Annotated in this window: 115 protein-coding genes, 1 pseudogene and 1 riboswitch (2 of these 117 running past the window's edge); of the genes and pseudogenes, 37 read left to right on the forward strand and 79 right to left on the reverse strand. The window is 38.8% G+C overall.

Features of this window, described 5'->3' with window-relative positions; translation table 11 throughout:
• From MKY76_RS13620 to MKY76_RS13630, 3 genes are all read left to right on the forward strand, one after another.
• A protein-coding gene (locus MKY76_RS13620; RefSeq protein WP_036076476.1) for a hypothetical protein crosses the window boundary here: on the forward strand, positions 1-57 show its 3' portion. Its footprint begins 228 nt before the window's first position; only the last 57 of its 285 coding nucleotides appear in the window; its start codon lies beyond the left edge, outside the window; it ends in the stop codon at positions 55-57.
• An 87-nt stretch (positions 58-144) separates the two neighbouring features.
• Positions 145-621: a GNAT family N-acetyltransferase gene (locus MKY76_RS13625; protein ID WP_048392488.1), complete on the forward strand. Its 477-nt coding sequence runs from the start codon at positions 145-147 to the stop codon at positions 619-621.
• A gap of 206 nt (positions 622-827) precedes the next feature.
• Positions 828-1,568: a hypothetical protein gene (locus tag MKY76_RS13630; protein ID WP_342556732.1), complete on the forward strand. Its 741-nt coding sequence runs from the start codon at positions 828-830 to the stop codon at positions 1,566-1,568.
• A gap of 61 nt (positions 1,569-1,629) precedes the next feature.
• Here the strand turns inward: MKY76_RS13630 and MKY76_RS13635 are convergent, their stop codons facing one another.
• Genes MKY76_RS13635 through MKY76_RS13650 form a run of 4 tightly spaced genes read right to left on the reverse strand, consistent with a single transcriptional unit; the run spans position 1,630 to position 3,791 of the window.
• Entirely contained in the window at positions 1,630-1,974 is a 345-nt protein-coding gene (locus MKY76_RS13635) for a hypothetical protein (RefSeq protein ID WP_036218671.1), read from the reverse strand.
• Positions 1,967-2,302: a YolD-like family protein gene (locus MKY76_RS13640; protein ID WP_342556733.1), complete on the reverse strand. Its 336-nt coding sequence runs from the start codon at positions 2,300-2,302 to the stop codon at positions 1,967-1,969. The genes MKY76_RS13635 and MKY76_RS13640 overlap by 8 nt, the downstream gene beginning before the upstream one ends.
• A gap of 11 nt (positions 2,303-2,313) precedes the next feature.
• Positions 2,314-3,573 (reverse strand): UV damage repair protein UvrX, encoded by a 1,260-nt coding sequence (locus MKY76_RS13645; RefSeq protein WP_342556734.1) that lies wholly within the window; start codon positions 3,571-3,573, stop codon positions 2,314-2,316.
• Positions 3,570-3,791 (reverse strand): transcriptional regulator, encoded by a 222-nt coding sequence (locus MKY76_RS13650; RefSeq protein WP_048392481.1) that lies wholly within the window; start codon positions 3,789-3,791, stop codon positions 3,570-3,572. Before MKY76_RS13650 ends, MKY76_RS13645 begins: the two co-directional genes overlap by 4 nt.
• 240 nt (positions 3,792-4,031) lie before the next feature.
• Here MKY76_RS13650 and MKY76_RS13655 point away from each other — a divergent pair, with 240 nt between their 5' ends.
• Both MKY76_RS13655 and MKY76_RS13660 read left to right on the forward strand, forming a co-directional pair.
• Positions 4,032-4,688, forward strand: coding sequence for a cupin domain-containing protein (locus tag MKY76_RS13655; protein WP_342557909.1), 657 nt, complete (start codon positions 4,032-4,034; stop codon positions 4,686-4,688).
• 97 nt (positions 4,689-4,785) lie between these two features.
• Complete coding sequence (locus MKY76_RS13660) at positions 4,786-5,268, forward strand: DUF3231 family protein (protein ID WP_269898277.1); 483 nt, start codon at positions 4,786-4,788, stop codon at positions 5,266-5,268.
• 48 nt (positions 5,269-5,316) lie between these two features.
• On the opposite strand, the gene MKY76_RS13665 is transcribed toward MKY76_RS13660, so the two are convergent.
• From MKY76_RS13665 to MKY76_RS13685, 5 genes are all read right to left on the reverse strand, one after another.
• A complete protein-coding gene (locus MKY76_RS13665) occupies positions 5,317-7,923 on the reverse strand; it encodes a cation-translocating P-type ATPase (RefSeq protein ID WP_342556735.1) in 2,607 nt (868 codons plus the stop codon).
• 252 nt (positions 7,924-8,175) lie between these two features.
• Entirely contained in the window at positions 8,176-9,366 is a 1,191-nt protein-coding gene (locus tag MKY76_RS13670; protein WP_342556736.1) for an MFS transporter, read from the reverse strand.
• A 74-nt stretch (positions 9,367-9,440) separates the two neighbouring features.
• Positions 9,441-9,540: riboswitch (purine riboswitch) on the reverse strand.
• Positions 9,541-9,939: 399 nt separating this feature from the next.
• Positions 9,940-10,500, reverse strand: a complete 561-nt coding sequence (gene lepB, locus MKY76_RS13675) for a signal peptidase I (protein WP_048392477.1) — start codon at positions 10,498-10,500, stop codon at positions 9,940-9,942.
• 149 nt (positions 10,501-10,649) lie between these two features.
• Positions 10,650-10,760, reverse strand: coding sequence for a hypothetical protein (locus MKY76_RS13680; RefSeq protein ID WP_004230560.1), 111 nt, complete (start codon positions 10,758-10,760; stop codon positions 10,650-10,652).
• Positions 10,761-11,107: 347 nt separating this feature from the next.
• A complete protein-coding gene (locus tag MKY76_RS13685) occupies positions 11,108-12,046 on the reverse strand; it encodes an LCP family protein (protein WP_342556737.1) in 939 nt (312 codons plus the stop codon).
• 292 nt (positions 12,047-12,338) lie between these two features.
• Here MKY76_RS13685 and MKY76_RS13690 point away from each other — a divergent pair, with 292 nt between their 5' ends.
• Together MKY76_RS13690 and MKY76_RS13695 are read left to right on the forward strand one after the other, a co-directional pair.
• Complete coding sequence (locus tag MKY76_RS13690; protein ID WP_342556738.1) at positions 12,339-13,427, forward strand: Xaa-Pro peptidase family protein; 1,089 nt, start codon at positions 12,339-12,341, stop codon at positions 13,425-13,427.
• Between the two features lie 14 nt (positions 13,428-13,441).
• Positions 13,442-14,644, forward strand: a complete 1,203-nt coding sequence (locus tag MKY76_RS13695) for an aminotransferase class V-fold PLP-dependent enzyme (protein WP_258860591.1) — start codon at positions 13,442-13,444, stop codon at positions 14,642-14,644.
• 24 nt (positions 14,645-14,668) lie between these two features.
• Here MKY76_RS13695 and MKY76_RS13700 read toward each other — a convergent pair whose 3' ends face one another.
• The 5 genes from MKY76_RS13700 to MKY76_RS13720 all read right to left on the reverse strand — a co-directional run bounded on the left by MKY76_RS13700 (position 14,669) and on the right by MKY76_RS13720 (position 19,131).
• The gene (locus tag MKY76_RS13700) at positions 14,669-15,442 is read right to left on the reverse strand and encodes an IclR family transcriptional regulator (RefSeq protein WP_342556739.1); all 774 of its coding nucleotides are present in this window, start codon (positions 15,440-15,442) and stop codon (positions 14,669-14,671) included.
• An 806-nt stretch (positions 15,443-16,248) separates the two neighbouring features.
• Positions 16,249-16,644, reverse strand: coding sequence for a MarR family transcriptional regulator (locus MKY76_RS13705; protein WP_175400760.1), 396 nt, complete (start codon positions 16,642-16,644; stop codon positions 16,249-16,251).
• A gap of 58 nt (positions 16,645-16,702) precedes the next feature.
• Complete coding sequence (locus tag MKY76_RS13710) at positions 16,703-17,458, reverse strand: SDR family oxidoreductase (RefSeq protein WP_036077242.1); 756 nt, start codon at positions 17,456-17,458, stop codon at positions 16,703-16,705.
• 175 nt (positions 17,459-17,633) lie between these two features.
• Entirely contained in the window at positions 17,634-18,638 is a 1,005-nt protein-coding gene (locus MKY76_RS13715) for an anti sigma factor C-terminal domain-containing protein (protein ID WP_342556740.1), read from the reverse strand.
• Positions 18,628-19,131, reverse strand: a complete 504-nt coding sequence (locus tag MKY76_RS13720; RefSeq protein ID WP_342556741.1) for an RNA polymerase sigma factor — start codon at positions 19,129-19,131, stop codon at positions 18,628-18,630. Before MKY76_RS13720 ends, MKY76_RS13715 begins: the two co-directional genes overlap by 11 nt.
• A 195-nt stretch (positions 19,132-19,326) precedes the next feature.
• Here MKY76_RS13720 and MKY76_RS13725 point away from each other — a divergent pair, with 195 nt between their 5' ends.
• Positions 19,327-19,695, forward strand: coding sequence for a hypothetical protein (locus MKY76_RS13725; protein WP_016994585.1), 369 nt, complete (start codon positions 19,327-19,329; stop codon positions 19,693-19,695).
• Positions 19,696-19,741: 46 nt separating this feature from the next.
• On the opposite strand, the gene MKY76_RS13730 is transcribed toward MKY76_RS13725, so the two are convergent.
• Both MKY76_RS13730 and MKY76_RS13735 read right to left on the reverse strand, forming a co-directional pair.
• A complete protein-coding gene (locus MKY76_RS13730) occupies positions 19,742-21,478 on the reverse strand; it encodes an ABC transporter ATP-binding protein (protein WP_016994586.1) in 1,737 nt (578 codons plus the stop codon).
• Positions 21,475-23,217, reverse strand: coding sequence for an ABC transporter ATP-binding protein (locus MKY76_RS13735; protein ID WP_342556742.1), 1,743 nt, complete (start codon positions 23,215-23,217; stop codon positions 21,475-21,477). The genes MKY76_RS13730 and MKY76_RS13735 overlap by 4 nt, the downstream gene beginning before the upstream one ends.
• A 967-nt stretch (positions 23,218-24,184) precedes the next feature.
• Between MKY76_RS13735 and crcB (MKY76_RS13740) the strand changes: the two genes are divergently transcribed.
• Genes crcB (MKY76_RS13740) through MKY76_RS13750 form a run of 3 tightly spaced genes read left to right on the forward strand, consistent with a single transcriptional unit; the run spans position 24,185 to position 25,238 of the window.
• A complete protein-coding gene (gene crcB / locus MKY76_RS13740; protein WP_036077245.1) occupies positions 24,185-24,550 on the forward strand; it encodes a fluoride efflux transporter CrcB in 366 nt (121 codons plus the stop codon).
• Positions 24,547-24,876, forward strand: coding sequence for a fluoride efflux transporter CrcB (gene crcB / locus MKY76_RS13745; RefSeq protein WP_131521436.1), 330 nt, complete (start codon positions 24,547-24,549; stop codon positions 24,874-24,876). Before crcB (MKY76_RS13740) ends, crcB (MKY76_RS13745) begins: the two co-directional genes overlap by 4 nt.
• A gap of 14 nt (positions 24,877-24,890) precedes the next feature.
• The gene (locus MKY76_RS13750) at positions 24,891-25,238 is read left to right on the forward strand and encodes a hypothetical protein (protein ID WP_048392463.1); all 348 of its coding nucleotides are present in this window, start codon (positions 24,891-24,893) and stop codon (positions 25,236-25,238) included.
• A 30-nt stretch (positions 25,239-25,268) separates the two neighbouring features.
• Here MKY76_RS13750 and MKY76_RS13755 read toward each other — a convergent pair whose 3' ends face one another.
• The 3 genes from MKY76_RS13755 to MKY76_RS13765 form a co-directional block, all read right to left on the reverse strand.
• Positions 25,269-25,970, reverse strand: coding sequence for an NAD-dependent deacylase (locus MKY76_RS13755; protein ID WP_342556743.1), 702 nt, complete (start codon positions 25,968-25,970; stop codon positions 25,269-25,271).
• Positions 25,971-26,024: 54 nt separating this feature from the next.
• Positions 26,025-26,651, reverse strand: a complete 627-nt coding sequence (locus MKY76_RS13760; protein WP_244205588.1) for a TRIC cation channel family protein — start codon at positions 26,649-26,651, stop codon at positions 26,025-26,027.
• A gap of 229 nt (positions 26,652-26,880) precedes the next feature.
• Positions 26,881-27,807, reverse strand: coding sequence for a helix-turn-helix transcriptional regulator (locus MKY76_RS13765; protein ID WP_342556744.1), 927 nt, complete (start codon positions 27,805-27,807; stop codon positions 26,881-26,883).
• 163 nt (positions 27,808-27,970) lie between these two features.
• Between MKY76_RS13765 and modA the strand changes: the two genes are divergently transcribed.
• Positions 27,971-28,750 (forward strand): molybdate ABC transporter substrate-binding protein, encoded by a 780-nt coding sequence (gene modA, locus MKY76_RS13770; protein ID WP_342556745.1) that lies wholly within the window; start codon positions 27,971-27,973, stop codon positions 28,748-28,750.
• Between the two features lie 3 nt (positions 28,751-28,753).
• Positions 28,754-29,410 (forward strand): molybdate ABC transporter permease subunit, encoded by a 657-nt coding sequence (gene modB, locus MKY76_RS13775; protein WP_103118319.1) that lies wholly within the window; start codon positions 28,754-28,756, stop codon positions 29,408-29,410.
• Positions 29,411-29,447: 37 nt separating this feature from the next.
• Here the strand turns inward: modB and moaD are convergent, their stop codons facing one another.
• The 5 genes from moaD to MKY76_RS13800 are packed head-to-tail and all read right to left on the reverse strand — an operon-like array spanning position 29,448 to position 32,957.
• Positions 29,448-29,681: a molybdopterin converting factor subunit 1 gene (gene moaD / locus MKY76_RS13780; protein WP_004230585.1), complete on the reverse strand. Its 234-nt coding sequence runs from the start codon at positions 29,679-29,681 to the stop codon at positions 29,448-29,450.
• On the reverse strand, positions 29,678-30,154 hold the full coding sequence (locus tag MKY76_RS13785) for a molybdenum cofactor biosynthesis protein MoaE (RefSeq protein WP_048392456.1): 477 nt from the start codon (positions 30,152-30,154) through the stop codon (positions 29,678-29,680). Before MKY76_RS13785 ends, moaD begins: the two co-directional genes overlap by 4 nt.
• The gene (gene mobB, locus MKY76_RS13790) at positions 30,151-30,669 is read right to left on the reverse strand and encodes a molybdopterin-guanine dinucleotide biosynthesis protein B (RefSeq protein WP_342556746.1); all 519 of its coding nucleotides are present in this window, start codon (positions 30,667-30,669) and stop codon (positions 30,151-30,153) included. The genes MKY76_RS13785 and mobB overlap by 4 nt, the downstream gene beginning before the upstream one ends.
• On the reverse strand, positions 30,639-31,928 hold the full coding sequence (gene glp / locus MKY76_RS13795; RefSeq protein ID WP_342556747.1) for a gephyrin-like molybdotransferase Glp: 1,290 nt from the start codon (positions 31,926-31,928) through the stop codon (positions 30,639-30,641). The genes mobB and glp overlap by 31 nt, the downstream gene beginning before the upstream one ends.
• A gap of 12 nt (positions 31,929-31,940) precedes the next feature.
• Positions 31,941-32,957, reverse strand: a complete 1,017-nt coding sequence (locus MKY76_RS13800; protein ID WP_342556748.1) for a thiazole biosynthesis adenylyltransferase ThiF — start codon at positions 32,955-32,957, stop codon at positions 31,941-31,943.
• Positions 32,958-33,064: 107 nt separating this feature from the next.
• Between MKY76_RS13800 and MKY76_RS13805 the strand changes: the two genes are divergently transcribed.
• The 3 genes from MKY76_RS13805 to moaC are packed head-to-tail and all read left to right on the forward strand — an operon-like array spanning position 33,065 to position 34,621.
• Positions 33,065-33,559, forward strand: coding sequence for a molybdenum cofactor biosynthesis protein B (locus MKY76_RS13805; protein WP_342556749.1), 495 nt, complete (start codon positions 33,065-33,067; stop codon positions 33,557-33,559).
• Positions 33,556-34,146, forward strand: coding sequence for a molybdenum cofactor guanylyltransferase (locus MKY76_RS13810; protein WP_342556750.1), 591 nt, complete (start codon positions 33,556-33,558; stop codon positions 34,144-34,146). The genes MKY76_RS13805 and MKY76_RS13810 overlap by 4 nt, the downstream gene beginning before the upstream one ends.
• On the forward strand, positions 34,139-34,621 hold the full coding sequence (gene moaC, locus MKY76_RS13815) for a cyclic pyranopterin monophosphate synthase MoaC (RefSeq protein WP_048392450.1): 483 nt from the start codon (positions 34,139-34,141) through the stop codon (positions 34,619-34,621). Before MKY76_RS13810 ends, moaC begins: the two co-directional genes overlap by 8 nt.
• A gap of 50 nt (positions 34,622-34,671) precedes the next feature.
• On the opposite strand, the gene moaA is transcribed toward moaC, so the two are convergent.
• The 3 genes from moaA to MKY76_RS13830 are packed head-to-tail and all read right to left on the reverse strand — an operon-like array spanning position 34,672 to position 36,864.
• Positions 34,672-35,688 carry a GTP 3',8-cyclase MoaA gene (moaA, locus tag MKY76_RS13820; protein ID WP_054550427.1) on the reverse strand — a complete coding sequence of 339 codons (1,017 nt, stop codon included), beginning with the start codon at positions 35,686-35,688 and terminating at the stop codon, positions 34,672-34,674.
• Positions 35,689-36,492, reverse strand: coding sequence for a formate dehydrogenase accessory sulfurtransferase FdhD (fdhD, locus tag MKY76_RS13825; RefSeq protein ID WP_231595628.1), 804 nt, complete (start codon positions 36,490-36,492; stop codon positions 35,689-35,691). It abuts the gene before it with no gap.
• A 24-nt stretch (positions 36,493-36,516) separates the two neighbouring features.
• Complete coding sequence (locus tag MKY76_RS13830) at positions 36,517-36,864, reverse strand: DUF2294 domain-containing protein (RefSeq protein WP_004230595.1); 348 nt, start codon at positions 36,862-36,864, stop codon at positions 36,517-36,519.
• A gap of 574 nt (positions 36,865-37,438) precedes the next feature.
• On the opposite strand from MKY76_RS13830, the gene fdhF reads away from it, so the two are divergent.
• From fdhF to MKY76_RS13845, 3 genes are read left to right on the forward strand one after another with little or no spacing between them, the layout of a single operon-like run.
• A complete protein-coding gene (gene fdhF / locus MKY76_RS13835; RefSeq protein WP_342556751.1) occupies positions 37,439-40,375 on the forward strand; it encodes a formate dehydrogenase subunit alpha in 2,937 nt (978 codons plus the stop codon).
• Positions 40,376-40,379: 4 nt separating this feature from the next.
• Positions 40,380-40,859, forward strand: coding sequence for a DUF1641 domain-containing protein (locus MKY76_RS13840; RefSeq protein WP_048392447.1), 480 nt, complete (start codon positions 40,380-40,382; stop codon positions 40,857-40,859).
• A 12-nt stretch (positions 40,860-40,871) separates the two neighbouring features.
• Entirely contained in the window at positions 40,872-41,918 is a 1,047-nt protein-coding gene (locus tag MKY76_RS13845; protein ID WP_259951151.1) for an Mrp/NBP35 family ATP-binding protein, read from the forward strand.
• 46 nt (positions 41,919-41,964) lie between these two features.
• Here the strand turns inward: MKY76_RS13845 and MKY76_RS13850 are convergent, their stop codons facing one another.
• The 4 genes from MKY76_RS13850 to MKY76_RS13865 form a co-directional block, all read right to left on the reverse strand.
• A complete protein-coding gene (locus tag MKY76_RS13850) occupies positions 41,965-42,255 on the reverse strand; it encodes a hypothetical protein (protein WP_048392436.1) in 291 nt (96 codons plus the stop codon).
• Positions 42,256-42,348: 93 nt separating this feature from the next.
• On the reverse strand, positions 42,349-43,458 hold the full coding sequence (locus MKY76_RS13855) for a PA2928 family protein (RefSeq protein WP_342556752.1): 1,110 nt from the start codon (positions 43,456-43,458) through the stop codon (positions 42,349-42,351).
• Between the two features lie 24 nt (positions 43,459-43,482).
• Entirely contained in the window at positions 43,483-44,313 is an 831-nt protein-coding gene (locus tag MKY76_RS13860; RefSeq protein ID WP_342556753.1) for a CbrC family protein, read from the reverse strand.
• Between the two features lie 25 nt (positions 44,314-44,338).
• Positions 44,339-44,647 (reverse strand): antibiotic biosynthesis monooxygenase, encoded by a 309-nt coding sequence (locus tag MKY76_RS13865; protein ID WP_016991657.1) that lies wholly within the window; start codon positions 44,645-44,647, stop codon positions 44,339-44,341.
• Positions 44,648-44,735: 88 nt separating this feature from the next.
• Here MKY76_RS13865 and MKY76_RS13870 point away from each other — a divergent pair, with 88 nt between their 5' ends.
• Positions 44,736-45,422, forward strand: a complete 687-nt coding sequence (locus MKY76_RS13870; RefSeq protein ID WP_342556754.1) for a helix-turn-helix domain-containing protein — start codon at positions 44,736-44,738, stop codon at positions 45,420-45,422.
• 19 nt (positions 45,423-45,441) lie between these two features.
• Here the strand turns inward: MKY76_RS13870 and MKY76_RS13875 are convergent, their stop codons facing one another.
• From MKY76_RS13875 to MKY76_RS13920, 10 genes are all read right to left on the reverse strand, one after another.
• Positions 45,442-46,314 (reverse strand): DMT family transporter, encoded by an 873-nt coding sequence (locus MKY76_RS13875; RefSeq protein WP_048392431.1) that lies wholly within the window; start codon positions 46,312-46,314, stop codon positions 45,442-45,444.
• Between the two features lie 312 nt (positions 46,315-46,626).
• Positions 46,627-47,415 carry a lipid II flippase Amj family protein gene (locus MKY76_RS13880; RefSeq protein WP_342557910.1) on the reverse strand — a complete coding sequence of 263 codons (789 nt, stop codon included), beginning with the start codon at positions 47,413-47,415 and terminating at the stop codon, positions 46,627-46,629.
• Positions 47,416-47,991: 576 nt separating this feature from the next.
• Complete coding sequence (locus MKY76_RS13885) at positions 47,992-49,260, reverse strand: MFS transporter (RefSeq protein ID WP_342556755.1); 1,269 nt, start codon at positions 49,258-49,260, stop codon at positions 47,992-47,994.
• A gap of 153 nt (positions 49,261-49,413) precedes the next feature.
• The gene (locus tag MKY76_RS13890) at positions 49,414-50,601 is read right to left on the reverse strand and encodes an MFS transporter (RefSeq protein WP_342556756.1); all 1,188 of its coding nucleotides are present in this window, start codon (positions 50,599-50,601) and stop codon (positions 49,414-49,416) included.
• 220 nt (positions 50,602-50,821) lie between these two features.
• Entirely contained in the window at positions 50,822-51,691 is an 870-nt protein-coding gene (locus tag MKY76_RS13895; protein ID WP_048392426.1) for a metal ABC transporter permease, read from the reverse strand.
• On the reverse strand, positions 51,688-52,560 hold the full coding sequence (locus MKY76_RS13900) for a metal ABC transporter permease (protein WP_054550447.1): 873 nt from the start codon (positions 52,558-52,560) through the stop codon (positions 51,688-51,690). The genes MKY76_RS13895 and MKY76_RS13900 overlap by 4 nt, the downstream gene beginning before the upstream one ends.
• An 11-nt stretch (positions 52,561-52,571) precedes the next feature.
• A complete protein-coding gene (locus MKY76_RS13905; RefSeq protein ID WP_036077297.1) occupies positions 52,572-53,300 on the reverse strand; it encodes a metal ABC transporter ATP-binding protein in 729 nt (242 codons plus the stop codon).
• A gap of 9 nt (positions 53,301-53,309) precedes the next feature.
• Positions 53,310-54,224: a zinc ABC transporter substrate-binding protein gene (locus MKY76_RS13910; RefSeq protein ID WP_342556757.1), complete on the reverse strand. Its 915-nt coding sequence runs from the start codon at positions 54,222-54,224 to the stop codon at positions 53,310-53,312.
• 154 nt (positions 54,225-54,378) lie between these two features.
• Positions 54,379-54,540, reverse strand: coding sequence for a hypothetical protein (locus tag MKY76_RS13915; protein WP_167334366.1), 162 nt, complete (start codon positions 54,538-54,540; stop codon positions 54,379-54,381).
• A 200-nt stretch (positions 54,541-54,740) separates the two neighbouring features.
• Positions 54,741-55,349: a TetR/AcrR family transcriptional regulator gene (locus tag MKY76_RS13920; RefSeq protein WP_016991665.1), complete on the reverse strand. Its 609-nt coding sequence runs from the start codon at positions 55,347-55,349 to the stop codon at positions 54,741-54,743.
• A 160-nt stretch (positions 55,350-55,509) separates the two neighbouring features.
• Between MKY76_RS13920 and MKY76_RS13925 the strand changes: the two genes are divergently transcribed.
• Positions 55,510-56,247 (forward strand): SDR family NAD(P)-dependent oxidoreductase, encoded by a 738-nt coding sequence (locus MKY76_RS13925; protein ID WP_016991666.1) that lies wholly within the window; start codon positions 55,510-55,512, stop codon positions 56,245-56,247.
• A 126-nt stretch (positions 56,248-56,373) separates the two neighbouring features.
• On the forward strand, positions 56,374-57,402 hold the full coding sequence (locus MKY76_RS13930; RefSeq protein WP_036077306.1) for an S-layer homology domain-containing protein: 1,029 nt from the start codon (positions 56,374-56,376) through the stop codon (positions 57,400-57,402).
• A gap of 36 nt (positions 57,403-57,438) precedes the next feature.
• Here the strand turns inward: MKY76_RS13930 and MKY76_RS13935 are convergent, their stop codons facing one another.
• On the reverse strand, positions 57,439-58,326 hold the full coding sequence (locus MKY76_RS13935) for a LysR family transcriptional regulator (RefSeq protein ID WP_342556758.1): 888 nt from the start codon (positions 58,324-58,326) through the stop codon (positions 57,439-57,441).
• Between the two features lie 275 nt (positions 58,327-58,601).
• Positions 58,602-59,141 carry a flavodoxin family protein gene (locus tag MKY76_RS13940; RefSeq protein WP_342556759.1) on the reverse strand — a complete coding sequence of 180 codons (540 nt, stop codon included), beginning with the start codon at positions 59,139-59,141 and terminating at the stop codon, positions 58,602-58,604.
• Positions 59,142-59,702: 561 nt separating this feature from the next.
• On the opposite strand from MKY76_RS13940, the gene MKY76_RS13945 reads away from it, so the two are divergent.
• Together MKY76_RS13945 and MKY76_RS13950 are read left to right on the forward strand one after the other, a co-directional pair.
• On the forward strand, positions 59,703-60,713 hold the full coding sequence (locus MKY76_RS13945) for an AraC family transcriptional regulator ligand-binding domain-containing protein (RefSeq protein WP_342556760.1): 1,011 nt from the start codon (positions 59,703-59,705) through the stop codon (positions 60,711-60,713).
• Positions 60,714-60,820: 107 nt separating this feature from the next.
• Entirely contained in the window at positions 60,821-61,615 is a 795-nt protein-coding gene (locus tag MKY76_RS13950; RefSeq protein WP_342556761.1) for an SDR family oxidoreductase, read from the forward strand.
• A 173-nt stretch (positions 61,616-61,788) separates the two neighbouring features.
• On the opposite strand, the gene ade is transcribed toward MKY76_RS13950, so the two are convergent.
• Both ade and MKY76_RS13960 read right to left on the reverse strand, forming a co-directional pair.
• Positions 61,789-63,534, reverse strand: a complete 1,746-nt coding sequence (gene ade / locus MKY76_RS13955) for an adenine deaminase (RefSeq protein WP_342556762.1) — start codon at positions 63,532-63,534, stop codon at positions 61,789-61,791.
• A gap of 95 nt (positions 63,535-63,629) precedes the next feature.
• On the reverse strand, positions 63,630-64,052 hold the full coding sequence (locus MKY76_RS13960; RefSeq protein WP_048392416.1) for a pyridoxamine 5'-phosphate oxidase family protein: 423 nt from the start codon (positions 64,050-64,052) through the stop codon (positions 63,630-63,632).
• Between the two features lie 163 nt (positions 64,053-64,215).
• Between MKY76_RS13960 and MKY76_RS13965 the strand changes: the two genes are divergently transcribed.
• The 3 genes from MKY76_RS13965 to MKY76_RS13975 all read left to right on the forward strand — a co-directional run bounded on the left by MKY76_RS13965 (position 64,216) and on the right by MKY76_RS13975 (position 65,865).
• Positions 64,216-64,842: a YitT family protein gene (locus MKY76_RS13965; RefSeq protein WP_004230690.1), complete on the forward strand. Its 627-nt coding sequence runs from the start codon at positions 64,216-64,218 to the stop codon at positions 64,840-64,842.
• A 143-nt stretch (positions 64,843-64,985) separates the two neighbouring features.
• Positions 64,986-65,273, forward strand: a complete 288-nt coding sequence (locus MKY76_RS13970) for a helix-turn-helix transcriptional regulator (protein ID WP_054550495.1) — start codon at positions 64,986-64,988, stop codon at positions 65,271-65,273.
• Positions 65,260-65,865 carry a DUF2812 domain-containing protein gene (locus MKY76_RS13975; protein WP_281216279.1) on the forward strand — a complete coding sequence of 202 codons (606 nt, stop codon included), beginning with the start codon at positions 65,260-65,262 and terminating at the stop codon, positions 65,863-65,865. Before MKY76_RS13970 ends, MKY76_RS13975 begins: the two co-directional genes overlap by 14 nt.
• 48 nt (positions 65,866-65,913) lie before the next feature.
• On the opposite strand, the gene MKY76_RS13980 is transcribed toward MKY76_RS13975, so the two are convergent.
• The 8 genes from MKY76_RS13980 to MKY76_RS14015 all read right to left on the reverse strand — a co-directional run bounded on the left by MKY76_RS13980 (position 65,914) and on the right by MKY76_RS14015 (position 73,744).
• Entirely contained in the window at positions 65,914-66,549 is a 636-nt protein-coding gene (locus tag MKY76_RS13980) for a 50S ribosomal protein L25/general stress protein Ctc (protein ID WP_281216278.1), read from the reverse strand.
• A gap of 82 nt (positions 66,550-66,631) precedes the next feature.
• A complete protein-coding gene (locus MKY76_RS13985; protein WP_112118409.1) occupies positions 66,632-67,828 on the reverse strand; it encodes an MFS transporter in 1,197 nt (398 codons plus the stop codon).
• Positions 67,825-68,637 (reverse strand): dipeptide/oligopeptide/nickel ABC transporter ATP-binding protein, encoded by an 813-nt coding sequence (locus MKY76_RS13990; protein ID WP_281216276.1) that lies wholly within the window; start codon positions 68,635-68,637, stop codon positions 67,825-67,827. Before MKY76_RS13990 ends, MKY76_RS13985 begins: the two co-directional genes overlap by 4 nt.
• On the reverse strand, positions 68,631-69,503 hold the full coding sequence (locus MKY76_RS13995) for an ABC transporter ATP-binding protein (protein ID WP_342556763.1): 873 nt from the start codon (positions 69,501-69,503) through the stop codon (positions 68,631-68,633). Before MKY76_RS13995 ends, MKY76_RS13990 begins: the two co-directional genes overlap by 7 nt.
• A 17-nt stretch (positions 69,504-69,520) precedes the next feature.
• On the reverse strand, positions 69,521-70,324 hold the full coding sequence (locus tag MKY76_RS14000; protein WP_342556764.1) for an ABC transporter permease subunit: 804 nt from the start codon (positions 70,322-70,324) through the stop codon (positions 69,521-69,523).
• Positions 70,324-71,265 carry an ABC transporter permease gene (locus MKY76_RS14005; protein WP_048392409.1) on the reverse strand — a complete coding sequence of 314 codons (942 nt, stop codon included), beginning with the start codon at positions 71,263-71,265 and terminating at the stop codon, positions 70,324-70,326. The genes MKY76_RS14000 and MKY76_RS14005 overlap by 1 nt, the downstream gene beginning before the upstream one ends.
• Positions 71,266-71,270: 5 nt before the next feature.
• The gene (gene nikA / locus MKY76_RS14010; RefSeq protein WP_342556765.1) at positions 71,271-72,878 is read right to left on the reverse strand and encodes a nickel ABC transporter substrate-binding protein; all 1,608 of its coding nucleotides are present in this window, start codon (positions 72,876-72,878) and stop codon (positions 71,271-71,273) included.
• 161 nt (positions 72,879-73,039) lie between these two features.
• Positions 73,040-73,744 carry a YjjG family noncanonical pyrimidine nucleotidase gene (locus MKY76_RS14015; protein WP_103118355.1) on the reverse strand — a complete coding sequence of 235 codons (705 nt, stop codon included), beginning with the start codon at positions 73,742-73,744 and terminating at the stop codon, positions 73,040-73,042.
• Between the two features lie 1,007 nt (positions 73,745-74,751).
• On the opposite strand from MKY76_RS14015, the gene MKY76_RS14020 reads away from it, so the two are divergent.
• Both MKY76_RS14020 and MKY76_RS14025 read left to right on the forward strand, forming a co-directional pair.
• Positions 74,752-75,531: a hypothetical protein gene (locus tag MKY76_RS14020; RefSeq protein ID WP_328024966.1), complete on the forward strand. Its 780-nt coding sequence runs from the start codon at positions 74,752-74,754 to the stop codon at positions 75,529-75,531.
• Positions 75,532-75,545: 14 nt separating this feature from the next.
• On the forward strand, positions 75,546-75,800 hold the full coding sequence (locus MKY76_RS14025; RefSeq protein ID WP_066037785.1) for a hypothetical protein: 255 nt from the start codon (positions 75,546-75,548) through the stop codon (positions 75,798-75,800).
• Positions 75,801-76,081: 281 nt separating this feature from the next.
• Here MKY76_RS14025 and yfkAB read toward each other — a convergent pair whose 3' ends face one another.
• Positions 76,082-77,185: a radical SAM/CxCxxxxC motif protein YfkAB gene (gene yfkAB, locus MKY76_RS14030; protein ID WP_066037786.1), complete on the reverse strand. Its 1,104-nt coding sequence runs from the start codon at positions 77,183-77,185 to the stop codon at positions 76,082-76,084.
• 222 nt (positions 77,186-77,407) lie between these two features.
• Between yfkAB and MKY76_RS14035 the strand changes: the two are divergent.
• A pseudogene (locus MKY76_RS14035) lies at positions 77,408-77,611 on the forward strand (radical SAM/CxCxxxxC motif protein YfkAB); the annotation flags it as partial.
• 105 nt (positions 77,612-77,716) lie between these two features.
• Here MKY76_RS14035 and MKY76_RS14040 read toward each other — a convergent pair.
• From MKY76_RS14040 to MKY76_RS14065, 6 genes are all read right to left on the reverse strand, one after another.
• Positions 77,717-78,931, reverse strand: coding sequence for a hypothetical protein (locus tag MKY76_RS14040; protein ID WP_342556766.1), 1,215 nt, complete (start codon positions 78,929-78,931; stop codon positions 77,717-77,719).
• A 13-nt stretch (positions 78,932-78,944) separates the two neighbouring features.
• Positions 78,945-79,772, reverse strand: coding sequence for a hypothetical protein (locus MKY76_RS14045; protein WP_342556767.1), 828 nt, complete (start codon positions 79,770-79,772; stop codon positions 78,945-78,947).
• Positions 79,769-80,458 carry an ABC transporter ATP-binding protein gene (locus MKY76_RS14050; RefSeq protein WP_342556768.1) on the reverse strand — a complete coding sequence of 230 codons (690 nt, stop codon included), beginning with the start codon at positions 80,456-80,458 and terminating at the stop codon, positions 79,769-79,771. The genes MKY76_RS14045 and MKY76_RS14050 overlap by 4 nt, the downstream gene beginning before the upstream one ends.
• Positions 80,455-80,844: a GntR family transcriptional regulator gene (locus MKY76_RS14055; RefSeq protein ID WP_112118399.1), complete on the reverse strand. Its 390-nt coding sequence runs from the start codon at positions 80,842-80,844 to the stop codon at positions 80,455-80,457. Before MKY76_RS14055 ends, MKY76_RS14050 begins: the two co-directional genes overlap by 4 nt.
• A gap of 711 nt (positions 80,845-81,555) precedes the next feature.
• Positions 81,556-82,551: an LLM class flavin-dependent oxidoreductase gene (locus tag MKY76_RS14060; RefSeq protein ID WP_103118359.1), complete on the reverse strand. Its 996-nt coding sequence runs from the start codon at positions 82,549-82,551 to the stop codon at positions 81,556-81,558.
• Between the two features lie 74 nt (positions 82,552-82,625).
• Entirely contained in the window at positions 82,626-83,051 is a 426-nt protein-coding gene (locus tag MKY76_RS14065; protein WP_048392403.1) for a hypothetical protein, read from the reverse strand.
• A gap of 215 nt (positions 83,052-83,266) precedes the next feature.
• On the opposite strand from MKY76_RS14065, the gene MKY76_RS14070 reads away from it, so the two are divergent.
• The 5 genes from MKY76_RS14070 to MKY76_RS14090 all read left to right on the forward strand — a co-directional run bounded on the left by MKY76_RS14070 (position 83,267) and on the right by MKY76_RS14090 (position 88,344).
• The gene (locus MKY76_RS14070; protein ID WP_048392402.1) at positions 83,267-84,034 is read left to right on the forward strand and encodes a TSUP family transporter; all 768 of its coding nucleotides are present in this window, start codon (positions 83,267-83,269) and stop codon (positions 84,032-84,034) included.
• A 154-nt stretch (positions 84,035-84,188) separates the two neighbouring features.
• Positions 84,189-84,707: a sigma-70 family RNA polymerase sigma factor gene (locus MKY76_RS14075; protein ID WP_004230723.1), complete on the forward strand. Its 519-nt coding sequence runs from the start codon at positions 84,189-84,191 to the stop codon at positions 84,705-84,707.
• Positions 84,700-85,590 (forward strand): RsiV family protein, encoded by an 891-nt coding sequence (locus tag MKY76_RS14080; RefSeq protein ID WP_054550465.1) that lies wholly within the window; start codon positions 84,700-84,702, stop codon positions 85,588-85,590. Before MKY76_RS14075 ends, MKY76_RS14080 begins: the two co-directional genes overlap by 8 nt.
• A 148-nt stretch (positions 85,591-85,738) precedes the next feature.
• Positions 85,739-86,863, forward strand: coding sequence for an endospore germination permease (locus MKY76_RS14085; RefSeq protein WP_048392400.1), 1,125 nt, complete (start codon positions 85,739-85,741; stop codon positions 86,861-86,863).
• Positions 86,863-88,344, forward strand: a complete 1,482-nt coding sequence (locus MKY76_RS14090; RefSeq protein ID WP_048392399.1) for a spore germination protein — start codon at positions 86,863-86,865, stop codon at positions 88,342-88,344. The genes MKY76_RS14085 and MKY76_RS14090 overlap by 1 nt, the downstream gene beginning before the upstream one ends.
• Before the next feature lie 39 nt (positions 88,345-88,383).
• On the opposite strand, the gene MKY76_RS14095 is transcribed toward MKY76_RS14090, so the two are convergent.
• Positions 88,384-88,803 (reverse strand): SRPBCC domain-containing protein, encoded by a 420-nt coding sequence (locus tag MKY76_RS14095; RefSeq protein ID WP_066037792.1) that lies wholly within the window; start codon positions 88,801-88,803, stop codon positions 88,384-88,386.
• A 295-nt stretch (positions 88,804-89,098) separates the two neighbouring features.
• Entirely contained in the window at positions 89,099-90,859 is a 1,761-nt protein-coding gene (locus tag MKY76_RS14100) for an ABC transporter ATP-binding protein (RefSeq protein WP_054550469.1), read from the reverse strand.
• Between the two features lie 415 nt (positions 90,860-91,274).
• Between MKY76_RS14100 and MKY76_RS14105 the strand changes: the two genes are divergently transcribed.
• On the forward strand, positions 91,275-92,036 hold the full coding sequence (locus MKY76_RS14105) for a TerC family protein (RefSeq protein WP_016994674.1): 762 nt from the start codon (positions 91,275-91,277) through the stop codon (positions 92,034-92,036).
• A 199-nt stretch (positions 92,037-92,235) separates the two neighbouring features.
• Positions 92,236-92,745, forward strand: coding sequence for a ferritin (locus MKY76_RS14110; RefSeq protein ID WP_048392396.1), 510 nt, complete (start codon positions 92,236-92,238; stop codon positions 92,743-92,745).
• 120 nt (positions 92,746-92,865) lie between these two features.
• Here the strand turns inward: MKY76_RS14110 and MKY76_RS14115 are convergent, their stop codons facing one another.
• From MKY76_RS14115 to MKY76_RS14195, 17 genes are all read right to left on the reverse strand, one after another.
• Entirely contained in the window at positions 92,866-94,038 is a 1,173-nt protein-coding gene (locus MKY76_RS14115) for an iron-containing alcohol dehydrogenase (protein ID WP_048392395.1), read from the reverse strand.
• Between the two features lie 17 nt (positions 94,039-94,055).
• Positions 94,056-94,901, reverse strand: a complete 846-nt coding sequence (locus MKY76_RS14120) for an N-acyl homoserine lactonase family protein (protein ID WP_048392394.1) — start codon at positions 94,899-94,901, stop codon at positions 94,056-94,058.
• Between the two features lie 27 nt (positions 94,902-94,928).
• Positions 94,929-96,350: an aldehyde dehydrogenase family protein gene (locus MKY76_RS14125; protein ID WP_115673340.1), complete on the reverse strand. Its 1,422-nt coding sequence runs from the start codon at positions 96,348-96,350 to the stop codon at positions 94,929-94,931.
• A gap of 100 nt (positions 96,351-96,450) precedes the next feature.
• Positions 96,451-97,452, reverse strand: coding sequence for a LacI family DNA-binding transcriptional regulator (locus MKY76_RS14130; RefSeq protein ID WP_231595618.1), 1,002 nt, complete (start codon positions 97,450-97,452; stop codon positions 96,451-96,453).
• A gap of 72 nt (positions 97,453-97,524) precedes the next feature.
• Positions 97,525-98,745: an RtcB family protein gene (locus tag MKY76_RS14135; RefSeq protein WP_237898176.1), complete on the reverse strand. Its 1,221-nt coding sequence runs from the start codon at positions 98,743-98,745 to the stop codon at positions 97,525-97,527.
• Positions 98,746-98,849: 104 nt separating this feature from the next.
• Positions 98,850-100,700 carry a dynamin family protein gene (locus tag MKY76_RS14140; protein WP_103118362.1) on the reverse strand — a complete coding sequence of 617 codons (1,851 nt, stop codon included), beginning with the start codon at positions 100,698-100,700 and terminating at the stop codon, positions 98,850-98,852.
• A 256-nt stretch (positions 100,701-100,956) separates the two neighbouring features.
• Positions 100,957-101,841: a ribokinase gene (rbsK, locus tag MKY76_RS14145; RefSeq protein ID WP_342556769.1), complete on the reverse strand. Its 885-nt coding sequence runs from the start codon at positions 101,839-101,841 to the stop codon at positions 100,957-100,959.
• Between the two features lie 408 nt (positions 101,842-102,249).
• Positions 102,250-102,840, reverse strand: a complete 591-nt coding sequence (gene leuD / locus MKY76_RS14150; protein WP_048392388.1) for a 3-isopropylmalate dehydratase small subunit — start codon at positions 102,838-102,840, stop codon at positions 102,250-102,252.
• 33 nt (positions 102,841-102,873) lie between these two features.
• A complete protein-coding gene (leuC, locus tag MKY76_RS14155; RefSeq protein WP_048392387.1) occupies positions 102,874-104,283 on the reverse strand; it encodes a 3-isopropylmalate dehydratase large subunit in 1,410 nt (469 codons plus the stop codon).
• A gap of 17 nt (positions 104,284-104,300) precedes the next feature.
• A complete protein-coding gene (gene leuB / locus MKY76_RS14160; protein WP_004231422.1) occupies positions 104,301-105,401 on the reverse strand; it encodes a 3-isopropylmalate dehydrogenase in 1,101 nt (366 codons plus the stop codon).
• 184 nt (positions 105,402-105,585) lie between these two features.
• Positions 105,586-107,121: a 2-isopropylmalate synthase gene (locus MKY76_RS14165; protein ID WP_048392386.1), complete on the reverse strand. Its 1,536-nt coding sequence runs from the start codon at positions 107,119-107,121 to the stop codon at positions 105,586-105,588.
• Positions 107,108-108,142 carry a ketol-acid reductoisomerase gene (ilvC, locus tag MKY76_RS14170; RefSeq protein WP_016991908.1) on the reverse strand — a complete coding sequence of 345 codons (1,035 nt, stop codon included), beginning with the start codon at positions 108,140-108,142 and terminating at the stop codon, positions 107,108-107,110. Before ilvC ends, MKY76_RS14165 begins: the two co-directional genes overlap by 14 nt.
• 86 nt (positions 108,143-108,228) lie before the next feature.
• Entirely contained in the window at positions 108,229-108,744 is a 516-nt protein-coding gene (ilvN, locus tag MKY76_RS14175) for an acetolactate synthase small subunit (RefSeq protein ID WP_016991907.1), read from the reverse strand.
• Entirely contained in the window at positions 108,741-110,507 is a 1,767-nt protein-coding gene (gene ilvB, locus MKY76_RS14180; RefSeq protein WP_054550476.1) for a biosynthetic-type acetolactate synthase large subunit, read from the reverse strand. Before ilvB ends, ilvN begins: the two co-directional genes overlap by 4 nt.
• A gap of 485 nt (positions 110,508-110,992) precedes the next feature.
• Positions 110,993-112,663 carry a dihydroxy-acid dehydratase gene (gene ilvD, locus MKY76_RS14185; protein WP_342556770.1) on the reverse strand — a complete coding sequence of 557 codons (1,671 nt, stop codon included), beginning with the start codon at positions 112,661-112,663 and terminating at the stop codon, positions 110,993-110,995.
• 370 nt (positions 112,664-113,033) lie between these two features.
• On the reverse strand, positions 113,034-114,356 hold the full coding sequence (locus MKY76_RS14190) for a D-arabinono-1,4-lactone oxidase (RefSeq protein WP_054550477.1): 1,323 nt from the start codon (positions 114,354-114,356) through the stop codon (positions 113,034-113,036).
• Positions 114,344-115,343, reverse strand: partial view of an amino acid deaminase/aldolase gene (locus MKY76_RS14195; RefSeq protein ID WP_342556771.1) — the 3' portion only. Its footprint extends 176 nt past the window's final position; 1,000 of the gene's 1,176 nt are visible here — the last part of the coding sequence; the start codon falls outside the window, past its right edge; the stop codon is at positions 114,344-114,346. The genes MKY76_RS14190 and MKY76_RS14195 overlap by 13 nt, the downstream gene beginning before the upstream one ends.

The following is a 115,343-nucleotide window of genomic DNA, read 5'->3' on the forward strand; positions in this document are numbered from 1 at the left end:
CTTATTGTGATGATTAGTATTTCTTTTATTTTACTTTTTGGTACCCTTTTAAGTTAAAATGACCTACCCCCACATTATTTTAATACAAGCCTCCTTGACGAACATTTGTTCTCTGGTTAAACTATTAGAAAAGGGGGCTTTTTTATGCAAGAAACAACGAATATTGAGTTAGTACATTTCTCTGAAAGCTATGTAGAGCAGTTAAATCGTTTTGAATTACCTGAAGAACAACACCAATTTACGGCACTTCCTCAAGAGATTTCAATCGAGAAGGTCGGACAGTATCCAATTGTGATTTTAAGTGGTGGCGTACCTGTCGGCTTTTTTGTGCTTCATGCAACGGACAGAGTCCAACAATATTCTAGTAATCCTCAGGCAATGTTACTAACTGCCCTGTCCATCGATCATCAGCAGCAAGGTAGGGGCTATGCTAAAAAGGCTATGTCTGCACTTGCTGATTTTGTGAAGCAGGAGTTTAAAGAATGTAATGAAGTAGTGTTAGTCGTCAATCATAAAAATATAGCTGCACAGAATTTATATGTCAAAGTGGGCTTTATGGATCATGGAGAAAGAAGAATGGGACCTATTGGTGAGCAAATCGTTATGAATTTGCCATTGTAAAGAAATCGTCACTCATTTGCTTTTCAAAATGCGAGACGTACCTTACAAACAATGGAATTCTATTTTCCCCTACCATCTCTAAGAATTTCATTGTTACACCTCCACTCCCTGGCATATAAGCTTTTCCTTCACGAATTCAACTGCTATGAGGCATGTTTGTACAGTATAATAAAGTCAATTAGCTATAGAAAAGGTGGCTCTAGACATTGAAAAAAGAGATGTGGCTATGGTTATTAGGAATTTCTCTACTAGCTGGATGTAGTGTTACTGTTCCAAACGAGACAGTAAACACCCCTGCTGAACAGGTCTCATCACAGCTGGAGATACAGCATGAGGCTCCATTGATCGCCGTTTCCGATGATGAGAAGGTGAAATTATTTGCACGAAATGAAGCACAAAATGAAATTACAGAGGTAACTTTAGATATTGATGGTAAGCGGAAAAATTTTGACTGGACAATCCCTGATACAGGAACTAAACCTCAGTTATTCTATACAGATCTGACAAATGATCATAAGGAAGAGGCTGCTATTATTATCCAAACTGGACGAGGGGCAGGCCTTAATCACTATGAGATTCATGTGGTAAATGGAGAGGATTTATCGGAGATGAATGTCCAACATTATGAAGACATCGTTGCACATACTATTGAATCAACGATTACGAAAAAAGATGATGGCACATTAGCGATTACGATGAAAGCACAGGGAAAAGAATCTACATTTGATTATGACTTTGATCCAGCACCAGATATCAAGCAAGCGCAACTTGCTTTCGGTGGTGTGGTCATTTATACAGTAGAAAATCAAAAAATAATGTTAAACATCCCTGGATCGATTGGCATCTCACCAATTTATGTAGCCGATGTTCGTATTACCTATCAATTTAATCGTACTAACAATGAGTTTCTTGTTGAGCAAATTGATGTGAAACCTATCAAGAAATAAAGCCGCCAAAAGCTGACCACTCCTGTCATCAGCTTTTGGCTTTTTCGTCGTAGACGTAAGCCTAGGCATTGTGTAAATGTTTATTCATTAGCTCTTCGACTTGGGTTTTTAACGCTTGATTGGCATAGCGTAGTACCTCATCATTGCCTGCGGTAGCCACCTGCACATCACTAAAATAATCATCAATTCGATGCCAGCCAACTAATCGTATTTTTTGCTGGGCGAGCTGACGTTTTAATTGAAAATAATCTTTGTGTAGCTGCTTTAATAAAGCATCCATAGCAGGTAAAAATACACGCTTCATCTTAAAATGCTCCGCCACTGTTAGGTCGTGCTGCAAGGATTTCACAGCTAAATCAAGCAGCAAATATTGATGTAATAATCGTCGTTGCTCTCCATTAATCACATCCATCATCTTCTATACGAGCAGCATAAATGTATCTTAACGGGATGGGCTTCGTTGTGGTAATGGTTTCTAGTAGCAGCCGGTCCTCGTTCATCGCTTGAATGGTACCTCCCCATTGCACATAGTTACCATGTTCCCATATAGTTAACATAATATAGTTATGCTGTGTGAATGCTTGTATGATTATTTGCTGTAATTCTTCAAGCTCCCATTCAGCATGTTCCCGAGGCAACTCTGTCAACACCTCTTGTTTCCATGCCTTCAAAAGCATTAAATGCTCCGGTAGCATCATCGCTGTCCATTTCATCGTTCCTCTATCTCTTATCATTTTTCCACTCCTTATGCTAAATGCCCGCCCACTAAGCGATTCCGTGAAATAGCTGTACCAGCGCTGGTATAGGAGGCTGCGCGTAATAAGGCCACCACTCCATATTTTCTACGAATCGCATCCATGACATGACCAATAACCTGTCGCTGGTCCTTACGCTCATCAAATAAATCAAGCTGAATGCTACGCTCTGGCTCTAAGTTTGTCAGTCTAACAGATAATTGACGCGCTGGCTCACCCGCAAAATGCTCATCTAGTAAGTCCAGACAAGTCTGATACATAACAAGGGTCTCATTGGTTGGATTTTCGATGGTTCTTGAGCGATGGAACCCCTTCGTCATCGCATTGCGACTGTAAGAGAGCCCCAAGCTAATAGTCCGCCCGACATAGCCTGCTTCTCGTGTACGTCGCATCACATCCTCACACATTTCTAGGAGTACAACCGCAATATCCTTTCGTGTGTGATAATCCTTCATGAGCATTTGGCCCTTCCCAAAGCTTAATGCCGCATTGTTCACCAATGGCTCACCTAATGTGGAGAGATCAATGCCCCATGCATGGTAATAGTATTGATTACCCATAATACCAAAGCCCTTTTCTAATTCGGCTAAATCGGCATGGGCTAATCCACCGACTGTTTGAATGCCCATCGCATTTAAATTGGCTGCCATCTGTTTCCCAATCCCCCACATATCAGATAAAGGACGCACTGGCCAAAGCTTTGTTGGGACATCGGCATAGGTCCATTTGGCAAAGCCTGTTTTTTTTGCCTCTAAATCTAATGCTAATTTAGCCATCAACATGTTTGGTCCCATGCCAATGGCGGACGGAATGCGAAACTTTTCATAGATGTCTTCCTGAATCAATTTGGCTACCTGCTCAGGCGAACCCCAAAGTTGCTCCGTGCCTGTTAGATCTATAAAGCTTTCATCCACACTATAAACATGGATCGCCTCTGGAGGGACATATTGTGCAATCAGACGCGTAATGGCCATGGACATCTCTAGAAAAAAGGACATTTTTGGTTCAAACAACTTAATATCTGGATGTTTGGGAATTTCATAACGTCGATTCCCTGTTTTAATGTTAAATTTTTCTTTCATCACTGGTGATGCAGCCAGCACAATACTGCCAGGTTGTTCAAAATTACCGATGATAGCAATTGGATCTGTCAGCACATCTAGCCCTTCTAGCATGGCAATACAGCTTGCATAAAAACACTTCATATCAATACAAAAAATATCTTTCTGTGGGAAGTCGTTGTAATTCATATCACCTCAGACTCCCGTTGGAGAATGGGCAGAAGTGCTAGAACATTGTTAATATGAAACGTACGCTTCGCTAGCCTTGTAAAACAAAAGGCGGTAAAGGAATCACCTTTAATGTGGATGATTTTCACGCGCCTTTTCGTAATGGCACCTGATTTCGCTATATACATCATGTGAACGATTTGGTGACGATGCATGGCTTTTATCAACTGTTCTTTCATGTTGAATGCTCCTTTACTGACTCTGTTTGCGTTCATGTTGAACAGAGTTTTTGATAACTAAGAACAAACGTTTGTGTTTTTATTATACGCACGTATGTTCTGAAATAGAAGTGGTAATTTTAGCTAATTTTTTATCCAGACAGAGGCTGACTGTAGCTAGGCATTTGTGTAAGTCTAGGAGCACCTAAAACATAATCTATGATGATGAATAGCTCAATTTATATGAGAAAGGATGTAAGTATCAGCTCAAATATCGATTATAGCTCCCCTTCTGCAGCGTTCACTTTTGATGTCAATAAAAGTACGCTTTTTAAAAAAGACTCCCGAAATTACATTAATATTCTCGGTGTGGAACAATTAAATACATTAGAAAATACATCTTTGCTTGATATTTTTTTAAGTAAAGACAATGTCATCGAGCCACATTATCATCAAAATGCTGCAGAGCTTGTCTATTGTATTGCAGGAGCAGCAACGGTTTCTCTATTGAATCCCTTTACCAAGAAAATTCAAAACTATCCTATCAAGCCTGGGCAGGTTGCGAATGTACCACAGGGCTGGTGGCATTATGAAGTAGCCACAGAAGATGACACGCATCTACTTGCTATTTTTGATGCGCCAACGCCAGAGGTCATTTTAGGCTCTGATATCTTAAAATTCACACCAGCCAATATTATGGCCCATACGTATTGTTTAGATGAAGAACAATGGAAGAAAACGATTGCACCGATTGTTCCTACGACTTATATCGGACCACCAAAAGGCTGCAATCGTGTCCAATCAGCAACCGATCAAGCCCCTTATAAACCAACCATGCCACAGCAATATATGAAACCATGTCCATACCCTTATCCCTATCGTTACCCTCCTATGTACCCTTATGGCACCTACTATTAGCGACCTCTTATACATTTTTTATTGTAAAAGATGAATAGAATGTCATTTACTGCTACATCCTAATCTTAAATCAACCTAAGAGTTAGGAAGTGTCAGGATGACAATGATAAATGATAATCTAGCATCGCTACGATTTAAGGAGGTTTTCAAGCTTTGGTCACAGCTTGGGATCAATCAAGGCTATATTGCTTCCAGTCATGCTTTTTTTAAGCATACGCGTGATAAAAACTTAAAAATCCTTACATTGGAATTTATTCAATGTTTAAAAGAGGAAAATAAACAGCTAACACTGCTATTAAAGGAAAACGGTGTGCTGGCACCAACAGCATCGATAGAATACAGTAAAATGAAAATAACGGATATTCGTGGGAAATCTTTCATTAATGATGGCGAAATAAGTGCTATTTTATCGATGAATATTGCCTCTTCTTTGATTGCCGTAAGCCAAGCTTTAGAGCTGGCAGTAAAGAAAACACATCTAACCAAATATAGTGAACTCCATATGCGTTATGCGCTACTTGGAGCGAGATTGATTGACCTAAGTAAGAGTAAAGGCTGGTTATTAGCCTCTACACACTAAAAAGAAGCCTCCGTTTTAATAACTAACGGAAGCTTCTTTTTTTAATCTTTATCGATTTCTCACGAACAGTAGCTTATACCATTGATTGACTAGGAATGGTAACACCGATAGGCTATAAATAAAGCCTAGCTGAGCAGGTGTTAATGGAGCTACCTCAAAGACCGTTGTAAGCATCGGCATAAATAAGACCATGTGTAAACTTAGCACACCAATGATAAAGGCGAACCACGTATATTTATTCGAAAATACACCAATCGCAAAGATGGATTGTTTGGATCGAGAATTAAAGCCATGCACTAACCTTGACAGGCATAGTGTTGTAAAGGCCATCGTGCTTGCTGTTAACGTATCGCCTGTGGATAAACCGATTTGAAACGCAATAATGGTGGAGATGGCGATTAATATCCCTTCAAGCACAACTTGTGTGGTAAATTTTTTATTTAATAAAGGAGTATGAATGTTTCTAGGCTTGTCCTTCATTGTTTTCTTATTATTTGGCTCTAAACCGATGGCAATAGCAGGCAGACTATCTGTTAATAAGTTGATGAATAGAAGATGGACAGGTGCAAAAGGAACAGGTAAGCCCAGAACCGTTGCATATAACACGACAAAAATAGCGCCTGCATTTCCAGATAATAAGAACAGAATGGCATTTTTAATATTTGTATAGATGCTACGGCCATTGGCGATTGCTTTAACAATTGTTGAAAAATTGTCATCCGTTAAAATCATGGATGAGGCATCTTTTGCAACCTCTGTGCCTGTTACGCCCATAGCCACCCCAATATCTGCTTGCTTCAAAGCAGGTCCATCATTGACACCGTCTCCTGTCATGGCCACCACATGTCCTTTATCCTGCCATGCTTTAACAATTCGAATTTTTTGGGCTGGTGTAACACGGGCATAAACAGAATAATCCTGTACTTTCTCTTGCAGCTCTTGATCAGTTAAGCCTTCGAGTGCATGTCCCTCTATAGCTTCAGCTGGATTTTGCAAAATACCAATTTGTTCGGCAATCGCGGTTGCTGTAATTTTATGGTCTCCTGTAATCATGACGGGTTTAATACCTGCCTTTATACAGCTTTCCACAGCCTCTTTCGACTCTTTTCTCGGAGGGTCCATCATCGCTACTAAGCCGACAAAGATTAAATCTCGTTCCGCTCGTGGATCGACTTTTTGTAGAGGCAATACCTCCTTATAAGCAATGGCTAACACCCTTAAACCATTCATAGAAAAATCACGATTCACCGCCTCGATTTTCTGGCGATGCTGCGGGGTTATCTCAAAAATACCTGTTGATGTTTTGATTCGTGTCACTTTTGGTAAGAGTACATCCAGAGCCCCTTTGGTAATCATGATGGGCTGCTTGTCCATCTGATTGACAGTGCTCATGAGCTTCCTCGCCGAATCAAATGGAATTTCAGCCAGTCTTGGATATTGCTCACGTATCTTCAATTCATCTAAACCATATTGTTTCCCCAATTTCACAAGCGCAATTTCTGTAGGATCACCAATTTCTTTCTGCTCGCGCTCGACAGCATCACTACATAAAAGCGCTTTTACCATTAACTCTTTTTCCACTGGGTTCGTTGGATTAAGCCAATCATGGGGAATCTTCTTCTGATCTACAAAAACTTCCTGTACCACCATTTTATTTTCTGTTAAAGTACCTGTTTTATCAGAGCAAATGACCGATACACTCCCCAAGCTTTCCACAGCATAAAGCTTGCGAATAATCGCATTTTCCTTCGCCATCTTTTGGGTGCCAAAAGCTAATACGATCGTCACGATGGAACTCAAAGCCTCTGGGATAGCCGCAACGGCAAGAGATACGGCAAACATAAAGGACTCTACTAAGGCTCGTCCTCGGATAAGGTCAATCGTAAAGATTGCTAAACAAATCAGCGTAATCCCTAAGGCTAACTTTTCACCGAATTGATCGAGACTAATTTGTAATGGTGTTTTCTTTTCCTTGGCTGTATCGAGTAAATTCGCAATTTTTCCGATTTCCGTCTGCATCCCAATTGCCGTAACCATCACGATGCCACGTCCATTGGTCACAAAGCTTCCTGAGTACACCATATTTTTTTTATCCGCAATGGTGATATTGTTTTTTCGAATAGGGTCTGTGCTTTTTGCCACAGCTATCGATTCACCTGTAAGAGAGCTTTCGTTGATGTGTAAATTATGGCTTTCTAGTAGTCTTCCATCCGCATTAATATAATCTCCCGCCTCCAACATCAGAAGGTCCCCTACCACAATTTCTTCAGAAGGAATTTCTACTAGTCGATTATTGCGCATGACCTTGGCAATGGGAGAGGTCAATGCTTTCAGATTATCTAATGATTGCTCTGCCTTGACATGCTGCACTGTACCTAAAATGGCATTTAAAATAACCACAATCATGATTACAATGGTGCTTTCTACTTCTCCTAGTAGAAAGGAAACGAAGGCAGCAACAAGTAAAATGATGACCAATAAATCTTTGAATTGGCCCATAAAAACAGCCAACGTACTTGTTTTTTTCCCTTCCTCTAATACATTATAGCCATAGACCTGTTGCCTCTTTTGGACGTCATCATCAGTCAAACCTTGCGTGGTGACGTTCAATATCTTCATGACTTCAGCAGATGATTGTTGATGATATTCAGTCATTGGATTCTCCTTCCATTTACAAGATTTGAAAGTCTCCTACTATTCTTAAAAAATAATATTCGCTCTTAAAATCTCAAACTACTCAAATCTGTAAATTCATTAACTACAACAATCTATTCCATAGATAATTAGAGTATGCTAAGAAACCATAGAGAAATTAATTTTGGAAAGTGTACGAAAATAGATTCATGCAAACCAATTTAAAAAGGTATTGGGACGGCTTTCCCAATACCTTTCATGGCGATTGTTCGATTATGAATGATGGTGTGCTGATTGATAATCTACGTGCTGCTCCTGTCTAAGAGGTGCTCTTTTAATAGAAAAGATCGCGCAGCCTAAGGCACACAGAACTAGAATCGTACCGAAGCTAGCGAGGTGCATTACAGATCCTGTCCATGCAAACATTGCGCCACCAACTGCTGATCCGATAGAAATACCAATTTGTAGAGCAGCTGTATTTAGGCTTTGCTGAATATCCGATGATTGAGGATCCGCCTGAATTAAGTAATTTTGTAATGGCGGTGTCAGTGCCCAGCTCAATGCACCCCATAAAACCGTAAACACTAAAAACAGTGGAAGGGCAATAATTGTATAAGGAATACTGAATAAGACAATGGCAAAGGCTGAGACAATTAAAATAATGGCTTTACTTGTGCCAATTTTATCACTCACCCATCCACCTACAGCATTTCCACTAACAGAGGCAATACCAAAAATTAAGTAACAAATACTAATCCATGAAGCATTCATATCAAATGCCTCTACTAAAAATGGTGTTAAATAGGCGTAGAGCATGTAATGGCCCGCTAGCATAAATAGGGTAGTTAACTGTGCTGTCAGGATTTTCAAATTCGCCAGGGATTTAATTTGCGCCTTGAGTGGCACTACTTCTCCAATTGGCATTTTTTCAAGTAATAAAGCAATTAATATCATTGAAATCGTTGATAGGATACTAATACCTAAAAATACAGCTCGCCAGCCAAACGCTTCTGTAATAAAAATACCCATTGGCACACCGATCACCAGCGCAGAACTTACCCCCATAAAAACAAGCCCCAGTGCTTTAGCACGATGGCGAGGCTCTACGATTTTAGTTGTAATCGTTAATGATAAAACAATCACTAACGCTGTACTCATAGCTGTGAAAATACGTGCGATTAGCACAATGATAAACGTTGTACTAAAGAAGGTCATTAGATTTCCTAACGTAAAAATAAATAAAGAAATAAGGAATAAGCGCTTGCGTTCCACCTTGGCTGTCAAGGATAGTAGGACAGGCGCAGAAATCGCATAAACAAGTGCAAAAATAGTAATTAATTGTCCCGCTGTCGCTAAAGACACATCTAAATCCTCTGCAATATTTGGCAGGATTCCACCAACAATTAATTCAACTAACCCTACTGCAAAGGTAGTCACAGCAAGAATATAAACTCTCCAATTCATCGTAATCTCCCCTTCGATACACGTTCATTTTTGTAGGAGATTGTTTTAAAACAAACTAAAAAAATCCTGACTACAAAAATGAAGCAAAGTTTTGTAGTCAGGATTTTATGGTTCCTGGTAGAGACCCTCAATCCATATTATTGAGGTTATACAGATCAAATATTTACTTTAGCTATAGTAGCACATCAAAATTTCATTGACAATAGCTTTTTTCATAGAATTCATTGCCTCTAAAAATCTTTTGGGCAAGAGAAAATTTCGATTTTCTGCTTATATTTCGACGAATTTGACCATATATATAAACATACAATAACTATTTTACGAGGTGATTGTTTGCGTATAGTAGGATTTGTCTGCTATTTTTTAATACTATTTTATGGCGTAGAATTAGTAGAAGAAGCGTTCACAAATGAAGAACCAGCAATGCAATCTCCCATGAAAAGTAAGCCATCGCCCATCAAGGAAACCGTTGAAAATTCAAGGATTTGTGTCTATTATCCCACTTATAAAAGCTGTACCGATTTACCCCAACAATAAAAAAGAGGCTACTCAATGGAGTGACCTCTTTTTTCATCATTTTGAGCCAATATGAAAATGACTAAATGGATATAGTATTAATTTCGATTCACCATATACAGCATCCTCTGAAATTAAACCATAATGGCGACTGTCACTACTTTTTAGGCGATTGTCACCAAGCACAAAATACATGCCCTCTGGCACTTCTTTTTCATTCACTAATTGTTCCAATGTAAAGTTTTCCGTAATGCGTAATTGATTAGGATCATCCGTTTGACGGTTCACATAATCTTCTTTATATGCTTTGCCATTGACGTACAATACATCATCTTTCATTTCCACTTTATCCCCTGGAAGACCGATGACACGTTTAATATATAACTCATCTTCGACAGGAGATTGGAAAACAATTTGATCAAAACGCTCGATTTTACTTGTTTTGCTTACAATAATAATATCCTTATCGTGATAAGTTGGATACATAGATGCTCCCTGTACTTTAATCGGCGCAAATAAGAATTGCTTACAGCCAAAAACAACAACAGCTGTAATGACAATAATTTTGATGTAGGATAATATTTCTTTTTTAAGATTGGATGTTTTTTCCGCTTGCATGCTCATTCCCCGATACTGTTTTTTTAATAGTATAACATTTTCTCACTATTATTGACGAATGAATCACACAAATTGTTTCCTATTCATAGAAAAATAGACAAGGCTACAAAGTAACATTGTCTAGAAATTGATATTTTACTGTTTCAACGTTATGAATGGTTAGTTTGTGTAGCAGAGTGATGCTGCTCGTTTAATAAATCTACTGCTAATACGATACCCACTGGTAATGCAAATGCTAATAAAATTGTGCCTACAATCATCACAATCACTCCTTTAACCATTTCTAATGTCAGTATACACTTAATTTTCTGATATTTCAAGAAATATCGAAAAATGATGAATAACAGCAAAAAAATCATTCAACTAGGCATGCACCCTACCTGAATGATTTTTTATCCCTTACATAAATAATTTTAAACATAATACTTGTAGGCCTCTAATTGCTGATTGGACTGGATTTTTTCGCACTTTACGTTTAGGTACATAGCTTTGCATGCAATGATTCAGCGCTGTATACCTCAGCACCTGGGTCCTCCCATTCATTCATCTCCCTCCCCTCGTGGCCAAAAAGTTAACAACTAATATGCGACATTTGTAAGCAACTTGCTTACTTACTTTTTAAATGGTTTTGTAAATCTGTTTGTATTTTTTGAAGCTCTGCCTCATTCGGAATATAGTACCAAATGCGGTTAATCCTTTCACCTTCGCCCTCTTCAAACGATAACTGCTCAATATCCTTATCCATTTTTTTATAAATACCTTGTAGCTGAATAAGGTCCTTCACTGAAAAATTCATGCGAACATTGTCGCCTAGTACATTCAACATATCGGTTGCTTTTAATAATGTTGATGGTGTGGAGGCTTTTTTCATCACCGCTTCAATGATTTGACGTTGTCGAATTTGACGTCCAAAATCACCTCGTGGATCTTCATAACGAATACGAGAAAAAATAAGGGCCTCATTACCATCTAATGTGATTTCTCCCTTTGGATAATGGTAGTCGTCAAAGGTTAAATCCATATCATTATCGATTGTTACGCCACCCAGCGTATCAATAATTTGTAAAAAGCCCTCCATATTAATAAATACATAATAATCGATGGGTATATTTAAAAAATTTTCGACCGTATCCACAGCCATCGGGACGCCTCCAAAGGCATAGGCATGATTAATCTTATCTACTGTATCATGACCAACGATTTCTGTTCGAGTATCACGGGGTATACTAAGCATTTTCATCGTCTGCTTTTCAGGATTCACAGTGATTACAATCATGGTATCGGAACGACCACTATCATCTTTTCGTTCATCGACCCCAAGCATTAGAACCGAAAATGGATCTTTTTTAATCACTGTTTTTTCTTCTGGTTGTGCTGCATCTGTTGTTTGAATAAGTGGTGTATTTATTTTATTCATAGTTTTTTGGATGGTAAAGTAGGCAGTACCTATAAAAATCAAAAAAATTGCTAATAGGCTACCAACAATCCACAGCCATAATTTTTTCTTGCTCTTTTTCTCTTTTGAGCGTTTCATGTTTTTTTCCATACATAAGTCCTTTCTTGCTTAACAATTTTGCCCCTCTTTTTGACGTATTAAGTTGGAAAAAAGTTTATCTAGTCTACTTATATGCATAATGAACGAAAAAAAGACGTACACTAGTATTTACTAAATTTACAACATACTATTCCCTCATTTGTCAATTATCTTCCTTTTACATTCATTTCCCTCTATCAAAATGATGCTATCTTAATTTATTGAAAATTCATTATTGTTGATATATACTATTTTTCAGATACAACGTCTCTATAATAGAAACGTTTTTAGGAGGAATCACTCAATGTTTCAAAAAAGAAGAGAACAGCTTGTTTCCCGTATGCAGCAACAGTCAATTGATGTAGCAGTACTAGTGCCAGGGTCAAACATGTATTATTTTACAGGTCTCCAGTTAAAGCAAAGTGAACGCCTAACAGTAGCCGCTATTACTGCTCATCATCAATTATACTTTCTCGTTCCACAAGTAGAATTAACAAAAATAGACGTAAGTTATGGTGGGACAATCTTATCCTATTCGGATGAGGAAGGACCCACACAGGCCATCCAGCAACTAAAAAAAGAACTAGCAACAGCGCAGACACTTGGCGTTGAGTTTGACACCATGCGCGTGAAGGAGCAGAAAGCTATCGAAAGCCTTACATATGACAATTTATGTGATATCGGTGAAACCATTCGTGATATACGTATGGAAAAAGATGAACACGAAATAGCACTCATGCGTCAGGCTGTACAGATTGTCGAAGAAAGTCTTGCAGCCACATTACCGATTATTCAAGCTGGTATTTCAGAAATGGAAGTCGCAGCCCAATTAGAATATGAAATGAGACGACGTGGATCAGAGGGAACACCTTTTGGAACCATTGTTGCTTCTGGTTATCGAGGTGCACTTCCTCATGGTAGAGCGAGCACAAAGAAAATAGAGACAGGTGAATTAATCGTCATAGATTTTGGCGCGATTTATAAGGGGTATGTGGCGGATATGACTAGAACGGTTGCTTTAGGAGAAGTTTCACCAACGCTCAAAACAATTTATAGCGTTGTGAAGCAAGCAAATGAAACAGCCATAGAAGCCATAAAACCGGGCATGACAGCTCATGCCATTGATGATCTGGCAAGAGGCATTATTCGCGATGCTGGCTATGGCGATTATTTCACACACCGACTTGGCCACGGCATTGGTTTAAGCGCACATGAAGAGCCTTATATGATGCAGCGGAATCAACTAGTGTTAAAGCCAGGCATGGCCTTTACCGTGGAGCCAGGTATCTATGTGCAGGATGTTGGTGGTGTTCGTATCGAGGATAATTTAATTGTTACAGAAGATGGTTACGAAAATTTAATGACCTATTCGAAAGAATTAATCATTTTATAAGGTTGGTGTGTACAATGATCGATATGAGGAAAATACAACAGGATATGCCGCTACTTGAACACTATATATATCTAAACACAGCTGCTGCATCTGCCATGCCACAGCCAGTCGTGGATGCAATGACTAGCTATCTCCAAAAACAAGCAAGTATTGGTCCCTACCTGCCCTCTTTTCGTCAAGAAACGTATGCGCAAGTAGAGCGTATTCGAGAAAAAGCCGCATTGTTCATCGGCGCAATAAAAGAGGAAATTGCCTTTATGCCAAACGGTTCAGTGGCGATTAATTATGTCGCTGGAGGCTTGCAATGGAAACAGGGGGATGAGGTTATAGTGCTCGACACAGAAATGTTGAGTAACTATGTGCCTTGGCTTGCCCTTCAGCAGCAAGGGGTTCAGCTGAAAGTGTTAAAAACCAATGATGAATATATGGTAGATTTAAATGCACTTGAGCAACTCATCACACCACAAACAAAATTGATTGCCTTTGCCCATATGTCCAATGCTGCTGGGGCACTCCAGCCTGCCAAAGAAATATGTCAGCTAGCCCAGCAACACAATGTACTAACATTGATGAATGCCAATCAAACACTTGGTTTAACACCAATGAATGTTGCCGAGCTTGGCTGTGACTTTCTAGTTGCATGTGGACGAAAATGGCTACGCGGTCCTGAAGGATCAGGTATTTTATATGTACGAGAAGCACTCATTCCAACATTGACGCCTATTATGATTGGCTGGGGCAGCACCCAGTGGGATTATCAGAACAATGCCTATTCATTTTTAGAAACAGCTAAACGTTTTGAGCCAGGTTGTCCGATCATTCCAAGTATTTTCGGATTAGGGGCAGCTATTGATTATGCGAACAATATTGGTATCCACCACATATATGATCGTGTAAAGCAGCTAACAAACTATTTAATTGAACAGCTTGCCACCATTCCAGGCATTGTCTTATATGGTCCTCAAAATAGTGCTCATCGATTATCGATTACGCCGTTTAACATTGAAGGGCTGTCACCAGATGAGCTAACCAATGCTTTAGCAGACCAAGGGGTCATCATTGAAGCTGGCACATTTATGGCGAATACCATTATGGAACGCAATCAGATTACTAAAATGGCACGTTTTTCACCACACTATTTTAATACGTTTGAAGAAATCGACACAGCTGTATCCATCATGAGAGAAATCCAAGCAAAGGCTCAAGATAGACATTAACTATCTTGAGCCTCTTTTTCATGCTTATTCATGATATAATTTAAAGCTGTATTGATCGAAATACCGTTGAATATTCATCGCTCCATATTGAAGAACATTCACCATATCAGGTAACTTCTCCTCTATTGGCTTACGATAAATAGGACCAGCAATTGTTAAAGAGGCAATGACTTCTTTTTTACTGTTAAAAAGAGGTACACCGAGCCCAAATACGGAATGAGAGTACTCTCCCGTTGAAAAGCACCAGCCTTGCTGTTGTATTTTTTCTAAATCGGCTAACATTTCATCAGGGTCAGTAATGGTTTCAGGCGTTAACCTTTTCATCCCATGCTCCATGATTTCTTTTTTTCTCTCTTCAGGTAGATAAGCCATGATGACTTTACAAGATGCCCCGATATGTAGTGGTGTCCGCGTGCCAATCGACACCGAAAACTTAATGGTTTGAGAGCTCTCAGCTATTTCCACTGTGACACCATCTGTTCCATCTAGCCATGTTAAAAATACGGATTCCTTGATGGTATCTGCAAGATTGATCATAATTGGTAAAACAAAGTCAGAAAGATTTAATTTATCTTTAACCATCTGACCATATTCTAAAAAGCGAAGCCCTAATTCATATTTTTTTGTCTCAGGATTTTGAATAAGAAAGCCTTGTTTTTCAAAGGTTGCTAAAATCCGATAAATAATGGAGTGACTAATATCCATCTCTTTCGCTAGCTCACGAACACCCCATGTAGGATTTTCTTTATTAAAATATTTCAGTACCTCCAACGAGTTATCTAATGTTTTTAATGTCATTTCACACCTCAAATGTCTCTATAATAGAACCGTATTTTGATTATAAAATGAACACGGACAATTTTCAATAAATTCAACTATTTTACAATTAGATTTTAAATAAACTATTTAATTTAAGCAGTTCATATGAACATTCAGATTGTGCAGAGCATGGCTATCAAGCAAAAAAAGAAGGCTATCCGCTAGATTCCTCTTTCTATCCGTCACATTTTGAGTTTTATCCACCAGTTTGGACATTCTATCCACTTAGAGCCATTCTATCACGTAAAAAAGGAAGGCTATCCGCTAGATTCCTCTTTCTATCCGTCACATTTTGAGTTTTATCCGCCAGTTTGGACATCCTATCCATTTAGAGCCATTCTATCAAGCAAAAAAAGAAGGCTATCCGCTAGATTCCTCTTTCTATCCGTCACATTTTGAGTTTTATCCACCAGTTTGGACATTCTATCCACTTAGAGCCATTCTATCACGCAAAAAAAGAAGGCTATCCGCTAGATTCCTCATTCTATCGGTCACATTTTGAGTTTTATCCACTAGTTTGGACATTCTATCCATTTAAAGCCATTCTATCACGCAAAAAAGGAAGGCTATCCGTCAGAATCCTCTTTCTATCCGTCACATTTTGAGTTTTATCCACCGGTTTGGACATTCTATCCACTATGAGCCATTCTATCATGCAAAAAAAGAAGGCTATCCGCTAGATTCCTCTTTCTATCCGTCACATTTTGAGTTTTATCCACCAGTTATCCGCCTAAACAATGAAAAATCAACCCACCTCTTAAAAGGTAGGTTGATTTTTTACATGGCTATTTCTGCTGGATACCCTGTACTAATTTTTCTTGAATCCGCAAGTATTGGGCAATTTCCTCATCATCTAATACTTCAAAAAGCTGTACAAAGACCTCTTTCCCGATAGATTGAGCCTTTGCTAAAGCACTTTGACCCTCATCTGTAATTTGTAAGCGAATGGTGCGACGGTCGGATGGATCATATAGTCTTTCTGCTAATCCAAGCTTGACCAGCTTTTCAGCTATGCTCGTCATCGCACCTTTTGTATAGCCGATTGTTTCAGCTAATTCCGCCTGTTTTTGAGGGCCTTTGACATGTAGCTCATTTAAAACTAAAATTGGTGAAATTCCTAAAGGATATGGGAACGCTTTTGTAAAACGTATAATATTCGCATTGTTCACCTGTTCAATCATATGAATCAGTTTAAAAATATTTGTCTGTTTCAAAAAAATCCTCCTCAAACGCTGAGAATTAATGAAGCATTAGTGAGCCTCCATCCACCATAATCGTTTGACCTGTAATGTATTGAGAATCGTCAGAAGCTAAGAAAACAGCTACTCGACCGATATCTTGCTCAATATCACCAAAACGACCTAACGGAATTTTACTTCTCACCGCTTCATAATACTCTGGCTGTGCTTTTGCCCATGCTTGTACACCTGGTGAATCAGCAAGCGGACTAATGATATTGACATTAATACCAAAACGTCCCCATTCATTTGCGGCAACACGAGAAATACCACGAATGGCTTCCTTAGCAGCGGCATAAGCAGCCTGTGTTTCATGACCTTGAATGCCTGCTCCAGATGCAAAGTTAATAATATTACCCTTAGTTTCTTTTAAATGCGGTAGTGCTGCTTGCATTAAATAGAAGGTTGGATAAAAACCTGTCCCAAATGACAAGTCAAGATCTGCTTGTGTAGTTTCTTCTATTGTAACTTGTTTAGCAGCATGAGCGTTATTAACTAGCACATCTAGTTTACCGTATTTTTCTACGACTGTATCAATAATTTTTGGTAATTGGTCGCGTTCCATTAGATTAGCCTGTAAAAACATAGACTTTGGCGACATTTCTTGTAATTCTTTTGCCATTGCCTCGCCTGCTTCTGCATTTAAGTCAACAATTGTAACAATCGCCCCTTCCTTTACCATAGCTTTTGCCATTCCACTACCAATACCACCTGCACCGCCAGTAATGATGACCACTTTGTTTTGTAGTTTACCCACTGCAACAACATCTCCTTCTTGTTTCTCTGTTAATAGTTTAACATTAAACTATTTAATTTTAAACTAAATTGCTTCAGATAAAAAAGCCTATTCTGGAGAAGGGTTCATCCAAAATAAGCTTTTTCTAAAATTGATCTTTCCTACATGATTGTGCCGATTACTCTTTTCCAGCGCTCTATTTCTGATTTGATATTACACCAAATATAGACCCTTTAATGTAGGTTTGTCCTTGTAATGACTGCAATTGCTCTGGAGTACCAGTGACTACAGCCCCAGTTATTTTCACATCGCTTTTCTCCAGGCTTCCATTTTCCCCTACTAAAGATTGATAAACCTGGTTTGTTTCCCACTCAAAATTCTTGCTTTTACGAAGAAGCTCAATGTTTCGAATAAAGGTCTCAACCTCGTCGTTTGAAGAGCGTCGGGGTTTTGGTTTGGATGACTCTGATTGGAAGCCGTAAATGTAAGGACCATTGGCTGCAATCGTACTCTGTCCTCGCTTAAAAAAATCTAGTGTATCATCTGTATAGGCATCCACCCACCACCAATCTACTTGTACTTCAGAAGGTAGCTTGCTTTTAATTTCATCCAAACTATAAGCATCATCAAAGGAAATAGCTATTTCTACTAAAGTATTTTTCTCCAATTGGCGCAGTTCACTAATCTTATCTTGATAATGGTCGTAGGAAATCTTTGGATGATAAAAAAACATTTCTCGGTCACCTGTGTAGTCATTAAACCGTTCGAATTGATATGTTTCTGCCAGTGATTCTGAACCTTCTATTTGAATGGGGCTAGAAATGGCCGTTCGTGTAAGCGTTCCAAATAAATTATAATCGCTTTTGATAGGCTTCCAAATATAGGGCCGATGCTGCTCTCCAAGCACCTTATAGGTTGTTGTTGTTATTTTCCCTCCCAGCAAATGATCGTCATAAACCTGATTACTAATTTGGACATTGGACCCACTTATTTCGTTAAATAAATGAATATCATCCATTACTTTTTGCGCACTATTTAACGATAAAGCCCTCAGCCCATACCATAATGCTATTAGCACAACGGGGGTAACGATTAATGTAATCCCAATCATTTTGACTGTTGACCAAAACCTTGCCTTTCTCATTATTTTTTTCGTTTGTCTATCATCAAACAAAAATTCATTTTCTTCATTATTCATCATGAATATCCTCCTTAAATCGTTCAGTAAATTCTTCCCTAGCACGTCTGACATGCGTTTTTAGTGTGTTTTCATTCTTATTCATCAAGGCTGAAATTTCCTTATACGATAATCCCAGCTCATATTTCAGGATTAATAATTCCTGATGCAAAATGGATAGCGTTTCCAGTGTGTTCTGTATGTCCTTTAATTTTTCTTTCTTTAGCATCTGGATCTCAGGAATATGAATGAATGAAGTCAATTGAACTTCCTCTAATTCTGTTGTTGGATGACGTGTTTCTTTTCTCTTGAGATCATAAAATTGATTGGTTGCTACACGATATAACCAACTCATTACTTTGTCTGACTGAATTCCATTTTTATGTAATAAAAATTTATAACATGTATCTTGGACGATATCTTCTGCATCCTCATGGGTTAATCCACGTTTTCTCAAATAACGATATAGCAGCGTTCCTGCTTGCCGTAGAAACGCATTCATTGATTGTTGTACCATGTCTACCTCCCTTCTGCCTATACAACGCAGAACTCCATGAAAAGTTTACATATTACTAAAATTCACCATTAAATTTTTTAGTTTAGTGAAAACCAACTACATTTATTTTCAAATACATACAAGCATCTTTTTAATTTGACAAGAATATACTGTAGCAGCTAGCTAAAATCACTTTCAAGAAAGGAGTTGTGGATAATGGGTGCTAAATGGATAAAGGTTTCAGTCTTTTATTTATTGATTGTTTTTGCTTTTGGCCTGTTTATGCATTATACGGTTCAACTTCAATGGAAAGCGACACATGCTCATATTGGTGTGGTAGGTTGGCTGACTACTGGATTCATTGGTTTAATTTATTCGATTTATAAAAATGCTGCGGAGACAGGTCTCGCTAAAGCACAATTCTGGCTTTACAATCTTGGTTTACCCTTCCTTTTTGTTGGCATGATGATGGTGTATTGGGATGTACCACGCTGGTTATTTGAGCTTTTTGTGTCCGGTGGTGGTATTGCTGTAGCGCTGTCTGTTCTGTTATTCTTTGTCAATGTTTTCAAATATGTAAGATAAATAGAAAAGCCCCGCTTCAGTTGAAGTGGGGCTTTTCTAGCTATTACTATTGTTGTAAGGAGTTCGCCTGCATTTGATACATTTTGTCATAAATTCCGCCAAGCGCTAGCAGTTCATCATGCGTGCCGTTTTCTACAATTTTTCCTCGATCAAGTACAAGAATACGATCTGCATTTTTAATCGTTGAAAGTCGATGGGCAATAATAAACGTTGTCCGTCCTTTTTTCAGGACATCCATCGCATGCTGAATAATTTCTTCCGTTTCCGTATCAATATTCGATGTCGCTTCATCCAATATTAAAATGGCTGGATCAAACGCCAGGGCACGTGCAAACGAAATCAACTGACGTTGTCCTGAAGATAAGGTACTGCCCTTCTCAATAACTGGCTCCTCATAGCCATTTGGTAAATTAGCTAAAACACGTTCTCCCCCGACAGCATTTAAGGAAGCTACTATTTTCTCATGAGAGATGCGCGGGTTGTTTAAGCTAACATTGGATGCAATCGTACCCGTAAATAAGTAAGGGTCCTGTAGCACAATACCCATATGTTCACGCATCGTTTGACGTGGAACAGAGGTAATATCAATGCCATCAATGGTAATTTTGCCTTTTGACGGGTCGTAGAAGCGGAACAGCAAGTTCATAATGGAACTTTTCCCTGAACCTGTATGACCAACTAAAGCAATTGTTTCACCTTGATGTGCTTCAAATGACAGGTTTTTCAGCACATATTCATTATCTTTATAGGCAAAGGACACATCTTCGAAAACCACATTTCCTTTATATCGTGGGATACTCTTTTCAGAAACAGGTTCACCTTTCGTATCTAGCACCTCGAAGACACGCTTGCCTGCAATGAGTGAACGCTCAAGCTGTGAAAATTGATTTACAATATTCGTAATCGGATTAAATAGCTTTGTTAAGTAATCAACAAATGCATACAATGTCCCTGCTGTAATCACTTCAGTTGCTGTAAAGGAGCGTGTACCAAAGTAGAAGATAAAGACCGTAAACATGATAAGTCTTAGCGTATTCACAAGGTTAAAGGATGTAGCTGAATCAAGCACCAGCAGCTTACGCTCATACGCATAATGCTCATTATTCATGTCATCAAATTCCTTCGTCATTTGCTGCTCACGACGGAACGCCTGAATAATTGTCATGCCCTGAATGGATTCATTAATCATGGCATTAATATCTGCAATTTTTGTACGAATGACATCGTTGTATTTAGAGGCAAATTTTCGATATAAAATCATCCATACATAAACAATTGGAATCATGGTTAAAGCAAGCATTGCCATTTTCCAATTTAAAATAAAGAGCGCTATATACACCCCAAAAATAGAAATGAAGCTCGTCACAAAATTGGATAGAACCTGTACATATAAATTCCGAACTGCCTCTGTATCGTTTGTTACACGCGCAACAATTTTACCCGCTGGTAAATTGTCGAAGTATTGGATCGGTAAAGTTTGAATATGTTCAAAGACATCTTTACGTAATTTTTGGATGACACGGTTTGCCCCAATTTGCAAATAAATATACATAAAATATCGTAATATGGCTGTGGCAATGGCTAAAAGTAAATACACAATGAGCAACCATGTAATCGGTTTGATTTCTATATGACCGATTGTCATGTAATTATCAATAATATGTTTCGCAATAAACGGTCCAACAAGCTCCGTGAATACGGCAATTGTTAGGAAGAATAAGCCTAATAGTATCGGCTTTTTAAAATACATCGCATAGCGTGTTAAACGTTGACTCGTACTCATGAGGCACCTCCTTCTAGCTGCTGACGGTCAAATTGCTCTTTATACCATCCTTGTTGCGCAAGAAGTTCCTCATGTGTTCCCTGCTCTACAATTTGCCCATCATCCAGTACGATGATGACATCGGCATGCTGAATACCAGACAAGCGATGTGTCGTAATAATCGTCGTTTTACCTTGACGTTCACGCTGAATATTTTCAATAATTCTTGCCTCTGTCTTCGCGTCGACAGCGGAAAGCGAATCATCCAGCATTAAAATTTCAGGATCTTTAATTAAAGCACGAGCAATAGACACACGTTGTTTTTGACCGCCTGAAAGAGAGACACCCTTTTCTCCAACAAGTGTTTCAAGACCCATTGGTAGATTGTCTAAATCCTTTTCAAAATACGCGGCACGTATCGCCTGCTGCAACTCTGCTTGTGTTGCATCTTCTTTCCCAAATAATATATTTTCACGAATAGTGCGTGAGAATAGCACATGATCTTGTGGTACATAACCAATCCAGTCGAGGATCTGCTCCTTCGTTTGAGCCGTAATATCGATACCGTCAATGGAAAGCTGTCCCTGTCCGATTGGGTATTCTCGCAATAATTGGCGTAGGAAGGTTGTTTTACCTGCCCCCGTTTTACCAACAATGCCAAGGGTTTGACCTTTTTTCAAGGAAAGGGAAATCTGCTGTAGGTTTTTCACCTGACTCATCGGATATTGGAATGTTAAGGCATCAAAGCCAATCGCATTTGGTGTCGCAATCATTTGTGGATTCGGAATATTTCGAACATCCGCCTCGTAGTTCAAGGTTTCCTGCACACGATCTAGTGAGGCATTCCCCTGCTGCATAACATTGATGAGCTCACCAATCGCAAATATTGGCCAAACAGCCAAACCTAAATAAACATTAAACGTGACCAGTTGCCCAACCGTCATCGCCTCTGTTGCCACTAAATGAGCCCCGTAACCAAGTGCTACAACATAACTAATGCCTGTTCCAACTTTTGTAATTGGGCCAAATAAAGCATTGATTTTTGCTGTATGAATATTTTTCGCATACACGACTTCACTCATCTCTGCAAAATTAGCCTCATCCTTTTTTTCCTGCACATAGGCACGCACTACTCGCACTCCTGCTACAGATTCCAGCACACTATCGTTTAGCTCCCCAAAAGCATCTTGTGCCTTCATATATCGCTCATGAACAATTTTTCCTAAATATTGGATGAGGATCGCCATAATAGGGACTGGTAACATGGCGAAAAATGTGAGCTTCCACGAAATCATATAGCCCATCGCAAAAATGATAAAGCCCATATAAATCGTTGAATCAATCAACGTCATAATACCAAAACCAGCTGTCATGGATACGGCATTTAAGTCATTTGTTGCACGTGCCATCAGGTCACCGGTACGGTTTTTCTCATAAAATGTTGGGGTCATGCGTAAAAAATGCTGCATTAAATTACGACGTAAAATTTTCTCAAGGTTGATAGCTCCTTCAAATAGTCGGAATTGCCACACAAAATTTAATAAATAGCCCCCAATAATAATTCCAATAAAAATCAAGACATACTTTGTTAAAATAGCTGGTGTCATTTCTCCTGTAGTCAATAGATCTATAATAGAACCGAGTAAATAGGGAGGGACAACCTCTAATCCACTGGCAATCATTAGTAAAACAATGGCCACCGTATATTGCTTCCAGTATTTTTTAAAGAACCAGCCTAATTTACTTAACACATCAAACATACATCATAACCTTCTTTCCTCCGTGCTGTTGTGGATGACTACCCACTTTCTAGAAATTCCTTTTTGAAAATCATTCGTCTAACTGTTTTTGTCATATACATACACTCCTTTTTTGTTTGCACTACAACCTTTTTTGCACAAAAAAAGACACATACCCTAAAAGAGTAAGTGTCTCTTATAAAAGGCAGGATAATTCCATACCTAGTTCTGCAATAGTAAATAAAGCGTTAGGCACGGACAATGTATGTAACTGTGATTGAATTTGATACTGATAAAATTAACATTGTCATGCCCTCCTTTAGTTTATTTGTTATAGTGTTCTTGAAGATTATCACACTATAGAAATATTTGTCAACTATCACCCTGTTATTTTTTATCATTTTCAGGAAATAGTTAGCGCTTTAAAGCATTAAAATGCTCTAAGGAATCAAAGGGAGAACATGCTTAAAATTACTGTGTTGTCTATAACCTTACAATAAATCTACGGCACAGACATTAACCTAAAGACTGAAATACAAGACTAGTGATTTTGATACCAAATAGCAGACAATAGAATATTCTCTTTGCATCTGTTGCACTCCTTCAATATGCTTATCTCATCATCTTTATTTATTTATTTAGTTAATTATTATTTAGTTAATTATTATTTAGTTAATTATTATTTAGTAGTGTCGGGTTTTCCGTTTATGGTTTAGCCGTCAGCGGGTTTTCCGTTTATGGTTTAGCCGTCAGCGGGTTTTCCGTCAGCGGATTCACATAAGATGGATAAAGAAATGTCCATGTAATAAAATCTATTTCATTTTCCATATATAATATTTCGAAATATTATTTCGTGAGCATTTATACCTTTCTATACACTATATACATTTTAAAAGTCGATTTTGGGACATAACTTGAATTGAAATATTTCTAAAATTTTTGTCTCATGATACACTTTCTTTATAGTCATTTTCAGTAAGGGGTTTTTATGTTGAGGTCATTTCTAGCGGTGGGAATTGGTGGAATTCTTGGTGCCATCTGTCGATATAGCCTTAGTCTCGCCGTTCCAAATACAGAAGTATTTCCATTCACAACACTGTTTATAAATTTACTAGGCTGCTTTTGCCTAGCATGGCTTTTTACTTCTTTTATAAAACGCACACCTATTATACTAGGAATAGGTACAGGGTTTTGTGGAGCTTTTACTACCTTTTCGACATTTTCCTTAGAGACACTATTACTCCTAGAAAATAGCCAGTGGCTACAGGCTGTACTCTATGTTACAGTGAGTGTTTTAGGTGGATTAGCTTGCACATGGCTGGGAATACGACTTGCTAGGGGGCGTATTGCATGATTTTAGTTGGAATTGGTGGATTTTTTGGCGCTCTTTCTAGATTTTATTTAGGAAAATTACTTGTACATCCCTATCCATGGGCGACTTTTATGATTAATTGTACAGGCTCCTTTGCGCTTGGTTTCTTATTTGCCCTACATCTTAGTGATTGGTTATGGCAATTAATGGGCATAGGTTTTTTAGGAGCCTACACAACTTTTTCTACTTTTGGATTTGAATGTCTACAGCTTATAGAACAACAAAAATGGAGACAAGCCATTAGCTATATTGCCAGTACCTTGCTAATTGGCGTACTTTGTGCAGCTATTGGTTATCTAGTCGTATAAAAGAGGGTGAACTAGTGACACAGCCGTCAAAAGAGTTATTGGAGGAATTAGAAGTTGAAATAGAGCAAACGCTCTATGCATTGATTGACCTAGAATTAGAGGAAAATTACGCTACCATGAATACACAATTTGCGCAATTACTTGCCAAGGTTCAGACAGCCCAGTTAATTAATTACAAGCTGGATGTTCTCGTTGAACCTCAAGCTTTTGCAACTGAAACTTGTATTCTTTTACAGAGCCTCATAGAAGCAAAGGCGAGACCAAATAAAAGGCATAAACTGTTAACACATCGCATGATTTTGAAGATATGGTTACGAAAAAATCAACGATTCATGAGGGAATTTCTACCTCAAATGTTTTAGGCGCCACTTGAAATTGCAAGGGCGCCTTTTTTAAATTTGAAGTTTTTGCAACACTTCTTTTATTTTTCCCCTCACTGTCAGATCAAATGGGGGTGTCTGCTGTGACATATCCATATTAATATACACGGTTTTTCCTGTTGTCATCATAGGTAGTTGGTTGACGGGATATACCTCAAGACTCGTTCCAATGACAAGGACAAGTTCAGCTGTTTTAATTGCCTCCATTGAACAGTGCCAGCTTGCTTGTGGTAGGCTTTCTCCGAAGAGCACAACATTTGGACGAAGTTTCCCACCACAATGGGCGCAACTAGCCTTATTCAAGAAGCTTGCCATGACAGCCGCCTGCTGGCAACGATGACAACGAATAGACCGGATCGAACCATGTAACTCCTCGACGGATTGACTTCCTGCCAATTGGTGAAAACCATCCACATTTTGAGTAGCGATTAGAGACACTAAACCTCTTCGTTCCCAATCAGCTAATATATGATGTCCCTCATGGGGAGCCACCTTTTCTAGGTTTTCGATACGTGTTTTATAAAATTCATGAAATAATGAGTAATGATCTGTTAATGCTTCCGTTGTCGCGACAGTTCTTGGATCCATTTGTTTCCACCAACCAGATGCTGAACGGAAATCAGGAACTCCACTTTCCGTTGACATGCCCGCTCCTGTTAGAATCACTGTATTATTTGAGGATAGTAACCACTCACGTAAATGTTCTATTGCCATTTTCCCCCTCCTTTTTTCGAATTAAAACTACCTTCACCTATTTCGACAATCAACCTATTTTTCCTCTGCATTCTTATAGGAATGTTTAAAAGGAAGCTTCCATTTTAATTTATTATTCACAGATAACATGCGAATCACTACTATAAAAATAACAATGACTGACAATTCAAGCGGGCTGTCCCACCCTAACCATATACAAAGGGCACATACAAATGTTAGGACAGCATGGATTTCTTCTCTTAATGCAAGCGGTGTTCTACCAGCTAACAAATCTCGAACCATGCCTCCGCCAACACCAGTAAACATCGACGCTATAATAATGATACCTAGGTCGTGATGTAAGCTTTTTGCTAACAATCCGCCTTGTATTGCGAAAGAAGCTAGGCCAATTGAATCAAAGAAATAGCCCCAGCGGTTCCAATGATGAATCCAGTTCCTTTTGACAAATAAAATGGTCGTCAGCGTGACTAAAACGACTAATAAGGATTGCCGTTCCCATATATCTGACACAGGGATATCCAGTACAACATTGCGGATAATGGAACCACCATAAGACGTTGTCAGACCAAGCACAAATATGCCAATAAAAGAATAGTTGGCCTGTAACGCAACAAATGCTCCACTAATGGCGTAGGCAATAATGCCAATGATATGTAATACTGACCATGTCACATCATCCATCTCCTTTTTACTATACAAAAAAGCCCACCATAAAATAGTTGCGCATTGAGTACGCAAGCTATTTTATGGTGGGCTAATATCCTAGCAGTAGTACCTACTAATTTATCCATCTCACCATGTATCCTAAAAGAATATAGCTGCTGTGCCATACTAATTGACACAACGACCATAAAATTTCCTAGTTAGAATTGTAATTGATTTTTTTATTAAACTCAATATGAATTTTTGATTATAGCGTTTCATACATGACTTGACCCATTAAAGAGATGTCATAATCTCCTAATGCAGCTACTTCCGATTGGAAATCAGGTGTATTTAAAATCTCCTTCACCATATCGATGAGCGGTTGATTTTCTGGTGTTATTAATAACACAATATCGTAACGTTCAGTGACCATTGGTATAAAATCGACCTGAATAAGCTTGGCGATTTTTTCAATGCCAATCCCAACATCTGCACGTCCATTGGCAACTGCAGAGGCGACATCGAGGTGGCTCATTTCTTCATGGGTATAGCCTGCAATCGTGGATGGAGCGATACCGTGAATGCGCAATTGCTCATCTAACAGAGTACGAGCACCTGAGCCTTTCTCACGGTTGATGAATGTGAATGTCTTTGTTTGGAAATCTTCAAATGTGCGTATCTCCAGCGGATTCCCCTTTTGAACATAGAAACCTGCTTTACGTGATACAACATTGATGAGAACAAAGGCATGGCTGACAAAGATTTTTTTTACATAAGGAGTATTATAATCTCCTGTATCCCCATCAAACATATGTAAACTCGCAATATCACAGTCTCCGTGATACAACGCCATTACACCATTAAAACTACCTTCATGTGAGCGTAATACTTTCGTAGATCGTCGTTTCTCGATATATTTTGCTAAAATATCTAATACTAAATCTTGCCCACTCACTATAATTTTCGCATGATTTTTAGTAGGAGTGGCTATGGAAGCCTGTGCCACAGCTGGCATACTACCTGTTTTTCGTTTTTGTATATAGGTTTGCAAGTCAGCACGATCTACCCGCATTTGCCGTCCTACGCGGAAAACTGGCAAATCACCCTTTTTCGCTAAATCATAAATTGTTAATTTTGAAACCTTTAATAATTGTGCAACCTCTTCAATCGTATAGGATTGTTCTTGTGACATGTAAAAGTTCTCCTCCTATAAGCCTCTATTTTACATGGTAACGTATTTATAGCCTTATGAACATCTTGACATTTTCTACCCTTACTAACTTTCTTTTTTATTTATATCTGATTATAATTAGTTATGTCTTGTTATAACGAGTTATAAAAGGAGTATACTCATCGTGAAAAAATATTATCGTTTATTTGCGACAATGTTAGTACTAGTCGGACTATTAGCAGCCTGTGGTAACCAAGAGGCGGCAACAAACGAACCAGTTGAACTAACAATTTCTGCGGCAGCTAGTCTACAGGATGCCTTAGAAGAACTGAAAACAACTTATGAACAACAACACGATACAATCAAAATCCTCTATAACTTTGGAGGTTCAGGTGCTTTACAGCAACAAATTTTACAAGGGGCTCCTGCAGACCTTTTCTTTTCAGCAGCAAAGGATAAATTTGATGCGCTTGTAGCGAAAGAAATGATCGATCAAAAGCTAGGAACGGATCTTTTAGCCAATGATTTAGTATTAATCGTGCCTAAAAGCAATGAAAAGCAAATTCAATCCTTTGAAGATTTACAACAAGCAGGAAAAATTGCACTCGGTACGCCCGAAACGGTTCCTGCCGGGCAGTATGGTGTGGACACATTAAAAAATATGCAATTGTGGGATTCACTCGAATCAAAAGTAGTGTATACAAAAGATGTACGTCAAGTACTTACTTATACAGAAACAGAAAATGTGGATGCGGGTATGGTCTATAAAACAGATGCCCTTGTCTCTGATAAGGTCAATGTCGTGGCAACTGCCGATGATGCTATGCACGCACCGATTATTTATCCTGTAGGTGTTCTAAAAGCTAGTAAGCATGGGCAAGAGGCGGAGGATTTTTATCACTTCTTACAAAGTGATGAAGCTATGGATGTCTTTGAAAAGTATGGATTTAAAGGGGCTCAATAAAAGATGAGTACCGATTTTTGGTCTCCACTTAGGCTTTCGATCGAAATTGCTTTTGTTGCAGGGATCATCGCTATTATAGCAGGTATTTTAATGGGTAAATGGATGGCAACCCATGATTTCAAAGGCAAACTAGTGCTAGAAACGGTATTGCTATTACCATTAGTATTACCTCCTACAGTAGTCGGTTTCCTGCTTATCGTCATTTTCGGGAAAAATAGTATGTTAGGAGATATCATTATCTGGCTATTCGATCAACCTATCATGTTCACATGGTGGGCGGCCGTCATCGCTTCTACAATCGTTGCCTTTCCATTAATGTATCAATCAGCTAAAACTGGCTTTGCCTCTGTCGATCGAGATATTGAAAATGCAGCACGTGTGGATGGGGCGAATGAATGGCAGGTCTTTCTTTACGTGTCCATTCCCCTTGCATTAAAGGCACTTGTTTCTGGTGGGATTCTAAGCTTCACACGAGCTTTGGGTGAGTTTGGAGCGACACTTATGTTTGCGGGAAATATTCCAGGGAAAACACAAACAACACCGCTAGCAATATATATGGCCATCGATTCTGGAAACATGCCCCTTGCCTGGACATGGGTTCTGTGTATGATCGCCATTTCCTTCCTTTTACTTCTTAGTATCCATATCCTGAAAGTATAAAAGAGGTAGTTGGCTCAAGCCAACTACCTCTTTTAGCTCATCCCCCACTGATCGGTGGAATAAAGGCGATTGTGTCGCCAGATTTGACAATCGTCGTATCCGTTGCAAATTCTTCATTAACCGCTGTCATGATCTGTTGTAATGATAGCTGAGGGTAGCGCTTTTCCATCCACTCTTTTAATTGCGCAACTGTCACATCTGACAGCTCTACTGATAGCTTTGATTCACCTAGTGCTTCCTGTAGGTGGGCAAATAATAAAATGTTAATCACAGGTTTTCCTCCTCCTGAATGGCTGGTTTCCCTTGCGGATAGGGAACATTTTCTAATTGATCACCAATCCACTCTGTCCCGTCCTCCCAATGTTCTTTTTTCCATATGGGCACGATTTGTTTTATGCGATCAATTGCATATTCATTCGCCATGTAAGCTATTTTACGATGCGGTGATGACACAGCAATCACTACGGCAATATCGGAAATAGCTAAATGACCGACACGATGGGTGATGGCCACTTTTGCTTCTGGCCACTCTTCTTGTATTTCCTTTGCAATCTGTTCAAACATTTTAATCGCCATTGCTGGATAGGCTTGATATTCCAAATGCATCGTTTTTTTACCATTTGTCATTTCACGCACTGTACCGATGAATAATGTGATGGCTCCAGCATTTCGACTAAGGACTTTTTGTCTTACTTCCTCCACATCTATTGGTTGATCGATAACTTCAAATAACGCTGTCGTCATCGTTTTTCCCTCATTTCTGCCAATAAAAATTCCATATATTGTGTTTCGTCATGAATCGAAAAAGCAGGGATTGTTAGGAATGGATCGAGTGGATAGCTTGGCCAATAAATCACACAGAGGATATTGGTTACTTGCTGTAGCAGTATTTGGTCCTCAGGCGTGCGCAGCAACACAACCTTCGGATAATGTTCATTTTTATACCCTTCAATTAGCATGATATCCAGTGGAAGGGACTCATAAATCGCTAGTATATCAGCCAATTGCCAGCTATTTTGGTGGATACTCATACGTAAAGTACCCGCCCCCTCCACTGCTGTGACAACCGCGCCTGCTTGCTCATGCCGACTACTATCCTTGGAAGTTTCGATCGTCGGTACTCCACCATGTCCATGATGCTTAATGGTTCCTACCCTTAGCCCTTCCATTGTAGCCTGCCTGATCAATTGCTCCATCAATGTTGTTTTCCCACTATTTTGATAGCCAACTATCTGTAAGATTTTTCGATATTGTCCCAAGGCCACTCACTTCCTTGTAGATCTTCTAGCAAAAGGACATCCACTTGCATACCCTTTTCATAGCCTCTAGAGCCACCTGGTAAAACAATGAATGCATTGGCTGTCGCTAAAGATGAAACTGCACTCGATTTATCGAACCCAGATGGGACAGTTACGAGCTTCCCTTTTTCATATTCGATACGAGCTCGTACAAAGCGTGTAAAGGGATTGGGCTTTGTAAAATCAGCCCCTAAAATCGCTTGCTCTCTGCGTAAATGTGGTTGAGTATGCCCATATGCAGAACGTATAATCGGACGTACAAATAGCTCAAAGCCAACATAGCAGGCTGAAGGATTACCAGAAAGACCAAATAATAATTTGTCGTTGCGAGCAGCAACCGTTGTCACACTACCTGGACGCATCGCTATTTTATTAAACAATACCTTTGCATCAATCGCCTCGTAAATAGCTGGTAAATAATCATAATCACCTACAGAAACGCCACCCGTTGTAATTAAAATATCAACTTCCTGTAGGGCCTTTTCAACACGATCAATACATAACGCAAGATCGTCACTAAATTTGCCAAAATATTTTACTTCTGCGCCAGCACGCTCAATTTGCGCCATTATCATATAGGCATTACTATTGCGAATCTTACCTGGCTGTAAAGATTCACCTGGCTCTAGTAATTCGCTACCAGTGGCAATCACACCAATAACTGCTTTACGATAAACAGGTACTTGCTCATAGCCAAAAGTAGCAAGTAGTGCCAACACACCTGGATTAATCGTTTGCCCTTGCTCAATGAGGACAGTACCTTTTTGTATATCTTCTCCTCTATAGGAAATGTTGCTTCCTGCTTCAAAAGGTCGTTTAATGGACATATACTTTTGATGATTTTCTTCGAATGTATGGGTTAATTCTAGCATAACCACTGCATCACACCCTTGAGGTATTGGCGCCCCGGTCATAATGCGGACTGCTTGATGATCGCCAACTACGTCTTCATAGACATAGCCCGCGCCAATTTCTCCAACAACTTGAAAGCGGACTGGTTGCTGTGATGAGGCTTCCTTACTATCGACGGAACGAATGGCATAGCCATCATACGGCGAACGATCGAAAGCAGGTACATCATGATCGGCTCTAATAGCTTGTGCTAGAAAACGTCCATGTGCTTGCGTTAATGGCACATGCTCCTTTTTTGCTTGAAAGGCATAGTCCATAACACGATGAACGGCTTCTGCCACAGGAATTGGTTGTCTTTTTTCTACCATTTGGTACACTCCCTAACCTAATAAACGATAATAAATGCTTTTGGCTTTCTGTATATCTTGTATACCATGTATCACAACTCGCCCATCTTGGAAAATAACGATTCGGTAATCGTCCGCTTGGCAAGATAGCAAATAAGGATTCACCTGGACTTCACCGTGGGAACGGAGCTGATTTGCCAGCTGATCAAGCGAATAGTAAATGGGCTTTGGTGGTCGAATTTGTACCGCGTCTCGACCACAAAGGATCTGTAATTTCGTTTGATTTTCATAGGAGAGATAAGGATAGGTTGGCTGATCACCACAAGATGGACAATCAGACTGCCTTATTTTCTCCACATTGATTTCATAGTGTTGATTTTGCCAAACATCAAACGTTAAGTAGCTTTTTCGTAAGGCCTTGTCATCTCCAACAAGCAGTTTAAGGACCTCTGCCACTTGATAAGCTGCAACAATTTGAACTGCTGGACTAATAATGCCAACGGTATCACAAGTCATCCCTGTATGGGGCATCACTTTTAATAAGCAATGCAAACAGGGCGTTTTGCCTGGCACAACCGTGTAGGTCGCACCATAACTACCAACACAAGAGCCATATACCCAAGGAATACGATACTTTTGCGCAAGGTCATTCATGACAAAGCGAACATCAAAATTATCGGTCGCATCGACCATCACATCAACATCTTCAACTAATGGTAGCAAGGTCTCTGTGCAAGCATCCATAATGCCGACATGAATTTCTACCTCTGTGTTTATTTGTTGGAGACGCTTTTTAGCTGCGATAACTTTGGGCATTTTTTCTTGTGCATCTAGCTCTGTATATAATTGCTGTCTTTGTAAATTACTCCACTCTACATAATCACGATCAATGAGTGTCAGCCTGCCAATACCTGCCCGCACAAGCGCTTCTGCACTAGCACTCCCCAATGCCCCCGCACCTATGATAAGGACGTGTTTTTGCTGAAGGAATTGTTGCCCAGTTTGTCCGATAGGGTGAAATAATTGTTGTCTAGAATATCTATTTTGCATACGTATGTGGCCTTTCTTTCTATGAATTTTCGTTTGACCTTTTTATTTATAGCATTATAATAAAAGCAATGTTTTTTAGCAAAAACGCATTAGAAGGAGGTCTTACTGTGCATCCCACACATCAGCAACAACCAATTCAAGTTGCCATTTTAACGGTCAGTGATACACGCACAAAGGCAGACGATCATGCTGGTCAGCGTATTCAGTCCTTACTACAGGAAGCTACATTTGAAGTTATAGACTACCAACTAACAAAGGATGAACCGCTCGATATCGCTCATTATGTTAAAAATTGGTGCAGCGATCCAACAATTAATGCCATTATCGTTACTGGTGGAACAGGATTTACACCAAGAGACCAAACCTATGACACCATTCTGCCTCTGTTTGAAAAAGAAATGATGGGGTTTGGTGAATTATTTCGAATGCTCAGCTATGAAGAAATTGGCCCAAAGGCGATGTTTAGTCGTGCCACCGCTGGAAGTCTTCAGCAAACAGCCATTTATGTTTTACCAGGCTCTACAAATGCGGTGACTTTAGCTATGACGAAGCTCATAGTACCTACAGTCCAACATTTTGTCGGTGAGTTGAAGCGCGTATGAAAATTGCAGGTATAGTGTTAGCTGGCGGTCAATCCTCTCGCTATGGACAGCCAAAAATGTTTGAGATGTTTGCTGGACAGCCATTATATAAACATAGTCTCATAGCCCTGCAAAAAAATCAGCTGGATCCTCTTATTATCGCTACAAATGCGCACTTACAACATCAGTTTGGACAGGAAAATGTCCAGTGGGTTATTGAAAAGCAGCCACATCAAGGCCCTCTTTTTGCTTTGCATCATATCATGACAGCCTATCCTGATGTGGAATGGTTTTTTGTCTTAGCAAGCGATATGCCTTATATGAATGCAGAATTTATCCAAAAAATGTTAGGGCTGATTAATGACACTTATGATGCCATTGTTCCGACGCAAGCACTACGCGATCAGCCATTAGCTGCATTATATCGACGTACTGCTTTACCAAAGGCGACACAGCTAACAGCACAAAATAAACGGAGTATGAAAGTGCTTTTAGAGCAACTTCGTGTCTGTTATGTCCCTTTTGATGACGATAGCTCAACATTTATCAATATCAACGCACAAAAAGACTGGTCACAAACAAGTAAAAAGGAGTTTAATAATGAATAATTTTACACACTGGAACGAAGAAGGTCGTCCTAAAATGGTCGATATCTCCGCAAAAGAAATCACAACACGTACAGCCATTGCGCGCAGTACGATTCTTTTATCTGATGCGGTCTATGAAGCCATCCAACAAGGTGGCATTAAAAAAGGTGATCCGACGCAAGTTGCGCAAATTGCAGGGATTATGGGAGCTAAAAAAACAGCTGATATCATTCCCATGTGCCATCCCATCATGCTACAGGGTACGGATTTCCAGTTTGACTATGAAAAAGCAGAGAATGGCTATGAGCTCCATATTCAAGCCACTGTTAAATGCAGTGGAAAAACGGGTGTTGAAATGGAAGCTCTCACTGCTGTGTCTGTCGCAGCACTAACTTTTTATGATATGTGCAAAGCCGTTGATAAGACGATGGTCATCAAAGAAACTTACCTTGTTGAAAAAACAGGTGGGAAAAGTGGCACTTTTGTGCATAAATAAACAGAAAAAATTCGGCATTATTGTGCCGATTTTTTTCTGTTTTTTACACGCTACCCCCCAATATGAGACATTTCAATTTTTGACGTTTTCCTTTTTGCCATCGTTTGTTCATTGCGTTCATCTGAATAACGATCATTTCTTGTTTCCCAAACGTTCGTTATGCACTTGATGATGGCAGCATCATCTTGCCCTGAACGTAACAATTCCCTTAAATCCGTGCCTTCTGTTGCAAATAAACAAGTGTATAATGAACCTTCTGCGGAGAGACGAGCACGTGAGCAATTGGAGCAAAATGAATCCGTTACAGATGAAATTACACCAATCTCACCTTGAGCATCTTGATACTGATAACGCGTTGCCACCTCTCCTTTATAATTGGGCGCTACTGGTTGTAACGGCGTAAACCGATGGATTTGCTCAATAATCTCTTTTTTGGACACCACATCATCCAAACGCCAGCCGTTCGAATTCCCTACATCCATATATTCAATAAAGCGTAGAATATGCTGTTTTTCTTTAAAAAACTGCGCCATGGTAACAATATCTTGTTCGTTTTTCCCTTTTTGAACAACCATATTAATTTTTACTTGTAAGCCCGCTTCTGCAGCCTTTTCAATTCCCTCTAACACTGGCAATACCTTGCCTCTATGACCATTCATCTCGAAAAAACGCTCATCATCAAGCGAGTCTAAACTAACAGAAACTCGGGCTAAGCCTGCCTGTGCCAATGAGTGTGCGTATTTTTTTAATAACGAGCCATTGGTTGTTAAAGCAATATCTTCTACCCCTTTTATGCGGTGAATACGGGCAATTAATTCGGGCAAATCACGACGTAGTAAGGGTTCCCCACCTGTAATCCGTATTTTTTTCACGCCCAATGAAACAAAGATTTTTACTAATCGTTCAATTTCATCAAAACTTAATATTTTATCAGACGGTAAAAATGCGTAATCTGGACCAAATACTTCTGCTGGCATACAATAGCGACAGCGAAAATTACAACGATCTGTCACGGATATTCTTAAATCTCTTAACGGTCTGTGTAATTGGTCTTGTAGATTCGTCATCTAATCTCCTTCTTTCAATTCATTAGCTGGTAATAGGATGCGTTGTGGGTGTGTATAAATATTCAATGTCTGTTGCCGAATAAAGCCAACCGTCGTAATACCAAGCTGCTCTGCTAATTGCAATGCTAATTCTGTGGGTGCTGATTTAGACAGCACGATGGCACAGCCTATTTTGGAAACCTTTAGTAAAATCTCCGATGATATTCGTCCGCTAAAGACGATAATTTTATCTTCCATACGGATGTTGTTGCGTAGGCAATAGCCGTAAATTTTATCCAAAGCATTATGACGTCCAATATCCATGCGACTTAGGACGATGCCATTTACATCACATAGTGCAGCATTATGCACGCCACCCGTTTTCTTAAAAATATCGGCACTATCCTGCATCGCATGCATTAAACGGAAGCAATCTTCGGTCGTTATTTGCACATGGACTTGATCCATTTTTTTTGCTACTAATGCATCGTTCGTAAACACAAAGCCTTGTCGACTCATCCCACAGCAGGACGTAATATAGCGCTTGTTTTGCGTCTGTTGGTAATAAGGATTAATATGCTTTGTTTTAATATGCACAAAACCCTCTTTCTCTTGGTGCCAAATTTCCTCAATATCCTCAAAACTACGAATCACTCGTTCAGAAGCTAAGTAGCCAATAACCATATCTTCTACATACTCGGGTGTACAGACCATCGTGACAAATTCCTGCTGATTAATTTTTACGGTAACAGCGTATTCTGAAACAATTAAATCAACCATTTCTGTCACTCGTTGTCCTTCAACACGCACAATTTTTCTTGTCATTGCTCGATCCATAAGGCATCCCCTTTATTCACTGATATGCTTTTCAAAAACAAAGACGGAAATCGCAAAATCCTCTTCAATTTTAATATCTGAAAATAAGTGAAGTAATTTGCTGCCCATCAATTCTTCCATACCCTCTGGTGGCGATTGTCTATATAAATCTTGAATCATACTCGTCCTTGCAGCATGCACCATTTTCAGCCCTTCTGGTGTACTGGCAATAAATTTTTCTGTCGGAGTGATATTTCCGTATAAGGTAGATACAGCCATATTCTCGACAAAAACGGTATGAATACGTTCAGGACCTTTACCAAATACTTCCTTTCTTAACTTTCGAATCATGTCATTAAATTCGTGGATTTTTTTAGACATAGCAACGATTCTCCCATCATAATTAAACTTTTTTAGGCAAATGGTTATGTAGGCCACCCTTACAGTTTGTTAATGATATAGCAACTTTTAAAAAAATAAAAGAGAAAATACTTTTTGATAATAATTCTCATTTAATAAATTTTATGATAAATATTGTTCATTTTGAAGGAAAGGGCTATAATATTCATATCACAAATGGAATTAATTTATTTTGAACCCTATGTTACGATGTTGCATAGTGTTTTTAATAGTTGAATTCTATTGTAATTAAAAAATAAAAGTAGATTGAGTTTTTAGCAAGACCTGCTAAGAATTTTATCCACCATGAATTATTAGCATGTCTCGGACATGTAATTTCATGGTGGATTTTTTTATTTTTTCAAAACCGAGACTTGGATAACATGTTATGATCTAGCAATTTACCTATTTTGAGGTAGCTTCAAGAACCATTGGGAATTACAATGATAACAAGACAATCTTTTCAACAATCACCAACTCGATTTGTTATTCCCTTTTGTCTTAAGCTGTACCATGTTATCCGATTCGTCTCAAAGTGCAAAAGGAGGAAGTTACCTTGACTCAAATTAATATTAATGGCGTACCGTATGAAGTAAAAGAAGGAGCTACAATCCTTGATACCATTAATCAACATGACATTCCGCATCCACAGATTTGTCATGTGCCCGCTGTTGACCCCATTGAAACATGTGATACATGTATCGTAGAAGTGAATGGCCAATTAGTTCGTTCCTGCTCTACAAAGGCAGTAGACGGCATGAATGTATTCCTAACTTCTGACAAAGCAAAAGCGGCACAAACAGAAGCGATGGACCGTCTACTCGAAAATCATTTACTGTATTGTACAGTTTGTGATAACAACAATGGCAATTGTGCTTTACACAACACTGCCGAAATGATGGAAATCGAGCATCAAAAATATCCCTACCAGCCAAAAGTGGAACCTCATGAAGTAGACATGTCACATCCGTTTTATCGATACGATCCTAACCAATGTATCGCTTGTGGTCAGTGCGTAGAGGTTTGTCAGAATCTACAGGTAAATGAAACATTATCCCTTGATTGGGAAGCAGAAAGACCACGTGTCATTTGGGATACGGGCGTTGCTATCAATGATTCTTCCTGTGTAAGTTGTGGTCAATGCGTAACCGTATGTCCATGTAATGCCTTAATGGAAAAATCCATGCTTGGAGAGGCTGGATTTATGACTGGCCTCAAACAGGATATGTTAGATCCGATGATCAGTTTGATTAAGGAAGTTGAACCAGGCTATAGCGGTATTTTTGCCGTTTCTGAAGTGGAAGCAGCCATGCGTAGTAAGCGCACCAAAAAAACAAAAACAGTATGTACTTTCTGTGGTGTAGGCTGCTCGTTCGAAGTTTGGACAAAGGGTCGTAAAATTTTAAAAGTACAGCCTTCCGATGGTCCAGTAAATGCGATTTCTACATGTGTCAAAGGGAAATTCGGCTGGGATTTTATCAATTCTGAGGAACGTATTACAAAACCACTCATTCGTAAAAATAATGAGTTTGTGGAATCATCGTGGGATGAAGCACTTGATTTAATTGCAACAAAACTAGGTGGCATTCAACAACAATATGGTCCAGGTTCTGTTGGCTTTATCTCCTCTTCTAAAATTACAAATGAAGAGAATTACTTAATTCAAAAAATGGCCCGTCAATTATTTGGCACAAACGATGTCGATAATTGTTCTCGTTATTGCCAATCTCCTGCAACTGATGGTTTATTACGTACAGTTGGCATGGGAGGAGATGCTGGTACGATCAAAGATATTGCTAAGGCTGGACTTGTCATTATTGTTGGGGCTAATCCAGCTGAGGGACATCCTGTTTTAGCAACACGTGTGAAACGTGCACATAAATTACATGGTCAGAAATTAATTGTTGCTGATATTCGTAAGCATGAAATGGCAGAGCGTTCCGACATATTTATGCGTCCAAAGCAAGGTACTGATCAAGTTTGGTTAATGGCTGTTACCAAATATATCATTGATCAAGGTTGGCATGATGAAGCGTTTATTCAAGAAAACGTCCTTCATTATGATGATTTTAAACAAGTACTTGCAACCTATACACTTAATTATGCACAAGAAATGACTGGTATTAGTAAGGAAACATTGATCGAAGTAGCTGAAATGATTCGTGATGCAGATGGTACATGTGTTCTTTGGGGCATGGGTGTAACACAAAATACTGGTGGCTCCTATACATCCGCAGCGATTTCAAATTTACTTTTGGCAACTGGGAACTATCGTCGTCCAGGTGCTGGTGCCTACCCACTCCGCGGCCATAACAATGTGCAAGGTGCCTGCGATATGGGGACACTTCCAAATCTATTGCCAGGCTATCAAAGAGTCACAGATGACGAGGCACGTGCAAAATTCGAAAAAGCCTATGGTGTCCCTATTCAACCACAGCCTGGTCGAAATAATATGCAAATGTTAGATGCGATTATGGAAGGGAAAATGAAAGCGATGTATTTAGTGGGCGAAGATATGGCACTTGTTGACTGTAATGCCAACCATGTAGATGAGGTGCTTTCACAGCTTGACTTTTTCGTTGTCCAAGATTGTTTCCTATCACGCACAGCACAATATGCAGATGTGATTTTACCTGCTGCGCCTTCGCTTGAAAAAGAAGGTACATTTACGAATACGGAACGTCGTGTTCAACGCCTGTATCAAGTATTACCAACACTTGGTGAGTCGAAAGCAGATTGGGAAATATTGCAAGCGGTTGCTCGTCGTTTAGGGGCAGATTGGCATTATGATCACCCAAGCGACATTTTTGATGAAATGGCGAGCCTGTCTCCCCTCTTCTCACAAGCCAACTATGATGTTCTTGAAGGCTGGGGAAGCTTCTGTTGGGGTAGCCATGATGGTAAAGATACACCATTATTATATGAAGATGGCTTTAACTTCCCTGATAAGAAAGCTCGTTTTGCTTTAAATGATTGGGTGCAGCCTGTTGAGTTTGAAGCACAATACGATTGTCATATTAATAATGGCCGTATGCTTGAACACTTCCATGAAGGAAATCTAACAAATAAATCGAAAGGTATTCAATCGAAAGTACCTGAAATTTTCGTTGAAGTATCACCAGAATTGGCGAAAGAACGAGGCATTGCAGATGGAGCCCTACTTCGTTTAGTGTCTCCATATGGTGCCTTGAAGCTAAATGCTCTTGTTACAGATCGCGTACAAGGAAACGAATTATTCTTACCAATGAACTCTGTTAGCAAAGATTCAGCCATCAACTTCCTAACTGGCCCTGCAGCAGATGTGAATACGTCAACACCAGCTTATAAACAAACAAAAGTACGAGTAGAAGTGCTAAAAGCAAAAGGTAAATCACCACTTCCTCGCACAAACCCACGCTATAAAAAGCGTCATCCTCAAAATGGTGTTGAGGTACAACGAAAATGGAATCGTCCTGGCTACGTTCACTTAACAACCATAAACGAAAGAGAGTGAGAGCATGGCTGTACCCATTACAGGCATTAAAAAACAACAATTAACAGAAGAACAACTAAAAGAACAAAAATTAGATAATCTAAAAGAACTGCTTTCTGAAAATGAAGAAGCCGTCAATCAGGTGTTTAGTATTATGGCTGAATTAAATGATATCGGTGCACTAGAAGCAGCAATGAAGCTACTTGAAGCCAAAGAGGAAGTGGCACATATTGCACTTGGACAATTAACACGTAAGCCTGTAACTAATATCATTAACAATTTAATGGGTGTTGCGGGAGCATTGACGGAGCTCAATCCTGAAACAACGACTAAGCTGATTGAAGGCTTAAATACAGGCGTAGATGAAGCAAGCAAAGCACTTGAATCGAATGAAAAGGTCAGTGCCTTTAAGCTCATGAAAATGATAAACGATCCAGATGTCAATCGTGCGCTCAATTTTGGGGTTCATTTCTTAAAGGGACTCGGCAAAGGCTTAAAAGAATAAGGTGGTTCCTAAATGTTAACAAAAGAAAATGTTGTAAACGCATTGAAACAGGTAAATGATCCTGAGCTACATCAGAGTATTGTAGATTTGAATATGGTGCGAAACATTCAAATACATGACAACCATATAGCGCTGGATATTATTTTGACCATACCAGGATGTCCGTTAAAGGCGAAAATACAGCAAGATGTGGAGGAGGCCTTACAAGCGCTTGGTGCCTCCACTGTTACCATTAGCTTTGGTGCTATGACAGATCAGGAGCGTCGCACTTTAACAGCCTCTCTACAGGCAAAAAATGTAACTGAACAAGGAATGCCAAACATGCTACTGCCTAATTCTGGTGTTCAATTCATTGCCATTACAAGTGGTAAAGGCGGTGTTGGAAAGTCTACAGTGACCATTAATTTAGCGGTTGCACTTGCTCGTCTTGGCAAACGTGTAGGTATTTTAGATGCTGATATCTATGGTTTCAGTATCCCTGCCATGATGAAGATTGATCAAAAGCCTACCATGCTTGATCAAACGGCGATTCCAGTAGAACGTAACGGCGTAAAAATAATGTCGATGGGCTTTTTTACAAATGACAACCAGCCTGTTATGTGGCGTGGTCCTATGCTCAATAAGTGGATTCGCAATTTCCTTGTCAACACGCTATGGGGAGATTTAGATTACCTCCTCATCGATTTACCACCTGGTACAGGAGATGTTGCAATTGATATGGCTGCGATGATTCCACAAGCCCAAGAAATCATCGTGACAACACCGCATCTTGCCGCTTCTCATGTTGCATCTCGTGCAGGCTTGATGGCGCAACATACGAAACACAGGATTCTTGGTGTTGTTGAAAACATGGCCTATTTTGAAGGTGCTGACGGTCAAAAAAACTATCTATTTGGACAAGGCGGAGCCGAACAATTAGCAGATTTATTACAGACAGATGTAATCGCTCAAATTCCTTTTGCTCAACCTGAGGAAAATACAGGTTCCTCGGTCTATGATGAAGTGTCGATAATCGGTGAAGTGTTTACTCATTTAGCAGAAGATCTACTCTATAAATAATTTAAAACCCTTGATTTGTTTTTACGCAAATCAAGGGTTTTTTCTATTACTTATAACCAGCCTTTTGTAACACCTGCATGAAATAAAAACGATACGTATTTTTTACAAATGTCTCTAGAGGTAGTCCTACATTCACTTGATATTTTGTAAATATAAAATAAAATCGTTTATCCCACTTTAGGCGTAATAACTCGCCTGCTTCTTCGCCATACTTCATCGTAAATTCTTCCATCAAAGGTTCGATCATCTCATAACAATAATCTTTTAAATGGGCCAGTGCTTCAATATCCTTATCCCTTTGAAAGCGTATAATCCAATCTACTAATTGTTCATTCATATTTGCACGCCGTCCTTTTAATAAGAGTTTCTTCCTATTAAATTATACTCCTTTTTTGGCGAATCAAAAAAAGAACGATTTTTCCAATAGATTTCACTCATCAATAGGACGATTCCAACGTAGATGATAGTGAACAGACCTCTTATTCATTTTTTTGTCCAATACCAGTAATCTATCACCAGCTTGAATGACGTAGCTATTCTCTAATGTCCGAACAGTGGGCTGTTGTTGTTGGGAATTAATGATGCCAATATTGCGTTCCCACAATACCTGATGTTTGTTCATATCATAGAGCAATAACATGTGTTCAGCACTTTCTCGCTGTGTTTGCCTATATGAAACAAGAGCCGTTTTTTCTATGATATCTACATCCACCACTTTTGGTTGTAAATTTTCATAGGCTTGAATGGCTGGCTCGGTTAGGACAACTTGACTAAAATCGCGAATGGCCTGATAATCCTCTACAGGCTGTGGATGTGTAGCAAAATAGCCCGGCAACTCTGTCTCGATGAAAAAACGGGCAGATAGGTAATCTTGAGCCTTCGCATCCTCACTTAATGTTTTACCATCAAAGCGATAGAATTTGCCATCGACCCCTTCCAAATATAAATGGTTCTCTAGCACAGCCATTTGATGTGCATTATTGCTCAATATCGCTATTAATGACGGATGTTGCGTTCGAAAATCTTTTTCAGAAAGTAGTTCTTTGCCTGTTTCCATATCTACCAAGGATAATTGACCAAACTCATCATCACGATGATGGACAAGAACACCCCCCATAAATTCCCCAAGCAGTGTTTCTTTATAGGAAGCTGATTTTATCCATTGCTTTTCACCTGTTTGTAAATTCACAGCTACTAGGAGATGGTGTGCGATTAAATGCGTAATTCCATTCGATGTCCCATTATTTTCTGAGCCTTGCACCATTTGAACAGCAATGCTTTGTGAATCATCTGTATAGATAGGAGAATCTGATTTGATGGGAAAACCTCTCCCTGCTAAGCCAAAAACAATCATTAATAGATTACTGACCAATAAAAAAGCAATGAGCAAAATGCTAGAAGTAACGAGGCGTTTACGTTTCAAGACGATAAACATTAACAGTAAAAATCCTATGCCCAGCACGATGCAGAAAAAAATATCATGGATAAGCCAACCATTTAAACGCCATGAATCGATATATCGTTGTAGAAATTGTTCCACTTCTCTACCCCCCTCAAACAACGACTAACTAAAATCTGAATAAAGGACATAACGGTCACATTCCAAGCATTGAAATAAATAGCCTTGATGATGACCATTGTTCATTAAGGATGCAGAAAGTTCTTCTTTTGAAAAGCCGGTATAATTATCAAATTGATCCTCAATTCCTAGCTCTACTAAATCACGCCAACCAACATAGCCGATAAACGCACAATAGTCAGAGCAATGTGCCACCCAATTATTGCCCTGCCAGCTTACATAGCCAGGCGTCCGAAAGAGTACTTCCTCAGCAAACTTGGGGTTCGTAACCTGTTCATCATCCATTAAGTCTTGCTGGAAAGAACCATCATATTTTTGAGCTGCTTCCCCACTATGGATGCAGGAAGGACAAAGATAATCTACTTCCTCAATTGCATAAATACCACCAGTATAATAGACATCCACTTCTTGCTCGCAACAATCACATACAACGATTTCATCTGTTTCAAAAATTTCAGCCTCTAGAGGGTTTGGTAGATATTTAAACGTTGGAATTTTCGTTTTAAGCTGCTGATGGTCTCTAATTTTTCTTGGCAGCAGAGGATTCACCGAATTTGGTTTATCTATGTAGGTCTGGAGAACGCCATACTTTTTTCGATCCTTTTTATCGTCTTTATTCATAATGACAGTAAATAACTGATATGCCTCATGATACATCCTAAGTAAACAGTAGACCTCTACTAATATCCTTAATGTTTCTTCTGTTTGTTGAACCTGCTTTAATTGATCTTTAAAAATATGCATTTGATTAATGGTTATCGGATTGGAAGGATTAAATTTTTGTCTTAGTTCGTGCCATTCTTCCACAATCGTCATAAAAAATAAGCCTCCTTCTCACTTGCTATTTGGCAAATGAATAATCTTTTATCATTTGGCAGATTTCCACTTTATAGTTTGTGTACCATTTGTCTTTACCCAATTGTTGTGCTGTTAAATGCTTGGCATTGTCTTTCCATGCTTGGATAGCCTCTAGCGATTCCCAATAAGACACCGTTATGCCCTTTCCTTCCTCATTTCTAACACTTTCAACACGAATGAAACCAGGCTGTTGCTGTGCTAAGGCATCGATTAGGTCAGCCATCTTTCCATAGCCATCCCCATCTTGCTCAGTTCTTTGCGATGTAAAAATCACTGCATAATATGTTTCCATTTATTTCTCCTCCTCTATTACTTTTATTGTAAACCATAATGACTTTGACTAAAATCTAAATATAGGACACTGAAAGGATTGTGACAGAATGGGAATTAATCCAAACATGGCAGAAATAGCGGCACTTCTTGGTGAAACGTCAAGGGCAACCATACTTGCTAGTATGATGGACGGTCGTTTTCATACGGCTAGTGAACTAGCATATATGGCTGCCATCAAACCACAAACTGCTAGCTTTCATCTTGCTAAATTAGTAGAAGGAAAGCTGATAAAAGTTGAAAAACAGGGTCGTCATCGTTATTTTCAATTGGCTGGTGAGGACATTGCTCAACTTTTAGAGTCATTCCTAGCCATCTCTCCACCACCTGAAGTACGTTCATTAAAGCAATCGAGCCAAATCAAGTTATTACAGGATGCTAGAACTTGCTATGATCACCTTGCTGGTAAATTGGGTGTCCAATTAACGGAATCGATGCTGAAGGCAGGCTATCTTACATTGGAGGGTAAACAATTTGTCCTGACAGATGAGGGCATATTATTTTTTACGACATTCGGAATCGATTTAACTGCTTTAAAGAGAAAACGACGATCCTTTTCTCATGCCTGTTTAGATTGGAGTGAACGGCGTTATCATTTAGCTGGTGCACTAGGCTGTGAGCTATTAAATCAATTTTTCAACCTTGGTTGGCTTTTACGAGTTCCCTCTATTCGCGCCATTAAAGTGACGGAGAAAGGGAAAATAGGCTTTAAAGAGGTCTTTCATTTAGATTTGTAAATTAGGAAAGGGCACGGAGTTATCTCCTAGCCCTTTCTCCACTAAAAGTTCGGTTTACTAAATAAATGCCCATGATGATGAATAAGCCGCCAACCATTAGTGATGGTTTTAACGGTTCTTCCAATAACACCCAGCCTGTTAATACGCCAAAAAAAGGAGCTAAAAATAAATAGGCACTTGTTTTTCCTGGATCACTATTTTGCAGAAGATAATACCACCCTGCAAATTGTATGATCGAGGAAAAAATACTAAGCCACAACAGAATCAATAACGATTGTGGATTCACAATAAAAAATGGCTGTTCTAACAATGCGCTTCCTAGTAATAAGAGTAAGCCTCCAAATAGCATCTGATAAGCAGATAAAACCCACGTATCAAATAACACGCCCCATTTTTTCACTAACAAGGTGGCAGTAGCCCAAAAAACAGCTGATAGCAAGCCAAAAAGGATGCCTACTTTCAATTCAACTTGTGCCCCCATCGTAATCATCACCCCGATTAAGCCAAACAAAACCCCGATCCATTGATAGAAACGGTAGGACACTTTCATGAAAATGGTGGCAAAAATTACAACTAGTAATGGGTTTGTAAATGTTAAAATAGAAGACTCACTTGCCGTAATGGTGCGGAGACTTAAAAAAATACACCCCATCACACCTGCTGTTTGAAAGCTCCCGATCATGCATAATTTGAACCACTCCCTCCTTGTAATAGGATGAGGTCTCTTCAAGATGATAACAACGATAGCCATGATTATACCAGCCAATATAAAGCGAAGTGCAGCTAATAATAAAGGCGAGGCATACGGTAAGCCTAATTTAACAATGGCAAATGATGAACCCATTAAAAAGGTCGTTACTACTAATAAAGCAATAAATTGATAGTTTTTCATATTCTGGCTCCTCATATAATTCATGTTATATGCTAATTATAAACGGAGAGTATTTCAATGCTTATCGAAATATGGATTACAATGTATAGCAAAGCCAAGCAACCTTGTAGCAGCTTATTATTACCCTTTTTTTAGTGTCGGGATCGAACTAAAAAAAATCTTACCTCTTTAAAAATGGAGAGATAAGATTTTATTTTTCATAAACGCCCTTAAGGTTTCAACAATTTTTGGTGATTTTGTAATGGTGTAAATATTGTCCACTATCCAAAGCGATTACTGTTCCATGAACTGAATGCTTGAAGGCCGTTTTGATTAAGCAATCAGTTTGGCAAACCACGCAACATAATGAGCACCTGGAATCAATAATAATTGTGCCATAATCGTTCCTAAAAACCTGGAAAACATCATCATAACAGACATTCTTTTCAGGTCTAGATAGCTTCCTCTCTTATTGATTACATCATCTGCTAGAATGGATATTTTCGGGTCAATAAATAAGATTAATAGTATTGTTGCAATGCCATTAATTAATCCAGATGCCATAACAGCAGTAGTCTTTAATTCTGGTACTAATAATGTGGCATACAATGCAGATAAAACACCTATCGTATAGATAGCTGTAATAACAATATTGATGACAAATAATTTAATCGGTATTTCCTGTAGACGAATGCCTTTTAAATAACTAAAATTTGGTGTATGAATATGCTTAATCCCTCGTCTTACATAGTCAAATGTAAAGCCCTTTTTCAATAAAGCCGGGATTGAACCTCTTTCCTCAGCCAAATGAACGATAGCTCTTGAAAAAATGGCTACAAAGGTAGGGATAAGTAAGATTCCTACTATTGTTCCAAGCGAAGCCGCTCCAATAATTAGTCGAAATTGATGTTCTACAAATGTCATCGCATTATCCGTAGGTGCTGTATCAACAAGGCTCCCTGTGAATGGTTGTTGCATCATATTTGCTAACCTCGACACCATGACCATTACATTAAAAAGAGATAAAGCGGAAGCTAGTAATTTGACACGTGCTCCTGATAAACGTACTGCATATGCAAGCGTTTCAATCGCATGAATGATTAAAATAAATAAAGCAATCATGATTAATTTTTCTGTTATTAAATCCACATATGTACCTACTCTTCACTTTCTAACGATTTAATATTGTAACGCTTATTCAATAAAATTGTTCCAATTGAAAAAATGTGATGTCAACGGCAGAAAATACTATTTTAAAAGGTGAGGGGTTGATTTCCGTTACGCCAGCGTCCGATGAGTCGCTAAATCCCCTAGGAGTGACGCTGGCTCCTCTCCAACCATTCTACAAAAGTAGCTTTTCCTCTTTCATTCTGGCAGTAGTGATGAGTGACTACTCTAGCCATAAAGAGTAGTGAACACCTTTGTTTTATTTGATTTTCTAAAAAAGAAACATTTTAATGGATTGGAGTGGAAGCCTACTTGAATCTTCTGTGATAGCGATACAGGTAAACCTCTAAACGGAGCTGTGTTCGCCCAGAGGAAAGCTGTAACCTGCACGGAAATTTTTCAACACTATGAAAAAACTTACCCTAAGAAAGGGTAAGTTTTTTGTTACTACAATTGCTTTACCATTAATTTTAATAGGTCATCCTTCCTCGGATAATAATTAGCTTAGCTTCCAATTTCCCCTTCGCCTTTTTAAACAGCTCTTCTAGACCAAATGACAACAGGAATCAATACTAACGACAATAGCCCTCCTGCTAAGGACAACGCTGCATAGCTTGAATTCGCCACTACCATACCTGATAGCGCACCACCTGATGCACCTGCCAATGCCACAAAGACATCCATTTTGCCCTGTGTTTTTGCACGAGTAGAAGGCTCCGTCGCATCAACAATTTGAGCAGTTCCACTAATTAAGCCGAAGTTCCAACCTAATCCCAGTAAAGAAAGTGCCACAATGAGTAACACCATGGAATCACTTGGTGCAAATGCAGCCACTACGCCAGCAAGAAGCAATGTAATACCTGAAGCTATACTCATTGCGGTACGGCCGATTTTATCAACAAGAATACCTGTGACGAGTGATGGCAGATACATAGCACCTACATGAAACCCTATCACAATACCAACCTCGGCTAATCCATGGCCATGATGTTTCATATGTACAGGTGTCATTGTCATGATGGCCACCATGACAATTTGTGTCAGGACCATAACTGTTGCTCCTACCGCTAGACCTCTTTTATTGCTTGATATAGGCATGGATGGTACTTGATTTTCTTTGTTCATTTTTTGCTTATGTGCCTCTATGGCTTTCGCTATTTCTAGCGGGTCAGGACGCAACATAGTAAACAATACAAGCCCCGCCATAATAAAGGCCAAAGCAGATAATAGAAATGGACCCGCTAGAGCTGGAATACCGATAGACAGCGCCACTTTTCCCATCCATTCTACTAAATTTGGACCTAAAACTGCACCAAACGTGGTCATAAGCATGGTTGTACTAATCGCTGTAGCTCGTTGCTTATTGTTGGCTAAATCTGTCCCGGCGTAGCGTGCCTGTAAATTAGTTGCCGTACCAGCTCCATAGATTAATAGAGAGGCAAACAATAACACAATACTGTTCATTAAAGTAGCTAGAACTACACCTATTGCACCAAGTCCACCCACTATAAAACCTGTTGATAAGCCTATGCGGCGACCATAACGCTGTGATAGTTTTCCTACAATGAAAGCCGCACCCGCAGAGCCTAACGTAAATAATGCAGAGGGTACACCCGCATAGGCATCCGTTCCAAGCATTTGTTGTGCCAGTAGAGCGCCTACAGTAATACCCGCTGCAAGTCCAGCTCCCCCAAAAATTTGGGATAAGCTAACGACTATAAGTACACGCCTATATAGGTTTTTTAGTTTTTCTGGTGACTCAATATAGGACGCAAATGACTGTTGAGATTTTTCAACCATTTTTCAACCTTCCTTCTCTATGTATATCAAACAAGATTACTTGAATTAATGAAGAAGGAACCGTCTCCATCTAGACAGTTCCTTTCCTTTGTTACCACCTTTTTACACCTCTACCGTATGCCCCAATTGGTGTAATACATAAAGGACATGCTATTAATGTGCATGCATAACGACTTTCTTTTTCTTCGCGTAAAATAAGAAAGTAGTGGTTAAACTTAAGCTTATGATTCCGAATACAAGTCCCATACCACTTAAACCAATTAAATCTAGCATCATGCCTGTCGATAAAAGCACGATTTGAAAGACGACCGAATCAATCATGTTGCGGAATGAGAAAAAGCGTCCATGGAACTGTTTTGGTACTTGCTTTTGGAAGATTACCATTGTCGTTGGGAAAAAACAGCCAACTGAAAAGCCAAAAACGCCAAATGCCACTAAAGCGAAAAATGGAATATCTGCCAGTAATAATAGTAGCTCCATTGAGCCGATAATAAAGGCTAATGAAAAAAGCAGTGTACCCATTTGTACACGGTCAGCAATCATTTTTAAACCAGCTGCACCAAGCATAAATCCGATACCTTCCACCGTATACAATAATCCTGAAATTGTGGTAGATTGATGAATTTCAGATATTTTCATAATCACTAAATTAAAAGAGCCTAAAAATAATGTTGGAATTAGCATTAAGACAAGCGTCATCAAGACGACTGGATGCTCTTTCACCATCGGCAACACTTCTTTAAAATTCCCTTTTTCTTTGTTTGTCATCGTTTCAGTAGATGCTTCATCCAATTGCAATAAACTAGTAATGACAAACATGCCTAAATAGACAATAAATGAAATAATATATAACCATTTTAACTCAAAAAAACTGAGCATAAATCCAGCAGCGGCTGTACCGATGATCCTTGAAATGGTTCTCGCATTCATTTGCCAAGCATTTAATGTAATTAAATCCTGTTCCTTCGCAATCATGGGAATAATAGATTGCAAGGCAGGCATATAAAATGCTGCCGCTATTTGCAGCGTGATTAAAAATAGAATCATCCAAATGACCGAATTAGTATAAAGTGCGATAAACATAAATAAAACACTGATGATGCGTCCGATACTCGCCATCTGGACAACCGTTTTTTTCTTCGATTGGTCAATGATACGTCCTGCCATTGGACCAACAACTAAGCCTGCTAAAATACCACAAGAAATAATTAATGATTTGTGAAAGTCAGAAGGTACTACCTCTTGCATAAAGGCTAAATTGCCAATAATGCCAGCCCATAAGCCGAGACCTACGACAAATTCACCTAATAAAATAATCCATACGTTTCGATTTCTCCACATGCTGTTCTCCTTGTTGCTATCGTAAAATTTATCGTAACAAAATTTTAAATATTCGTACATAAAAATATAGAAAAATTTGCTAGATGCTACTATTCGTTCTCTTTCTAGTTTATCTTAACGAGTATACTATTTTTCCTAGAAGTAGTACTCATTCAAAAGTTTGAACTTGTCCTCAAAAGAAAAAACATCGTTTGATGGGCGTATCAAACGACGTTTTTCATTAAGAAGTTTCTAGTTTATGAACAAGTACTTTTTTTCTACGCTCAACGATTTTTTGACAGATGAACGTCACGATAAAAATGAAGCCGACTGTTGTTGCCATCATACCTGCTATAGAGGTATCCCAAAATTTCGCTAAATAATAGCCAATGACGGAAGCAGCAGCTCCAAAGAGCATACTATAGACGAACATTTGCTTAATCGTCTTGCTGATTAAATAGGAGGTAGCAGCTGGCCCAATCAACATGGCAACCACTAAAATGGCCCCTACACTATCAAAAGCTGCCACTGTTGTAAACGAAATCGATGTCATAAAGCCATAATGAAGAAAGACAACGGGAATGCCAATGGTTGCTGCATACACAGGGTCAAACGTTGCAAGCTTCATTTCTTTAAAGAATAGGAGTAGGAACGCAATATTAATGACGAGGACGAGTAAGAGCATCCATACTGCCTTAGGCATTGCCAGCCCAAGCAATGTCCATTTATCCCAAGGAACAAAAGCAATTTCTCCCATTAAAACATGCTCAACATCTAAGTGCACATTGCCTGCAAATAAGGTGATGAGGAGAACACCTGCTGCAAACAGAGATGTAAACACTACGCCTATCGCTGCGTCTTCTTGAATACCAGAAGAATGTAATAATTGCACAAGATAGGCTGTTAAAATCCCTGCAAACGCCGCGCCTACCAACATCCAAAAACCATTCAACGTTTGGGTAATAAGGTAAGCCATTACAATGCCAAAGAGCACTGTATGACTGATCGCATCTGCAATCATGGACATTCTACGCAAGATGAGGAAGACACCTGCAATTCCACAAGTTACCCCAACTAACAGTCCCGTGAATACAACCCAAAATTCGATCATCCTACATCACCCTGCTTTCGAAATTGCATTTTCCTACGATATTTACTAATTTGACCAGTTGGACTTATAAAATACGATAGAAAGAATATACCTGCTGCCACTAAGACAATTATCGGACCTGTCGATAACCCTGTTCGAATCGCACTAATAAAGGTTCCTGTTATGCCAGCGATACCTCCAATCGCAGCACTTAAAATGAGCATTGTGCTCAATTTTTTTGTCCATAACTTGGCACTGGCAGCAGGAATAATTAATAAAGCTGACATTAAAATAACGCCAACAGCTTGTATACCAGTAACAATTGTCATGACAATTAAAACCGTTAATGTTGCCTTTAAAGCCTCAATTGGTAAGCCAATCCCTTTTGCATAAACAGGATCAAAGATCAGTAGCTTCCATTCCTTATAAAGCAAGAGACTAACCACAATAATGATGGTTGCACTAATAAAGAGCCACATTAAATCTGCCTTGGTCATCGTCGCTGCTTTACCGAAAATAAAATTATTCAGACCACTCTGGTTCCCCAGTGGGCTACGGTTAACCACTGTTAAAAATACAACACCAACACCAAAAAATACGGTGAGGACTAATCCAATGGCAGCGTCAGCCTTCATTTTTGAAAATGACACAATCCATTGAATACAATACACAGATAATGCAGATGTAATGCCCGCTCCTAGCATTAAAATCGGCAATTCCTTTTGACCTGTTAGCAGGAACGCAAGGGCAATGCCTGGTAATGCTGCATGCGCAGCAGCATCCCCTACTAGACTCTGTTTTTGTAAGAAGGAGAACGTGCCTGTGATGCCTGCTGCAATGCCAAGTAACATCGTTCCGCTCAGTACCCACAATAAGTTACCGCTTAACATTATGTCCCTCCTTACACATGCTGCATCATGAAAAGTTTACCACCATATGTTTTTTGTAATTGCTCTGGTGTAAAAACATCTTCTGTTGCGCCTGATGCTAAAATCGTTTTGTTTAATAGAATCGTATAGTCAAAGTATTCTTTGACAGTTTGAAGATCGTGATGCACAACAAAAATACTTTTCCCCTGTGCCTTTAAATCCTTTAAGATATCAATAATCGTTTTTTCTGTCGCAGCATCTACTCCTGCAAATGGTTCATCTAAAAAATATATATCTGCATTTTGTGCAAGTGCTCTAGCCAGGAATACACGCTGTTGCTGGCCTCCTGAAAGTTGCCCGATGGAACGCTCTGCAAAATCCTGCATCCCAACACTTGCTAAAGCTTGTCGAGCAACAATTTTATCCTGCTTAGACGGTCTTTTAAATAAACCTGAATGGCCATAACGCCCCATGAGCACCACATCCAACGCATTTGTTGGGAAATCCCAATCCACCGCATTACGCTGTGGCACATAGCCTACGACCAAACTCTTTGGCTCAAACATCTTCCCTAAAATTTCTACCTTTCCTACTTTATTGGGAAGCTGATTTAAAATGGCCTTTAAGAATGTGGATTTCCCTGCACCATTTGGGCCAATAATGGCAGCTAGATGACCTGTAGGCACTGTTACACAGGCATTTTCCAATACTGTTTTTTTATCATACGCCACTGATAGATTTTCCACTGTTAATGCATACATTTTCTTCACCTACTTTAATGCATCGACGATCGTGTCGATGTTATGTTGATACATACCTATATACGTACCTTCTGTTGTTCCTTCAGCTCCCATAGCATCGGAGAATAATTCCCCACCGATGACAATGTCGTGGCCTTTTTCCTTAGCCCCTTCAATGACAGCTTTCATCGCCTTATCGGACACACTGGATTCTATAAAAAGAGCCTTAATCTTATTTTCTACTAAGAAATCAACCATCTCTTGAACATCTTTCACACCATACTCTGAATCCGTACTCAGTCCTTGTAAGCCACGTACTTCAAATCCCTGACTTCTGCCAAAGTAATTGAATGCATCATGAGCCGTTACTAATATTCTTTGTTGCTGTGGTATTTCATTCACACGCTTTTCTGCGTAGCTTTGTAAATCATCTAGCTTTTTCAAGTACGCTGCTTCATTTGTTTGAAAATCTGTTTTAAATTCAGGGTATTCTTCCTGAAGCTGCGTACTGATTGCCTTGACAACACCTTGCCAAAGCTCAATATCAAACCAAATATGTGGATCATGGAGCATGGCATCCGTATCACTGGCAAGCAGTTGCTTTTCATCTAATGTCTCGCCCACTGCCAGGACCGTTTTATCCTTCGCCATTTGTTCAAAAATATCGAGCATTTGTCCTTCTAAATGTAAGCCATTATAAAAAATGACTTCTGCTTTATCCAATTTCGATAAATCACTTTGAGTCGCCTTGTAGAGATGGGGATCTACACCTGGACCCATCAATGCCGATACCTGTAAATGATCGCCACTGATTACTTTAATCGCATCTGCAATTTGTCCTGTGGTTGCGACCACAATGCCTTCTTTTTCACCCTCTGTTTCTGCTGAACAGCCAAATAATAGAAATGAGAGTGATAATACCATCACGCCTAACCATTGTTTCATTTTCCTACCTCGACTTTCTCATTTTTAAACAATTGTTTGAAAAAAGTGCTAAACAACAACGTAACCAATCGGCGGACAAGCCGTATATTGTTTGTCATGCCCGCCCTCTAATGGTATTGAACGCTTATCTCACAGCTTTTTTTCATACAATGCCTTAATTTATATTCATTTTCCTGATAAGCTGGCGCCAGCTCATCCAGAAAAGTATTAACATCATCCCTGCGCCTACTGAATCGGTCAGTTTCCATACGATTGCTAAAATAATTAAAATGACCATTGGAAGAATCGTCAGCTTGAAATCACCTAAATCTTTCATTCACGCACTCTTCTTTCTCCACAGATATTTTGTTTCCCTTAGGAAAAATATATGCTTAATACAAAGAAAATTCAACTACTTTATGAAAATTTCTTTTAAAAAAATTTTTTTCTTATGTAAAAATTAGTTTGGCCCAAACAAAAAATCCCCAATGCTAACATTAGAGATTTTTTAATACATAGATTTATGTGAATAAACGTTCATTCTTCTTTTTCTAACGGTTTTCCTATAAATTCAAAGGCATAAATATGTGTTTTCGTTAATTCAATAATATCCTTGATTAAAGCTTCTTCTGATTTTTCATAGCCGCTTGCAATCCATTGCATCATCAATCCATAAAAGCCGTAGGAAGTATAATGCTTGAACATGTTCATATTGACAGGCTGCTGATTGATCGTCTCAAATTTAAATTGCTCTTGATAAATTTTTGTAATCGTTAAGGGCATACGAGTATGTAACCCAGGAATCGTATCTTCCACATTCAGCAGCTCGAAAAACAAACGATGCTTATAAATGTAATGAATAATATTAAAGGATGGTGCCTTCAATTTTGTCGTATATACCTTTTCCCCATATAGGTAGGGTTCACCTACTGCTACTTCCAGACCATTCAGCATCTGTTCTAGTAAATTCTCTGCCAGCTCAAATTTATCTCGAAAATGCACATAAAAGGTACTTCGGTTATAGCCGGCTCGTTCTACAATATCCTTCACTGTAATGGCTTGAAAACCATGTTGTTTCATTAAATCGACAAACGCCTCAAAAAAATGACGGCGGGTTCTTTCTTGTCTTTGTGTCCATTTTGGCAATTTTACTTCCCCCTTTTAGACATTTCAGGGACATATGTCTACTAGTTAGATATTTACTACGACATTAATGATTGTTTCCGTTTTCAGGCGTTTTACAATAAAAGTACACCGTGATTTACACAGTGTGCAAGAAAAATGATTGTTTAAGGGAGTGTCATGTATGGGGAAATTACAAGATAAAGTCGCAATTATTACAGGTGGTGCTTCTGGTATCGGTGCTGCAACCGCTCAATTATTTGTAGCAGAGGGAGCAAAAGTGGTGCTTGTGGACCTAAACGAGGAAAAAGGCCAAGCATTTGCAGCCGAACTACAGGCAACAGGCGCAGAAGCCATGTTCATCAAAGCAAACGTAACGGATGAACAGGAAGTAGCTGCTATTTATCAAACAACGATTGAGGCATTTGGCAAAGTCGATGTCCTTTTTAATAATGCAGGAATTGGTCGTGTTACGCCAACTGAGGAGCTTCCTTATGCGGAATGGCGTCAAACTGTAAATGTAGACTTAGATGGTGTATTTTTAATGGCGCAGGCTGCCATCAAAGAAATGCTAAAAGCGAATGGTGGTACAATCGTTAATACAGCTTCGATGTATGGTTGGGTTGGCTCGCCAGGATCAGCTGCTTATAATGCAGCAAAAGGGGGTGTGATTAATTTAACACGTTCATTAGCATTGGAATTTGCTACGCGAGGTATTCGTGTTAATGCCCTATGTCCAGGCTTTATTGATACACCGATTATTCCAGAAGAAAGTAAGGAACCATTACGTCAGATCACACCTATGCAACGACTAGGACAACCAGAGGAAATGGCAAAAGCTGTTTTATTTATGGCTTGTGACGATTCAACGTTTATGACAGGGAACACATTAACAGTAGATGGTGGCTACACAGCCCAATAATGACGTTTAAAATAATCGCTTCCCGACAAAGGGCAGCGATTATTTTTTTCACTAGAAAAATTTGCAGTTTTTATCCATTTCCTGCAAACTATTACTAAAGCGAGCAAGAAAGGATGAAGACGACGAATGAAAAAATTAATTGGTACATTATTATTTTCTATTCTGATTATCGCTAGTGCAGGCAATGTACAAGCTGCTGGCTTTCGGGATGTATCAGAGGATCATTATGCCTATGAGGCTATTTTATGGGCAGAAGAATATGATATTGTTAATGGCTTTACAGACGGTACATTTAAACCGAATGCTACTATTACTGAACAGCAATTAGCAAAACTATTAGCCAATTTTTATGAGCTCGAAACGCCCATCGACGAATTAAAAAAGCAAACGCCTTCGGCAAACTGGTCGGATGAATTCTATAACCAGCTCGCAAGCTACGGGGTGCCTTTAAATGGCTATTTCGACAACCGAATTCGAGCGGCTACTGTGAAGCGCGGTGTAGTGGCACAGGCTATTGCTCATTTAGCTAGCGGTAAGAAGGGATTAGATCAATCTATTCAGTTTTTACTTGATACCTATATTTCTTCTGGGCTAAATCCACAGTATGAAGATCGTAATTTACAAAAGTTTTATGGCGTGACAAACAACATGACCCGTGCGCAAGTTGTCACGATGCTTTATCGTATGGACGAGCGAAATTATTATGAAATTTCAGCGGATGCACAAGCCATACACGAGAATGCCAACAATGTTTCATTAATGACAAGAGCTAAAAATGCCCAAAGTCAGCTCGATAAATCTTTGCAACAAGCAACACCTGGTAAAAGTGCTTGGGAAGGTGTCTATACGTATTATTACAAATGGGGTAAAGGTGCAAACGATTTTAACCGCCGCGATGCCGTCATTTCGAACGCTACAAGTAACAGCTTCTCTATTGCTTTAACAGCAAATGATGGGACAGCTTCAGGTAATGTCAACGGAACAGCCACGATAACAAGCAGCTCAAAAGCCTTAATGAATAAGTCCTCAAACGGCAATCGCTGTGTCGTTGAATTTGAACGTTTATCCAATAATGCCCTAAAGGTGTCCGAGATTGATTGTCGTGCTGAACGTAATGAAGGCACCAATTTTTCGGGTACCCTCAAGCAGCAATAATTTTTAACAGAGTCTGATTCATTCAGGCTCCTTTTTTTAATTCCCCAGCGTTTGATACTTCTGCTTGGCAATAGCAATAAAATCGAGGAGGCATGGTTGCAAATGCTTATCTTTATGCCAAGCAATATCTGTATAAATAGGAGCTAGCTTTAATGTGGACGGTATCTCTGTTACATGTCCCAATGTCAGTTCTTTTTCTACGACCATTTTAGGTAAAAATGTCATACCTAGGCCTGCAATTATACATTGTTTGATCGCTTCAATACTGGCAAATTCAATCATTTGTAAAGGCCGAACCCCTTCTAGCTGAAGCAATGCTTCTAAATGATTACGATAAGAACACCCTGTTTCAGTTAACAGCATCGTTTCATGTGCTAGCTGTTGAGCGGATAGCGGCTCCCTTCTTTCGATAGGTGCACTGACAAAAATAAGCTGCTCTTCAATCAATCGCTGTCGCTGTAACATCGATGTTTCCTGGTAGGTATCTGTAATAAAGGCAACATCTAGATCCCCTGCCTGTAATAGCTTTTTAGCAATGTCCGTTGTATGCACTGGCTTAAAAATGATTTTCACATGGGGGTGAACCTGTTGAAATTGCTGTAAAATGCTGGGCAATCGATAGACACACTGACTTTCCTGTGCCCCTATCTTCAATAGGACTTGCTCCTGCTCGTTGGATATAGCTTTTTTCATTTCACGGTCTAGCTCAAGCATTTTTTTTGCATAATGCTGTAGACGCTTGCCCTCTTCCGTGAGAATAATGCGCTTGCCAAGCCGCTCAAAAAGTTGAACACCCAACTCTTGTTCTAAAGTTTTGATTTGAGCTGTAATACTCGATTGAGCGTAGTCAAGAAGTTGGGCTGTCTGTGTAAAGCTTAATGTTTCAGCTGCTGTAAAAAACGTTTGAAGCTGCTTAATATCCATCACTTGAACCCCTTTATCTATTTCTTCGATAGTTTATTTTTAAACATTCATCCTTTTCGATAATAAAATCCAATATACACTAGTTTGTAACTGAAAGAAAGGGCTGCCAAATGTAGTGACTGGCATTTAAACCTTTTATCATATAAAAAGAAACGAATTTGGAGACTTCTTTCATCCAAATACGTTTCTGTGTATACTGCTATAAAAATAGTAAATATAATCTAACAGCCAATAAGGTCGTCTGATAGTTGGCTCGTTCTTTTCTATACCAGCACCTATTGCAATTTTTTTCTAAGATGGTCAGCTGCAGACAACGCTTTGAGATCTTGAGCGATATCGCCTGGCTTGTTTCCTTCTCCTAGAATATACCCCTCAAAGGTTATCCCAACAAAATCAAAAATATGTTGAAATTGCTGAATCATTGGTAACCCCTTTATATAAGGCTCATCTCCACCAACTGCAATAACATATGCTTTTTTAGAAGACATTAATGCTTTAAAATCAGGATAATTCGGGTCTCTTAAGGTTTGTGACCATCGATCTATAAAGTTCTTCATCGCTCCTGTCATACTATACCAATAAATAGGCGTAGAAAAAATAAGAATATGATGCGGAAGAATACGGTCAATGACGGCATTATAATCATCGCTGACATCTGAGAATCCTTCCTCAGCATGACGCTTATCGATTATTGGCTGAATGACACAATCCTTTAGATAAATTTCTTCAATCATTAGGCCTTGAGTGGCTAATTTTGTTAAAGTCTCTACATTCCCATTCGGACGATTGCCACCGTAAATAACTGCTATTGACATTTAGATGATCCCCGCTTCCTTGAAGTTTTTACTATTGTTCCCGGATACCTATATCTTATTATGTATTTACAATTCGATAAAGATGATTATTTCGATAAAATCAATCGAAAAAAGTGATTTTAAAGGAGATTGCTGTTTTGCCTTCCTTTGGCAAAATGTATAAAGCCATTTTTTTGGCTGTATTGAGATAGGCTGGGCGTGGCTAAAAATGTGGCCTCTATCCCCTATTCTGTATTAATTATCTTGAGGAAAATCAAAATATCTCTTGTAAGAGAGAAAAAAGAATACTGCCAATGCGCGTGATAAAGATGTGCTAAAGTTAAGGGAAGCAATAGTTGCTTTATTGATCCAAGCATTAAAATTGTTTAATTATTTGACGTAAAATGATGCCTACTATTCTTGTTTTCTAAGAATTTGTCGTACATTGCAAGTTAGTAGTCACTGTTTGCTAGTTACAAGGCGTGATTGAAAAGATACTATATAAACTGTTCCGTTCAAACAAAGCAGGACAAAATTTACGATATGAACAATAAATATTCATGATGAAGGAGCCTCAAATTAATGATGTTACAGACCTCTAATCGCATTAAAATGCCATTGGGATTTTGGGAAGGGTTACGTCAAGTAGGGATAGCCCCGCAAGACGTGGTTCGAAAAGCACGACTACCTATTACAATCATTAATGAACCTGTCGTCTCTATAACTCAATATTTTTCGATTTGGCAGGCTTATTCCGATATCATTGACGACACTGCTAAAGGAATCATCAAACTAGCGACTAGCTTTGAACCAAATCATTACCCCCCTACTGTCCTAGTAGCCTACCATGCACGTGATTATCGTGATGCCTTAAAGAGAATGGCACGGTACAAACAACTGTGTCCGCCTGAAAGCTTGCGTATCACTGAGGAGGGTGAGGAATGTACAATCGAACTAGAATGGTCGTATACTGAGCAACCTGGTCCTCCTATGCTTATTGGTATCACACTTGCATTTCTTCTTGAGCTTGGACGTCGGGGGACAGGTCAACCGATCGCAGCAAAGTTTGTTGAATTTTCACATGCAATGGGCGATGTACAGACGCTTGAAGATTATTTCGGTTGCAGTATCCAAATTGGTGCAAAGTGTAACCGGTTGACGATACACCGCGAGGATCTGGATCGTCACTTTGCCTCATATAACTTGGAGTTGCTGGAAATGTTGACCCCTCTTCTGGATCAATCGTTGAATGTGCACCAACATAGCAGCTCCATCACTGAGATGGTTAAATGGATAATAAAACGTAGCTTAGCAGGAGGACGCCCTGACATACAGACAGTCGCGAGCGAGCTAGGAATGAGCGACCGTACCTTGCAGCGCAGGCTTACTAACGAATGCACGAGCTTTAAGTTTTTGTTAACACAAGTTCGACAGGATCAGGCCCGCGAGTATCTAGCAGACCCCTCGCTTGATATTAAAGATGTCGCCTTCTTGATTGGATACGAAGATCAAAACTCATTTTACCGTGCCTTCCACCTATGGGAAGGTGATACGCCTTCAAATTGGCGTTCTAAACATGTAGGAACAAATTAGATAAATATAAAATTTTGAAACACAAGACCAATAGTCAGACTTTCAAAAAAGTTGGCGTTTTTATTTTTACATCCAGAAAATCAAAATAGATAGAGGAGCAATGTAATATGGATATAGGATTGAACAATAAAACAGCTTTAGTGACCGGATCTACAAGAGGTATAGGTAAAGCAATCGCTATCGAACTAGCCAAAGAAGGTGTGAACGTACTAATAAATGGGCGAAATGATGAAGAGGTACAACGCACTGTAAATGAAATTAAATTAGCTTATCCATCTACTTTTCCACAAAATGCTACAGCCAATATTGCTGATATACATCAAAGAGAAGCTTTATTTGAAAAATATCCGTATATTGACATTTTAATTAACAATATGGGTATCTATGAAATTATGCCATATGAAGATGTTGATGATGATACTTGGGAAAAATACTTCCGTACTAATGTTCTTGCGGCAAATGGATTATCTAAATTTTACTTACCAAAAATGTTGGAAAATGATTTTGGTCGCATTATTTTTATTGCCAGTGAAGAAGCAATTATGCCCTCGGGACAAATGCCTCAATATTGCATGACAAAAACGATGCTATTATCCTTGTCAAAAAGCCTCTCTAAATTAACAATAGGAAAAGAGGTTACAATTAATACAATCTTGCCAGGACCAACACTCTCTGAGAATGTGTATCAAATAATTGATGGTATGTTTCCTAATCAAGACATGAGTTTTTCTGAGAAAGAGAAAGAATTTATGATGACAAACCTACCTCAATCAGAAATACAAAGATTTATCAAACCAATCGAAATAGGAAGAATAACTACATTTGTATGTAGTCCATTTGCATCTGCATTTAAAGGATCACCGATTCGTATGGATGGTGGTATGGTACCGACAATTTTCTAACATTATCCTCGTCCCATCATGATAAATCGCATGGCTGCATATTGCTCGATGAAGGAGCAGAAGTAGCCTCTTGGAAAATATATTTCCACGACATAAAAAGATTTACCTAATTACGGTATACAGAATGATAATAAACGACCTAATCGCTTACCGCAATTAGGTCGTTCTACCGTCTATGCTTCTACTGAGATATGCTGGAAGGTTGTCACATCAAATAATCCTGTATCTGTTAGCTTTAAAGCAGGAATAACTGGTAATGCCACAAAAGAAAACGTTAGTAGAAAATGGAAATCTAATGTTGGATTAAGCGTCTTTAATGCCCTGTGCAAGCCTGCTAGCTGCTCCTTTGCCTGTTGAGCTGGTACATCTGTCATCAAGCCACCAATGGTTAATGGCATCTCCGCTAGAATTTGGCCACCCGCAACTATCACAAAGCCCCCTTGGATTTCCTGAATGCGTGTAAGCGCCAGGACCATATCCTCATCATTTGTTCCTACAACAAGGGCATTATGGGAATCATGAGCTACTGTTGTAGCTACTGCTCCTTTTTGTAAGCCAAAGCCTTTAACAATTCCTAAACCTGTCGTGTGTAGCTGATGATGACGTTCGATGACGGCTAGTTTCAGTAGATCTTGTTCTACAGAAGGGACGAAAAAACCATCCTTTACAGGTACATCCATTATTACATGATTGGTAATTAGCTGATTCGGCACAATCTCCATTACATTCGCCTTTGTACCCTTTGTGAATGCTAGTTGTAGCCTATCCTTTGTAATGGTTGGTAAATGGACAGATTGATGGATATGAGCAGGCACAACTGGCTCTTGACGATTTGTCAGCATTTTACCATTTTCAGCCACTTTCTGCCCATTTTTCCATACGGCCTTTGCCTGCATTGTTGACAAATTCTCTACTAACACAAAATCTGCCTTATAGCCTGGTGCAAGTACACCTCGATCTAATAAACGATAGCATTCTGCGGTGTTAACGGTTGCTAACTGGATTGCTTGCAATGGTTGCATCCCTTCAGCTATTGCCATGGCGATATCATAATTGATGCTGCCTTCGTCGATTAACTCATCCACATATTTATCATCTGTACAAAAACCAAAGCGACGAGCATTATGTGACTGGACAGCTGGCAATAAGTCACGTAAGTTTTTCGCGGCTGAGCCCTCTCGGATTAGCACATACATCCCTTGCTCTACACGGTCAATCGCTTCCTCAGCCGTTACACATTCATGATCTGTGTGAATACCCGCAGCTCGATAGCCTGTAATTTGTTCGCTTTGTAAGCCTGCACAATGCCCATCAATGACTAAATTTGCTTCCTGCGATAATAAAATTTTCTGAAGCATGTCCTCTTGCCCATTTAATACCGCTGGGAAATCCATCACCTCAGCTAATCCACGAACCTGTTCATGTTGTAGAAATGGTGCCAAATCCTTAGCTGTTAGTGTAGCGCCTGCATTTTCAAACTGTGTACCTGGCACACTTGATGGCAGCATCACAAAAATATCCATATCTGCCTTTTGTGCATCATCGAGCATAAATTGAATGCCTTCTGCTCCTGCGACATTGGCGATCTCATGAGGATCTGTCATTACCGTTGTAATCCCATGAGGAAGTAAAACGCGACTAAATTCCCCTGGTGTCAACATAGAAGACTCAATATGTATATGACCATCAATTAAACCAGGAATGACATAGCCACCTGCCGCATCCTCTTCCTGTTTAGCGTGAAACTTATTAGTGCGATCTAGAGCCACAATCATACCATTCTTCACGACGATATCTGCTTTTTGCCATGTTAACGAAAAAACATCCGCAATTTGCGCATTTCTCAGTATAAAATCTGCCTCTAATTTTCCTTGAGATGATAATACATTTTGTGTTAGCTGCTGTAATTTTCTCGACATAATCTATACTCCTTTTTCTTTTAAGAACTATCATGCCAAAAAGATGCTAGCCATTGCAACTATTTATCGCTACATCAGTAAAAAACGACCATTGATCAATGGTCGTTCGAAAATTCTAGCTCTTTAGGTGGTTGCCCTTTTTTATTCATCAAGCGCATACGAATAGGCTCAATCTTTAATGTCACCATTTCATCCTGATTGCCAATAAAGATACTTGTAAAAAATTCGGCTAGTTTATTTTTTATCCCTTCTTCATGTACTTCCGTAAGCTTGCCTTCTATTTCCACATACGTATCACCAAAGCCACCATTTTCGTAGCCATATAAAATATGGGTATATGGGTTTTTGCGCAGCTCTTCCATTTTTTCTGAATGCTTATTCGTCACTGTATACAATACAAAATCTTCATGCTGGAATGTCATGTATCGTGAGTAAGGTTTGCCATTTTCTACAGTCGCCATTGTGCCAATCTTTTCTCGATTTAACACTTCTAGAATTTCATCACGTACAGAAGTCATAATATCCCATCCTTTCATCTATATATCTATTTTGCCCTCTCCGAAGAAAGCTAAACGGTCTTTTTTTGAAAAATGTGAAATGACAATCTTCGGGCATATTGAAAATCTATTGTTATAATAACTGGATGGACAACAGGAATTTTCGAATGAATGAGGGTTAAAAATGAAACAAGCTTTTTTTACGCGCTGTTTGTTTTTCATAACAGGCATTATCGTACTTTCTTTTGGTATCACATTAACAATTAAAGGCCAACTCTTTGGAGTGGGCTCATGGGATGTACTACATATTGGCTTAACAAAAACAGTAGGCCTATCAATCGGTTCATGGTCCATTATTTTGGGACTTGCTATTTTAGCGTTTGATATGCTGATTACGAAAAAGTTCCCTTTACCTGGAACGTTTATCGATATGTTTTTGGCAGGCATTTTTATTGATATTTTCAACTATTGGTTACCTGATATTGATGGTTTTTGGATGCAACTTATTTCTTACCTTACAGGGTTAGTGTTACTAGGCTGGGGCTGTGGAATGTATATGGTAGCAAATTTAGGTATTGGACCGCGTGATACTCTCATGCTGATGATGGTTCATAAGCTTGGCTGGAGTGTGACTCGCTCTCGTACAACAATGGAAGTAACAGTTGCAATCATTGGCTTCCTACTTGGCGGTCCTATAGGCATCGGTACGGTATTTATGGCATTTGGACTTGGACCAATCGTACAATTTGCCTTATCCTATAACGAAAAATTATTTATGCGATGGACAGGCGTGAAAAGCGCTGTTGTCTAAACTTTAAAGACAATGCATTTTTGCATTGTCTTTTTTAGAGTTGAAATATACAGTTCAACTATATATAATCAAACTATATAGTCCAACTGTATATTTGAGGTGAAGATGTGAAAAAACATAAATTATTACCTTTATCCGAAACCATGCATTATATTCTACTTGCCTTACGTGAACCGCTACATGGCTATGCCATGATGCAAAAAATCGAGGAAATGAGCGCAGGTAGTGTAAGGATTGCTGCCGGCACTATGTATGGAGCCATTGAAAATTTATTAAAATATCATTGGATCGCGCCTGTTGAGACCCAGGATACAAGACGCAAGGTTTATCAAACCACAGAAGAGGGTCTAGAAATATTAGCGGCAGAGCAACAAAGATTGCAGCGCATTTTATCTTTATACGAGGGAGCTGGCGAACATGATAAAGTTTAAAATCTTTTTTGATATCGAAAAGGAAGAGCGTTGGTTAAACGAAATGTTAGCCAAGGGTTGGCTATGCTCTCACATAAACTCAGCAGGTATTTATACATTTCAGCCTACTGAAAATCTTGAACAAGTTATTCGGATTGATTGTCAGCAGGAGCTTCGCAAAGAAAAGAAAGCTACCTATAAGCAATTACATGAGGATTTTGGCTGGCGTATAGTAAAAGAAAAATCATATGATGGCACTTTTTATTGGACAAAAAGTAAAGATGGTAATGATGAATTATTTTCAGATCATGATTCCCACATTGCGAAATATAAACGTTTAATGAAACATGCAAGCAATTGGGCAATACTCTCACTTATCTTCTTAATGATTTTTAATGGCAACGATGACGTCGCTCCCTTTTTCAGTATAAAAAGCGCATATTATACCCCAGGTTTATGGGATAAAGAAGGTTCTGCCTTCCTTTTTGCTTTTTTATTAGAAACACCCTTTGCCATCATGCGCTTTCTTCCACCATGGCTATTTTTAGCAACTTGTTGTATTTACATCACACTCTATTATCGTTATCGTAAATCCATACAGCAATTTTTATAGCAAATAACAAGGAGCCCCTTACGTAGTGTAAGGAGGCTCCTCTTTCCTTTATGCTTCTGGTTCAGCAGTATTTTGTCCTGTTGCTTCCATCACTTCTGGTGTATCGTCCACTGTATCATCTTCCTGTACGTTTTCAGCAGCCGGTGGTGTAATCGTCACAAGTGTGTAGTCATCCTCTTGTAAAATTTCAAACGAGAACTGTTGACGAATATCTCCGACGTATAGAGAAGTCCCAATTGCAACATTTGTAACATCTATTTCAATGGTTTCTGGAATGTCAGTTGGCTTCACTTTAATACGCACTTCACGATTAGGCTGGAGCAGGAATCCGCCATCAGCAACTCCAACTGCATCCCCAATTACAGTCACTGGAATATCCACTTCTAGCTCCTCTGACATATTGATGGATTTAAAATCCACATGCTTAACATTCCCTTTTAATGCACAACGTTGTACCTCTGTTAAAACTGCATTAATGCGTTTTCCTTCAACATCTAATTGGAAAACACTTTTCGTACCGTGTGTAGCTAACATTTTTGAAAAGGCTCTCGCATCTAACATAATTGCCGTTGATTCCATTTGAAAGCCGTAAACCACACCTGGAATGCCCCCATTTTGTCGAAGCTGTGTTAAAGAAGATTGTTGTCCCTTTTGACGTTTACTGGCAGTTAAAACCATATTCATCGAATATTTCCCCTTTCATGGAAACTAGTCTCATAAAAGGTTTTGCCTTTTCTATTGTATTTTATACATAGCAAGCACGCGATTATTTGGTCAGTATGGTAGTGGTAATTTGCCTCTCGGGATTACCGTTACGCAATACAACACAGAGTGCGATAATCGCTAAAACCGTACAAACCATAAACATGACCATATAGGATGTAAATTGCACAATAAAGCCCATCAAAAACCCACCCAACCCAAAGCCTAAATCATAGGTAGCTAAAAATAAACCTAGCAAAACATTTCTCGATTCTTGTGGTACAACAAACGACATATATGTAGTAATTGTCGGATATAGCATCGCTGAGGCAAGGCCATTGAAAACAGCGGAAATATAGACAAAAGATCCTATTTCAGGTAAAACAGCAAGCAACGTTGTGCCCAATATGGAGCTGAAAAGCACACATGCAATAAATTTCGGATGCCATTGTCCATCTGAAGGAATAGAGCGTCGCAATACAAAGCGACTACCCACCACGACCAATGCCTGTAACGTTAAATAAACAGCTGGATTCCCCACTCCCTCGGTCAGCATAAACAATGGTAAAAAGGTGGTGATGGCGCCAAAAATAGCAGCACCAAGAACCATAACGATTGCTGATATGACTAGCCCCTTGTGTTGTTTTACCCCCTTCATGGCGGCTATCAGCTCTCTTGTTGTCACAACTTCTGTGTCTTCCTTTGCTTTTGGTAAAGGGGAACCAATAAAAAACAGTAGTGGCAGAAGAGCCAACATAACCACAAAGATTAATAAATCCTGTCTATCCAATTGCGTCCACAAGAGTAGCGCTACTGCAGGTCCATATAAACCAGGTACAACACTGGATAAGGAATACATCGACATGCCTTGCCCCCGATCATGGTCGTGTAAGACAACTGTAATACCTAGCTGCATCGCCATAGAAAAGAAAGCGGTGATGATACCCTGTAGGACTCGTACTAAAAAAACACTATCAATACCAAATATGACATAGATAAGCAGTGCAAGTGCATGGCCTACTAACAGCCATTGCATAATCGTATAAGGACTATGCTTGGCGACCATTTGGCCAGCAAAAGGTCTTAATAGCATACAAACAAGCATATACATGGCCATCATGACTCCAATTTCACCCTCCAAGTACCCCCCATCCGCTGCTTCTAATGGAAAAATAACTGTCAACACGGCATTGGCGGTAAAAAAAATAATCGCAAGCCCATATAATTGCATCATGCGAAGGGATAAAGGCTGAAGTTTCATGAGACTTTCTCCCCTTGCAACGAAGAAACTTTTTGACGATTTATAGGTAATCTAGAGGCTAATAGGCGTTGGCTGGTCGGGTGTGTCATAAATGGAATACGAGACACTTCCTGAAGAAACTCCACCACTTCACCCTGGTCTACAACAGCTACTTCATCTGCAAACAAACTAACTGCGTGTAAATCGTGAGTAATAAATAAATAACTGAAGCCTCTCTCCTGTTGCAATTGTTTCAGGAGTTTTAGGATACTGATTTGTACCAATATATCTAAGCTATTAATGGATTCATCTAAGATGATGAGCTTAGGCTCTGTTGCTATCGCCCTTGCGATGGTCACTCGCTGTAACTGACCACCACTTAATTGATGAGGGTATTTTTGAGCATCTCTCTCAGATAGTCCCACCTGTACTAAAAGCTCCTTTATTTTTTCTAGCTGCTGTTGTTTTGTCAACTGTAAATGACAATTCATTGGCTCTGCAATGATGTCTTGAATCTTCATTTTCGGATTCACAGCACTATGGCAATCTTGAAAAACGATTTGAATATTTTTTTGTAATAGCTTCTTCTCTTCTTTAGATGTAGTTGCTAGATTAATATGATCGAAGTGAATGGTACCGCTATCTGGCTTTTCCATACCTATTATCAGCTTTCCTAGTGTGGTTTTGCCACTACCGCTCTCTCCGACAATGGCTAAGCAACCCCCTTGCTTCAAGGTGAATGACATATTTTTCACAGCTTCTATTGTTTCATGTTCCCCAAACAATCTCTTTTTTCGATAGGTTTTAGATACTTGTTGGATTTCTAACATCGGTTTTCCTCCTGTCTTACCCAATAGTTCGTGTCTAGTTCATATAGAATTCCGTTTGTATCACCTGACCAGCTATCCACAAGTTTTTCAAGTTGATCATCCTTCCTTTTCGCTGCGACTAATGCTTTGGTATAGGAATGAACAGGGTTTTGTAATAGCCGTTCGGCTGGACCATATTCCATGATTTTCCCTCTTCGCATAACAACAATTTGATCTGCCATTCGGGCAATGACGCCAAGATCATGTGACACAATCAGCATCGTTGTCTGATATTGTTGCTGACAATGAGACAATTCCTCTAAAACCTTGAGCTGTGTCATCGTATCAAGGGCTGTTGTTGGCTCATCTGCAAGCAAAAGCTTTGGACGAAGACTCATAGCCATGGCAATCATGACACGTTGAAGCATGCCTCCGCTTAACTCGTGAGGATATTTTTTTAACAGTCTTGAATCGGTCAATTGAAAAAAAGCAAGTTGCTCAGTTGCTATGTGCAATGCTTGTTTTTTACTGAGCGATCGGTGTGCCTGTACTGTTTCAATCATATGGTCTCCTATTGTTATAATAGGATTAAACATAGCCATAGGATTCTGCAATATACATGCTACGTCATTGCCCCGAAGGCCTCGCAACTGCTGTTCATCCATTCCCAGTAAGGAACGCCCTTCCAATAAAATGTCTCCCCCATAGTGTCGGGACTCCCGAAACAGTTGCAAGATGGCATAACATAGCATCGTTTTACCGCTACCGCTTTCCCCGACAATACCAAGCGTTGTACCTGTTGGAATCTGGAAATCAACATGCTGCACAACTTTTTTAGGTCCCCGTGCTGTTTGAAGCGTAATTGACAAATCCCTTATCTCTAACATATTGTCACCTCTTCTTCTTATACTTTGGCGTCCATAGCCGTACGAAGGGCATCCCCAAACCAATTAAAAATAAGAACGGTTAATGAGATCATGATACCTGGTATAAACATAAGCGTTGGTTCACTCATTAAATAGGTTTTACTATCATTAATCATCATGCCCCATTCTGCCATCGGTGCCGTAACACCTAGCCCTAAAAACGACAGCTCCGAAATTAAAAGTATTGTGGAGCCAAACCCGATTAGTTTTAACAAAAATATTTGTGGAAAGACAAACGGCAATATATGCCTCCTAATAATTTTTCGTTTCGGTACACCTGTCAGCCGTGCATATTGTACATAGGTACTTTCTTTTAAAGAACGCACCATATTGCGAATAATACGCGCAAAACCTACCCACGACACAAAACTAATTGCCACAAACATATTTTTAATGCCACCACCTAACGCACCTACAACGACAAGGGCAAAAATAAAATCAGGAATGGAGAGAAGAACATCACAAATACGCATTAATACTAGATCAACCAGCCCACCGATGTACCCTGCCAGACACCCTACGATGATGCTAATGATTAAGGTAATGAATAGTACGCCAGAGGCTAGCAGCAGAGAGGTACGTGTACCATACAATAAACGAGATAGCACACAGCGCCCTAGGTGATCTGTACCTAAGGGGTAATGCATAGAAAATCCCTGTAATTTATTGGCTATATCTGTTGTATAAGGATCATGAGGCGCTAACCAAGGAGCAAATAGAGCCATCACAACTAGCACAAGTACAAGCAAGCTACTGATGATAAGTGACAGATGCTTTTTCATTAAAGAGCGCCTCCTTTCAGCCTGACACGTGGATCAATAACTGCACAAAGTATATCTGCTATAAAATTGACGGTGATATATAATCCCCCAATGATGACGATAAAAGCTTGTAGTACAGCGTAGTCTCTTGCTAACATAGCCTCCACAATAAAGTGCCCTACGCCAGAAATGGCAAAAACATTCTCAATAATCGCTGCCCCCCCTAATAAGCCTCCACAGGTCATGGCAAGGGATGTGATAAGTTGTGGTAAAATGCCTTTGAAAATATGTGTACGCAAAATAACCGTTTCTTTTACACCTCTAGCACGGGCAAATAGAACATGCGGTTTCTTCATTTCTTCTCTCATGCTTGAGCGGATGAGCCTAATGTAATAAGGGATAAATCCTAAAGCCAGTGTTATCGATGGTAAAATGACATGAGCAAAACTTCCCCACCCCATGAGAGGTAGTACACCCCATTTCAAAGCCACGGTGTAAATGAAGAGAAAGGCCAGCCAAAAACTGGGCATGGATGCGATTGTAAAGATCGTGGTACGTGTAAACCAATCCAGCCATCCACCGTTTTTTCTTGCAGACCAAATACCAATAGCCAAGCTACTGACAATAATTATGACTAATGCTGTTACCGCTAAAAGAAATGTCGTCTCAAAGCGTGGAAAAAGTTCTGTTGCCACAGCCTTTTTCGATACAAAGGATGTTCCAAAATCTAATTGCAATGCATGGCTGAGCCAAGCAATATATTGCATCCACAAAGGTTGATCTAGACCCATTTCTTCACGCATACTTGTCATGGCCTCTTCAGTAGCAGGAATTTGATTGATTGTAAAATAAGCTTCAACAGGATCAACAGGAATAAAGCGAATTAATCCAAAGGCGATGATGGTTATACCAAACAATGCCAGTAACATACTTGCTATCCGTTTAACAAAAAATGGCACCATTTTGACTACTTCACCTCATATTGATTCAGCGGCACTTCAAATTGCTGCATAGAAAACGATAAATTGGCTAGACGTTGATTGGCCACCAAATAATTTGTCCGATAAGATAATGGCATGAAAATCGCCTCTTCATGAATGGTTTGTAAAATGGCTTCATACAGGCTCTGTCTCTCTGATTCATCAGTTGAGCGAATCACTTTCGCAATATTTGCTGCTAATTGTTCTGAATGTGCTGTGCCTTTTAACGCATAATAGCCAATTTGCTTTTCCCCCGTCATCATTCGTAAATACATATGGGGATCATAAGGTGCCCCCCACGTATCATTCATAATGACATTGAACTCACCTGTTTTACTTCGCGTTCGGAAAAGTTGATCTTCTTCTCCAATCAATTTGACATCTACGCCTAATTCACGCCATGCGCCCTGTAAATATTCAAATATAGATTTATGCACTTGGTCATTACTGTTATATGGAATTGTGATGGTCAGTGCTTGACCGTCTTTGGATCGAAACGGAGCCCCTTCTTCAAAGATCCAGCCTGCTTTATCCAATAGTTGCTGGGCTTTTTCTAAATCATAGCTGTAAGACTCAAATGGAATATCACTATACGGAAATCCTGGAGCAAATAAAGACTTGGCCTCTTGTTCAATGCCATTTAATACATGTTCAATAATTGTTTGTCGATCAAAAGCATACTGCAAAGCAAGTCTGACATCTTTATCTTGCGTCACGCCATAGTCTGAATTGAAAGATAGTATTCTAGTAGAGGAAGGTTCAGAAATTAGCGTTTGATATTGCGGATTTTTCTCCAAAGCTCGGAGTTCCTCAGGTGCTAATTGACCACTTCCGAAAATTAAATCAATATCTCCTTTTTCAAGTGCCATCATCCGTGCTTGTGAATCAGGAATAATTTTGACGATGACCTTTTCTAGCTTAGGTTTCTCTCCCCAATAATGCTCATTACGTGAAAACTCAGCAAAATTGTCTTGCTTGTAATCAGTTAAAATCCAAGGACCTGTTCCAACCGCTTTTTCAATGCCTTCTTTGGTTGTCCCACTTGCTGGGAAGCCACTATCCCCTAACATACGTAATGGACGAATCAACGTTAATTCCTGTAAAAATGGATAGTAAGGCTCTTTTAAATGAATCTGTAATTTCAGTTTATCTAAGACTTCTACCCGATCAATGACTGCCACCACTTCTAGCCAACTATGCGGTGCAATATTCTGTACTACTGTTTCGATATTACGTTTAACATTGTCAGCCGTAAGCTGAGAGCCGTCTGAATACAAGACATTGTCTCGTAATGTAAATATGTAGCTCTTACCGTCTTGAGACATTTCCCATGCTGTTGCTAATCCTGGCTCTATTTGCCCATCATTTCCATAGCGTACAAGCGAATCGTATAACATGGCCTGAGCAAACATTTCATTTGGCGCATACAGGTGTGGATTTACTTCTCCAATATCCTTTGGCCAAGAAATGGTTAAAACATGTTCATTTTCACCTTTTGCCTTGTCTTTTTTTGTCTTGTCATCTGAATTTCCGCAGGCCACAAGCATACTTCCACTCACAATCAATAGAACTAGTAAACTCATTATTTTTTTCAATATACTTTCTCCTTCACTTAAATAGTAATGATTACTATTATCATTCAAAATCGAATTTTAAATGATTCATGACTTTTTGTAAAGTAGATATTCAAAAATAAATCTTAAAGACATAAAAAAACACCTCCTCTGTCCATGGAACAAAGGAAGTGCCTTCTGTCTTAATATAGTGCTATTTTTGTATGCAATAGCTCATGTAACTCATGCAATTTTTTAATTTCATAATGTGGTTCAATATCACTCGTATTTTCAACATTGCGGATGTTAAACCAGCATGTATCAATGCCTGACAGCAATCCGCCTTTAATGTCTGATGTCAAAGAATCGCCGATTATAAGCGTTTTAGCTTTATCAAAATGCTCAATCCGCTCAAATACATAATCAAAAAAGGCCGGCATTGGTTTTTGATAGCCCGTTTGCTCGGAGATAAAGATGCCTTTAAAATATTGTGCTAAATCGGCATCCACTAGTCGTTTATTTTGTGTCAACGTTACGCCATTTGATACGACATACAAATGATAGTGATTGGCTAGTTGAGCGATGACTTCATAAGCTCCCTCTACATAATGATGTGCTTCCTGTAAGTATTTTTGGAATAGCGATTCAAAGTAGACGCCATCGACCTCCATCCCAAATTCCTTTAATGCAATCGCAAATCTTGTATTATGTAGTGTATTTTTTGTCATTTCCCCGCGCTCAAAAGCTCGCCACATCGATTCATTAATTTCTTTGTAGCGCGCAATCATCTCGGGCGTAGTGGCTATCTTTTCCTCTCTGAACATGCGGTCAAGTGCTGCATTTTCAGCTAAATCAAAATCTAGTAATGTATCATCTACGTCAAACAATAATATCTCATATTTCGTCATATTCATTCCCACTTTCTTCGATGCATTGTGACCATTTACTCTATATCATGATAACGTTTTTTATGAAAAATAACAGTAAAATGTCCTATGACAGAATATTAGAACATGTATGCGCTTTATACACATGCTTATCCGTCCATTGAAACTAGGGAACTTTTTCTATATTGAAAAAAATGTTCGACTAGCCCTAAAATAGCTCGTTCTGCAATTTCATATTTGAAATTATCGTTGAATATGAGAGCAAAAAATTCGTCAATGCTTTAAAACTCTAGCATTTCACTAATGGTATAGCGACTTTACAAATTAATTTCTCCTTAGCTCATTTTGATTATCCGTAAGAATCAATTATAATCCTCCTGAACTAAATTCATAAATTCGCCGTTTTACTCTCTAATAAATTTTTTTAAATTTTAATTCATTTAATTTTATTAAACAGAATATCAGTCAGTTTAGTTTTTTCTCACTTATCTTAAAAATCTCTAACTTCAACCTTTTTATAAATAAAGTGAATCTATAAATAAAAAACAAATAGCTTGTTGCTGTAAAAATAAAAAGGTTGATTTATTCTACAAATCATATAGATTAATTCTGTTTTTTCATTTTTAAATTTTGTGACTTGAAATTTAACTACAGCATACTGTTACTGTAAGTACATCCCTTCATAATCTAACAAATAAAAATACATAACCTAAGATAGCAATCGATGAAGCGCAAAATTAACTGTTCAACACAGAATATGAAAGTTGATTAAGTTCTTTAATGTGAGTAGAAATAAAAACTTAGGATAGATATCGAAAAAACATTTTAGGTAAAATAACGTTTTGATTTTTTGACTTAGGTAATTTACAATAATACAAAACAAAATATTTACAAATTAACCAATATATGTATAAAATAACATTGGAATATATATCCTTTATTTATCCCGAAATGTCATGTCATTTAAAGTGTATATATTCTAATTTTGTAACATTTTATGAATTATAAAAACTATAGGGGTGGACGAAATGAAAAAAAACACAAAAAAAATACTTACAGGTAACATAGTCGCAGCATTGCTTTTAGCTGGTCCATTATCATTGGCTGGTACACAAAATACGTTTGCAGCTTCTAATGAGAATGAGTTTTCTAATATAGAGAACTTAAATTTTACCGAATCTGGCCAAACATTCACATTAGTTTATGATGAAGGTGAAACAGATTTTAACATTGAATATAATGGTGATAAAATGTTGTTAACTACTACAACTGGTAACAAAATTCATACATTTGAATATAATGAAGGTGATTCTTTTGCTATAATGGACGGAGAAAAAGTGGAATTATCTTTTGAAGAGTTTGTTGACCCTACTAAAGTCAATGATGATTCCCAACCTATATTTAGTGCTTATAAAGCAGATGATTATACACCTGTCTATATGTCAACTGCAAAAATCAATTTCGATAAAATGGTCACAGATGTATCTGATATTGTGACAGTAATTGGTGGTGTTATTGCAATTGGAGGAATTATCGGAGCTGCAATTACTAAAAAACAAATTGCATCAGTAATAGGAAATTGGGCTGGGGCTGTAGGGTTCGCCACACTTATAGTATCTAAGACATTTTCTGGGAAAATCACATATGATCAGTACAGAACTAAGGGTCTAGTTGATACAGGATATGGAACAAAATACCATGCAATTAGAAACGATAACGTTAGAGTAATTGCTTCCGTTGCAGGTTTTAGTATGAATGAACAATTAAGAGGTACTGGTGATTGGTATTTTAATACAAAGCCATATTAAGGAGGTTTATAGGTTTGCAAAAGTCTAGCATATTTAATAGAATTGCGTTAGTAGTGCTGTCTATTATGGTTATCGGGGTTCTTTATTCTTTCATTTGGCATAAAGAGAGTTTTGATAGACCAATTTGGATACAAGTTGTTATGACTTTTTGCTTTTTAATGTTGAGTATAAATAACTTTAGACTAAGGAAGTACGCTATGGGTTGGATTTTTGCTGGAGTAGTAGTAGCTTTTGGAATCAGTATATTTTGGGGTACTACTGCTGTTTAATCAATCAACACCATGTCAGTAAACTAAGATCAGCCAACAATTTCTTGTTACATTTTATGACAAAACCTCAAATTCAGATAAAGAGTAAAACGACTGTTTAAAAAGAATGGTCTTACAAAGACACAAAGCCTGTGATAACAGGCTGTAGGCCTTTGTCTTTGTGTATTAAGGTACAAGTAAATTGTGTTTTGAAAAACTTTTAAATTTAAACTGAGTAGAAAAATTATATAGTATATCCTAAGAAACCTCCAATGGTTATTCCAATGGAGGTCTTCATTTCATTATTTAACTGAGCCACTAATAAATGTTTTATCAGGATAATACATATTCTTTACAATTACATTTGGTCCTAAACATTTGACTGCTGGACAGTGGCAATTAATTGATTTAGAAATATTGGAATCTAACCACCGTTCGTAAATTTGAGGTAATGATTCATTTTTTATATTTCCGAAAGCCGAACCGTCATCTGAGAAATCCGTAACCGATATATCCCCAGTGAAAATATTTAAATTCATTCTTGATCGTCCATCAACATCATTTCTGATTGTTATATTATGTTCACTATTGATTCGCTTGATTAACGCTAAATCTCGCTCATCTTGACTACAAGGGTAAAATGGCAATGTACCAAACAATACCCATATGTCTTTATTTCTATAATCAAGAATTTCATTCACAACTTTTCTGTATTCCTCCAAACTAATAACTTCTAAATTTTCAGCGAAGTCACTAGCATACATAGGATGAATTTCGTGTCGCTTACATAACATTTCGTTAGCCACTTCATTATGAATTTTCTCCATATAGGGGACAGTATTACGATTTAACATTGTTTCTGCTGATACAAACATCCCTCCTTTGGAAAGTTCCCTTGCATTGTCGAAAATATTACGATATAAATTGCCTCTGTATTCAATTGAAGGTTGCTTATCCATCATAGCGAAGCCTGTTTCAACAAATTCTTTTTCATCACACCAGTTATGCGATATGTGCATAACATCTAGATAAGGAGCAATTAATTCGTAATGAGACATAGGCAAAGTTAAATTCGAATTAATTTGCGTCTTAATTCCCCTACCCTTAGCGTATTTCAAAAGTGGTAACAAATTTTCCTTTATTCCCTTTTTAGTCATTAAAGGTTCTCCACCTGTAAAACTCATTGTACGTAAAGTTTCCACCTCATCTAACTTGTGGATAATTTCTTCTGTAGGTAATGCTGGTAATTCTTTGGTTAATAATGTGTAGCCAACTGCACAATGCGAACATCTCATATTACATAAATGTGTTGTAGTAAATTCAATATTTGATAAAGTTAATTTCCCATACCTATCAATGTCATGGTAACTTTCCCATTCATCATGAGTTTTCTGTACTGTAAACATATAAAAAACTTCCTTTCCATGCTTATAATTTTCGCACAGATAAAATAATTTTTAAAGTGCATTTATTTATAAATTATCTCGGAATCGAACTTAATCTTTATTATAACTTTTTTATTATTTTGTTTACATCTGCTCTATTTCTGACAACTCTATCTTCGTATCCTCTTTTATCTTCTATACAATTAATTTTTCTTGCGCCACTTTGTAATTACAAGGAGTTAAATTACCGACTTTGGTGACACACCAGCCCTCGGCAATATTGTACATGACGAACTACCATTGATTTTTGATAAATGGATGGCAACCGACTTGGCAAAATCGCTTAACTGCCATTGTCCAGCAGTCAAATGCTTAGGGCCAAATGTACTAGTAAAAAACATGTATTATCAAGATGCCGCATTTGTAAGTGGCTCTGCTCGCATATAAGTTAATTTATAAATAGAGAAACTCCATGTTGAACAAAGACTGATCAACATGGAGTTTCTTTTACATATGGCGTTATAAATTGTAGGTTGTCCTTCTACCTGTTCTTTAATGCAACGTATATAATTGTTCGATCGTAAGTGAGGAATCCGCCTCTTGATTTTTTTTGTCTTCGGAAATGATTTTCCCTTCATAAATCAATCCACCTGTACGTAAATCAACGATAGACAACCACTGTCCATCAGAAACACGATATACTAAATAAAATTTCCCCTCTGCTATACGTAAATATGGAGCATCATTCTCATTCGCAATGCTTGAATATTGAAGGGTTAAGGGTTCTTTCCACTGCTTCTTTTCAATATGATAACGATTCAATGTTAGACCATTGGCTGAATAAACAGGAATGTATATCGTTTCTTTATGAATCAGCATTGACTTCCGATAGGGTTTTAATTCTTCTGGCATAGTCCATTCCTCTGCTTCATTCTTGGCATTATTATAGAGATATATTTGACTAGAGATAACTTCTAGCTCAGTATCTTCTTTTCGATCACTGTATTTTTCTACCATATATAAATAATAATTTTCGTTTTGAGTAGTAGTATTGTATTCATTAAAAATACGGATACTGGAAGTGCCTCTTTCTTCTGACACTAATTCTGCAAGGATGGCGTCCTTTACTAATTCCTTCTTGTTCTCATCAATCGAATAGACATGCAACTCTTCCCTACCTTTTATAAGATAATTGGCTGATAAATAGTTGGTTGTTAATATATTTATTTTTCCATTTCCCACGTAAACGTCATTCACATTAATCCAATCATAGCTTGCTTTAACTGGTATATCGATTTTAAAGGAAGAACTGTCATTTGTATTTTTATCAAGTGTATCAATTTGAAGCGTTACGACATTACTAGCTTCTTTTCGACCATCATCTAAAAATGTTGTGTAAATCAAACGTGATTTGTCTTCAAAATATTTTCTTGGATCAAATTCTTTCCCACGCATAAAATTACGGTGTTCCTCAATATATTTTCGAAGATTCATAGGTTCATTCGGTGCCATCAAATCTCTAAAAAAAGACTGATTATTGGGATTCGTGGAACCATCCTTTGATATGTACAACATATAATAAAGATCATTACTCTGATAACTTGTTTGAAGAATAAGATTTTCGATTTCTTCCTTATTTCCGCTGATCGTTTCAATTTTATAGGATCTATCATTTTTAGAAGCCATTGCTGTTTTTTGGATATAGTAAGAACTGATAAACACCACGATGAAGAAACTAATACTGATTGTTTTCCAATATTTTTTCATTGTTATACCTCCTCTAGACCCTGATTTTATATTTTAATAAATGATTCGCAATCCAAATGGCACTGCCTAAAACGATCATGCTCGTTACCAGTACCATTAAGAAAATTTCAAGTGGGTAAAAGTAATTTGTATAAACATTAACTAATAGGATTGGAGCAAAAAATACCCCCAGTGACAGTAAGCCATAAAAAATAGCGTAAAAAATCCCTTTTAAACCATAACTTCGCTCAATTAAAATCGCGGTAAAAATTACTGCCACGAAAAGTAACCCAAGTGCATAAACCAGGATAAACTCTGTAAAGCTAGTCGGATACAGCCACCTCCACATATTTAAAGTAGAACTAGTATAAATTGAGAAATTTGATTGGAGATCTATTGGTATAATCTTATTCACTATTTGTTTTTCCATCAAAATTAGCAAGATTTGCAAGGCAATCAAGCCAAGAACTAAAAGCATAATCGTCGTTAATTTCGCAAAATAAATGGCGATTCTTTCAGTTGGTAACATGAATAATCTGTAAATAAATGTATTTTTACCAAGCCAATCACGATACCAAATAAAGAAAACATAAATCATCAACATGGCGATACAAAAAAAGATTGGCAGCAGAAACCATTCTGAATCAGTGAATCGATCGAAAGAAAAAGTCCCGTATTGCTCCACATACTGGTTCATGGATAATTGGTTTTCTGCCATCAACTGTTTAGCATTTTTCATATAGGTTTGTGAGATAATTCCCGCTCCTATAAGCTGGCTGAGCATGGTCAAGCCTATTAAAATCAAATACAATTTAAAAAATCGATTTACTTCAAAATTAACAAGTTTTAAATAGTTTTTCATGCTCGATATACCTCCCTCATCACATCAACCACTGATTTCCCTTCATTTTCACGTACTTCCTCCACGCTAAATTCCCTTAATACTGCACCGTCATCCATAAGGACTGCTTTATCAATCAAATGCTCAATATCACTAATTTCATGCGTTGTTATAATGACACCACGTTCTTCAATTAAATGGCTTGTAAACACCTCAGCAATCTGCTCACGAGAGAAAATATCAATGCCAGAGAATGGTTCATCCATCAGTAAATAATCGACATCAAGTGACAATCCCAGTAGCATATTCACTTTTGCTGTATTTCCTTTCGATAAGTTAGCAATACGTTCATTCGGATCAAGTTTAAAAAATTGTAGTAATTCTTCTGCCCTCTGAGGATTCCAGCTTTTATAAAAATCAGCCATGAACACAAAAGCTTCATTGATTTTCATTTGTGGCAACATCGTTATTGTGTCTGGGATGAAGGTTATTTTTTCAAAACTTTCTTTTGTGATTTTTTCTCCATCCATTAAAATTTCACCACTATTAATTGGTGTGAGCGCCATAATAGCTTTCATAATGGTCGTCTTACCTACACCATTTATTCCTATTAAACAAGTAATCTCTCCTTTTTCTGCAGTAAAAGAAATGTCTTTTAAAACCTGTTTCCTGCCGTATTTCTTGTTAACGTTTTTTACTTCTATCATTTCGATTCCTCCGCTTCTCCGCTTTCGGCATCATGTTTTTTCTTTACAAGTTCCAATACTTCGGTTAACGGCACATCGATAGATTTAATAGAGCCTAAAAATAAGTCAACCGCTTCGATAATCAATTCCTCACGGACATTTTTAAGGACTGCTTCATCTTTCGTAATGCAGCTAGGCATATTCCCCTCTGTAAAAATCAATCCTTGTTCCTCCATTTCCTTATAAGCTCGTTGCGCAGTATTTGGGTTAATCTTTAACTGATTGGCTAATTCCCTTCTGGATGGAATCTCCTGACCTGGCTCATAAAATCCCTTGGCAATTTGTTCTTTCAAATGCCGAATCACTTGGACATACACCGGGTCCCGATTATTAAAATTTATAGTCAAATAACTCAACTCCTCAAAAATTAATTCCGCGTATTAACCACTTAATACACAGTATGTAGAATGATGGGTTGCACCTATCAACATGGACATATTTTTTCTCTCGTTAACACCTCAGTGTATTAAGCGCTTAATACACTGACAATAAAAAAATGTATTAAACAGTTAATACACTTCTTGAAATGTATTATATGCTTAATACACATTTTAAGTCAACCACATTTATGGAAATATCTATCAATAATTAAAATCACAGCCAGTTGTACAAGTAGCAAGTACATCATGGATGCAAATATACTTTTCTTCAAACAGACGAGTGTTTTTATCTTCATTGTTAACTGGTAATGACTGTATGTTTTCTTGTAATTATTTTTTAGCACAAAAATATTTTATGTTCACAAGAGGTATAAGAAATAGAAGTTGAGCTATACTATTAAAGATTTCACTTCAAATCCAATGACTAGGAGGGTTAACCCGATGAGTGCGATTGATCGATAACTCAGAAGGACCATCAAAACTGAATAAGCTAAAGTACAGATTTCTTAGGAATATCTTAAGATCCTATGCGGAAGCGAGGCAGTGTGTCATGGAGCAGAAAATGTAAGTGGTAATCAGACCCGGAAATTCATTTCCGGGTTTTTCTAATTGTAAAGCCGTTATTCTAATTCAGCTAAATACATAAAAGCCATATTCAGATGAATATGGCTTTTCCTCTTATCCAATTAATTCCTTTGCAAGGAATCTATAGGTATTTAAACGACTTTCTAATTCATATTGATTGCAATTTAGCATCACTTCATCAAAGCCATAGCGTTCTTGCTCAGCGCTTAAAAAAGCAGCAATGTCTTGGGGTGTCCCGACAAGATTCGCCTTGCGATTATTGTCAATCGTCAATTTATCCATTTCAGTTAATGGATAATCTTTCGCTTCTTCGGGTGACATTGTTTGAATGATTTGCCCTTTCATTAATTGAAGACGAGAAATATCAATCGGTTTAGCTAAATATTCCGCTTCTTCTAGGGTTGGGGCAACTGTTGCTGCATATGTCACAATGATTTGTGGTTTATCCATATAATAAGAAGGCGTAAAATAGGCTTTATAGGCATCAAAGATATCCTTTGACATATTGCCCGTGAAAAATTGTGCATACGAATAGCCTACTCCCAGCTGGCCAGCCTGCATTGCGCTCTGACCACTAGAACCTAGTAACCAAGCCTCTGGTAATGAAATATGAGCAGGAGCTGCAATGACTTGATCATAGACATGTTCACCTGTTTTTTGATTATTCATTAGTTTTAATATGATTTCTAGCTTATCATACTGTTCTGTGAAGCGTTGTCGCCTTCCCTCTGCCAAGGCATAGATAGCGGCATGATCACCACCAGGAGCTCTCCCCACACCAAAATCAATACGATTGGGTGCCAGCCCCGATAATGTTTTAAAGACCTCTGCTAGCTTATAGGGTGAATAATGCATCATCATGACACCACCCGTACCAATGCGAAGCCGCTGTGTTTTAGCAGCTAAAAAAGCAGCAGTTACTTCAGGAGCTGAACTCGCCAATGACTGGCTATTATGGTGTTCAGCAAGCCACATACGGTGATAGCCAAGCTCTTCACCTAGCAATGCCAGCTGTTCTGTACGTTGGAAGGCCTCTTCTGCAGAATGACCTTTTGGAATCGGCATTTGATCTAAAATACTTAATCTCATGTAAAACATCCTCTCTGTCTCTAGCTCCCCCTTTTACTGTAATACAGTTTGGATGATTTACAAAATAAAAAACCTTACTCATAAGCTAGTTGTTTCTTTTCCCAAGTGTGATAGACCATGCCAACAAGCTTTTGTTGTTGTTGCTGGTTTAATACGACTTCTTTAAATTTCATTGCCTCTAGGGAAAATTGCTGCGTTTGTTCGTTCACGACAAATTGGAGAATAGCATGTCCTTTTTCGTCTTGAAACGTAATATCACCTGATAATTCTACAACTTGCTCCCCAGTTTTTGCTTCATAATAGCGCCAGTAAGGTTCATAAAAAGCGTAATTAAACGCATTTCGAACTGTGACATCTGAAAAATTCTCCAAATAGCCTTCCTTTACGGTATCAATATACTCATGATCTGTTATATCTTTTTTTGCATTAAAGACATACCCTACAAGTACTCCCATAAACACAACACAGAGAAATACACGTATATGATTTCCTAAACTCATGTCATCACGTCCCCTTTACGTAAAAACACCATTATCTACATAATACATCAAAATAATGACTCCAAGTAGAATTTTTTTGAGTTATGTAGAAATTATCATCATTTCCTATTGAATCACTTCATTTATTTCTATTAAAAAATAGCAGCTAGAGTATTTACAGCCTATCCTCAGTTCGCTACTATCAGATTATTATGATAGAAAAGAGATGACCTTTTGTGCCTTTTGATTTAGATGTAAATATTTTATTAATTTTAATCCTCTTCGGTTTTTTAGCAGCCTTTATTGATTCAGTGGTTGGAGGAGGTGGGCTTATCTCATTACCAGCTCTTATGTTCGTTGGCCTTCCTCCCTCTGCTGCAGTAGCAACCAATAAATTGGCAGGTACAATGGGTTCCCTTACTAGCACAGTGACATTTTATCGCTCTGGTAAACTAGATATAAAAGCCGTCTATAAGCTATTCCCCTTCGTCTTTTTTGGCTCTATGCTGGGTGCTTGGATTGTCCACTTAATGGACCCAAGTGTACTGAAGCCATTAATGCTGATTATGCTTGCAGTCGTTGCCATTTATACCATCTTTAAAAAAGACTGGGGCAGTATGACCACCTTTAAACAATTAACCCCTAAGCGTTCTATTATTTTTGTTTTCGTGATTACACTTATTGGCTTTTATGATGGCTTTTTAGGTCCTGGGACAGGCTCGTTTCTACTCTTTGCTTTTCTCATAGTTGGCTTTGATTTTTTACAATCAGCAGGAAACGCCAAATTTTTAAATTTCGGCAGTAATGTAGCTGCCCTCCTTATGTTTATATACTTAGGACAAATAAATTATGCCTATGGACTACCAATGGGTCTTGCGCAAATTGCAGGAGCTATTGTTGGTTCAAAATTTGCCATTAAACGCGGCAGTGGCTATGTACGTAAATTATTTATCGTTGTGACCATTCTATTACTCTTGAAAAATACATATGACTATTTTTCATGATCAGCCGTTATACTAACGTATGCCAATACTATAGAAGGATCAAACTTATCTCAATTGGGGTAAGTTTTTTTCATGGTATCAACTTTTTCCCTCTCCTCGTACGTCTAGTAAATGTATACAATTTGACAATGTTAAAAAAGGAGCTTCTTTGGACATGAGAACAAGAAATGCATTTCAACATGAAGAGGTGTTTGTCCAATTCATTCGAGAACAAAAAGAGCGTTTTTATTTGCTCGCGTATAGCTATACAAAAAATGAACAGGACGCACTAGATGTTGTACAAGACAGTATCCAAAAAGCCATGCTTTCATTAGATCGACTTGAGAATGTGACCTATATGAAAAGCTGGTTTTATAAAATAGTTGTCCGTACAGCCATAGATTTTTTACGTAAGCATAAACGCTTACAAGTGACAGATGATGATACATTACAATATTTAACACCTGCTCAAGAGGATGTTTATGAGAATGTTGACTTGGAGCATGCGTTGGATGAACTCCCGCAAATGTATCGAGAGGTTGTCATTCTCCATTATTTCGAGGATTTAAAACTCGCTGACGTGGCGAACATCCTCGACATTAAATTGAGTACAGCCAAATCGCGTCTTTATAAAGCATTAAAACTATTGAAAATCCAATTGGAAGATGTGAAGGGAGAAACTGCACATGGATAAAAAATTACAGGAGTTAGAAAAACAATATATGAAAGTCCCGATTCCAAAAGAGCTAGACTTCGTGGTTGAAAAAGCACTTAAGCAAGGTCGAAAAAAGAAAAAAAATCGTACACCTCAATGGGTCCTTGGATCTGCCGCTGCAGCCATGCTATTTACAGCTGGTTTAAATGTAAGTCCTGCAATGGCACGCACACTCTCAGAAATTCCCGTGGTTGGTAGTGTGATAAAAGTATTGACTTGGACAGAATATGAAGTGGCTGAAGATAATTATGATGCCAACATTAAAGTACCTTCTATTGAAAACTTAGAAAATCAAGATCTGGCGAATACATTAAATGAAAAATATCGTGCAGAAGGTAAGACACTTTACGATGAATTTATGGCAGAAGTGGGCGATTTAAAATTAAATGGCGGTGGTCATTTAGGTATTGATAGTGGCTACGAAATCAAAACTGATAACGAACAAATTTTGTCGATTGGCCGCTATGTAGTGAATACCGTTGCTTCTTCTTCAACGGTGATGGAATACGATACGATCGATAAAGAAAACGAAATTTTAATTACCTTACCAATGCTCTTTAAAGATCAACACTATATTGAAACAATTAGTGAAAATATTAAAGAACAAATGCGTACACAAATAGCTGAATCGAATCAAGATAAAGTTTATTGGGTAAAGGGTGCTGGCCTTGCCGATGAAGAGTTAATGGAGGAATTTACAACTATTAAACCTGATCAGCAATTCTACATTTCTGATAAAGGCAAGCTTGTGATTTCCTTTGATAAATATGAAGTGGCACCTGGCTATATGGGCGTTGTAGAGTTTGAAATCCCAACAGATGTCTTAAAAGAAGATCTTGTAAGCACAAAATATATTCATTAATTTAGCTTACTTTTCCTATGACGAGGTATTGGATGATGGTGTCATCCAATACCTCGTTTTTTCATGAAACCATACCATTTTCTGCTTATAAAGCCGACTTTTTTTGTCAAAGCTAATATGTATCAATCAATGTTAGAGGGTTTTCAACATGAAAAGTGTAGGATCAATCAGTATTTTACATGTCATCTTCCTATCAATGACTGTTATTGGCTTAAAAAATCATGTAACCATTATTCCTCCACTACTAGATGTGGCCAAAAGAGATGGCTGGCTATCGGTATTGTTTGCTGGAGGAATTATTTTCTTTTGGCTATTTTTATTAGTATATATTCAATCAAAATCTAATCAAGAGCCCATCCGAGATTGGCTCGATTCAAAAATCGGGAAAATTGGCTCTACTATTGTTATTTATACAGTTGCTATTTTTTTAATGATTATCGCAGCTTTTACAATGGTTGAAACACTGCAATGGATTAATACTACATTTTTACCGCAAACCCCTGTAATTATCTTACTATTTATCTACGTCATTCTGTGTATTCTTCTTGTGACGACTAGCTTACAGACGCTCGTCATTTTAAACGTTTTTGTATTATTCGGAGTAGTTATCTTTGGCTTTTTCGTGGCCTTTACGAACATGCAGGTAAAAGATTATGAATTATTACGTCCATTTTTTGAACATGGATTCCAGCCTGTCTTGCGAGGCATGATTTTTCCTGCATCAGGGTTTATTGAGCTTTTAATGTTGCTATTTTTACAGCATCAATTTAAGGAACGTATTCGCTGGTACCACTTTGCTATTATGCTGGCTATTTTAGTAGGACTGACATTAGGACCTTTAATTGGAGCCATTACAGAATTTGGACCGAATGAAGCGGCTAAGCAACGCTATCCTGCCTACGAAGAATGGGGATTAGTGACAATCGGTCGCTATATCGAGCATCTTGACTTTTTCTCCATTTATCAATGGCTGACAGGAACCTTTATTCGTGTTAGCTTCCTTTTGTACATTGTGGCAGATTTATTGAAGATGACAGGAGATCCCAAGCGTATATGGCAAATGCTTGCTCCTCCCTTCTTTATTCTTTGTTTACCATTAATCATGCTAAATGAAAGCCTATTTTTAAAAGTAAAAGGAAATTATATTCTGGCAGCCACTTTTATTTTTTTCTTTTTACTGTCAATATTTTTCGTAGTCGTAGCTTTCTTGTCGGATAAATCTTCTAAAAAGGGGAAAACTGAAAAACAAGATAAGAAAAGTGGTGAATCATAATGCCTCAGCAAGAACAAGCGCTAGATCTTAGTACGCTCAGAAAATTATTTCAAAAATCAGCAGATATTCAATTTCAGGAATATATGTTTAATCAGCAGAAAGTACACTTTATTACGTGTGATGCTATGATTGATCAACAAATGCTTAATGAAGTGATTATTCAACGTATTCAATATTTATATGATCATTTGGATGAGGTTCCCTTTGAAGAGAATATCGCAAGGCATCTTCATGTTCCAAGTATTCAAAAAGTACAAGACAAGGAACAGCTGATAACTTTTGTCTATAGTGGCTTCTTGTTGTTGTATTTTGACGAAGACAATCTTTTATATGCAAGCAATATTGCCCAAAAGCCGAATCGCCAGCCTGAAGAAACGCGCATGGAGGTTCTTGTTAAAGGGCCCAGAGATAATTTCATTGAAGATATTCGCGTCAATATCGCACTCATAAGAAAACGCTTGCCGACCAACTCATTTTGTGTGGAAAAAGTGGAGCTTGGGAAACGATCAAAAACTACGGTAGCCATTCTTTATTTTGATGATATTGTGGATATGGATATTTTACATGGCATCAAAAAGCAGCTTGCTGCTGTTGATACAGATATTGTTTTTAGTGGCGATTTATTGATGGAACGGGTGAATAAAAATTCCAAGCTTTTTCCGAAGTTTGATTATACTGGACGACCTGATTATGCGGTTCAGGCCTTAGCAAGAGGACGTTTTATTATTTTTGTAGATGGCGTCGCCTATGCCATCATTACCCCTGTCAATTTGTTTCTCTTACTGAAATCAGCTGAGGATAATGAATATCCTATTATTTTCAGTTCACTGGAACGATTATTAAGAATATTTGGTATTTTAATCGGCTTACTACTTCCTGCATTCTGGCTTGCCTTGACAACCTATCACCAAAACCAACTGCCGCTTCAACTACTCGCAACCGTCGTGCAAGCGAAGGCTGGCTTACCGCTCCCCTCTTCGCTTGAAATGTTGCTGATGCTGCTGATGTTTGAATTATTTCGTGAAGCAGGCTTGCGTCTCCCTTCCGTTATTGGTGGGACCATCAGTGTTGTAGGTGGATTAATTATTGGGGATGCAGCCATTCGAGCAGGTGTAACGAGTCCTGAAATGATCGTTGTCATCGCTATTTCTACCATTGCTTCCTTTACATTAGTGAATCAGTCACTTGTTACTTCAGTTAGCATATTACGCGTTGCCTTTATCTTTGCTAGTGCCTTTTTCGGGTTATTTGGCTTCTTTGTTTCTTTATACCTGACACTGCTTTATTTAAGTAATATTCGAATTTACGGCTACTCTTACATGAATCTAGCAACAGATCTAAATTGGGCAACCATTAAAAAATCCATCTTTCGATTATCACCCAAAGGCTATACTGAGCGGAACAAAGCGCTTGCTCCTCAAGATTATACACGAACTTCAAAAGGGCATGAGAACAAAGATTCTCCACATAAAAACAAATAGCATCCCTATCCATTGTGAAGGGATGCTATTTTTATTCGCTCAACTATTTTGGACTCTTTCTTTTATAAGGTCCAGTACACTTTCCCAATGACCTTTCATTTCTTCTCGTACTGTCTGATCAGAAAGATGTTCTTGATGAAAGCTAATGGTTGTTTTATTACGCTCTTTGGGTAAAATACGAATTTGTACAGTAGATGGTTTTGACCACTCTTCCTTTTGCCAAGTCAATCGAAGCTGCTCTAATGGTTTAACAATCCTGATTTCGCCTGTCCCTGTCTTTGAATGATATTTGTACCCAGGTTCGAATATAACTGAAGTGTCTTCCCCCAGCCATGTACGTACTCCTTCTGTTGTCGTAATCAATGCCCATGCTTGCTCCTGCGAAATTGGAAATGTCCTTCTAACCCCAATTTGAAAACCCACACTTTTCGTTTGACCGATAATTTTTTCGTTATCCATTGCTTCACCTCTATTTTATGACCTTTATTGTGAACTGTAATGTTCTATTCGATTTACCTGCTAAACATTCCTTCTATGATTCATAAATGAATGTTCCATTTTCCATATTAAAGATTTGACCTGTTACCCTATGCATATTCGATGGCATTACCTTCAATCGATTCCCTCTTTCCACATAAACCTTCACTATGCATGTCAGTGTCCTTTGGCTACCACATGAGCAGTTGTACAAGTAACTTAGGGAAGCAACCAAAAAAGGGAAATTGTTTTAAAAAACAATCTCCCCCTCCTTCATTTACGTCAATTCCACAAACTCTTTCTGAACGCTTTGTTCTGTTTGTCCCTTGCGAAATTGAATATGATGAAGCTTTGCAAAAATCCCATTTTGAGCCACTAGCTCATCATAGGTACCATCCTCTTCAATGCCCTTCGGTGTCACAACTAATACACGATCAGCATTGCGAATAGTTGCCAGTCGATGGGCAATAACTAGTGTTGTGCGATTTTCAGCAAGCTCTGTTAACGATTGCTGAATAATCATTTCTGTTTCTGTATCTAAGGCAGAGGTTGCCTCGTCTAAAATTAAGATAGGCGGGTTCTTTAGGAACATACGAGCAATCGCTAGTCGTTGCTTTTGTCCTCCTGATAATTTTAAGCCACGTTCACCTATTTGTGTATCATAGCCATCGGGCAGCTCTGCAATAAATGCCTCTAGATGTGCTTTTTTCGCTGCCTCTCGAATTTCCGCTTCACTTGCATCTAATTTTCCATAGGCAATGTTTTCACGAATCGTACCTGTAAATAAAAAGACGTCCTGCTGTACGATACCAATTTGAGCACGTAATGACGCTTGTGTCATATTACGTATATCGATACCATCAATCGTAATAGCGCCTTTTGTCACCTCATAAAATCGAGGAATCAATGAGCAGATTGTAGTTTTACCAGCACCCGAAGGCCCTACAAAGGCAATGGTTTGGCCAGCTTTTACATCAAATGATATATCATGTAAAACCTGTTTGGATGCATCATAATTAAAATGAACGTGATTGAAGGCAATATTTCCATCTAAATGTTTTATAACCTTTGCATCCTCACGATCTTGAATTTCTGGCTCCTGTTCAATTAATTCACGGAAGCGCTTAAAGCCAGCCATTCCTTTCGGATAAAGCTCTAATAAAGCACTAATTTTATCAATTGGTTTAATCAGGACATTCGTATATAAAACAAAGCTCACTAGCTCCCCATAAGATAATTTCCCATTAAAGCTTAGCCAAGCGCCGACCACTAACACCATTAATGTAAGGAGGCGCGTCATCATGTAAATACTGGAGTGTGTCCCTGCCATAATTTTATAGGCATATAATTTAGCCGTACGGAAAAATCCATTTTGCTCCTTAAAGCGTTTAATTTCAAAATCTTCATTTGTAAAGGATTTCACAACACGGACACCAGATACACTATCCTCTACACGTCCGTTCACATCAGCAATTTTGCCATACATCGTTTTCCAAGCATTGTTCATTTTTATATTACTAAATGTCACAAGCCATGTTAAAAATGGCACCATAATCGCTGCAATCAAAGCGAGTGTTGGATTGACATTAAACATAATGGCAAAGGCCCCAACAAAGGTCATGATTGCAATGAAGAGATCCTCTGGTCCATGATGGGCAAACTCGCCTATATCAAACAAATCATTGGTAATGCGACTCATTATATGACCTGTTTTCGTATTATCAAAGAATCGGAAAGATTGCCTTTGTACATGCGTAAATAATTCCTGACGCATATCCGTTTCGATATTTATGCCTAGTTTATGCCCTAAATAGTTAACGATAAAGTTCAATAATGTACTAATGGCATAAACAAGCAGTAATAGGACACTTATTTTCACGATCATGCCCCAATCCCCTGTTGGCAATAACTCATCGATAAACCATTGAACAGCCAATGGAAACGCAAGCTCTAAGATTGCTACAATAATGGCACTCGAAAAATCGATGACAAACAATCGTTTATGTGGCTTGTAGTAGGAAAAAAATTTTCTATACATGTTTGTCTCCTCTCTAAGTTGTAAAAATTTTGCCTATCTTTTAATAGTACCATTTGTGCAAACGTAACGGAAAAGTATTTTTTCTCCATAGCAGTATATTTTTATTTACTTTTAAAATGTTGCATGTTACTATGTTAGTAAGAATTGAATAGCTTTTGACTTTATTGTCAAAGGGGAGTAGCTAGCAGATGCGATCGAAGCATCTGATTCACATTCGTCATTACATGGTATATTACCATCGGGTGTGATGGCATTTCTTGTCACACAGAACACTTTCTGTGCAACGAACAGTTAATTGCTTAGCAAGACCTTTGCCTATTTTTTAGGCAGGGGTCTTTTTCTTTTGCTTAAAATAGGGAAAGAATAAGTTAGCAAGCCATTCATTTCTGTTCAACAATTAAAGGAGGCAATAAATTTGGAGGCAATATTTTTAGAATACGCATGGGTACTTGTCGTATTAATTGTACTAGAAGGTTTGTTAGCAGCAGACAACGCCGTCGTAATGGCTGTTATGGTTAAGCATTTACCAAAGGCACAACAACAAAAAGCTTTATTGTATGGATTGGTGGGGGCATTTGTTTTCCGTTTTGCCGCATTATTCCTTATTACAACGCTCGTTAATTTCTGGCAGATTCAAGCAATAGGTGCCGCTTATCTACTGTTTATGTCTATTAAGCATATTTATGATTCGCGGAAAGCATCTCAAAACTCCGAAGAAATTCAAGAGCCGAAAAAACAATCTGGCTTCTGGATGACGGTTGTAAAAGTAGAACTTGCTGATATCGCATTTGCTGTGGATTCTATTCTTGCGGCGGTTGCCATTGCTGTCACACTTCCACATATCGGTGATTTTGATATTGGCGGTATTAACGCAGGTCAGTTCGCAGTAATGTTCTTAGGTGGTATTATTGGTGTCATCATGATGCGTTTCGCAGCTCGTTGGTTTGTAAAGGTTCTCGACAAATTCCCATCACTTGAAACAGCTGCTTTCCTAATTGTCGGCTGGGTTGGTGTAAAATTAGCTGTATTAACATTAGCACATGAAAAATTGGGTGTGATTCCACACGAATTCCCCCACTCCACTCTTTGGAAAGCTATTTTCTGGATTGTCTTAATTGCTATCGCATTAGGTGGCTACCTAATCGGTGTCAAAAATCAAAAGAAACAAGAACAATAATAATGAAAAATCGCTTCGATTACGATCGGGGCGATTTTTTTATTTTCTTAAAAATATAAAAGAAGGTATTTTCTAATTGAGAACGAATATCAATTATTTTTTGCATGAATTGCTTTAAAAATTAAATTTTTTGTATGTTACTGCCTCTACGCTGTATACTAGTAAAGAAGTCATTTACTGCAAAAGGAGGAAAACTTTTATGTTATCTGAAAAACTACACACAGCTCTTAATGAACAAATGAATTTTGAATTCTACTCTGCGCATGCCTATATGGCAATGGCAGCCTATTGCACAGATCAAGATTATGATGGCTTCGCTAACTTCTTTTTAGTACAAGCAGAAGAAGAACGCTTCCATGCCATGAAATTTTATAATTTCTTAAGTGATATGGGCTACCGCGCAACAATTCAAGGTTTTGAAAGCCCAGGCAATCATTTCGAATCCATTTTAGATGCCTTTAAAACGGCTCTATCACACGAAAAAGAAGTAACACGCCGTATTTACAATTTATCAGACATTGCTTTAGATGAACGTGAGCATGCGACAATGGCCTTCTTAAAATGGTTTATCGACGAGCAAGTAGAAGAAGAATCTACATTTGATACATTAATTCGTAAAATCGAGCGTATCGAAACTGACTCAAACGCAATCTTTATGCTAGATGCAGAATTGGCTACACGTACATTTACACCAGATACAGAAGCATAATATTTCTTATAAAAAAATCTGCCATTAAGGCAGATTTTTTTAGGTATCTATCTTGCTTGTGGGATTTTCAAAAGATGCAATAAAAGAGAAACGTTGAAAAATCAACGTTTCTCAGGTTCTTTATGGTTCTCTTACCACTCCATCAAAGGCAGCTTGATAGATTTGATAGATATCTTCACGCTCTAATGGCATTGGACTTCGCGCTAAAATACGCGTTTGTTTTGTAGCATCCTCTGTTAGCTGTTCAAGTGCTGATGCAGGGATATTGAAACCTTGTAATGTTGAGGGAATTTTCACATCTTGAACGAGTTGTTGTAAGGCGTCAACACATTTATAGGAAGCCTCTTCTTGCGATAAATAGGAAGATGATATCCCCATGGCATCTAAAATATCTTTCATTCGTTTTTCACAGCTTTGACGAATATACCCCATGACATATGGTAATAGTACTGCATTGGAATCACCATGAGCTATATGGAACTGACCTCCCAGGGGATAGGCTAAAGCATGGACGCCTGCTACACCGGCATTGAAAAAGGCTAACCCTGCTAAATAGCTGCCATAACTCATATCTGTGCGCGCTTGCTTGTCTTGCCCATTATGGACAGCTGTTCGTATTGACTGGCTAATTAAACGGATAGCTTGTAGTGCAAGTGCATCTGTTACTGCATTCGCATTTACTGATACATAGGCTTCTATCGCATGAGTTAACGCGTCTACCCCAGTCGCAGCCGTTACCTTCGATGGTAAGGAAATCGTTAAGGCAGGATCTACAATCGCTACATCCGCTAATAAATAATCATGTGTCACGACATCCTTGGTTGTATCCAGTGATAGCACAGAAATATTTGTAACCTCTGAGCCTGTCCCAGAAGTGGTAGGAATTAAAATTTTAGGTAACCCCTTATTATCCAATGTTTTCGTTCCTGTTAGGTTTAAATAATCTGCAACTTTTCCATCATGTTTTGCTAATACGGCGGCAAGCTTCGCTAAATCCAGTGCACTGCCCCCACCTACACCAATCACCAAATCAAATGGATGCTTTCTCGTAAAATCAACCAGTTTTTCGCCAATTGCAAGCGGAGGCTCTGGTGCAATATCCGTATAAATGGTCGTTGTATAGCCTTTCTCAATCAAAGGCTTTTCAACATTGTCCGTTAGACCTATTTCTTTTAATAATGGATCTGTCACGATCAAAATATTGTGAGCGTTAAACTTCTTTACCTCTAGCAGAAGCTGACTCAAACAGCCCCAGCCAGTATAGCTAGCAGGCGTAAAGGTTAATTTATGCATGGCTTCTCTACTCCTATCTATTCATAATAGCCTTCCGTTGATTTTCTAAATGATTTAAATTGAATAGGATCATGGCCAAACCATACCTGTGAATTTGTTTCATTTGCTAGTCTTCGAATCCGTTCCACTGTTGAATTATAGCCTACAGAATCGTAGATAATGCCTGGTGGCTTGACAGGAGGCCCAAAGCTTTCTGCCGTATAAATGGCATCTGAGGCTAAAATAATACCACCTGTGTCAGGCATTTGAATATGCAAACCTAGCATTCCCCAAGCATGACCACTACCAAAATTTAATACTTGTATCCCTTCAGCTAGTTTTACATGATCCTCGCCACGTTTGATTAAGCGCCATTGTAGATTGTTTTTAATCCACATATCAATGTCACCCCAAACATAGGCACCGTCTTTCACGTTTCTAGCATATGTTTGTAATGTGCCATTAAACTCATCTTCCTGTACAATAATTGTGGCATTTGTAAAGAGTTCTAAGCACCCTGCATGGTCGAGATGCAAATGGGAAGCAACAACATATTTGATATCCTCTGGACGAACATTTAATTCTTCTAGACGATGATGTAAATAGCATTCTTCTGGCATATTAATAGGAAATGCTTTTTGCGTAAATTCACCCCATCGCCCTTCTGGACCCATCGAGTTTGGATTGCATGCAGTATCAAATAGAATTTTGCCTTCTGGATGATCAATCAATACTGTATAAACAGGGAATTCAACAAATTCATTTGGCTGGTTTGGATGATCGATGGTTGCGGGATTGTGCATCGCAATCATATAATTTTTATCCATTCGCATCGTACCATTGTCCATCACATACAATTTTGGATGTTGTTTAATCATTTTCATTTTCCCATCTCCATTCGTGATTATTAGTTATTGGTTATTCCAAATTACTAGCTTCATTTCCGTCATTTCTTCTAACGCATATTTAATGCCTTCACGGCCTGTGCCGCTTTCCTTTACACCACCATATGGCATGTGATCTACTCGATAAGTAGGTACATCATTAATGATGACTCCACCAACGTGCAATGCTTTTGTAGCCTGAAAAGCTGTCTGAATAGAAGGAGTGAAGATGCCTGCCTGTAGGCCATAGTGAGAATTATTGATAGCCGCTATCCCTTCATCAATGGTGGATACCGTATTAACGATAACAACAGGTGCAAAAATTTCTTCACAGGATACACGACTCTGTGGCTGAACATTATATAAAACAGTGGGCAATAAAATATGATTGTCAATGTGACCACCTGTAATTACTTGTGCCCCTTCAGCTACTGCCTCTTTAATCCATTGATAAGCACGCTGTTGTTCAGCTTGTGAAATCATCATAGCAAGATCTGTTTGATTATCCATTGGATCACCAATTGTAAGCTGCTCTATTTTTTCCTTCAGCCGAATTAAAAATTCCTCCACCATACTTTCCATGACATAGATACGTTGTAAAGAAATACAGACTTGACCTTGGTTGGAAAAGGCCCCCATCACAATGCGATCCATAATACGCTCTAGCTGTACCCCTTCATCGATAATTACGCCTGCATTGGAACCTAATTCTAAGGTTACTTTCTTCAAGCCTGCACGATTGCGTAGAGAAATCCCTACCGCTGGACTTCCTGTAAACGTTATCATCTTAACATTTGGATGTGCTAAAAATGCATCGCCTACTAATTTACCTTGTCCAGTTACAAGATTAAAGGCACCTGCTGGTAAATTTGTTTGCGCCAATAATTTTGCCAAAAAATGGGCGGATAGCGCTGTTTGTGTGGCAGGTTTCAATACAATCGTATTGCCTGCAGCTAATGCTGGCCCAACTTTGTGTGCTACTAGATTTTGCGGAAAGTTAAATGGTGTAATCGCTGCCACAACACCGATTGGCTCTCTTAATGTATAAGCAAAGCGCCCCTCTCCATTTTTTGATGCATCCATTGGAACCATTTCACCAGTAAGTCGCTTTGCTTCTTCTGCCGCAAATTTATAGGTTTCAACTGTGCGATCAATTTCAGCGTAAGCATACTTTAACGGTTTGGCTGATTCCATTGCAATGATACTTGCTGCTTCATCTCTATTTTCTGCAAAAAGGGTGGATAACTGCTCTAAAATCTCTGCTCGTTGAAAAGCAGTTAATGCAGCCATTTGAGGAGCTGCAGCATGCGCACTTTCAATGGCCTCCTGTACATCTTTTTCAGTGGCCATCGCAAAGTGTGCCAATACCTCTTGTGAATAGGGAGATTGGATCTCCATCCATTCAGCAGTCATCTTCCATTCTCCATTAATCCATAAGCCCTTTTTCAATCGTAATTCACTCCTTTCTTTTTATGGTTACGTATTCATTTCAGAAAATAAAGAAATGAATACGTAACCATTTTGGTGTAAAAAATAAACTGATGGTCTATCAGTTTATTTTACACGTTGTATTTCTTGGGAAAATCTTAACAGACTCTGTTTGTCTAATGCAAGTACTTTTTTTCTCCATTACCTCAAATAATTTTTCGATAGCAATAAAACCTAAGTTCTCTTCTGATGTTAAACCTACAGTTGTTAAGGCAATAGAGTGATGTTTACTAAGCTCTACATTATCAATACCAATGATATTAAAATCTCTCGGAACCTGAAAACCTCTCTCTAAACAAAGATTCAATATTTCAATGGCAATGGCATCCGTAGCAGCACAAATAGCTGTTGGTCTTTTTTCGAGTTGTAAAAGCTCTGCAAACGCACGTTCAATATCCATTTTATTGGTGTTCGTTAAAAAAGTAGGCACTAATTTTGCATCTAGCCCATAATCCTGTAAAGCTTGTTCAAATCCCAGATAGCGTCCATAGAAGGTACTCATTTGATGTGGACCCCCTATCCAACATAAAGAGTCATGCCCTAATGATAGGACATGCTTGGTCGCAAGGTAACCTGCTTGAACATTATCAATTTCTACAAAATGTCTATTCTCTTTATGCTTACGGTTAAACATAATAAATGGAATAGCTAGTTTTTCTAGTTTATAAAATAAATCATCTTGATACAACATAGAAGACAATATAATTGCGTCTGCTTTCGTTTCTAAAACGGCATTGTAGATTGAATTAAGATTATCCTCTGTGCCAAAATAGACATTAACTTTATAGCCACGTGCATTAACATAATTCACGATGGCTGTAGTTGTATCAACAAAAAAAGGGTTGTGTAAGGGCCCCGAAATCAATGTAATAATACCTGTTTTTTTCTGAACAAGCGATCTTGCTATATCATTTGGCACATAGTTTAGTTCCTCTATCGCCTGCATTACTTTTTCAATTGTTTTTGGCTTTACAAGCTCTGGTGTATTCAATACTCTAGATACAGTTGTTTGTGAGACACCAGCATGCTTCGCCACATCTTTTGAAGATACCAAAAAAACCACCCATTTCATCATTGTGAAGCTATATTATATCATCTATAGAATAATGATTATAGTGATGATTCCTTCTCTACCTTAACGCTTTCGCTCATATGGCTTTGCAGCTTCACTCGCTTTAAAGTTATAAACAGGTTTAATAACTTTAACAATATCTACAGTTTCCCCAATCGCAGAAGTAATTTCTGTCATCGGCTTATAGGCCATTGGTGCCTCATCCAATGTTTCTTCATTGACTGATGTTGTCCAAATCCCCTGCATCGTATCTTTAAAATCGGCCATATTCAAAGCTTTTTTCGCTGCGCGTCGTGAAAACATGCGTCCTGCTCCATGGGGGGCTGAATAATTCCATTCCGCATTGCCTTTCCCTATACAAATCAGAGATCCATCCCGCATATTCATTGGAATAACTAGCTTTTCATCTTTATTTGCACGCACAGCCCCTTTGCGAAGCGTCATCGTTTCTGTATCGATATAGTTATGAATCGTATCAAACGTATCTGTAAAATGCCAATCCATCTGTTTAGCAATGGTTTCTGCAATGGTCCAACGATTCATCCGTGCAAATTGCTGTGCGATCTTCATATCATGAATATAATCATGGAAAGCTTCCCCCTCTAAATATGACAAGTCTTTCGGAACGAACGGTGTTTGTTCTTTATAGGCTTGTATCATGGATTGAATCTCTTGTTGTCGTCCTTGCTGTTTCATTGCTTCTATTTTTTCTGTCAAATCTTCTCGACGTAAATTTTCATAAGCTCTTTTTTGATGCCAATTAGCAACCTTTGCCCCTACATAGCGTGACCCCGTATGGATGAGCAAATAGTGCTGATCATCTTCATCTTTGGCAAGTTCAATAAAATGGTTGCCTCCCCCAAGTGTACCTAATGACAAGTTCGTATAGTCGTCTTTCAAGCCGCTTGCTCGAAATTGTTTACCTTCAAACTCTACAAAATGTCGGCTTGGCGATACTTCTTTATGAATATCCTGCCCACTTGGTACATATGTGCGAATGATGGCATCGAGTTGAGCAAAATCAACTGTTGTTACGTCAAGTTGTGCTACAAATACACCACACCCCACATCAATGCCGACAAGATTGGGTACAACACGGTCTTGCAATTGGATGGTCGTGCCAATGACACATCCTTTACCCGCATGATAATCTGGCATAATACGTACTTTAGTGCCTGCCATAAAAGCCTGGTCTGTTAATTCTTGAATCTGATCAACAGCTGTTTGTAATGCTGTTTGCGCAAAGATTTTTGCATTCGTGAAGCGTCCATTTATTTCAATCAAGTGTATCCCTCCTTACTACTTATACGTAAAACTGGAATGATTTGTTTCATATCATAAAGAAAACGTTCTAAAAGCATGCTACTTTTAGAACGTTTGGTGAAAACCTAATCTTCATATTGTACAACTAATTTTTTAGGTATTTCGGGTATATCATTTGATTTTACATCTTCTTCCCTTAAGTCAAGCATTTGCAGGGGATATTTTTCTCGCACCTCAAAAGGTATTGCAATACTTTCCATTTTATTATTCATTTGACTTCTTGCGAGTAAGCCATTGTTTGATAAATCAATGGCTAAAATAGCCTGCACAGTTTCCTCAAGCATGGCAATATCCTTCGATTTCAACGGCATTTGCTCATTCATTAAAAATGGTTGAAGATGCTCTTTTATATAACCCTGTGCTTCGATTAAGCAAGAAAATTCATTTAATTTTTCAGCATAGCGCTTTAACTGACGCTTATCTTTTGCACGCTGTTGATTTAGTTTCTGTACCTTTTGTTCAATACGGCTCATGCGTACTTTCACTAAATCAATCAAAAAAGGCTGGGTATCTCGAATCGCCTGTAGCATTGAAACCTCTGCTTGTTGTACCTTGGCATATTGGGCGACACAAACCTCTTGCTGCTCATTGAGTTTTTGAACACGCTCTTTGAAAAATTCATTTTGCGTATGTTGGCCAAAGAAAGCTTTCATAAGACCTTTACCATGAATTTTTTTATGTTGTGCATCTAAACGCTCATATTCGCGTAAATACTCACTGTGCATGTTGCGGTATTCACGCAACATTTGTTGATAGTGCACAGCAATTTCAGTAAATTCTTCCACCTTGGAATCGTGTAAATAATCATGTTGCGCTATCGTTTGTAATAGCTGATACAGTGTTTGAACCTGTTTAAACGTGTTAGCTACCTGTTCATATTCTTGCTCATATTCTTTGACAATTGCTAAGTCACGTTGATAGCGAGAATATTCATATTGGGTATCGCCTGCGTATTTTTCAATATTCTCTACAGCAGATTGAAATGGATCTCGTTGTGGAATTACAGTTAATTCGAAGCGGAATCGTTCAAGCCATTGTAAGAAGCGAATTAGGATGGCATATGTTTTTTTATCACTATTTTCAGCCACACGATGAATGTGAGCAATTAATTGATCATACTGACTTTTTTGCCAAAGCTCATGACTGTCTGTTTGTTTGGCTACTAGTGCATTAATTGCTGAAATCCCTATAAAATCACTCATCAAATGACCAATACGTTGTTGTTCAGAGTCCATAAATGCTGTGGCATGTTCCTCATCATCGATGCCGTTGATGACACATAAAGGTTCAACACCTTTATTTTTTAACGTTTCAATCAAGAGAAGTTCAGCATCCATTGCCATTGAACCAGCGCGTAACACCCAGAAAATTTCATCAACACGGTTCATAAGCGCCTCTGAAAAATAAGCCATTTCTCCTCCGCCTGCTTCTAATGACACAGAATCAATTATTGTCACGGATTTTAATAAATCATTTTTCAAATAGACTTCTAGGTAATCTAAGTGTTCACGTAAAATCTGGGAAGCAAACGTATCGCCAGTTGTTAGTAGCTCTAATTTACTGAGATCAAATACAGCGACAACTCCATCTAAAAAATAAGCTTTAATCTCTTCTTGCTCGCCGTAGCGTATAAACGTATTTACACTTGTTGGATGCTGATCATCTACCGATAATATTTCGCGTCCTAGAAGTCCATTCACAAGTGTTGTTTTGCCCACCCGCTCTTTTCCAACTATTAAAATCATCGTCTGGTTATTGGCATCTTGAATGATTCGATTTAAATGTTTTGCTGTATCTTTCACATATGTATTTTGGACGATGATGCCATACAAGTGTCGTAGTTGGTCAACAAATTGCGGCAAAATATTATTCGCTGAGGTTGTATTTTCGATTGGCGTATTGTCAATGTTCGTCATCCTCAAAACCTCTTTTCGTATGTATCTATAAGACCATTATAAATGAAACTATGGCTTTTCTAATACATGGATTGATGAAAAGAGGACAATATACTTATACGTTTATACGACAAATAGGAATTCATCCTTACACCTATTTCCTGTCTGCTTCATATATGATTGCTACACAGACTAAAGGGAATAGTCCCAGCTATGAGTTTAGAAGTATTAGGCTTGGAGATTTCTCTCCAAGGTTGCTGAATAGCTGACCATTGTCCTATTCCTCCAAACCAGCCATACGTGCATAAACAGCTCCAACTAATGGCATTCCACCTTGGGCACCTAGTTTCTCTACAGATAAGGAAGCAGCGATATTAGCAAAATATACAGCCTCATCCAACGATTGCCCTTCTACTAAAGCATAGGCTAAAGCACCATTAAAGGTATCACCTGCGCCCGTTGTATCCACGACTGTTGTCATATAACCTGGAACATGAATTGGATAGGAGCCATCGAAATAACGTGCACCATCACTTCCTAGCGTCACGATTAATTTATTAGGATATTTTTCTAAAACTTGTTCCACTGGCTCGTTAAAAATTTCAGCACATTCTGTCTCGTTAGGTGTTAAATAGGTAATATCATCCATCCACTGCACATCAAAATTGGCTGCTGGAGCAGGGTTTAACAGTATCGGAACACCCGCTTCTTTACATAAATGAATGGCATGGGCTGTCGTCTCTTTAGGGATTTCAAGCTGTATAATTACCAAGTGACTTTTTTGTATCAACTCTTTTGAAGCTTCAAGATGGGATATGCTTAGGTCATAATTAGCTCCAGGTACGACAACAATTCGATTATCGTTATTGTAAATAAGTATATTAGCAATTCCTGTAGGAGCAGTGGTGCTTTTTACAATGGCGTTTGTCTGAATCTGCTCTTGCTGTAAAGCAGCATGTAATGTCTCACCAAAATGATCATTCCCTAAACAGCCAACCATCGCCACCTCACTGCCAAGACGAGCTGCGGCAACTGCTTGATTAGCCCCTTTTCCTCCTGGAACTGTTTGAAACGAGTGACCTAGAATGGTTTCCCCCTGCTTTGGAAAAGCATTCATTTGTACAACTAAATCCATATTTAAACTTCCTATAACTGTAATCATGGAATTCCACCTTTCATCTTTTGATCAAACAAAAAACAACTGAAATGAGTATTATCATTTCAGTAGCTTAACAATATAAAAATTCGTATAAACTAAAAACCTATCGACTGTTTTAGGGATGCCCTAAATTCTTTCACTTACTGTAAATCAATACGAGCTTCTTTTACTCGTTAAATGAAAACGATCTAGTCACTCAGGCTATCTTCCTGTTATACGAAGCAATGCTTGAGATGACGCTTTCAAAAACTGGCTGGATTTGTCCTTTAATATACAAATATTATTATAATGATAACATAGTGCCACCTTCGCATTTGATGTTTCCTTTATTATAAATAATTTCATATAGGAAATGCACTACAAACACAAAAAAACTGAAGACAACATAAAACTTGTCTTCAGTCATATCAATTAATAGGCTACTCGCTTCGCCTCATATGCGGCAATGTGGTCCTCATATTTAAAGGTTAAGGCGATTTCATCCCAGCCATTCAGTAACGTTTCTTTATAGTATGGGTCAATTGTAAAATGATAGACTGTACCATCTTCCCCTGTTACGGTTTGCTCTGCAAGATTTACTTCCATACTATAGGGCTTTGCTAAGCCTTTTGCTAAAATAGCATCACATTCCGATTCTGTTAGCTTAATCGGTAAGATACCGTTTTTGAAGCAGTTATTATGGAAAATATCTGCAAAAGAAGGTGCAATCACAACGTTAAAACCGTAATCTAAAATTGCCCATGGTGCATGTTCCCGAGAGGAGCCACAGCCGAAATTATCTTGCGCCACTAGAATTTTAGATTCTTTAAATTCAGGTTTATTTAATACAAAGTCAGCTATTTCATTCCCTTGTGCATCGAAACGCCAATGGTAAAATAAAAACTGTCCAAAACCTGTGCGCTCAATACGTTTTAGAAATTCTTTTGAAATAATTTGATCGGTATCAACATTTTTTCGATCAAGTGGTGTGATGACACTATTTACGATATTAATTGGTTCCATTTTTCAATCATCCCTTCCCGAGTAAAGCAAGACTTACACTGTTTCCTTCACAAATTCACGTACATCGACGAAGTGACCTGCAATCGCAGCGGCTGCTGCCATTGGTGGTGACACTAAATGTGTACGAGCTCCAGCGCCCTGACGTCCTTCAAAGTTGCGGTTTGAGGTAGAGGCACAGCGTTCTCCAGCTGGTACGACGTCATCATTCATCGCAAGACACATCGAGCAACCAGACTCTCGCCATTCAAAGCCTGCATCCATAAATATTTTATCTAAACCTTCTGCCTCTGCTTGTTTTTTCGTTGTATGTGAGCCTGGGACAACGATGGCTGTGACCTTGTCATGCACCTTACGCCCTTTGATAACATCAGCAGCTGCACGCAAATCACTAATGCGTGAGTTTGTACAGGAGCCAATGAAGACATGCTGGATGTCAATGGATGTTAATGGCTGGCCTTCCTCTAAGCCCATATAGGCAAGTGCTTTTTGAAGTGCAGCCTTGTCTGATTCATCCTCATAATCTGCTTGTGTTGGAACATGCCCAGAAACACCAGTACCCATCGATGGGTTTGTTCCCCACGTAATGATTGGTTCAATTTCTTCAGCTTTTATAATACGAACCGTATCGTACGTTGCATCTTCGTCTGAAGCAAGACTTAACCAGTAAGCGGCTGCTTCTTCCAATTTTTCTCCCTGCGGTGCATATTTGCGTCCACGAATATAATCGACTGTTGTTTGGTCAGGTGAGATAAGCCCTGCTTTTGCGCCTGCCTCAATTGACATATTACAAATCGTCATGCGTTCTTCCATAGATAGTTTGTGGATAGCCTCTCCAGTGAATTCCACAATATGTCCTGTACCAACACCTATTCCGAACTTGGCAATGATGGCTAGAATAATATCCTTTGCCGCTACCCCAACTGGTAGCTCCCCTTCAACACGAATCTCCATCGTTTTCGGCTTATTTTGCCATAATGTTTGCGTCGATAATACATGCTCCACCTCTGATGTTCCAATACCAAATGCAATGGCCCCAAAGGCACCGTGAGTCGATGTATGAGAATCACCACAAACAATGGTTTTACCAGGCTGTGTTAATCCAAGCTCTGGCCCAATCACATGGACAATCCCTTGGTCAGGGTGACCCATGCCTGCTAACTCAACGCCAAATTCCTCAGCATTTTTAGCTAATGTTTCGATTTGATTGCGCGCAATGGGATCATGGATAGTTGGTAAATTTTTTGTTGGTACGTTATGATCCATTGTCGCAAAGCTTAAATCAGGACGACGCACTTTACGTCCGTTCATGCGTAACCCTTCAAAAGCTTGCGGAGATGTTACTTCATGAATTAAATGAAGATCAATATATAACAGGTCCGGTTTGCCCTCTTCCTGATAAACAACATGTTTATCCCAAATCTTTTCAATTATATTTTTACCCATTGTCTTCACCTATTTCTTTAAATATATGTTGTCATAATACTTTGTGATACAAAGCTAGTATCAATTTCGTTAATTACCTTATCTGTCCATTCATTAGTCGATAAAATACGACTGCCGTCACGAGCAAGATCTGCTGTAAAGTAGCCATCATCAAATACTGCACTTACCGCGCGTTCAATTTCTGCTGCTTCTTCTTTTAAGCCAAATGAATATTGCAGCATCATCGCTACGGATAAAATGGTTGCAGCAGGATTTGCTACACCTTGCCCTGCAATTTCTGGTGCGGAGCCATGTACTGGTTCATATAAGCCAAAATTATCACCACGAATGGATGCGGATGGTAAAACACCTAGAGAACCAGTAATAACAGATGCTTCATCACTTAAAATATCACCAAACATATTTTCAGTAACGACTACATCATAGTGTCCAGGATTTGTAATAAGTTTCATTGCGACAGAGTCTACTAGGTTATGTTCTACGATTACATCTGGATACTCTTTTTTCTTTGCTTCTACAACTTCACGCCATAAGCGACTTGTTTCAAGCACATTCGCCTTGTCAACAGAGCATAATTTGCCACCACGTAAACGTGCTAGTTCAAAGGCATTCTCAACGATACGCTCTACCTCTGCTTTAGAGTAAACCGTTGTATCAATTGCGCCATTTTCAGTACGCATACGTGGTTCCCCGAAGTATACGCCGCCTGTTAGTTCACGTACAATCATTAAATCAACGTTCTCAGCCACTTCACGCTTTAATGGTGAAGCATCTAGTAAACTCGGGAACGCCTTTACTGGACGTAGATTGGCAAATAAATCGAAGTGTTTCCGAATTCGCAGTAACCCTTTCTCTGGGCGCAATTCAGGAGGGTTTTGATCCCACTTTGGACCACCTACAGCTCCTAATAAAATCGCATCACTATTTTCACACATCTCGATTGTTTCATCAGGTAATGGATTATTGTGCTGGTCGATCGCAGCACCACCAATTGTTGCATATCCTAAATGAAATGTATGATTAAATCGTTTACCAATCACCTGTAATACACGTACAGCAGAAGCAACAACCTCTGGCCCAATTCCATCACCGGGAAGTACTGTAATTTTTCTCTCCATCGTCAAAACACCTTTCTTTGTATAGCGTATTCGCTAATTTAGTAAAGACGCTCACCTACCTTTTATCGAGGTGAGCGTAGTCATTACGTCTAAGCGTAATTTTTGGTTAATTGATACAATACGCCATGACATCATTGCATCCGACTTGTGAATGGTACTTCATACAATTCACTACCTCAGAAACCTATACAGGATGTGCGCGAAGGCTTGCTTGAATTAAATGACGGTTAATAGCATTTAAATAAGCTTTTGCCGATGCTTCTAAAACATCTTGAGAGGAATTACGGCCTGTAGTCGAAACCTCATCATAGCGAATATTAATAACCGCTTCACCCAGTGCATCTCGTCCTTTGCCAACCGAAGTCACACGGTAATCAATGACATGTACAGCTCCAGGTACAAGTTGCTCCAGTGTATTAAAAATTGCTTCTACTGAACCAGAGCCAGTAGCTACAACGGTTTTTTCTAGTCCCTCAGGTGTAAGCACAATGGCTGTAGCTGTAGGAATATTTTCAGTACCATATTGCACCTGCACCATTTTCAACTCAAAGAGTGGTACATCTTCTACTTGAACTTGTTGCTCAGTAAGAAGAGTAAGTAAATCTTCCTCTGTAATTTCTTTTTTACGATCAGCCAATTTTTTAAATTCCACAAATGCTTTGTTCAACTTTTCATCAGAAAGATGGAAGCCCATTGTTTCCGCACGATCACGGAAGGCTGCACGACCAGAATGTTTCCCGAGAACTAATGGAATCTCACCTTCGCCGATTAAAGCAGGTGAAATAATTTCATAGGTTTCTGGATTTTTTAAGACACCGTCTTGATGGATGCCCGATTCGTGTGCAAAAGCATTTCTTCCTACAATCGCTTTATTTGGCTGAATCACAACATTTGTCAATTTACTGACTAATTGAGACGTACGTTTAATTTCTTGCAATTGAATGCCCGTTTGCACCTGATAAATATCCTTGCGAATATGAAGTGCTACAGCAATTTCCTCGAGTGCCACATTACCTGCGCGTTCGCCGATACCATTGATTGTTCCTTCGACTTGTGCAGCACCATTTTCTATTGCGGCAATCGTGTTAGCTGTTGCCATCCCTAAATCATCATGACAATGGGCAGAGAATTTCACTTTGTCAGCACCTTTGACATTTTCCAGTAGGAACTTAAATAATGCACCATATTCTTGCGGGGATGCATACCCTACAGTGTCTGGAACATTAATCGTTGTTGCACCAGCAGCAACCACTTCGTTCATAATTCGCACTAAAAATTCACGATCAGAGCGGAATGCATCCTCGGCAGACCATTGTACAAGTGGGAAGTACTTTTTCGCGTATTTAACAGCCTCTACCGCTTGCTCCACCACTTGCTCAGGGGATTTTTTTAATTTGTATTCCATATGAATAGGTGATGTGGCTAGAAAAATGTGAATATGTGGCTGTTGTGCTACTTTTATCGCTTCCCATGTAGCATCAATATCCTTTTGGATACAGCGAGCTAGCCCCGTCACAATGGAATTTTTTACTGTACCTGCAATGCGATGGACTGCATCAAAGTCACCGGGTGACGAAGCAGGAAATCCTGCTTCTATAATTGTCACACCAAGGCGCTCTAATTGTTTGGCAATTTCAATCTTCTCGGCTGTGTTTAAGTTGATCCCAGCAGATTGTTCACCATCGCGAAGCGTAGTATCGAAAATATCAATTTTTCGCACTTGTCGCCACTTCTCTCACAACTTTTTCTTTACCTTCGTTGATGAATGGCATCATAGCACGTAGTTTTGCGCCTACTTCTTCGATTTGATGGTTCGCACCAGCTTCTTTGAATTTTGTATATTCTGGACGACCATTTTCATTTTCTTGAATCCAACGACGAGCAAATGTACCATCTTGGATATCTGTTAATACGTCTTTCATACGAGCTTTTACAGACTCATCGATAATGCGTGGTCCTGCAACATAATCTCCCCACTCTGCTGTATCTGAAACTGAGTAGCGCATTGTTGCCATACCGCCCTCAAACATTAGGTCAACAATTAATTTAAGCTCATGTAGTGTTTCAAAGTAGGCTAATTCTGGTTGATAACCAGCTTCTACTAATGTTTCGAATCCTGCTCTTACTAGCTGTGTTGCACCACCACAAAGTACCGCTTGTTCACCGAATAAATCTGTCTCTGTTTCTTCTTTGAATGTTGTTTCAAGAAGCCCACCACGTGCAGCACCGATTCCTTTACCATACGCAAGCGCTAAATCTTTTGCTTGGCCTGTAGCATCTTGGTGAATAGCGAATAGTCCTGGTACCCCAGCACCTTCTTGGAATTGACGACGAACTAGATGTCCTGGTCCTTTTGGTGCTACTAAAAATACGTCAACGTCTGCTGGTGGTGTAATTTGACCGAAATGGATATTGAAGCCGTGTGCAAACATCAATGCTTTACCAGCTTGTAAATGTGGCGCAATTTCCGCTTCATAAACAGCTTTTTGGCGTTCATCTGGTAGTAGAATTTGGATAACATCTGCTTCTTGTGCTGCTTCAGCCACTGTTTTCACGTCAATACCATCTGCTTTTGCCGCATCGAAGGATCCACCTGGACGAACCCCTACTACCACGTCAAAACCTGATTCTTTAAGGTTTAAAGCATGTGCATGACCTTGTGAACCGTAACCGATAATTGCGATTTTCTTTCCTTTTAATACGTCCTCGTTGATATTTTGCTCATAGTACATTGTAGCCATTGTTAATTTCCTCCTAGAATATGTTTTGTTTTTTATAGCTTTAGATACTTGCTCTGTCTATAAAGCTATTCATTTTTATATGCAAACTATTTTAAAATAGAGAGCTGCGGGTTTGAGACTTTTTGTGTTTCACGAACGGAGGCAGTTGCCCCTGTACGTGTAAGTTCTTTAATGCCATATGGTCGAATGAGTTCGATAAAGGCATCAATCTTCTCTGGATGCCCTACTACTTGATACGTCACAACATTTTTGGCTGTATCAATAATTTGGGCGCGGAACGGTTCAACAATTGAATTCATTTCCAAACGTAAATTTGGTGGGGAAATCACCTTTACTAGTGCTAGCTCTCGCAGAACAATCGATTTATCGGTAATGTCATTGACCTTTAACACATCAATTTGCTTGGATAACTGTTTCACTAGCTGCTCAATTTTGCGTTCGTCCTCTATGTTGACTACGAAGGTCATCTTTGAAAAATTCGGTTGCTCCGTATGACCTACTGTAATCGATTCAATATTGAACTGACGCTTCATCAATAAACCTGTCAAACGGTTTAATACACCACTTTGGTTAATCACAGTTACGGTAATTACTCGCTTCAATTTTTTTTCACCCCAATCATTTCATGTAAGCCTGTGCCAGGTGCTACCATTGGGTAAACACATTCAAGCTGTTTCACTCGACAGTCAATTAATACTGGCTCATCAGACAGCAGTGCCTCACGGAAAATAGACTCTGCTTCATCGATTGTGTTAATACGATAACCTTTAATGTTATAAGCATCAGCTAACTTAACAAAATCTGGTTGGATCGGCATAAGTGATGATGAATAGCGCTCTTCATAGAATGTTTGTTGCCATTGACGTACCATGCCAAGACAGCTATTATTCAAAATCACTATTTTTACTGGTAAGTTAAATTCCTGTAGGATGGATAGCTCCTGTGCCGTCATTTGGAATCCTGCATCTCCTACAATCGAAATAACTTTTTTGTCTGGCTTCGCAAATTGGGCGCCAATTGCGGCCGGGAAGCCGAAGCCCATCGTACCAAGTCCACCAGACGTTACCCATGAATGATCATTATTTAAATGATAATATTGTGCTGCCCACATTTGATGCTGCCCAACATCTGTCGTCACAATGGCATTACCTTCAGTTACCTTGTGCACTAATTGCAATGCCTCTTGTGGTAGGATTTCTTGCGTATTTGTATCCTTGCAATACCATAATGGATATTCCATCGCATGATTCCTTAAATAAGCTAACCAATCGGCTGTATCAGGACCTTGGAAATCCTTTTTCAATAGTGCTTTTAAAGCCTCCTTGGCATCAGCAACAATTGGAATATCTGTCGGTACATTTTTGCCAATTTCAGCAGGATCAATATCGATATGGATAATCGTTGCATTTGGTGCAAATGTAGCTAGATTACCTGTTAGACGATCATCAAATCGTGCCCCAATATTGAGTAATAAATCCGATTTTGTGATCGCTGTATTTGCTGTAGCTGTACCATGCATCCCAGCCATCCCAAGGAATAAGTCATGTTCACCATGGATGGAGCCCAATCCTAGCAATGTATTCGTTACTGGAATACGATATTTTTCTGCGAAAGTCGTTAATTCCTCACGTGCATCTGCAAAAAGAACACCTGCACCCGCTAAGATGATTGGGTTTTTTGCCAATGAAATGGCTTGAATCGCCTTTTGGACTTGTAAATAATTTGGTTTATATGTTGGCTGATAGCCTGGTAAATAAATTTCATCAGGTGCTTGCGGTGGATTCTCTACATCAAACAACATTTGGGAAACATTTTTTGGGAAATCCACGACAACTGGTCCCTTACGACCTGTGCTAGCGATATGGAAAGCTTCCTTCACAATGCGGGGAATATCATTGACATCCTGCACCTGATAGTTGTGCTTTGTAATCGGTGTTGTAATCCCCATAATATCGGCTTCTTGGAAAGCATCTGTTCCGATCACAGATGTCGCAACCTGTCCTGTAAAAACAACCAATGGAATAGAGTCGATCATGGCATCCGCAATACCTGTTACAAGGTTTGTTGCACCAGGTCCACTTGTGGCAATAACAACGCCCGTTTTACCTGAAACACGAGCATAGCCTTCCGCCGCATGAATAGCACCCTGTTCATGTCTTGTTAAAATATGGCGAATTGGGTTTTTATACATCGCATCATAAATTTGTAATACGGCTCCTCCTGGATAGCCAAAGACAATTTCAACCCCTTGATCGTGCAATGCCTGCACTAATACATCTGCACCGTCCTTCGCTTGATAGGTTTGTTCAGCTGTTGCTGTTGTAGCTAATTGTTCTTGTTCATTGATTGAAACATTCGCACTCATCAAATTATGCCTCCTTCATTTCTTTCAAACTCACACATCAGTGTTGTAGATTAGTGAAGTGTCAATAGCTGGATTGACTATTCCTCTCATCCTTTTCGTTGAGAGGCTGTTCAATTGCATCGTGAAAATAATAAAAAGCCTTTTTCTCCACACGCAAAGAACTACCTTACGTAGGGATGAAAAAGACTTTCCATGGTACCACCCTTTTTTATAGCAAATAATTGCTACCTCGCGAATAAATGACAGCATTTATGCACCAATGCGAAAGACATCGCATCCAATATAGTGCCATAAAACATTTATTCATTAATAACGAGCACTTTCGACTATGCCCGGAGCTATCTAATGGTGTAAACACGTTTAATAGCTCACTCCGAGGGGATGTCGGATCTAGTTGTATCGCCGGCTTCCAGCACGACCGGCTCTCTGGTAGATACAAGGCTCTAGAACCTTTAACCTCATCAACGTTTTTATTTATCTAGTTGTTAAATTTTCATTACGCCTCCAGTGGAAGCGCTCGTCACTAATTTTGAATATCTTGCTAACCAACCACGTTTGATTTTTGGCTCAAAGACTGGTAATTTTGCACGACGTTCAGCTAAAACTTCATCTGAAACTTGTAAATTAATCGTACGATTTGGTAGATCAATTTCGATAATATCTCCGTTTTCTACTAAAGCGATTGGACCGCCTTCAGCAGCTTCTGGTGAAATATGGCCAATTGAAATACCACGAGATGCACCTGAGAAACGACCATCTGTAATTAATGCAACCTTTGTACCAAGGCCTCGACCTTGAATGGCAGATGTTGGTGCAAGCATTTCTGGCATCCCTGGGCCACCCTTAGGTCCTTCATAGCGAATGACGACTACATGGCCCTCTTTCACCGTTCCATTATCAATGTTTTCTTGTGCTTCTTCTTGTGAATCAAAGACAATTGCCTCGCCCTTGAATACTTTGATAGAAGGATCAACGGCCCCTACTTTAATAACAGAGCCATCTGGTGCGATGTTACCGAATAAAACTGATAATCCACCTACAGCACTATATGGGTTGTCTTTTGTTCGAATGACTTGATCATTCGTGATGTGATAATCTTTGACAAGCTCACCCATTGTAACGCCTGCTACGGTTGGACGGTCTGGATGAATAGCACCTGGAATAGATGTTAATTCATTAATAATGGCACTTACTCCACCCGCTTTATTAATATCATCCATTGAAATATCTGAAGCAGGCATGATTTTTGCTAAATAAGGCACTCTTTCCGCTACTTTATTAATATCTTCAATGTTGTAATCTATTTCGGCTTCATTGGCAATTGCTAATGTATGAAGAACTGTATTTGTGGAGCCCCCCATTGCCATATCAAGAGCAAAAGCATCATCAATTGCCTCTTTTGTAATAATATCGCGAGGTTTAACGTCTTCCTTGACCATGCGAATTAATTGCTTAGCTGCTTCTTTAATCAGCTTGTGACGCTCTTCAGAAGTGGCAACGATTGTACCATTTCCAGGTAAAGCAACACCAAGCATTTCCATTAAGCAGTTCATGGAATTTGCTGTAAACATGCCTGAGCATGAGCCACACGTCGGACAAGCATTATTCTCAATATCCAACAGCTCTTCCGCAGACATTTTTCCTGATTTGTGTGCTCCTACACCTTCAAACACAGATGTTAAGGAAAGCTGTTTCCCTGCTGCAGAAGTTCCTGCCTCCATTGGACCACCTGAAACAAAGATAGATGGTACATTCGTACGAACTGCTGCCATAAGCATTCCTGGTGTAATTTTGTCACAGTTTGGAATATAAAATACGCCATCAAACCAATGTGCATTAATAACTGTTTCAGCAGAGTCTGCTATAATTTCACGACTTGGTAAGGAATAACGCATACCAATATGCCCCATTGCAATACCATCATCGACACCAATTGTATTAAATTCGAATGGAATACCACCCGCTTCAATAATAGCTTCTTTCACTACATCAGCGAACGTACGTAAATGAACGTGACCTGGTATTATGTCGATATAAGAGTTACAAACCCCAATAAATGGTTTGCCTAGATCTTTTGCTTTTACTTTGCCTGTTGCATATAAAAGACTTCGATGTGGCGCTCGATCTACGCCTACTTTAATCATGTCACTTCTCATTTTAAACGCCCCTCATTGCTATCCATACTATGTTCGTTGCTATAGACAAAATGTTCTGTCTTTTTAATTTTTGTTTATAGAGTAATAGCCTCTTAGACGACTACTGCTGTAACGAACGTGTTAAATTGTTGTTATCATAGTACGAAAAAAAGGTCTCGTCAACACTATTTTTTGAATTGTTTAAACAATTCAAAAAATCTGTCAAAATTGAAATCGTTTACATGCTGATTAAGCATCAGTTTTATCTCGCTTTGATAAAAATTTTGACATTTCGTTCAAATTTTAATTTTTTAATAATAAACAAAAATGGATAAATAAAAAATTCCCATATATTTGAATAAGCTAAGTTATCCAATCCTAGAGATAACGCTTACAATAGAAACAACTTTTTTAAGTATCCTGTAAAAAATATTTGTTCAGGATCGTATTGGTGTCGAATGCTTAAAAACTTTTCAATCTCTGGATACAACGCATAGACCGTTTGCGCTGTTAAATGATGTTGTTTTCCCCAGTGAGGACGACCTTCATATTTTTGCATCAATGTATGCACCCATTTAAAGTAAGGCTCTTCTGCCATTCCCTTATACATATGAAAGGCTATAAAAGCCGACTCACGCCCTTGTGTTGGACTTAAAAAACCTGCTTCGCCTGCAGTTGTTCGACACTCTAAAGGAAAATGAACATTAAAAGTCCCTTTTTTAAAGGTTGCATGGATTTCCTCCAAACAAGCTTCAAACTGTGATAAAGGGATGGCATATTCACTCTCTTGAAACTTCACGCTACGAGGTGAGGGATAAATTTCATAGCTTATCCCTACTTTTTCACTTTCTACCACATTGGCAGCCGCTATCTTGCTCATGGCACTACTTAAACCAGGTTTCCACTTACAAAGCTCTGACATCGCAAAGAAAGCCCCGTTTTCTACTATTTGTAGCTTTAACGTTTCTATTTTTTTATTCCATTCACTTTGATAAACAGGCGCGACCGCATTCATCCGTTTTACTTGAATTGTTTCACTACCAGGGAAATAAAACCACTCCACATGACGATGTTGACGAATATCCTCCGCAAATAACGAGAGACCATTTGTCAATGTTTCTCTTGCCCCCACATAATGCAAACCATATAGTGGTATGACCTTAATCGTTACTTTGACCAGAACACCTAGCATCCCAAGAGATACATGCAGCGCTTCAGATAAATCATCCATACCTCTCCTATGTTCCTGATAAGTACCAGTACCGTCTACAAATCCCCATGCCTGGACAGCTGACGATAGAGAACCAAGTGTAACCCCCGTGCCATGTGTGCCAGTTGACACTGCCCCTGCAATGGTTTGCTCCTGTATATCGCCCATATTGATTAACGCAAAACCGTGTTTCGCTAGCATTGGTCCAATTTCATATAGGTAGGTCCCCGCCCATAATGTTGCCTCCTGCCTTTCCTCATTCACAGCGATTAATCCACGCAGATTATGTAAGGAAATTGCTATATGCTCAGGCATAGCCACAGCGCTAAAAGAATGAGCAGCACCTGTGACACGGATTGTCTTTCCTGATTGACACGCATGCTTCACAATTGCTGAAACTTCATCAATAGAGTGCGGTAAATACATTTCACTCGGATAGGAAATAACATTCCCAGCCCAGTTTGTCCACTTTTCACCATTTCGCCATTTTTCTATAGAAAACATTGTCCATCTCCCCTATATGTTGTGTAATGTCCTGCATACTTGTCCCCACGAATAGCATGCAGGACCTGAAAACGCTCACAAAGCTCTCCTGCCTTCGCATGTCGAAAATAAATGGTATCGCCAATATTGATACTCTTTCCTTTGACCTTAATAGGTGTTTGCACTTCCCCTGCGCCTTCTAGGCTAAGATATGCAAAAGTGGTAGGGTCATAGAATACAGGCAAACGATCCATCCCAATGGCTCCAGAAGCCGTATAGCCTCCCCCATGACAAACAACGATATTTTTTTCAGGCATTCTTGTTACACGTAAGGCAAATCCAGCAGCCTTTTCTAGCTGTAAATGTGTAAATTGATCGAACAATGCTGGTGCATAAAAAGCCGAGCCAACTGTAATTTCCGTTACTTCCTTCTGTTGATTGGTGTACGTCATACTTCCTGATCCTCCACCATTAACAAAGCGTAGATTTGGAAAATAAGCCTTGATATGGGCGATCGCTAATCGACGAAACTGCGTTACTTGCTTTTTGGCTTGTACTTGCATGGCTTCTATGACTTTACCTTTTAAAGCATTTGCAGGACGATTGCCAACCCCTGCTATTTGAGCCTCATAGCCCATCGCTCCTACCACTTCAATTACAGGGGTGTTTTGAATGGTTTGTAAAAAAGGTGTCAACGTTTCAAGAGAAGACAATGACGAACGTTTTGTTCCAAAATACAATACTTTAAAATCATTAGAAACATTAAGATCAATACAAACCTGTACACGTACGCCAATCTCTTGTCCTAATTTCGCCAATAGTTGGATATGTTCTTGTCTGTCTACCATAAAGGTGACGATTTTTCCCTCCTTTACAAAATGCAACAATCGACGAATCGTTGCTTCCTCCATTACTGGATAGCCAAGCAATAAGTCATCAAACTGCTGCTCTAATAAAAAAAGGGTCTCTGCTGCAGTAAATGTCATAAACCCCACAACATTCACAAGT

The sequence above is a fragment of the Lysinibacillus sp. FSL P4-0201 genome, assembly GCF_038593425.1.
GTDB lineage: Bacteria > Bacillota > Bacilli > Bacillales_A > Planococcaceae > Lysinibacillus > Lysinibacillus capsici.

What these genes read in the sequence shown, in the direction of transcription:
- MKY76_RS13625 (WP_048392488.1), top strand. Translation starts at nt 145, where the DNA reads ATGCAAGAAACAACGAATATTGAGTTAGTACATTTCTCTGAAAGCTAT.
- MKY76_RS13640 (WP_342556733.1), bottom strand. Translation starts at nt 2,302, where the DNA reads ATGATAAGAGATAGAGGAACGATGAAATGGACAGCGATGATGCTACCG.
- MKY76_RS13645 (WP_342556734.1), bottom strand. Translation starts at nt 3,573, where the DNA reads ATGAATTACAACGACTTCCCACAGAAAGATATTTTTTGTATTGATATG.
- MKY76_RS13650 (WP_048392481.1), bottom strand. Translation starts at nt 3,791, where the DNA reads ATGAAAGAACAGTTGATAAAAGCCATGCATCGTCACCAAATCGTTCAC.
- MKY76_RS13660 (WP_269898277.1), top strand. Translation starts at nt 4,786, where the DNA reads ATGACAATGATAAATGATAATCTAGCATCGCTACGATTTAAGGAGGTT.
- MKY76_RS13665 (WP_342556735.1), bottom strand. Translation starts at nt 7,923, where the DNA reads ATGACTGAATATCATCAACAATCATCTGCTGAAGTCATGAAGATATTG.
- MKY76_RS13670 (WP_342556736.1), bottom strand. Translation starts at nt 9,366, where the DNA reads ATGAATTGGAGAGTTTATATTCTTGCTGTGACTACCTTTGCAGTAGGG.
- lepB (WP_048392477.1), bottom strand. Translation starts at nt 10,500, where the DNA reads ATGCAAGCGGAAAAAACATCCAATCTTAAAAAAGAAATATTATCCTAC.
- MKY76_RS13680 (WP_004230560.1), bottom strand. Translation starts at nt 10,760, where the DNA reads ATGATTGTAGGCACAATTTTATTAGCATTTGCATTACCAGTGGGTATC.
- MKY76_RS13685 (WP_342556737.1), bottom strand. Translation starts at nt 12,046, where the DNA reads ATGGAAAAAAACATGAAACGCTCAAAAGAGAAAAAGAGCAAGAAAAAA.
- MKY76_RS13690 (WP_342556738.1), top strand. Translation starts at nt 12,339, where the DNA reads ATGTTTCAAAAAAGAAGAGAACAGCTTGTTTCCCGTATGCAGCAACAG.
- MKY76_RS13695 (WP_258860591.1), top strand. Translation starts at nt 13,442, where the DNA reads ATGATCGATATGAGGAAAATACAACAGGATATGCCGCTACTTGAACAC.
- MKY76_RS13700 (WP_342556739.1), bottom strand. Translation starts at nt 15,442, where the DNA reads ATGACATTAAAAACATTAGATAACTCGTTGGAGGTACTGAAATATTTT.
- MKY76_RS13705 (WP_175400760.1), bottom strand. Translation starts at nt 16,644, where the DNA reads ATGATTGAACAGGTGAACAATGCGAATATTATACGTTTTACAAAAGCG.
- MKY76_RS13715 (WP_342556740.1), bottom strand. Translation starts at nt 18,638, where the DNA reads ATGATGAATAATGAAGAAAATGAATTTTTGTTTGATGATAGACAAACG.
- MKY76_RS13720 (WP_342556741.1), bottom strand. Translation starts at nt 19,131, where the DNA reads ATGGTACAACAATCAATGAATGCGTTTCTACGGCAAGCAGGAACGCTG.
- MKY76_RS13725 (WP_016994585.1), top strand. Translation starts at nt 19,327, where the DNA reads ATGGGTGCTAAATGGATAAAGGTTTCAGTCTTTTATTTATTGATTGTT.
- MKY76_RS13730 (WP_016994586.1), bottom strand. Translation starts at nt 21,478, where the DNA reads ATGAGTACGAGTCAACGTTTAACACGCTATGCGATGTATTTTAAAAAG.
- MKY76_RS13735 (WP_342556742.1), bottom strand. Translation starts at nt 23,217, where the DNA reads ATGTTTGATGTGTTAAGTAAATTAGGCTGGTTCTTTAAAAAATACTGG.
- crcB (WP_036077245.1), top strand. Translation starts at nt 24,185, where the DNA reads ATGTTGAGGTCATTTCTAGCGGTGGGAATTGGTGGAATTCTTGGTGCC.
- crcB (WP_131521436.1), top strand. Translation starts at nt 24,547, where the DNA reads ATGATTTTAGTTGGAATTGGTGGATTTTTTGGCGCTCTTTCTAGATTT.
- MKY76_RS13755 (WP_342556743.1), bottom strand. Translation starts at nt 25,970, where the DNA reads ATGGCAATAGAACATTTACGTGAGTGGTTACTATCCTCAAATAATACA.
- MKY76_RS13760 (WP_244205588.1), bottom strand. Translation starts at nt 26,651, where the DNA reads ATGGATGATGTGACATGGTCAGTATTACATATCATTGGCATTATTGCC.
- MKY76_RS13765 (WP_342556744.1), bottom strand. Translation starts at nt 27,807, where the DNA reads ATGTCACAAGAACAATCCTATACGATTGAAGAGGTTGCACAATTATTA.
- modB (WP_103118319.1), top strand. Translation starts at nt 28,754, where the DNA reads ATGAGTACCGATTTTTGGTCTCCACTTAGGCTTTCGATCGAAATTGCT.
- MKY76_RS13785 (WP_048392456.1), bottom strand. Translation starts at nt 30,154, where the DNA reads ATGACGACAGCGTTATTTGAAGTTATCGATCAACCAATAGATGTGGAG.
- glp (WP_342556747.1), bottom strand. Translation starts at nt 31,928, where the DNA reads ATGGTAGAAAAAAGACAACCAATTCCTGTGGCAGAAGCCGTTCATCGT.
- MKY76_RS13800 (WP_342556748.1), bottom strand. Translation starts at nt 32,957, where the DNA reads ATGCAAAATAGATATTCTAGACAACAATTATTTCACCCTATCGGACAA.
- MKY76_RS13810 (WP_342556750.1), top strand. Translation starts at nt 33,556, where the DNA reads ATGAAAATTGCAGGTATAGTGTTAGCTGGCGGTCAATCCTCTCGCTAT.
- moaC (WP_048392450.1), top strand. Translation starts at nt 34,139, where the DNA reads ATGAATAATTTTACACACTGGAACGAAGAAGGTCGTCCTAAAATGGTC.
- moaA (WP_054550427.1), bottom strand. Translation starts at nt 35,688, where the DNA reads ATGACGAATCTACAAGACCAATTACACAGACCGTTAAGAGATTTAAGA.
- fdhD (WP_231595628.1), bottom strand. Translation starts at nt 36,492, where the DNA reads ATGACAAGAAAAATTGTGCGTGTTGAAGGACAACGAGTGACAGAAATG.
- MKY76_RS13830 (WP_004230595.1), bottom strand. Translation starts at nt 36,864, where the DNA reads ATGTCTAAAAAAATCCACGAATTTAATGACATGATTCGAAAGTTAAGA.
- MKY76_RS13840 (WP_048392447.1), top strand. Translation starts at nt 40,380, where the DNA reads ATGGCTGTACCCATTACAGGCATTAAAAAACAACAATTAACAGAAGAA.
- MKY76_RS13845 (WP_259951151.1), top strand. Translation starts at nt 40,872, where the DNA reads ATGTTAACAAAAGAAAATGTTGTAAACGCATTGAAACAGGTAAATGAT.
- MKY76_RS13850 (WP_048392436.1), bottom strand. Translation starts at nt 42,255, where the DNA reads ATGAATGAACAATTAGTAGATTGGATTATACGCTTTCAAAGGGATAAG.
- MKY76_RS13860 (WP_342556753.1), bottom strand. Translation starts at nt 44,313, where the DNA reads ATGACGATTGTGGAAGAATGGCACGAACTAAGACAAAAATTTAATCCT.
- MKY76_RS13865 (WP_016991657.1), bottom strand. Translation starts at nt 44,647, where the DNA reads ATGGAAACATATTATGCAGTGATTTTTACATCGCAAAGAACTGAGCAA.
- MKY76_RS13870 (WP_342556754.1), top strand. Translation starts at nt 44,736, where the DNA reads ATGGGAATTAATCCAAACATGGCAGAAATAGCGGCACTTCTTGGTGAA.
- MKY76_RS13875 (WP_048392431.1), bottom strand. Translation starts at nt 46,314, where the DNA reads ATGAAAAACTATCAATTTATTGCTTTATTAGTAGTAACGACCTTTTTA.
- MKY76_RS13880 (WP_342557910.1), bottom strand. Translation starts at nt 47,415, where the DNA reads ATGATTGCTTTATTTATTTTAATCATTCATGCGATTGAAACGCTTGCA.
- MKY76_RS13885 (WP_342556755.1), bottom strand. Translation starts at nt 49,260, where the DNA reads ATGGTTGAAAAATCTCAACAGTCATTTGCGTCCTATATTGAGTCACCA.
- MKY76_RS13890 (WP_342556756.1), bottom strand. Translation starts at nt 50,601, where the DNA reads ATGTGGAGAAATCGAAACGTATGGATTATTTTATTAGGTGAATTTGTC.
- MKY76_RS13895 (WP_048392426.1), bottom strand. Translation starts at nt 51,691, where the DNA reads ATGATCGAATTTTGGGTTGTATTCACGGGACTGTTAGTTGGGGTAACT.
- MKY76_RS13900 (WP_054550447.1), bottom strand. Translation starts at nt 52,560, where the DNA reads ATGTTAAGCGGTAACTTATTGTGGGTACTGAGCGGAACGATGTTACTT.
- MKY76_RS13905 (WP_036077297.1), bottom strand. Translation starts at nt 53,300, where the DNA reads ATGTATGCATTAACAGTGGAAAATCTATCAGTGGCGTATGATAAAAAA.
- MKY76_RS13910 (WP_342556757.1), bottom strand. Translation starts at nt 54,224, where the DNA reads ATGAAACAATGGTTAGGCGTGATGGTATTATCACTCTCATTTCTATTA.
- MKY76_RS13915 (WP_167334366.1), bottom strand. Translation starts at nt 54,540, where the DNA reads ATGAAAGATTTAGGTGATTTCAAGCTGACGATTCTTCCAATGGTCATT.
- MKY76_RS13925 (WP_016991666.1), top strand. Translation starts at nt 55,510, where the DNA reads ATGGGGAAATTACAAGATAAAGTCGCAATTATTACAGGTGGTGCTTCT.
- MKY76_RS13930 (WP_036077306.1), top strand. Translation starts at nt 56,374, where the DNA reads ATGAAAAAATTAATTGGTACATTATTATTTTCTATTCTGATTATCGCT.
- MKY76_RS13935 (WP_342556758.1), bottom strand. Translation starts at nt 58,326, where the DNA reads ATGGATATTAAGCAGCTTCAAACGTTTTTTACAGCAGCTGAAACATTA.
- MKY76_RS13940 (WP_342556759.1), bottom strand. Translation starts at nt 59,141, where the DNA reads ATGTCAATAGCAGTTATTTACGGTGGCAATCGTCCGAATGGGAATGTA.
- MKY76_RS13945 (WP_342556760.1), top strand. Translation starts at nt 59,703, where the DNA reads ATGATGTTACAGACCTCTAATCGCATTAAAATGCCATTGGGATTTTGG.
- MKY76_RS13950 (WP_342556761.1), top strand. Translation starts at nt 60,821, where the DNA reads ATGGATATAGGATTGAACAATAAAACAGCTTTAGTGACCGGATCTACA.
- ade (WP_342556762.1), bottom strand. Translation starts at nt 63,534, where the DNA reads ATGTCGAGAAAATTACAGCAGCTAACACAAAATGTATTATCATCTCAA.
- MKY76_RS13960 (WP_048392416.1), bottom strand. Translation starts at nt 64,052, where the DNA reads ATGACTTCTGTACGTGATGAAATTCTAGAAGTGTTAAATCGAGAAAAG.
- MKY76_RS13965 (WP_004230690.1), top strand. Translation starts at nt 64,216, where the DNA reads ATGAAACAAGCTTTTTTTACGCGCTGTTTGTTTTTCATAACAGGCATT.
- MKY76_RS13970 (WP_054550495.1), top strand. Translation starts at nt 64,986, where the DNA reads ATGCATTATATTCTACTTGCCTTACGTGAACCGCTACATGGCTATGCC.
- MKY76_RS13975 (WP_281216279.1), top strand. Translation starts at nt 65,260, where the DNA reads ATGATAAAGTTTAAAATCTTTTTTGATATCGAAAAGGAAGAGCGTTGG.
- MKY76_RS13980 (WP_281216278.1), bottom strand. Translation starts at nt 66,549, where the DNA reads ATGAATATGGTTTTAACTGCCAGTAAACGTCAAAAGGGACAACAATCT.
- MKY76_RS13985 (WP_112118409.1), bottom strand. Translation starts at nt 67,828, where the DNA reads ATGAAACTTCAGCCTTTATCCCTTCGCATGATGCAATTATATGGGCTT.
- MKY76_RS13990 (WP_281216276.1), bottom strand. Translation starts at nt 68,637, where the DNA reads ATGTTAGAAATCCAACAAGTATCTAAAACCTATCGAAAAAAGAGATTG.
- MKY76_RS13995 (WP_342556763.1), bottom strand. Translation starts at nt 69,503, where the DNA reads ATGTTAGAGATAAGGGATTTGTCAATTACGCTTCAAACAGCACGGGGA.
- MKY76_RS14000 (WP_342556764.1), bottom strand. Translation starts at nt 70,324, where the DNA reads ATGAAAAAGCATCTGTCACTTATCATCAGTAGCTTGCTTGTACTTGTG.
- MKY76_RS14005 (WP_048392409.1), bottom strand. Translation starts at nt 71,265, where the DNA reads ATGGTGCCATTTTTTGTTAAACGGATAGCAAGTATGTTACTGGCATTG.
- MKY76_RS14015 (WP_103118355.1), bottom strand. Translation starts at nt 73,744, where the DNA reads ATGACGAAATATGAGATATTATTGTTTGACGTAGATGATACATTACTA.
- MKY76_RS14020 (WP_328024966.1), top strand. Translation starts at nt 74,752, where the DNA reads ATGAAAAAAAACACAAAAAAAATACTTACAGGTAACATAGTCGCAGCA.
- yfkAB (WP_066037786.1), bottom strand. Translation starts at nt 77,185, where the DNA reads ATGTTTACAGTACAGAAAACTCATGATGAATGGGAAAGTTACCATGAC.
- MKY76_RS14040 (WP_342556766.1), bottom strand. Translation starts at nt 78,931, where the DNA reads ATGAAAAAATATTGGAAAACAATCAGTATTAGTTTCTTCATCGTGGTG.
- MKY76_RS14045 (WP_342556767.1), bottom strand. Translation starts at nt 79,772, where the DNA reads ATGAAAAACTATTTAAAACTTGTTAATTTTGAAGTAAATCGATTTTTT.
- MKY76_RS14050 (WP_342556768.1), bottom strand. Translation starts at nt 80,458, where the DNA reads ATGATAGAAGTAAAAAACGTTAACAAGAAATACGGCAGGAAACAGGTT.
- MKY76_RS14060 (WP_103118359.1), bottom strand. Translation starts at nt 82,551, where the DNA reads ATGAGATTAAGTATTTTAGATCAAATGCCGATTCCAAAAGGTCATTCT.
- MKY76_RS14065 (WP_048392403.1), bottom strand. Translation starts at nt 83,051, where the DNA reads ATGAGTTTAGGAAATCATATACGTGTATTTCTCTGTGTTGTGTTTATG.
- MKY76_RS14075 (WP_004230723.1), top strand. Translation starts at nt 84,189, where the DNA reads ATGAGAACAAGAAATGCATTTCAACATGAAGAGGTGTTTGTCCAATTC.
- MKY76_RS14080 (WP_054550465.1), top strand. Translation starts at nt 84,700, where the DNA reads ATGGATAAAAAATTACAGGAGTTAGAAAAACAATATATGAAAGTCCCG.
- MKY76_RS14085 (WP_048392400.1), top strand. Translation starts at nt 85,739, where the DNA reads ATGAAAAGTGTAGGATCAATCAGTATTTTACATGTCATCTTCCTATCA.
- MKY76_RS14090 (WP_048392399.1), top strand. Translation starts at nt 86,863, where the DNA reads ATGCCTCAGCAAGAACAAGCGCTAGATCTTAGTACGCTCAGAAAATTA.
- MKY76_RS14095 (WP_066037792.1), bottom strand. Translation starts at nt 88,803, where the DNA reads ATGGATAACGAAAAAATTATCGGTCAAACGAAAAGTGTGGGTTTTCAA.
- MKY76_RS14100 (WP_054550469.1), bottom strand. Translation starts at nt 90,859, where the DNA reads ATGTATAGAAAATTTTTTTCCTACTACAAGCCACATAAACGATTGTTT.
- MKY76_RS14110 (WP_048392396.1), top strand. Translation starts at nt 92,236, where the DNA reads ATGTTATCTGAAAAACTACACACAGCTCTTAATGAACAAATGAATTTT.
- MKY76_RS14115 (WP_048392395.1), bottom strand. Translation starts at nt 94,038, where the DNA reads ATGCATAAATTAACCTTTACGCCTGCTAGCTATACTGGCTGGGGCTGT.
- MKY76_RS14120 (WP_048392394.1), bottom strand. Translation starts at nt 94,901, where the DNA reads ATGAAAATGATTAAACAACATCCAAAATTGTATGTGATGGACAATGGT.
- MKY76_RS14140 (WP_103118362.1), bottom strand. Translation starts at nt 100,700, where the DNA reads ATGACGAACATTGACAATACGCCAATCGAAAATACAACCTCAGCGAAT.
- rbsK (WP_342556769.1), bottom strand. Translation starts at nt 101,841, where the DNA reads ATGATTACAGTTATAGGAAGTTTAAATATGGATTTAGTTGTACAAATG.
- leuD (WP_048392388.1), bottom strand. Translation starts at nt 102,840, where the DNA reads ATGGAACCAATTAATATCGTAAATAGTGTCATCACACCACTTGATCGA.
- leuC (WP_048392387.1), bottom strand. Translation starts at nt 104,283, where the DNA reads ATGGGTAAAAATATAATTGAAAAGATTTGGGATAAACATGTTGTTTAT.
- leuB (WP_004231422.1), bottom strand. Translation starts at nt 105,401, where the DNA reads ATGGAGAGAAAAATTACAGTACTTCCCGGTGATGGAATTGGGCCAGAG.
- ilvC (WP_016991908.1), bottom strand. Translation starts at nt 108,142, where the DNA reads ATGGCTACAATGTACTATGAGCAAAATATCAACGAGGACGTATTAAAA.
- ilvB (WP_054550476.1), bottom strand. Translation starts at nt 110,507, where the DNA reads ATGAGTGCGAATGTTTCAATCAATGAACAAGAACAATTAGCTACAACA.
- ilvD (WP_342556770.1), bottom strand. Translation starts at nt 112,663, where the DNA reads ATGAGAAGTGACATGATTAAAGTAGGCGTAGATCGAGCGCCACATCGA.
- MKY76_RS14190 (WP_054550477.1), bottom strand. Translation starts at nt 114,356, where the DNA reads ATGTTTTCTATAGAAAAATGGCGAAATGGTGAAAAGTGGACAAACTGG.